Here is a 115,343-nt window from a genome sequence, read left to right on the forward strand (position 1 = left end):
CAACTGTCAGCTCTGAGCCATTTTTAACGTACGTAAAAGGTAAGGTCGTAGAATTAGACTTACCGGCAGTTTCAAGCTTAGCAATACCTGTTGTTTCACCCGTTATAGTAAACTCCACGCCACCGCTGTAATCATAACCACCTACTTTAATTTCATCATATGTTGACACAAGCCTACCGGTGTAAGTTGAGCCAATCGCAAGCTCTGGGTTTACATCGCTTACAGGTACTATAGGGTATGCAATAAGATCAGACTTGATAGCCATAAAATCACTTATTTGCTCTGTTATCACAACATCGCTATTGGTCGGTTTGTAATGATACTTCGTTTTTATTACTAAGTGCCCTTGTACTTCTCCAATCACTTCAACCGAGTCGTAAGTTACAGTAAAGTCTACCGCCTCATCAGGGTAAGAAATTCGATAGTCCCTATCAAACGACTTTTTATGAGCGTTAAAGCGACCTGTATCTGAATCATACGTACCTTGCAATGTAAAGGTCGTATAATGCATGTTACTTCCATCATATGATGTGTAGTTACTAGGCATATGCGCTCGGGCTTCTATGCTTGAATCTCTGGTTTGTGAACTGTTTAAATAACTCAAAGCGGAGTAGGAAGAATAATCAGAAGGCGTTGCAAATAGCTTATCACTTGAATGAGGTTGAACCTTATTTAGCATTATAGGCTTAACATCGCCCGAACTATCTTTATATGCAACGTACAGTTTATTACTCGACTTGGCGATAACCTGTACGCTTGTCACTGATTGCGAATAACAGTTATAGATACAACCATACGTGAACAAATCAATCCTCTTGAGAGACTGGGCATCATATTCAAATCTGCTCAACTCGTTGCTATCAATTAATACACCTTGGTCATTATCATTAAATACAATACCAAACTCTTGATTTGCACCTTCCCATGCACCCAAAAATTCTGATGGTGATACCTCTAGGTCTTCCCATTTTTGGGGGTTATCTAGAATATTAACCGCTAAATCATAGCTCGTTGACTTATCTCCATCAGAAACGCTGATCTCATAGACATGATTAGCGATATCTAAGAAACCTGGTGTAGCAGTCAACTTTACCTGATCATTTTCAATGGTGTAGCTTAACCATTGTGGCTGATTATCAATACTAATAGATAACTCATCACCTTCTTTGTCTTGAGTATTTAGTACAAAGTTAAACTCTGTTTTAGCACTCACATCCACAGTAAAAATACCACTTAACGTAGGTGCAGTATTTGACACTACAGGAGGACTCGTTGAGTTATCAGGTGTTGTTGAAGGTGAATTACTACCAGATGAACCACCACATCCGGTCAAAACAAGGCTACAGGCAAGTAGCAAAGGACTGTATTTCATTATTTCATTCCATTGTTTAAGAGGTTATTTTAAAAAATCGCAATTGTACCTATAAAAAACAAATTTTTATACCGAAAATCAGCACAACCTTTACGCTAGTTTTTTTTAAACCTTCATTCCTATAAAATGCACGTAATAATGACTCGGTTGGGAACAAAACTTGGAATTCAGGAAGGATATAAATGGCTTGAGAGCCATTGCAGTGTTGGCTGTTTTACTATTTCATTTTAATGATAATTGGATGCCCGGAGGATTTGCTGGGGTTGACGTCTTTTTTGTCATTTCAGGCTTTTTAATGACTGGCATAATCATGAAAGGACTTGAGACTAACACCTTCTCATTACTGAGGTTTTATCTTGCTCGCGCAAATAGAATCATCCCTCCTTTACTAGTCTTATGTACAGTATTGTTACTGTTGGGGTGGTTTTACCTCTCTCCAATAGAGTACCGCTCCTTGGGTAAACATGCCGCCGCAAGTTTGAGCTTTCTCTCTAATGTAATTTACCTCACAGAGTCAGGGTACTTTGACGCAACCTCACATGAAAAGTGGCTACTGCATACATGGTCTCTGTCGGTTGAATGGCAGTTTTATATCGTTTACCCAATTATTCTGGTGCTATTGCGACGATTTATCTCGCTCAATGCAATAAAGGGCATCCTTCTAGCCACAACCGCTATTGGCTTTTTATACAGTGTAAACATGACTTTAAATTCACCAAGCTCAGCGTATTATTTATTTTTCACAAGGGCTTGGGAAATGACGCTCGGCGGCCTTGCATATCTATATCCTTTCACACTAAGTACAAGCAAAAAAAGGTGGTTGGAATACACAGGTATCACCTTAGTAATTGGCTCCTACGTATTGTTCTCTAGTGAAACAGCTTGGCCCGGATACGCCGCACTCTTTCCTGTATTAGGCACGTTTTTTATAATACAAGCTCAGCGAAGCAATAGTGTATTCACGGGTAACCCGGTATTTCAAAAAATAGGCACATGGTCTTACTCAATTTATCTGTGGCATTGGCCACTAGTCGTTGTAGCCTATAAGCTTGAAATTCAATCTTGGCCAATACTTTTATTAGGTGTTTTGTCTTCTGTTGCGTTAGGTTTTCTTAGTTGGAAATGGGTTGAAACAATACGCTTTCAAAAAGCCAACAGTTGGACTGCCATTTTCAAACTCAAATACATATATGCAACAGCTTTAGTGGCAGTACTTTCAGCATTAGTATATGTTCAAAATGGCTTAAATAGCCGGTTTGAAGGATTTTCTGGTGGTTTAAAGAGCCCAATGAGGCACTGTGCAGTTGAATTAGGTAACTACGAAGAGCCAGCGAAGGCATGCGAGTATTATGATGGTGAGGTTACTTGGGCGGTACTGGGCGATAGCCACTCTATAGAACTGTCATATTCCCTGGCAAATGCGCTCAAAGAACAAGATATTGCATTAAAACAGTTTAGTTACCAAGGGTGCTTTCCAGACTTTGACACTGAATCAAAGCAACTTTGCACTCAATGGTATCAAAATGCAGTAAAACATATTATTGAAGATACACGCATTAAACATGTTGTCATCAGCCACCGATTAAGTAGCATTCTTGGCCTTCATATTGGCAGTGCTAATAAAACTCTAAGTAAAAAGGGATTATTGTCGTTAGCAACATTAGATAATACAGTCAAAGAGTTGGCAAAACACAAACAACAAGTTTTTATTGTATCTCCTATACCTGAGATCAGCACAACCGTCGGTGCATTAATGACAAGGCGACTACTACAACATAAGCTGTCTTCCTCTATTGAGGGTCAATCGACAGAGCAATATCTAACGCAAAACAAATTGATTTTTGATCACATAAACAGCACTCAATACCCCAATAACGTTACTTGGGTGGATGTAAAAGATACCTATTGCGATGAGTCGCATTGTTATGCGATTAGGGAGGGACGTATTTTGTACTTTGATGCTGATCATCCATCTACGTTAGCAACCGATCTAGTTTCTAAAAAGATAATAAACTCTAAAAACACAGCAGCGGCTAACTAGCAAAACATAATGTAAACATCATCGCATACCACAAAGGGGCTGTGTTTTTAAACCACAGCCCCTTTTAAGATACTTTTGGAACTCAACATCTTGAACACTGATTCGCTCTTTTTAAGAGCAAACGCGATGAGTTATTTAATGACTAATTATTGGCAAACAGGTAAAAAAGCGATAAAACGTGTTCCTTTTCCTAGCTTGCTTTCTACTTCTATTGAACCGCCATGAGCTTCAACAATGCTTTTGCACAAGCAAAGGCCGAGCCCTATCCCTTTTGCGTCTCGATAGGCCACTTTGCTCACCCTATAAAAGGGTTCGAATAAATGAGACAGTGCTGCTTTGGAAATGCCTCGGCCTTGATCAGCAACCACCAAGGTTAAATTGTTATCATCGGCTGTTACTTCAAGCCAACATTCAACATCGTTATTGTTATGCTTTAACGCATTATTCAATAAATTCCGTATTAAAAACTTAAAGCGTCCCACATCAACACGCAACACGACATCAGGCACCTCGCCAACCCGCCGTATACGTTGAAATGAAATAGACTCAGCTAAAATTTCATCTATCAGTGCTGGCAAGTAATTATTGGTTAAGTGCAGTGCTTGATGGCCCGAACGCAGCCTCTCTCCTTCTACCAGTTGTTCGATCAGCTGCTCCATGTGTTGAATATCTTGAGTAACTTTTTCTATATGCTTGTCTTTGTGACTCATTGCTAAAGACACCTGCATATGCGCCAACGGCGTTCTTAACTCATGGCTTACTGCCAGTAATAACTCGTTTTTAGCCTCAAACATGGTATTTAAGTCTGCAATCATTTTATTCACGCCTTGTATTAGCTCTGCAAACTCATTATTTGGAATGCGCTCAATGCTTTGCGTGAAGTCACCTTTAGACACCTGTTTTACAACCGAAAACATATCCATCAGAGGGGTTAACCAATAGCGCAATATCCCATAGCTTGCACAGAGAATGGTAATTGCCAGTAACCAAGGCCAATACACCACCCATTTTGAATAAACTAAAAGGTTAAAAGGCGTTGATGTAATAGCGACCCAACCATCAGGCAGCTGATAAAGTAAGTAGTATTTAGAGTGATATTTGGCGTAAAAAACCGCTTTGAAAGGGCTAGCATGTTCAAGCAAGGTGGCAATACTGGGAAAGTCAGTAATATTACTAAAACGCTGGCCTTGCCTTTCAATGGCAATATCGCCCTTAATTTGCTCTGCATACTGATGAATTTGGTAGTGCTGTGGTGATGTGGACTCAATGCTTTTAAAAAATGCCTGCATTGCTTTATATCTAAGGTCAAGCTGCCTTAGCGCCTGCTCTTCACTCATAACAAAATACGCGGCAACAAAACAAAGCCCTAATAAAATTGTTGAAGCGCCAAATAACGCAAAAAAGCGACTAAACAAACCAAATTTTGGAAAGTTCACAGCCGCTTACCTACAAAACAGTAGCCCATATTACGTATCGTTTTAATATATTTAGGGCTTTGAGCCGAGTCTTTAAGCTTGCTTCGTAATCGACTCAGTAATATATCCACGGAACGGCTATATACGTCAGAGTTCATGCCTTTTAACTCATGGAGTAACTCATCTCGGTTAAACACTCGACAAGGATTGCCAGCCAACAAAGTGAGCAACCTAAATTCCATTCCTGTAAAGTCAACTTGCTGCCCTTCTAGTGTCACTTTATGGTGGTCAGGATAAATATCTAACCCTAAAAACGACCATTTAGTCTCTTTTTTGGCCATTGTGTTATTTCGTCGTAACAACACCTTGATCCTTGCAACCAACTCTCTTGGCTCAAAAGGCTTCGCTAAATAATCATCCGCACCTATCTCAAGGCCTAATACTTTATCTGTTAACTCGCCCCTAGCTGTAAGCATTATAATCGGTGTGTCGTATTGCTCGCGGATCTCTTTGCACACGGTAAACCCATCTTTTTCAGGTAGCATAACATCTAAAAGTATTATATCTGGCGTTTTCTCAGCCAATACACTCAGACCTGCTGATGGCGTACCACATGTAAGTAACGCTATATCATACTGAGCAACGTACTCTTGCAGACGCGCACATAATGTAGGGTCGTCATCAATCATTAATACTGTTTTCACCGAATTTCCTTAGCTCATACACGCTTGCTATTGTTCATAATAACAGCCTATTTGCTTGCGCTCACTAAATGTTACGTTTCGTTACATAGCGTTGCCCCGCAGAAAAGTAACTTTTATTCATTGGCGTATCCTTGGTAACACAAACAGCAAACCAAACGCTTTAAATAGGATACAAAAATGAAAAACCCTCTTTTTACAATTGCAGCCATATCTTTACTGAGCTTAAACACCTTTAGCACGCCACCGGCATATGCCAACGAAGATATAATGAAACTACTGCTTAAAACGCAAAACCTGTCTGAACAACAAGCCTCTCTTGCATTGAACGCAGCTAGGTCGGTAAAGCTTTTTGGAGAAACAATACAAGCCGACAAAGCCCAAGCGAAAACCTACATGCTTGGTCTTATTCAAAGCGACAACATGGACGTTGACTACATGATGAAGTCTTATAGGCATTGGCAGACTCAAGTCGATACTAAAGTAGAAAATATGCTTAATGACCTTGCCGCCTTGCACAGCCAATTAGACCAAGAGCAACGTCAGCAACTACTCAAAACACTGCAAAAATTAGCACAACGATAAGCTCCCTTCCATCCGCTAATGCCGCCATTAAGAGGTAATCTTATGACTTTATTTAACTTCAAAAAAAACCATTCACAAAACGGTATGTACTGCACAATATCGGTTATTGTAGCTATTATGCTAGCTAGCTTTAGTAGCATTGCCAACGAGCACGTAAACGTAAAACATGGCGCTGCGATTAACTTTGACAGCAACGCTGCACAATTTATTAGTCCACAACAAAAAAAGATGCTAACCAACACTGTGTATAGCGTCACCAAACATAGCAAAACGTTACTGCCTCAGTTTCCCCAACATGTGACTGTTAATATTTCTCTCGTTGATAGGGATTTAGACAAAGTAGGTGGCGTGTCGGGTATTGCCCAAACGCCAACGTCTATCAACCTTGATATCGCTAAAACGTACACAAAAGGAATGAATGAAGCGATTGCCAAAGGCTTAAAAAACACGCTGTATCATGAGTATCATCACCTTGCCCGAGGCTGGACAATTGAAGGAAATAAATTTGGCCCTGGGATTGCGATAGCCGCTGTAAACGAAGGACTAGCAACCGTGTTTGCTGACAAGTACAGTGGTGTACAAGACAGTTGGTTGAATTACCCAAGCACCACCTCTGAGTGGGTTAAAGAAATCATAAACTTACCTGACAATGCCCCCTATGACATTTGGATGATGGGTAAGCACCCTGATGGTAGAGAAAACATAGGGTATAAAGCTGGCACATATATCGTTCAGCAAGCCATAAAAAACGCACGCTTATCTGTACTTGAGTTGAGCGAGCTATCGCCATTTGAGATCTTAGATTTGTCTGATGAGATCAAAAACCACAGCACTAGTTTAGAAAAACTGGCCGACTTTTACGCCAAAAACCAGCTAAACCAAGATGCCATCAACACCTACAAAAGAGCGATTAATGCGCTCGACAGTAACAACCCAACCGATAAAGCGCGCTACCAAAAAAAGATTAATTTGCTAGTAAACCCAATTGTAATTAGCAAACAACAACAGCAAAGCTATACCGGTGAATATTCATCTGAGAGATTAAACTTATTCATACTGCTGAGTGAAGATGATCACAGGTTACAAGTTAAATTACCGGGCAAACCCGCGTTTACGCTTCATCCTGATTCAAAAAACACCTTTTTTATCTATGAAGCTGACGTAAAGTTCGAATTTGTAAAACAACCTAATTTGCCAACATACAAACTAATCGCCAACATATTTGGCCAAAGGTTTGAATTAAATAAAAGCTAACGTGTTACTTTTATTAGCGCCTTAAAACCTCTTTTTATAAGGCGCTATGAATTGTTCTGTATAAGCCACTGCCGTGGTGACATGCCACTTTGCGCTTTAAAGGCACGCGACAAAGCCGACTCACTTTTATAGCCTGCTTCTTCGGCAATTAACTTAAGTGGCATACCAGTTTTTAGCCATTTTTGTACTAAACCTATGCGCCAACTTTGTAGGTACTTTGCAGGCGTTTCGCCGATTGTTTCACGAAATAAATTGGAAAACACACTACGAGACATATGCGCCTCAGACGCTAAGCTCTCTACGGTCCAATCTATTTCTGGCTTTTCATGCATAGCGACAATGGCCCTGCGCAGGTTTTGATGCGCCAGCCCCGCCAGCATACCCACTTTAATCACTTGGTTTTCCATCAACTCTCTAAGTAGTTGAACTAAAAACACCTCCAAAAGCCTGTCGAGCAACACTTGACGCCCACAGTAACAGGCTTCGGCCTCTTCAAATAATAACGACAAGACCTTTTCGCAATTGGGTAGTGATGTCAGCGGCAAGCACAAGCTATCGGGCAGCGCATTGGCAATGGGGTTTGCATCATTCCCTTCAAATGAGACATTGGCACATAAAAACTGTGCTTGCGTATCTTGCGCGACCACAAAATGCCTTTTAAGCGGACGCGGATAAAACAATAAACTCGGCTCAGTAATGCTATTTACCTTAGTGCGACCATGCCACACCTCCACACTCCCCTCTCGAATTAAATGCAATTGCCCAAAAGAGCCATCGGTAGCAACAGGGTTGGTGCCACATAACGGGCCCGATTGAAAGGTATGTGCACTTAACGAAAAGTGCTCAAACAAAGAAGCGAGGCGATCTACCATAAAATACGATCTGCAATGTTTTAAGGACTATCTGTAATAAATAGTATCGCAATACGGTGCACAATAACACCCATCAACAGAGCGAAGAAACAACCCGCTCAGTTGTTAAAAGCAAATTAAAACCATTGGAGATTGATTATGAAAAACCTAACCAACTTATTTAAAGCTACCATCTTAACAAGCGTGTTAGCTTTATCTGCAACAGCAGCACAAGCTGACACACATTACCAACGTACCGCGAGCACTATAACCACCAGCGACAACGTGCAACTTTACTACAAAGATTGGGGCCCTAAAGATGGCGAAGTAGTAACTTTCAGCCACGGCTGGCCGCTCAGTTCAGACAGCTGGGAATCGCAAATGCAATTTCTGGCAGATAAAGGCTACCGTGTGATTGCCCACGACCGACGTGGTCATGGTCGCTCAAGCCAGCCTTGGGAAGGTAACGACATGGACCATTATGCAGACGACTTAGCAGCCGTTCTTGATGCATTAAAGTTAGACAAAGTCACATTAGTTGGCTTTTCAACTGGCGGCGGTGAAGTAGCCCGCTACATTGGCCGCCATGGCACAAAGCGCGTAAATAAAGTTGCCTTGGTCAGCGCTGTTACCCCTTTGATGGTAAAAACCGATACCAACCCAAATGGCATAGAAAAAGCGTTGTTTGATGGCATACGCAAAGCCTCCAACGACAACCGCTCACAGTTATACTTGGATATTGCATCAGGCCCGTTTTACAGCTTTAACCGTGAGGGCGCAAAAGTATCGCAAGGCTTAATTCAATCCTTCTGGAGACAAGGCATGATGGGCGGCGCTAAAAACACTTATGATTCAATTGCCGCATTCTCAGCCACCGATTTTCGCCCTGATTTAGCAAAAATTGATGTACCTACGCTTGTAATACACGGTGATGATGACCAAGTGGTGCCAATTGAAGTATCGGGTGAAGTATCAGCAAAACTAATTAAAGGCGCAAAGTTTATCATCTACAAAGGCGCACCACACGGCCTTGCAGATACGCATAAAGATAGACTAAATCAAGACCTACTTAGCTTCTTGCAAGAGAAATAATACCAATTGCATTAAATTGGTGATCAGATATTGCGACAGATAAATGGCTTAGTAACAAGGCAAATATTTCGCTATGTAGTTATTCTACATGAGAAATATTTAACGCAGTTAATGAGTTATTTAGCTCGCTAGAATGATCAATGTATTAATAAAATTGGTATAAGCCCCTTAAAACAGCAAAACCGGAGCCTGCTCCGGTTTTTTGTGATTTGTTTGAACTTGAAGTCTTTATAAACCCTTTACACTTTTGTTGAAATACGTCTATGGCTTTTTCTATCTACAGACACCAATTTCACTGTAGATCGGTATAAGGTGCGAAGCGCCGCTATCCGACAATTGAGAGTCCCTTAACAATCGTTAAACGGGCTCGTTTCTCCTTACGTAAAAAGAGCATGATCTTTTCGCTCAAGTCATTAACCCCTTGCACCTTAACTGGAGAGCCCTTCGGTTTTTCCAGCCTCCCTCTTTCCACACCTTTAAGCGCTCGGTTATAATTCCACTTTGTCGCCCTATTTAGCCTTTAATTTGGAATGCCCCATGAAAAAGCTCTCGAAAGTTCAACAAAAACAACAAGCTTTGGTACTCAATGTTGCCGATATGCTCGAAGAGCAAGCGCGCAATGAGATCCCCGGCATGGTGCAATGTTGGTTTGATGTAGAATACCACCTATTCCCCGGCTCCCTACTTTTGTGTTTTCAATTTGAAAATGAACAAACTTTAGTGGCCGCCAAACCAGACTTACTCAAATGGCAAAAGCGCTTAAGCGCCGCCATGCTCAAAAAAGGCGTGATTTTAAAAGATATGCGCAAGCACCTAACGTTTACATTGCAAGGGCCTGAGGATTAAGGTGTTGTAGGTCGGTATAAGGCGCGTAACACCACCATCCGACGATGGAGAGTCTCTTAGCAATGGTTAAACAGGCTCATTCCTTGCGTTAAAAGAGCCCCTTTTGACCTTTGTTGGAAGGCGCCTACGGCTTTTTCAACCTACAGTTTAAGATTCAATCCCTCACCACACCAACTTGGCTGATAAATCCCCCGTTCCACCGCTTTGTGAAAACTTGAATACGGCCAATCAATAACTCGATTAACCAAGCCATGTTTCATGGGGTTAAAATGAACGTAATTAATGTGGTGCCAATAATCACGCTCGTCACGAATGGTATGTTCCCAAAAACGCCGTTGCCAAATGCCGCGCTCGCCTTTTGCTTATGCGAGTCTGTTAGCAATTCTGTTTTTGGTAATGATTTAGAAAAGCGCTTTTTGATCTCGCACCAGCCGTTCGAGTAATCATGACCATCGTCAGGCAAGGTCAACACCGCATGCAGATGATCGGGCAATACCACCCAAGCATCAATATAAAAAGGCCGCCGTTGCTTTACCCAGCGCACCGATTCTCGTAAAACGCCAATATGCTCCACCAGCAATGCGCTGTTACGGTTTAACAAATTCACCGTGAAAAAATACGTGCCACCCGCCACATAATTGCGCCGATACCGCATATCACCTCCTTGTGATTGCTTTTTTGTAGGTCGGTATAAGGCGCGAAGCGCCGCCATCCGACGATGGTGAGTCCCTTAGCAATGGTTAAATGAGCTCATTGCACCTAGGTAAAAGAAATTAACGACTCCGCTCCCATTGTTCGCCTGTCGGAAGGCGCCTTCGGCTTTTCCAACCTACACATCAAACTCGTAGGTCGGTATAAGGCGCGCAGCGCCGCCATCCGACGATAGGTATTTTTTAAAAGACATCGACTTCCCCAACAACTTTTCAGGCAAACACCGCCGCCCACTCCCCCTCTATCACGCCTGAAAATAAACAATTGATGAGTAATGGCTCGCAGGGATGCGAGACAAGCCATGATTTCGCCAAGGATGGCGAATACATGGCGTTTACGTTCACATCAATTGGGTATTTGAAGATTAAGCGTGATATTGGGGCGCCGAGGGGTTCCAAGGGGAGGCCGGCGGCAGCCGCCCCTTGGTTGTCGTCGCCAAGGCGACAAAAGGTAAAATTGAAGGCCGATTTCAAACCATCGCGCGAAAATACAACCTACAAACCAAATTCAACAAAAAAACCGCCTTATTTTCACAAGGCGGTTTTTCAAACTCTAATCAAAGCCAAGCCTAAACTTGGCTTTTACCCAACACTTACTCCGCGTAAGTCTCTACCGCTGGGCATGAACAAATTAGGTTGCGGTCGCCGTATACGTCGTCGATACGAGTTACCGTTGGCCAGAATTTGTCTTTTGCTACGCTTGGTACTGGGAATGCAGCGTAGAAGCGGTCGTATGCACGATCCCACTCGTTGCCAAGTACGTCAGCTTGCGTGTGTGGTGCAAATACTAATGGGTTGTTTTCGATTGACCACTCGCCTGAGATGATCTTGTCGATTTCGCCCTTGATTGACACCATCGCCTCGATGAAACGGTCGATCTCTACTTTAGACTCAGATTCCGTTGGCTCAATCATCAAGGTGCCCGCTACTGGGAACGACATAGTTGGTGAGTGGAAGCCGTAGTCTTGAAGACGCTTCGCTACATCCATTTCAGTGATGCCAGAGGCTTCTTTGATTGGACGTAAGTCAACAATACACTCGTGCGCAACGCGGTTGTTTTGACCACGATACAAAATTGGGAAGTGCTCGCTTAACTTTTCAGTTAGATAGTTAGCGTTCACAATCGCCATTTCTGTTGCTTGCTTTAAGCCTTCGCTGCCCATCATGGCAATGTATGCCCAAGAGATAGGTAGAATTGCCGCTGAGCCGTAAGGCGCGGCAGAAACCGCCCCGTTACCTTCAGTTGTACCCGCTACGTTGATCACGCTGTGGTTAGGCATAAATGGCGCAAGGTGTGATTTAACACCGATAGGACCAACACCTGGGCCACCGCCACCGTGTGGAATACAGAATGTTTTGTGTAAGTTAAGGTGCGATACGTCAGAGCCGATTGAACCTGGGCTGGTTACACCTACTTGCGCGTTCATGTTTGCGCCGTCCATGTAAACCTGACCACCGTGCTGGTGTACGATGTCGCATACTTCTTTAATCGTTTGCTCGTAAACACCGTGCGTAGACGGGTAAGTAACCATGATACAAGATAGGTTTTCTGATACGTCAGCGGCTTTCGCGCGTAGGTCTTCCATATCGATGTTACCGTTCTTATCACAGCCAACCACCACAACTTTCATGCTTGCCATTTGCGCTGATGCCGGGTTAGTACCGTGCGCTGAGCTTGGGATCAAGCAGATGTTACGGTGACCTTCGCCGCGAGATTCGTGGTATTTACGAATTGCGATAAGACCCGCGTATTCACCTTGAGCACCTGAGTTAGGTTGTAGTGAAACGGCATCGTAACCTGTGATGTCTACTAACCAATCATGTAATTCGTTGATCATGACTTGGTAGCCTTGCGCTTGATCAAGTGGGCAGAACGGGTGTAGCTCTGCAAACTCAGGCCAAGTCACTGGGATCATCTCAGCGGTCGCGTTTAGCTTCATGGTACATGAACCTAATGAGATCATTGAGTGATTAAGCGCTAAGTCTTTATTTTCAAGGCGCTTGATGTAACGCAGCATTTCAGTCTCGCTGTGGTACGAGTTGAAGTTAGGGTGCGTTAAAATCTCATCATCGCGTACTAGGCTTGCAGGAATACCAGTAATGTCGTCTTTGCTTACTTGTGCATCTAGCGCGTCAACGTCTAGGCCGTGGCCTTCGCCAAGGATGATATCGAACAACTGTGCAACGTCTGCACGTGTCGTTGTTTCGTTTACAGACAGTGAGTACTCACCTGCGTGGTTTGTTGCAAAGTTAACCTCTGCCGCTAATGCGCGTGCAACTACGTCGTCTTTGTTATCAGCTACAACCGTTAGCGTGTCGAACCAAGTGTCATGCTTAAGCGCAACACCTTTTGACTTAAGACCAGTCGCTACAATGCTCGCCAAACGATTAATACGCTGAGCGATTGTTTTAAGGCCCTGTGGACCGTGGTACACCGCGTAAAACGCTGCCATATTGGCTAGCAATACTTGCGCGGTACAAATGTTTGAGTTGGCTTTTTCGCGGCGGATATGCTGCTCACGCGTTTGCATTGCCATACGTAGTGCATCGTTACCCAAACGGTCTTTTGATACACCAATGATACGACCTGGTAATGAACGCTTATACGCATCACGTGTTGCAAAGAAAGCCGCGTGAGGACCACCGTAGCCCATAGGCACACCAAAACGCTGTGCAGAGCCAAGCACTACGTCAGCACCTAGTTTGCCTGGCGCTTTAAGTAGCAATAAGCTCATGATATCGGCAGCAACACAGGCAATCGCCTTTTTGCTTTGTACTTGTGCAATTAAATCTTGTACGTCAACCACTTCACCCGTTGTGCTTGGGTATTGGAATAAGGCACCAAAAATCTCATGGTTTGCAGCATCAACCGCAGGACCTACCACTACTTCAAAACCAAACTGCTCTGCGCGTGTTGTCACAACATCGATAGTTTGTGTGTGTACGTCATCAGCAATAAAGAAGATGTTGGCTTTTTTTGCTTTAGCAACACGCTTAGCCAGCGCCATTGCTTCTGCTGCGGCTGTTGATTCATCAAGTAGTGAAGCCGACGCTAGGTCTAAACCGGTTAAATCAATCGTAAGAGTCTGGAAGTTTAGTAATGATTCTAAACGGCCTTGTGCGATCTCTGGCTGATATGGAGTGTATGCCGTGTACCAACCTGGGTTTTCAAGTACGTTACGTAAAATTACGTTTGGTACATGCGTTGGGTGGTAGCCCTGGCCGATGTACGACTTGAATACTTTGTTTTTGCTTGCAACTGATTTTAGGTAGCTAAGTGTTTCAACTTCAGTACGGCTTTCGCCGATGTTTAACCCTTGCTCTAAACGGATAGCCGCAGGTACAGTTTGACCGATCAGCTCTTCAACACTCGATACCCCAAGAGCGTTTAGCATGTCAGTTACTTGCGCCGGGCTTGGGCCGATATGGCGACGAATAAAATCTTGCTTTTGCTCTAATTGTTCAAGAGATTTGGCGTTTGACATTAGTCCAGATTCCTATGATCCAAATTAAAAAGTGTGTTTGTCACAGCAGCCTTGGTAACAGCAGAGTAACAAAACTAAATCAGCCCATGTTATATGGCACACGGGCCAAAAATGCGGTGCATTTTTGTTAACCCCAAGTTTGAAAATGTATTTCTCAACAGGAGTTAATTATAAAAGCCCCATAAATGGGGCCTTTATAAAAGACGTAAAACGATTAGTCTTCGTCGATAGTATTTGCGTAATCTTCAGCGCTTAGAAGATTTTCAAGCTCTGACTCATCAGATGCTTTAATACGGAATAACCAACCGTCGCCGTACGCGTCGCTGTTTACCGTTTCTGGTGCATCTTCTAGCTCTTCGTTGATAGCAACGATAGTGCCTGAGATTGGTGCGTAAATGTCAGAAGCTGCTTTAACAGACTCAGCAACTGCACAATCTTCACCAGCATCAACTTCATCATTAACTTCTGGTAATTCTACAAATACCATGTCGCCTAGAAGTTCTTGAGCATGCTCAGTGATACCTACAGTGTAAGTGCCATCGCCTTCAGCGCGAACCCACTCGTGTGAAGACGCGTACTTTAACTCGCTAGGAATGTTGCTCATCTTTTTGTTCCTTTGGTTCGGTGTTTTAGACGGTTAACCCGTCCTTTTTAATATTAAATAACTGCTTTGCCGTTACGTACGAAGCAAGGCTTCACTACTTTAACGTCAACAAGCTTTTTGCGCATTTCAACTTGGGCTGTATCACCTGTAGAACGAGGTACGCGTGCCAGTGCAACGCTATAGCCCAAAGTTGGCGAGAATGTACCAGAAGTGATAACCCCTTCGCCACCCTCTACGATAACTTTAGAACCACCTCTAAGTACACCCTTAGTTTCTAAAACTAAGCCAACTAGCTTATCGGTGCTCTTATCTGCACGTTGTTGCTCAAGCACTGAACGACCAATAAAGTCACGGTCTTCAGGCTCCCAAGCAATGGTCCACGCCATGTTTGCAGCTAAAGGTGATACCGACTCATCCATATCTAAACCATATAGATTCATGCCCGCTTCTAAACGTAGCGTATCACGCGCGCCTAAGCCAGCAGGAGCCACGCCTGCATCTAATAATTTTTGCCAAAGATCAGCGGCATCATCGTTATGCACAACAATTTCGTAACCGTCTTCACCCGTGTAGCCAGTGGTTGCAATGAAAAGCTCACCCGCTTGCACACCAAAGAACGGCTTCATGCCTTCTACTGCTGCTTTTTGCTCATCATTTAATACTGCAGCTGTTTTTGCTTTTGCATTAGGGCCTTGTACTGCAATCATTGCATATTCAGGTCGCTCGGTTACTTCTACCGCATAACCTTGAGATACCTTAGCAATGTGCGCTAAATCTTTTTCGCGAGTTGCAGAGTTAACCACTAAGCGATAATTCGTTTCAGTGAAGAAGTAAATGATCAAATCATCAATCACACCACCTTGCTCATTAAGCATACCGGTATAAAGTGCTTTACCTGGCTTAGTTAGCTTGGCTACATCGTTGGCTACAAGCTTGCGCAAAAACGCTTTTGCGTCGTCGCCTGCAACATCAACAATGGTCATGTGAGAAACATCAAACATACCAGCATCGGTGCGCACTGCATTATGCTCTTCAATTTGTGAACCATAGTTGATTGGCATTTCCCAACCGTGGAAGTCCACCATTTTAGCGCCCGCTTCAAGGTGCTTAGCATGTAATACTGTTTTAGAAGTCATATCAGTCCTTCACTTTATCATTCTCAGCAAGTTATCTTGCTGAACTTGGCCTCAAATTGAGGTGGGGTTAATTCAATAGCAACAAGGGCGCTCTAATACAGAGTGCCCTTGTTGTTTTGTTCTAGTTTAGGTTAAAGCCTTGTGCTTGCAATGTTGCTTGCCATTTATTCAGAATTGGCGTTTGTGCAATAAGTTGATAGCGCTGCTCACCTTCCTCTAATAAAGAGGTTACAAATACTTCACCGCTTTGTCTGCCATAGCAAACAAGTTCATCTGATAACCTTAAGCCCGGTGTAAGCTCAAAGCTGGAAATTAGCGTATCGAAGGCTTGTTGCCCAGATAAAGTCGTGATGGCTAAATCGTCTCTTACCACCAGCTCAATATCGTAGTCTTCAACGTGCTTGGCCACAAACTGCTCTAAAATAGCCACCGCATCACTTTCTACCACAAAGCGATAAGCCGTTTCACTGAAGTAGTAAACGCTATATAGCTGCCCACCATCAAGCTTGCCTTGAATACCAAGGCCAGGTGCCATTAATTTGTTAAGGTTTAAGCCCATTTGCTGGTTTAAAAAAGGCGTTGCTTCAAAACCACTAAAATCTAATACGGCTAGGTTTTGAGTTGCCATCATAGAGTTTACCGCGGGTGCTGTACCTTGACGGTGCTTAGCAAACATTGTGGGTGCAAAAGTCATGATGACACCTTAATTAAATTTCGATAAACACAGAGTATATTGAGGGTAAAAGCCAACAACAAATTGTAATTATTTATCCATTGATAAATAATACTAATGTAATTAGCTTTGTTAAATAGTATTTATTAATATGAAGAACTTATCGATTGATGGCTTGCGTACTTTAGTAACAGTGGTAGATGTTGGTGGCTTTGCCAAAGCCGGCGAATTGCTGGGTTTATCGCAGCCTGCTGTATCATTGCAAATAAAACGCTTAGAAGACATGCTCAACTGCAAACTATTTAAAAAGCAGGGTCAGCGTCAAGTGCTTAACCAATATGGTGAGCTGCTATTGCCCCTGGCTAAACAAATGTTGCAGCAAAACGATGCGATTATTCAGCAGTTCACCTCAGAAAGTGTAACTGGTAAGGTGCGTTTGGGCATTCCCAGTGAGTTTGCCGCACGCATATTACCCTCTATTATCGGTGATTTCGTATCGTTATATCCCGATGTCTCTTTGGAAGTAAAATCGCGACTCAGCAAACACCTGCTCTCTGACTCTCGACAAGATCAATTTGATTTAGTCTTGGCCTTAAATGAGCAACTTGACTCAGCTAAATACCCAATCTTTATGCAAGATCAATTGGTATGGGTTGGCGATTTATCCAAAGCGAATGATGAAGTCGTTACGCTTGTAACCGCGCCTGAGGGCTGTATTTATCGTCGCCGGGCCATTGATGCACTGCAACAAGCTGGGATCAAATACCGTATTATTTACAGCAATGCCGATTTAACGGGGCTGATTGCCGCTTTAAAGGAAGGTTTGGGGATCACCGTACTGGCAAAAAGTACGGTGCCGAGCGAATTAAATTATCAAAGCCATACACAGCAATTACCAGAGCTTGGACAGATAGGGATCTGCTTAATCAAAAACTCAGCAGAGTCGGTCAATGCGGTAGATAAGCTGGCTGAGTTTATTGCACTTAGGCTCGGATAATAAAACACGCGCTGTGACATTGGTTATACACACCGTCACAGCTTTTTGTGAACAGATCAAAAGCTATTTACCAACTGCCTCTTTAGCAAATAGGTTTTTGATTGGTCCTAAGTTATCGACCAAACTTAAGCCTACGCCACGGATCACTTTTTTCAAAGGATGCGCACCTTCAAACAGCTCTTTTAAACCTTGCATCATCGCGATGTGCTTTTGCGCGTCTAGCTTACGAGTGCGTTCGTACTCTCTTAAAACTCTATGGCTTGCAAACTCTTGCGCGTTTTGATCCGATAACAAATCAATCAACAACGCCGCGTCTTTCAAGCCTAAGTTCATGCCCAAGCCGGCAAGTGGGTGGATGGTGTGAGCAGCATCGCCCATAAGTACGACTCTGTTATCTAACCATTGTTTTGCATAACGCATACGCAATGGAAATACCGCTCTGTCGTCTGCGATTTCACACAAACCGCACTGACCATCAATGGCAGCATAAAGCGCTTTATTGAAATCCTCCCGCGACAAAGCCATTAAACGCTGCGCTTGCTCTGGTGATGTTGACCATACTATAGAGTGATGATGCTCATCAGCCAGAGGTAAAAAAGCCAATGGCCCGGTCGGTAAGAAAACCTGTCTTGCCGTTGCCTGATGAGGCAATTGAGTTTTAACCGTGGCAACGATAGCTTGGTGATCGTAGTCCCAAAAGGTGAGAGGTAATTTAAATTGCTCACGTATAGCTGAATTTGCACCATCGGCCGCCACCAGCAGTTTAGCCATGATTGGTGTTCCGTTATCTAACGTGATCAATACATCGCTGTCGGTTTGGTGAACACTTTGATACCGCGTATTAAAAGCTAAATGCGCATTCGAAAGTGTTTTAAGTTGCGAATACAAGCCATAGCGAATAGCGTCATTTTCAATAATGTGACCAAGCTCTGGTAGGTCCAAATCATCACTATTGAAAGCGATTTTACCAAAACTGTCTTTATCTCGAACATCCATAAAGTGATAGGGTGCAACGCGCGAGGCACTAATGGCTGACCACGCATTTAAACGTTGAAATAGCCTTTGACTGGCTAAACTAATAGCGCTCACTCGATTTGCAAACTGCTCAGCTAATAGCTGAGGCTCATCGCCGCTGTCTATCACTTGTACACTAATATTTGCTTGAGCTAAGCCCAAGGCTAATGTTAACCCTACCGCTCCGCCGCCTACAATGCATACCTGTACTTGTTGCATTTAGTTGTTTCCTTTACTCACATGACCCATCAGTTGTTTAGCCAAGGGCGCTTTTAAATTGTCGACAAGCGCCGTTGCGAATAACCCACAACTGCGCCCAAAAGCCATTAACCTTGACGAGTTCGAAAACAACCGCACTAAGGAGTCAGTTAAAGTCATCACTGTATTTATGTCTTTTTCTCGCGCCTGTTCATAAGCTCGTGTAAATACATAATCACCTAATAGTCCAGACTCTGTACACTTGAGCTGTTTCACCAAAGCCTGGATATCGCGTAAACCCAAATTAAAACCTTGCCCTGCAATTGGGTGAATAGCATGGGCAGCGTTACCAATAACCACGGTGCGATGTTTGACTATTTTATCGACTCGTCCCAAAACTAAAGGATAAGTTGCACGCGCGCCAACTTGAGTAAATACCCCCGCCCTATAACCAAAATCCGCTTGCAACTGGGTGATAAACTGCGCTGCATCTAGTTTTTGATAGTGTGCAAGTTTTTCATTGTTCATGCACCAAACCAAAGAATACCTATCATCACTCATGGGCAGCAATGCCATGGGCCCTTGCTCCGTAAAGCGCTCAAATGCTTGACCTTGATGCCCACCTTGCACTTTTATATTTGCGATAAGCGCACCTTGTTCATAGGCGGTATGATTAAATTCAATATTTAGTATTTGTCGAGTCGGCGATTTCGCACCGTCAGCAATCACCAATAGTTTCGCACTCAGCCTCTGTGCGTTATCAAGTGTAATAACAACTTGCTCGGCTTGTTGTTCAACATCACTGACTGTGGCAGGACACAGAAGCGTAATACCCGCTTCATTAAGTTGATGATGTAAAAAAGCCCCATATGGATTGACCTCAACCACATAACCTAAGGCGTCACACTGGTGATCTGTGTGATGAATGTTAGTTTTGCCAAAGTGCCCTCTATCTGAGACATGCACCTGCTTAATAGGCTGCGAAAATGCCCAGTCAGCTCTAAACAAACCTAATTCGCTCAAATAAGTAACCGATTGATGCGCAAGAGCAATACTCCTATCGTCAAAACTGGGATGAACATTGCTAGAGGGCGTAAACGCCTCAACTACGGCGATTTTATATTTTTCACACTGCTTGCTAATGGCTAGAGCTGCGGTGGCTCCTGCCATGCCACCACCGACAATAAGAATATCGAATTGTTGCAACTTACTCTCCTAACGTTGCATTAGCGCTTCTATATCTGCAACAGCTTTTGGTGCACCTTTTGTAAGGTTTTCAAAGCCATCTTCAGTAATTAATAAATCATCTTCAATGCGAATGCCAATACCCTTAAATTGCTCAGGTACTTGTGCATCTTCATCAAAATACAAGCCAGGTTCAATGGTTAACACCATACCCGGTGCAAACGGCCTGTCGGCTTCGTCAAGTTTATATTCGCCAACATCATGCACATCTAAACCCAGCCAGTGCCCCAAACCATGCATATAAAAAGCTTTGCAAGCTTGGTTTTCTACTAGAGTATCTAAATCACCAGCCAAAATACCGAGCTGGATCAAGCCTTCAGTCATTACTATCATAGCCGCTTGATTCGCTTTAACCAAAGTGCCGCCTGGCTTCACCTGTTCAAAAGCAGCTTGCTGTGCTTTTAGCACTAGCTCATATAGTTGCTTTTGTGGCTCACTAAACTGGCCGGACACAGGAAATGTACGCGTGATATCAGCCGCATAACCTTCAAGCTCACAGCCCGAGTCTATAAGTATCAAGTCTCCGTCTTTAAGCTCGTCGCTATTTTCTGTGTAGTGCAAAATATTAGCATTATTGCCAGAGCCCACTATTGTACCGTAAGCAGGGTGACGTGCTCCACTCATCGCATAATGGTGGTGAATTTCGGCCTCAAGCTGATATTCAGTTGCACCAGCTTTGGCAAAACACATCGCTCTTTTATGCGCTTCACAGCTTATTTGCGCCGCTTTTCTCATTACCGCAACTTCCGCTGTTGATTTGAACAAACGCATTTCATGCACAAGTGGACGAATATCTTTGATGATCTCTGGTGCTCGACAACCTTTTTTTGGCCCACTGCGCAACGTATTAAGCAAATCCCAAACCTTACTATCAAAGTCACGATACGTACCCTGAGCGTAATACAGCACACGTTTGTTATTTACCAACTCCTTTAACTGCTCTTCAAGTTCGCTAAGTGGGTAGCTTTCGTCAAATAAATATTGCTGTTTCGCTTGTTCATAACCCACACGACGACCATGCCAGATTTCTGCCACCTTATCTTTATTACGGCAAAAGAGATGACTTGCCACCTGCTCGTCTGTGTCTTTACAAAGTACCAAAACAGCATCGGGCTCGTTGAAGTTAGTTAAGTAGAAAAAATCGCTATCTTGGCGAAAAGGATATTCCGTATCCCGACTACGAGTGAGTTCGGTCGCAGCAGGGATTATCGCCACCGAGTTTTTATCCAGCTGTGATAATAAACGCGCTCTGCGCTGTGCAAATTCTGTTATCTCAATCATTAGTGTATCGTCTTGGAAGTCGTTGTGGAGTCTTTGCCCATTTCAGCAAAACATAACATAGCCGATACGCGGATATACTCTATGATTTCATGCAACGCTTGCTGATCTTCTTCTGTTTCATCAAAGTGGCTGTCAAGTTTAGTTATTTCAGTAAAGTCTTCGATCACCTCTTTTACATCACCAGACAATTTACCGTAGTCTTTTTGCTTTAGTCCAAATCCAAGTAAAAAACCAGATACCCAGGCAACCAAGGCATTGGCTTGATCGAGCAACGATTCATCTTCACTAGGTAGAAACAGTTCAAAATGAAACTCTGAATCATTAAAATGCTCTACGACATGTTTATACATACTGGCAAAAAATTGTTTTAGTGCTTCACTAAAGTGCTGCCCTTCATTAAACACATCACTTAATAACCCCAGATACTCTTTTTCTTCAATATTTAAACCACATGCCAATAACCCACTGATGGCACCATGTACTTCAGCTGGGGCAACAAAAATATCGTGTTTTTCAAGCAAGAGTTGTGCTTGTGTGTAGTCGTTTAATTCGCTCATCAGGTCAACTTTCTTCGCATATAGTTACTTAATGCTACCACTGCAAGTATAGCAACTCCAAGCAATTGTATCCTATGGAGTAAAATTCCAGCACTGTGATTAGTTTATTAGCAACGACGCATAAAAACTCAGCAAACGCACAACTATTTACGTTTTATGGTTTCGACTTGGCGCTATGTTTTATATACTGAAGGAGTTCCCTAGCTCGTAGGACAGTAGATTAAGTCCCTGAGCCGATAAACTTTATTAAGGAATGTAGTTTGCTTGCTATTGAGCAAGCTCGGCATGTACCGAGAAGCCTACGGTGAGCTGTTGCATTCCGCCTTGAACCTCAGGGTTCAAGGGCTGACATCCGCATCCGCGACGCCGGGGAACACCATTCAACATAGCTTTCTTACTTTCTACCTTATAATAGACACAAAAAAACCCCACCAAGGTGAGGCTTTTAGCCAGTTTGATTATTTGCACCTAACCAAACCAAATTAAGACTTGCTAATTAAAGACCTGCACGCTCTTTAATTACTGCAATAAGAGGAGAACCACCATGTCCATTACCTTCAGCCCATGCGATTTCCGCACCATCTTCTAAAGAACTTTTTGGCAAGTTCTTTACAATGTACTCACCCGTATCAGCAGCATTGCTAATAATCGCATGACGAAGCATATTGTTACCGTTACACTTCACTGCATCAAAAATATTACGGATTTTCACACGTGAGCTTTTAAGTTTTTTACGCAAACTACTTTTGTCATCTGCTGCAATGTATTCACAAATTGATATTGCAAGTTGCTCATTTGCACTGGCTTGATGGCTAAATGACATCGACGCTGCAACAAAAGAAGCTGACACAAGCACGGTAGTTAATTTCATCTAAAACACCCTCTAATACTTTATTCGTACCCCAAAACGAGTGTAATTGTATCAAGCTGCACAAAATTTAGCAATAAACTCATACTTTTTTGTTCAGAGTTACGAATTTATAATTACATAAGTTTTTATCATCAGCTTCACAGTGCTGCTCTTCGACTACCTGCCAGTTCGCAGCTTTGGTGTAATCAGGAAAGCAGGTATCACCTGCAACGTCTAAATCAATAAATGTTAAATATAGCTTCTCACACATAGGTAGGAACTGCTCATAAATATGCCCCCCACCGATAATCATCACTTCCTCTGCTTCTGAAAGCAGTGCCAGAGCTGCATCTGGAGACGTTACAACTTCAATTCCAGCTGCTTTATAGTCACTGTTTCGAGTAATAACAATATTACGCCTACCCGGCAAAGGTCGGCCAATAGATTCAAAAGTTTTTCTACCCATAACGACAGGTTTTTGCATTGTCACTCTTTTGAAATGCTGTAAATCTGCAGGTAAATGCCATGGCATTTGGTTGTCTTGACCAATGACTCGGTTATTTGCCATCGCCGCTATCATGGAAATTATCACGCTTAACCTCATTAATGATTTAGTATTAAAAAAAGGGCCACAAAGCCCTTAATTATTTATATGATTTTACTTATCTTTCGTAAATAACTTCAACATCATAGTCATCGTCATCCCAATCATCATCCCAATCGTCATCATTGGCATCTTGGGTAGCCTTACGGTGATAAGTGTCCCACTTAAACTCAACCTCTTCTTGCTCGGTTTCTGTTTCAAACTTATCTTTTGGCATACTCTCAAGCAAGGTCATGATGTCATAACATAATGCTTGCGTATTAAGCTTGTTAATTGCCGAGATACGATAAACCTGCTGTGCGTCTAGCTCTGCTGCTATGCGCTCACAAATTTCTTCGGCCTCATCCTCTGGTAATAAGTCAATCTTATTTAAAATTAACCAACGAGGCTTTTCAGCAAGCTTCGGACTATATTGGTGCAATTCATTGATGATTGAAAAAGCATTATCAACAGGATCAGTACCGTCAACAGGCATTACATCAATAATATGTAATAGCACTCGACAGCGCTCTAAGTGTTTTAAAAAGCGAATACCAAGACCTGCACCTTCAGATGCACCTTCTATCAGCCCTGGGATATCAGCAATAACAAACGACTTACTGGCTTCTGGTCGAACTACACCTAAATTAGGAATAAGCGTAGTAAATGGGTAATCAGCCACTTTAGGTTTTGCAGCCGATACACTGCGTATAAAAGTCGACTTACCCGCGTTAGGCAAACCTAACAAGCCCACGTCAGCTAATAATAAAAGCTCCAACTTTAAGTTGCGAACTTCTCCAGGCGTACCCAGAGTTTTCTGACGAGGTGCTCTGTTAACACTAGATTTAAAACGTGTATTCCCCAAACCATGAAAACCACCTTTGGCAACCAACAGTTTTTGTCCGTGTTGTGTCAAGTCCCCCAAAGACTCTTCAGTATCGACATCAGTGACACGAGTACCTACTGGCACCTTCAAAAACAAATCATTACCTTTTTTGCCGGTACAGTTTCGCGATTGACCATTCGTGCCACGCTCAGCTCGGTGAAAGCGCTCAAATTGATAGTCAATCAGGGTATTCCAGTTCTCGTCTGCAATTAAGTATACACTGCCGCCATCACCGCCATCGCCGCCATCAGGGCCACCATCTGGGACATACTTTTCGCGACGAAATGACACTATGCCACTACCGCCATCGCCCGCTTCTGCGCGAATTTCAACTTCATCGACAAACTTCATGGTTACTCTCTTTTGACTTATGACTGGGGGAATCTAATACCGAAGTATAATACCTTTACCACTAAAGCTTTAATCATTATTGCACAGAGCAACAAAAACTATCTTTGGTTGATAAAGTTTTGCTTTAGACAAACAAAAAACCCCGCCGTAGCGGGGTTTTTTAAATCTTTTACCGATTACTCAGCAACGATGCTAACGTATTTACGGTTTAAAGGACCTTTTTGTTCAAAAACAACTTTACCGTCTGCTTTTGCAAAAATTGTGTGGTCTTTACCGATACCTGCGTTAGTGCCAGCGTGGAACTTAGTACCACGTTGACGAACAATGATGTTACCCGCTAATACTGATTCACCACCGAAACGCTTAACACCTAAGCGTTTACTTTCTGAATCGCGACCGTTACGAGTACTACCAGCTGCCTTCTTATGTGCCATCTTTCTGTACCTCTAAATTAAGCGCTAATGCCAGTGATTTTAACTTCAGTGAACCATTGACGATGGCCCATCTGCTTACGAGAATGCTTACGACGTCTAAACTTAACGATCTTAATCTTCTCACCGCGACCATGTGAAACAACCTCAGCTGTTACCTTGCCACCGTTTACGAACGGTGCACCGATCTCGATTTTCTCACCATCAGCAACTAGAAGTACTGAATCAAATTCAACTGCTGCACCAGTTTCAACGTCTAATTTCTCTAGACGAATTGTTTGACCTTCAGTCACACGGTGCTGTTTACCACCACTTTGGAAAACCGCGTACATAATTAACTCCGTCTGTGCGCCCTCAAATCGACGCAACTTAATATTCTTCAATAGGGCGCGAAGTTTACGCTAATGCTTTACTACAAGCAAGCCTATTTTTGTAGAAAATGAATAAAAAATAACAGCTATGAGGGCGAATCATTATTTTTTGCTAGTCTATCCAAAAAATGACTTAAACCAAAGCGCTTTTTTACACTTTTAAGACGTTTCTTTAAGCTTATAAATCAGCTTGTAACTAGTCTAAATAATCAACAACATATATAGAGTAAGTTATTTTTTCAGCCAGATCTGGACAAAATATCGAGCTAGTTAAAATTTTGTAGTACACTCGCCCTGTATCTCGTAATTTTTTTGGCTTGGAGCACAATGGATATCAAAACTATCCAGACGTTAATCGAACCGGATATGCTTAACGTCAATCAACTTATTCATGCGCAAATGCAATCTGATGTCGCCTTAGTTAATCAGCTAGGTCTTTACATTGTAAATAGCGGCGGCAAGCGTATCCGACCTATGCTAACTCTACTCACAGCCAAAGCGCTTGAGTGCTCTGACGACCAGCATATCACCTTAGCTACTATCATAGAGTTTATTCATACAGCAACTCTGCTACATGACGATGTAGTTGATGAATCTGCGCTTCGTCGAGGAGAGCCAACAGCGAACGCCGAGTTTGGTAATGCCGCAAGCGTTTTAGTCGGCGATTTTATCTATACTCGCTCATTCCAGCTAATGGTTGGCTTGAATAATATGCAGGTAATGCAAATTCTTGCCGATGCCACTAACATCATAGCTGAAGGTGAAGTATTGCAATTGATGAATTGCAACGACCCAGACACGACTGAACAAAGCTATATGCAGGTTATTTATAGTAAGACGGCAAAACTGTTCGAAGCTGCAACTATGCTACCTGCCGTTGTGTTAAAGCAACCAACAGAAGTACAAGAAGCATTGAAATTATATGGAATGCATTTAGGCACGGCTTTTCAATTAGTTGATGATGTACTTGATTACAGCGCAAACGCTGAGCAGATGGGTAAAAACTTAGGAGATGATTTAACTGAGGGTAAACCAACACTGCCATTGATATATGCTATGCAACACGGTACTGAACAACAGGTTAAGCAGATCAGAGAAGCGATCAGTACAGGTAATGGCATGGCTTACCTGAGCGATATCCTAGCAACCTTAGAGCAAACTAACGCGTTAGAGTTTGCAATGGATAAAGCGAAACATGAAGCTCAAAAAGCAATTGATCACTTAGCTGTTTTAGCTGAATCACCATATAAGCAAGCACTGGTAGCGCTTGCCGAGCTTTCAGTGGCACGCGATCACTAAAGCGATTGGCTATTTAGCCAAGAAAAGCCGCTTAAGCGGCTTTTTTAAACTTTTAAGGTTTATTTTTGCTCCGGAGGACGATACCCTTCGATTTCAACCTCTTTGTTTTCAAATAAAAACCCTACCATTTGCTGCTCTAGCAGCGCGCGGTGATCTGGATCCATCATGTTTAAATGTTTTTCATTGATCAACATTGTTTGTTTATGTTGCCACTGCTGCCACGCTTCTTTTGAAATATTGTTAAAAATCCTTTCTCCTACCTCGCCTGGATACAGTTGAAAATCCAAACCAGGTGCTTCTTTTTGTAACTTTTGACAAAATACTGTACGAGCCATAACGTTTTCCAAATTAAATCGAAGAATATTACTGCTAGTTTAACTCATTGCGCTTAGGACTTTAACCAACTTTTTAGTCGGTGCAGCAAGGCCAACTTGTGGGTGTTTATTCATGTCATACCAAATAATTGGTTGTTCATGTACAAAGTCAGGTACTGCATTTAACTTAAGAAGTTGCGGGTGAATGGTCAATTCAAAATGAGTAAATATATGAACAAACGACTCTAATGACTCAATAATGCCATTAAGTCCTTGCTGAGCAATAAATTGCTCAATCTCAATCAACGATTGGAACTCAAAAAAGCCAAACAACCCACCCCAAATACCTGAGCTTGGCCTTTTCTCCATAAGTACTTTATCTTCAGCGCAAATAATTAGGTGATATGCTTGCTTTTTAGGCTTTTCCTTCTTTGGTTTTGAATTAGGAAAAGCCTTTACTTGATCATGCTTAAACGCTTGACATCCACTGACCAAGGGGCACGCTAAACAATCAAAGTTACTTCGAGAGCAGAGGCTCGCCCCCAAATCCATCATAGCTTGATTAAACTCCGTGACGTTATTTTTAGGAGTTATCGCGTCACTTAGTGACCAAAGTTGATTTTCAACTTTTTTAACACCATACCACCCTTCAACCATAAAAAAGCGAGCCAGCACACGCTTAACATTGCCATCTAAAATAGGATGGTGTTGACCAAGCGCTAAAGACAAAATGGCACCAGCGGTAGAGCGACCAATACCTGGTAGTGCCATTACTTGCTCGAGTGTTTGAGGAAACTCTCCGCCATATTCATTTGTAACGATTTTGGCTGTTTTGTGTAAATTTCTCGCTCTTGCGTAATAGCCTAATCCAGTCCAGTGGTGCAGCACTTCATCTTCAGGCGCTAGTGCGAGCGCTTCAACACTCGGAAATCGCGTCATAAATCGCTCAAAATATGGGATCACTGTCACTACCTGAGTCTGCTGCAACATCACCTCAGAAACCCATACTTTATAGGGTGTTTTCTCTAGCTGCCAGGGTAACGTTTTACGACCATGTTGGTGATACCAATTAACGACCTGCTCGGCAAACCATTCTGCTTGTTGACTAGATACCTGCATTTACCACACTATTTTTATAACCATTTCAATTGCACGCCAGTGTATGGCGCTTTTAAAAACAGTCAAGCTATTGTACTTATGTTCATGAACAGGGATAATATGCGCCCGTTTTTTATACCAATGAATTGACTATGAATGAATCGAGTAAAACCGCGCTAGAGCAAGCTCAGCAAGAAGGTAAATACATCCGTAAAGTGCGTAGCTTTGTTAAACGCGAAGGCCGTTTAACAAAAGGTCAACAAGCTGCCATTGATAAGTGCTGGCCCACGATGGGGTTAGAACATAACCAGGGGATGCTCGATTTTTCGAAAATTTTTGGTAACGACAATGGTGTAGTCCTTGAGATTGGCTTCGGTATGGGTAAATCTTTGGTTGAAATGGCAAAAAATGCGCCTGAACTTAATTTTATCGGTATTGAGGTTCATCGCCCTGGTGTTGGAGCCTGCTTAATGGATGCTGATGAACAACACGTAACAAACCTACGTGTGTTTGAACACGACGCGGTTGAAGTGCTTGCTGACTGTATCCCTGATGAGAGTTTGACTACTATGCAGTTATTCTTCCCAGATCCTTGGCATAAGAAGCGCCATCATAAGCGTCGAATAGTGCAACCTGAATTTGTAGAAAGCTTGCGCAAAAAATTAAAAATAGGTGGCGTTTTTCACATGGCCACTGACTGGGAGAACTATGCAGAACACATGCTAGAAGTGATGCAAAGCGCTCCTGGCTACGAAAACACGTCAACTACTAACGACTATGTGCCACGCCCTGCTAATCGCCCGCTTACTAAATTTGAGCAACGCGGCCATCGCCTCGGACATGGTGTTTGGGACTTAATGTTTAAACGCGTTAAGTAACCTTTAGCATATAGCCAACACTTTTAGGGCCTTTATTGGCCCTTTATAATGAGTAATTATGAGCAAACTATCGAACCCAAGCCTTTTACTACTTCGCAATGAAGATGAGCTGTGCGGCAATAATATCCTAGTCATTAACACTAACCGAGATGGCTTTTTATCTGAACTCAGCAGACTAAACCCAAATGCCACAATTAACGCCTTTAGCTACAATGTTGCTGATCATAATGATTCAAGTAAGTATGCAAATGTGCAAAGCTTCGTCAGTCATAGTCTACCTGCGCTAAAAGACCTAGATTTAATTATCTACTACTATCCCAAATCTAAGCCTGAAGCACTGATGATGCTGGACAATATCCGTTCAATCGCGAGCAAAGATACTCGACTATTAGTGGTAGGCGACAATAAAGGTGGGGTGAAATCGGTAGAGAAACAACTCAAACCATTTGCTGAGCAGTTTTATAAGCTCGAAAGTGCAAAACATTGCGTTCTGTATGAATTTTCAGGGTTAGAGCCGATAGTACAGTTTGATATTAAAAACTATCAAAGCACTTTCAATGTTACCGTTGCTGGGCACTCATTCTCTGTTGCAAGTGTCCCTGGCGTGTTCAATCACGGAAAACTAGATGTCGGTACGCAGCTACTACTTAGTAATATTAGTGTGCCATACAAAGGTAAGGTGCTCGACTTTGGCTGCGGTGCCGGTATTATTGCAACATTTTTAGGAACCCAGCAAAGTGAGCTAAAACTACATTGTTTAGACGTGAATGCATTAGCTATCTATGCAACAGAGCAGACTTTGGCGCTTAACAACTTAACTGCAGAGTGCATTTTAAGTGATGGAATGAGCGATGTTTCTGGACAATACCACCTGATAATTAGCAACCCGCCATTTCATACCGGCATTGCAACAGACTACGGTATTGCTGAGCGATTTTTAGAACAAGCGAAAAGCTTTTTGAAGCCAAATGGTCAGATACAAATTGTTGCAAATAACTTTTTAAAATATCCGCCAATCTTAGAGCAGCAATTTGGCACCTATGCCATTTTAGCTAAAAACACCAAGTTTACCGTTTACCAAGCTAGCCGATAGGCTGATTAAGGCCACAAAACCGCATTCCACACCCATTTTTAGATAAAATAACATGCAAAATCAGGGATTTTTTTGTTATTTTATCTAATCTGTTTGCTACACTAAAATGTAGTTTTTGTATTCTACTCTTTTTCACGCTAAACAAGGCCACTTGAGTAGCTTGTGCAGTTTTGCAAATTTAGCAAGGCATAGATAAAAATAGCGGATAAGTTTTTAGTAACTAGCTGAATTAAGGCTAATAATGACAAGACAGGCTTCTAAAACCAGTATAAGGAAAGTGTTAATTAGCGCCGTAATGCTAGTTACAGCCCTGTGTCTTTCGTTATCGATTTCTATATCAACTTACCTTGATATCAAAGAGCAACGACAGCTTATTATTAACAAACTTGATATGATCGCTGAAATCGTCTCATTCAACGCACAAATAACACTAATTTTTGAAGATAGAAAAACCGAAGAAAAACGCTTAAAATCATTCAAAGCCGTTGATTTAGTTAAAAATATACATATTTACGACATTGACGATGTTACCAATAAGCCCGTCTTTTTCACCAGTTACAATGCCTCAAAGACCCCGCCCGTACCACTGAAAGTCAATAGTATTCAGGAACTAACAGAGCCGAGGATCACAGGCGACTACGTTGAGCTTATCAAGCCCGTCATATATGAAGATAAGATAGAAGGATACGTTTATATCCGGGGAGGCCTTGAGCGTTTAAATGAGTATATCAACACCAAAATTTTGGTGGATATCACATTGACGCTTTTCGTACTACTGTTAGTGCTACTTGTTGCAAGAGGAATACAACGCAGAATTGCAAGGCCAATTGAAGAGCTATCTATACTATTGCAAGATGTATCTAAAAATCATAACTATAGTACTAGAGCCTCTGGCAGCCACATTGAAGAAATAAACATTTTAGCCAGCAGCTTAAACGTTATGTTAACGCGCACTCAAAACCAGATTGAACGTCACCAAGCTGATAAGCTGGAAATAAAAAAGCTAAATCAAAGCCTAGAAGAGAAGGTAAATCAACGTACTATTGCACTTAGAGAAGCAAACCAAGAGCTACTAAATACCTTAGAGCGAATGCATCAGTATCAAAACCAAATTGTTGAAAATGAAAAAATGGCTTCATTGGGGCAAATGGTTGCGGGGGTTGCCCATGAAGTTAATACACCAATTGGCTTAGGCGTAACTGGCTCAACGCTCTTACGAGACAAGCTAGCTGATATTAAAACATCTTTCGAACAAAAGAACTTAACATCGAAGCAGCTAGAGCGATTTATTAGCGACGGTATAGAAAACCTAGATTTAATATACCGAAACTTAAATCGAGCTGCAGATTTAATTTCTAGCTTTAAGCGGGTTGCTGTTAGTCAAGACCTGGAGATCAGCTCTGATGTTAATGTTGCCGTGCTTTTAGATAACATAATAAAAGCCATGAAGCCCGATCTTGCGAGTAAAAAACCAACAATAAACGTCGACTGTGAAGATGACTTGGTAATAAGCAGTAAAGCTGGGCCACTGCAACAAATATTTGAACAGCTCATATCTAATTCTTTGCTACACGGTTTCACTGATACAAAAGACAATGAAATAAACATAAAGATCGACACAAACAACGACCAACTTAATATCATTTACAGCGATAACGGCGGTGGCGTATCGAGCGCGATAAAAAAACGTATTTTTGACCCATTTGTTACTACAAGACGTGGGGAGGGTGGAAGCGGCCTCGGGATGCACTTAGTTTACAATTTAATCACCCAAGCATTACATGGCAACATATCACTCGATGAGAACTTCAATGAAGGGGCGCGATTTATTTTAACTTTACCACTTGGTGAGGTTAACTGATGAAACGTTTATTATTCCTTATTATGTTAATTCCCACGATTTGTAATGCAAAATCGCCTGAGCAAGTGCGCTCAGCTTTTTTATATCAGATGGCTAAGTTTATAGAGTTCCCTAATCAACAAACAAAAACATCAACTAAATTCTGTTTTTTAAATATAGATAATGGCCCAGGTTTAATATTGATGGGAAATAGAAATTTAAAAATTAGAAGTTTACCAATAGAAATAATTCAAATAAAAAAACCAAATGATTTAAGGGAACTTTCAGGGCAATGTGATATCACATACATTGATGAAAGTAATGAAGATGATATACTTAAAGTTTGGATTAAAACAAACCCTTTAGATACGGTGTTTGTAGGGGAAAGTATTGAGTTTCTCGAAGGTGGAGGGGTAGCCTCTTTGGTCCAAGAAGGGAGTAAAATTCGGCTGTATATAAATAAGCAACAAGTTTCACAGCACAACTTTAAAGTGTTATCAAGATTGCTTGCCGTATCTAAGTTTCATCCAAATTAATTTTACTTGTTAACAATTAGATATACTCCTATAATCGTAAATATTCGGTTTTATTAGATAGTACCGAATTTCATGTAAATAATATATTCCGAAAAGGTTAATTAATAATGCAAACGCCAGTCATTCTGATTGTAGAGGATGAAGACGTAACTCGCCTGAACCTCGTTAGTTTATTTGAAGCGGAAGGTTACAAAGTTATCGAAGCCATTGATGGCGATGACATGCACGACAAACTGACAACGCATGACGATGTCAATCTTGTGGTTATGGATATCAATCTTCCGGGTAAAAACGGCTTGATTTTAGCTCGTGAATTACGCCAAAAGAGAAACATCGGTCTTATTTTCTTAACTGGACGTGACAACGATGTCGATCGTATTCTTGGTTTAGAGATAGGTGCTGATGACTACATCACAAAACCTTTTAACCCTCGCGAGCTGACTATCCGCGCACGCAATCTAATTTCTCGTACAGGCTCATCAGCAGAAGAGTCTTCAATCGATTCTAATGGCGTTATTACATTTAACGGTTGGGAATTAGATGAAAACAGTCGTTGTTTAACCTCTCCTGCAGGTGAAGCCAAACGCTTACCAAAAGGTGAGTACCGAGCTTTACGCCTGATGCTTGATTCTCCAGGGCGCATTTTTAGCCGTGAGCAGCTTATTAAGCATATGACCGGTCGAGAGCTTCGTGCTAATGACCGTACTGTAGATGTTACAATCCGTCGCATTCGTAAGCACTTTGAAAGTGACAGCAATACTTCCGAGCTAATTAGCACTATTCATGGAGAAGGCTATCGTTTTATAGGAAAAATTGATAGCTGAAAAGTAAAAGGTTTCAGGGAGCTTTGCAATTATTGAACTAGGGGCTATTTAGCCCCTTTTTTATTTAACCTGTAACTGAGCGAGTAAGCCCAAAGCTTGCTCTAACAAAACGATACCGTCCGCTATTTTTAGCTCTAGTTCACTTATCCATGTTTCCAGCATGTTATGGTCCGTTTGATGGGCTTCTAACTCCATCTTTTTAGTATGTAGCTGTACTTGATGTAAACCAACCGACCCTGCTGCGCCTTTTAATTTATGCGCTACAGACGCGTACTCATTAATGTCGTCATTACTCAGTGCTTGCCGTAACTCAGAGCAGTACTTAGGGTTAAGGGTTTTAAATAACGAAACACTGCGCTCAAACGCATCACTTCCCATAGAGTCAATAAAGTCAGTAATGGTATCAATGTCTAGTTCTTGTTGTTGCTGCACACTAAACGTAATGCCCTCTAGGCACTCTTTTGCATTAGCCTGTTGTGCATCAATTCCAAATAGCTCAGCTAACATTTTATCTAAACGCGTTGTGTTTATTGGTTTCGCAAGTGCTCCTTGTATACTGATCCCTTCTAATTCTTGCTCAGCACTGCGTACGTTAGCGGTTAAGGCAACAATAGGTAGGTCGTCAAAGTGGCTGTCTGCACGTATTTCTCTTGCTACTTGATCACCATTAATATCTGGCAACTGCATGTCTAGCAAAATAAGGTCTAACTCATCTTCCGTTGCAACAAGTGACAAAGCATCTTCACCAGTTTCAGCCCAAATAACCTCATGCCCACGCTGTTCAAGTAAGTTAGTCGCAATCTCAGCATTTAACGGAACATCTTCTACCAATAGAATATATAGGCTTCGCCCTGCATAACTTTGCTGTTTTGGCGCATTGCACAAGGTCAACGGTATATCAACATCAAAACGACTTCCCTGCCCCTGTATACTGCTCACTCGAATGCTGCCTTTCATAGCAAGCACAAGTGCTTTGGTTACAGCAAGGCCAATACCAGAACCAATGGCATTACTTCCGGTTAAGTCTGGTGCTTTGTAATACATATCAAAAATTCGTTCTTGTTGATCACTTGGGATCCCAACGCCGGTATCTGTAATACTAATATTGAGCCATGGTCCTGACTCTCTATTTTCACGTTTACACTCCAATGTCACACTACCTCGGTGAGTAAATTTAACAGCGTTGTTAATTAAATTCCAAAGCACTTGTCTCAAACGGGTGGGATCTAACAAAGCGTAAACATCTAAGACACCTGAGCGGTTAATGGTAAACTCAAGTCCTTTTTGATCGGCTATCAAACCGGCAAAATTCACGACATCATTAATAAAATCAGACACATTAATGCTGTCGGTTGCTATGTCTAGCTGCTCACGGTCAATCTTATCTAAGTCGATAATGTCATTAAAAATATTGCCAAGTGTCTCAGCACTAGAAAAAATCGTGTTACACCAGCTTTTTTGCTGTTGCGAGAGCTCAGTATCCAAAAGCATACGCGTTAATCCAACGATACCATTTAAAGGTGTCCGTAATTCATGACTCAAAGTTGCAATAAACTTACCTTTGTCTTTATACGCTGTCTCAAGTGCTTGTTCGGCTTCTTTTCGGCTGGTGATATCTCGACCAAAAGCTAATAACCCTATGTACTTACCATCATCATTGATAAAAGGTAGCTTACGCATCTCAAACCAACGGTTTTCATCATTCACTGGATATTCAACATCTAAGGTAATGGGCTTGTGGGTTGTTGATACTTCGGTATCAGTGCGCAGCACTTCGGGTAAATAGCTTTGCGGATAAATCTGATCCACTGTACGCCCGATCAGCTCATCGCTGGGTTTACCAATCACTAACTCAAACATTTTGTTGCAGCCAGCAAACACACCATTTTCATCGCGGTAATAAAACAAGTCAGGAGATGAATCAACGATAGAACGCAGCAACATCCCTTGCTGAGCTAATTCTTGCTGTGTTTTTTTCCGCTCAGCTATTTCTTTACGTAACTCTTCAATGGCCCGATGCTTTGCATGCAACGCCATTTTACGCTCATCGATTTCATTGTTCAGTCGATTAATATTGTCTTTGAGTGTTTGGTTAAGAAGCTTTTCTTGTTGCGTTGCCGACTCTAAGTAACTCTTTGAGTCTTCCAATTGATGTATTGAGCGGATCATAATCGATATAAGGACTGGAGAAGTGACCGCAGAAAAAAACATCACGGCTAATACATCCACCATTTTTATCTCGCCCAGCGCAACATAATAAAACATGCAAGATAAAATCAACGCCACCAACAAGAGAAAGAAGTAGCACATAAAGCTGGCGGGCTTTGCGCCATATTTACTGACTAGATTAGCTAATACACGGGCCCAAGGACCAAAAGAAGATTCTGTCATAGTAACCACATACCCTATTTATCCGCATATTATACGCAAGCAGCACCAAGATGCGAATTATCCTTTTTATTAATGTTGATGCAATTAAAACCGTAATAACTTATGCACAAATCCCGATTTTCTGTATCGTAAAAGCAGTTCTTGTGAGGACAACTCGCTCGATTATAGTGTAATATGCCCGCTTTTAATTGTCGTGACTATGAGGGTTTAGATGCAAACCATAATGCCAGATATTGCTGACACAGCTGAAGCCTTGCAAACCGGAACTTTAGATTGGGTCGGAATGGGCAACATTGAATTACCCCTATTATTTTCAAGTAAAGGACTAGCCGACACCACAGTCACTGCCAAAGCTGACGCCTTTGTAAACTTGCATAATGAACAAGCCAAAGGCATTCATATGTCTCGCTTATTTTTGGCATTAGACACTTTGTCATGTGAACAAACTCTAACACCAACCACATTAAAGCATGTTTTAGAGCGCTTTGTTGCCAGTCATGAAGGACTCAGTAATGCAGCCAAAGTGGCCATTCATTTTGAATTACCACTACGTCGTCCTTCTTTATTGAGTGGTAAACAAGGGTGGAAAAACTACCCTGTGACAATTACCGCCAGTGTAACAGACAACCAGTATCTGCTAGAGGTTGCCGTTGATGTAACTTACTCGTCAACGTGTCCTTGTTCAGCCGCCTTAGCCAGGCAGCTAATTCAAAAGGCCTTTTCTGAGCAGTTTGCGCAACAGCAGCTGAGCTTTGAAGACGTTCACAACTGGCTAGGGAGCACTCAAGGCATTGTCGCAACTCCCCACTCCCAGCGCAGCGTCGCTAATATAAAAGTGAAACTACCTTGTGATAGTCAAGAGTTTGACATCGTCGCAATTATAAATAGTGTTGAGAATGAACTTAAGACACCTGTGCAAGCGGCAGTAAAGCGCGAAGATGAGCAAGAATTTGCCAGATTAAATGGCCAAAACCTGATGTTCTGTGAAGATGCAGCAAGAAAACTTAAAGCGCTATTTGAAATGTCGTACTACCAAGATTATTACATTAAAATTAATCACTACGAGTCATTACATGCGCATGACGCTGTCGCCTATGCCGTAAAAGGAGTACCTAACGGTTATAAAATATAAATCTTGTCCATAAATCTCTTTTTCGGCACAACAATTGCTTACATAACTGTAAATTGTCAAATTGTCGTTGGAGTGTTTTATGGAATTTGCTTTATTGTCAATATTAGCTCTGGTGGTTATCGCTTCTGTCGTTGTCGCTAAATATACCGACGCTGGTGGTAACCCCTATCCATTTAACAAAAAAGAATCTGTTTTTAGCAATGTAGAAGCTTCGTTTCTCACTTTATTAGAACGAGCTGTAGGCGATAGATTCAAGATAGTGAGTCGCGTAAAGCTTATTGACTTGATTGAATGTAAACCAGGCCTGTCTGATAAAGCCCGCAGAGCGGCTTTAATCAAAGCGAAAAACAAACAGCTTGATTATGTATTAGTTGATAAAGATACCTTGAAAATTATGGCAGCCGTAGACTTGGTCAATAACTCCAATAAAAGTGGTCACAAAGCTCAGCGTGACTGGTTCGTAAGTGGAGCGCTTGAGTCTGCTGGGATCCCGCACATTAGAATGAAAGTCAAAGCAGGCTATAAATCTTCAGAAGTACGCAGTGCAATTTTGTTTAAACTAGGTAAAACTGCTAAAACACCTACAAGAACACGAAATCGCACCGAGAAACCTGCAGTGCTTTCCCCTTCTCAAGCCAAGGCTCATTCAACTCAGCTAGCAGAGATATAATTAAGTATATTCATTTCTATAAGCAGGCTTTAAGCCTGCTTATACCAATTGCATTAAATTGGTGATCAGATATTGCGACAGATAAATGGCTTAGTAACAAGGCAAATATTTCGCTATGTAGTTATTCTACATGAGAAATATTTAACGCAGTTAATGAGTTATTTAACCTCAGCTGCGGATAAGAGTTTTGATAGCTCAGAAGAGAGACATTGCAACCCCTTCAATATCCAATGACGATATTTCGCTCACTATCAAGGCATTTTCGTGAAGTAATAGCGAGCTATTACAAATGAAAATAACGAAGAGAGTGAGTGAAATAGCTTTATTGGGCAAATTCTCTTATGTGCAGCTGAGGTTATTTAGCTCGCTAGAATGATCAATGTATTAATAAAATTGGTATTATTTCGTTCACAACTTAAGCTAATGAAATTCGCATTTGTGGCTTGCTCAGGTATACTACGAAGCAAGTTTTTTTAGGAATTTATATCATGAAAATCGGTATTATAGGCGCAATGGAACCTGAAGTTGCCATCTTGCGCGAGGCAATCCAAAACAAACAACAGTTAACCAAAGGTGGCTTCACTTTTTACACAGGTGAGTTGGCAGGTCACACCGTTACTCTTGTGCAGTCAGGTATTGGTAAAGTAGCAGCAACCGTTGCGACAACCTTGCTAATAGATAACTTCGCACCAGATTGTGTGATTAATACCGGTTCTGCTGGTGGCTTTGAACCAAGTTTAAATGTTGGTGATGTGGTGATCTCTGACGAAGTTAAACACCATGACGTTGACGTAACAGCATTTGGTTATGAAATCGGACAAGTACCTCAAATGCCAGCTGGCTTTAAAGCGCATCCAGCATTAATTGAAGCTGCTAAGCAAAGTGTTGCTAGCTTGGCAGATAAACAAACTATGGTAGGTTTAATTTGTACTGGCGACTCATTTATGTGCGATCCGGTGCGTATAGAAAAAGCACGTGCAGATTTCCCAACAATGTTAGCTGTTGAAATGGAAGGTGCTGCAATCGCCCAAGCGTGTTACGTACTTGAGACGCCATTTGTTGTTATTCGTTCTTTATCTGATATCGCGGGTAAAGAGTCTCCACAATCTTTTGAAGAGTATCTAGAAGTTGCGTCTATAAACTCTTCTAAGTTAGTCATCGCGCTACTTGAAAAGTTAGTGGATACAAAGCTGTAATATGCTTTTAGAGTTAATGCAAGCCCAACAGGGCTTGCTCATATTCACTTTATCTCTAGCTGCAGCACATTTTGTTCCACTACTAAACAGCTACCATCCAAACACCATCTTAGCGTTGGTTTTTAAAGCCATTGCAAAGCGAGTGTATCAAAGCACATCACCTGCGGGATACCAGTACTTAAGTGGGACCCTAGCGTTTTTATTGCCATCATTAACTGTCATCATTTTATGTTTTTCAATTGCACAATTTGCTTACTACCCTACCTGGTTAGGAGGGCTTGTGCTTTATTTGTGCTTAGATACAAGAATAACGACTAGAGCAAAACGCATAGCCACGTTACTTAAACAAGGGCAAAAATCAACCGCTCGACAACTACTTAGTAATATTGTTGCCCGAGATGTCAGCAAGTTATCTAGCGTGGGGATCAGTAAAGCCTGTATAGACAGCACATGCTTACGTACAGTAAGGCATTATTATTTAATCATCTTATTCTACTTGCTGTTGGGCCCTCTTTTTGCGCTAGCATATAAACTTTTGCTGATATGCGATCAAGCATGGCGCAAAGATATAAAACCCAATAGCCGGTTTATGAGCGTTTTAAAAAATACAATTTATGTTGTTGAGTGGCTACCACTGCGAGCTTTTGTATTCCTAATGGCAATGCCATTACACCTTAAAAAAGTGATTCACTACCTGAGACATTATGCCCGATACTTTTATCAAAAGAATAGTGGCTGGGTTTTGTCATTCTTTGCAGCCAACCTCAAAGTCCAGCTAGGGGGTCCGTGCTTTTATTTAGACCAACGTTTTGAGAAAATGCGGGTCGGTGTTGAAAGACACCCAGAACCCGCTGATATTGATGCCATGCTCACCCTACTAGATCGTATCAGAGCATTTTTCTTTTTATTATTATTACTTTGCTGGCTAGCCTTCACCTTAGGTGGCACCCTTTTTAAGATGTAATGCAAAAAACAAAAAGCCAGCAAATATGCTGGCTTTAGTTTACTTGCCGTATTATGGCACCTACTAGTTCACGGTTACTTTGGCGAACTTACGTTTTCCAACTTGGTAAATAGCGGTACTCCCTTTTTCAACCGCAAGTTTACTGTCGGTAACTTTCTCTTCACCATTAAGCTTCACTGCACCCTGCTTTATCATACGCATCGCTTCAGAGGTGCTCGCAACAAGACCAGCCTCTTTTAGAAGATTTGTGATAAATGTTGTCGGCTCGTCAATCGTAATGCTAACTTCAGGAATATCATCTGGTAAAGCGTTTTTCTGGAAACGTTTAATAAAGTCTTGATGTGCCGCCTCTGCGTCATCTGCACTATGAAAGCGGGCAATCATTTCTTTGGCAAACTCAATCTTAACATCACGAGGGTTACGGCCATCTGCAACTTGTTCTTTCAATGCTGCAATTTCGTCTAAAGAAAGCGCACTTAAAAGCTCGTAATAACGCCACATCAAATCATCAGAAATAGACATAACTTTACCAAACATATCATTTGGCGCATCAGTAATACCAATATAATTGCCAAGTGATTTTGACATTTTCTGCACGCCATCGGTGCCTTCAAGTAGAGGCATCATTAATACTGTTTGTGGTTTCTGTCCTTCTTCTTTTTGTAGCTCACGGCCCATCAGAAGATTAAAACGCTGATCGGTGCCACCAAGCTCTACGTCCGCTTCAAGTGCCACAGAGTCCCACCCTTGCACGAGCGGATATAGAAACTCATGGATCGCAATTGATTGACCGCCAGCATAACGCTTTTTAAAATCATCGCGTTCCAACATACGAGCAACGGTTTGGCGCGCTGCGAGTTTGATCATACCTGCACTGCCCAACTTTTCCATCCAAGTAGAGTTAAACGCGACCGTTGTTTTTGCTGGATCTAAGATCTTAAACACTTGTTCTTTATAGGTTTCAGCGTTAGCAAGTACATCTTCTTTAGTCAGTGGCTTACGGGTGACATTTTTCCCAGTTGGATCACCTATCATACCGGTAAAGTCACCAATCAAGAAAATCACCTCATGACCTAAATCTTGGAATGTCTTTAGTTTATTGATTAGAACAGTGTGACCCAAATGTAAATCAGGTGCTGTTGGATCAAAACCCGCTTTGATTTTTAGCTTTTTACCTGATTTGAGTTTTTCTTTTAAGTCATCTTCTACAAGAATTTCTTCTGCACCGCGTTTTATCTCTGCAAATGCAGTTTCAAAGTCCACCATTCATCGCTCCAAATATTCAGTTTATCGCCCGATTCTAGCCTATATTTGAGCGAGTTTAAATGCACAAAATACTGGTATTGCTGCTTTATTGCGTATATCCTGCAATATTATTGGTAAAAATATTGACAGCAGAAAAGGCGCGTTATGGTTCACGTGGTGTATAAGCTCCCTAAAAAACACAAACTGCTTATTGTTAGTCTCATCTCGTTAATGTTGGTTGTTGCGCTATGGCCTTCAGAAAAAGCAACTGCATCTAAAGATCATGATAAAAATGCATTAGAAGTTGGTAAGCGATATGAATTACCTGTTAAGGTCAGCGAAACTGTTGAGCACTTAACCGAGCTTAATGCCGTAAACACCGAAAGCCCCCCACCTAAAGTAGAATATAATTTTATTGATCATGAGGTTAAGTCAGGTGACAACCTTGCAATTATCTTTAAAAGAGCTGGGTTTTCTGCGCAAACGTTACACCAGTTGGTTAACACCAATGAAGAAACACGTAAACTCACTAAAATTCATCCAGGTGAAGTTTTAAGCTTTGCGAAAGATCAAAGTGGCGAGCTTGTTCAGCTAAAATATGTGCTTTCAAAAACAGACACATTACTAGTGACACTCAATCAAAACGGCGACTACGACACAGCGATTCAAAGCAAAGAAATAGAAACGGTTGCCAAATCAGCAGGCGGTGAAATCTCTTCAAGTTTTTGGACCGCAGGGATCACTTCAGGGCTGTCTGAGCGTCAGATCATGAATTTTGCAGATATTTTTGGCTGGGACGTCGATTTTGCTAATGACATTCGTAAAGGCGACAGCTTCTCACTGATTTATGAGTCGCACTTTGTAGATGGCGAAGAAATTGGCACAGGCAAAATCATCGCTGCAGAATTTATCAACCAAGGTGAACGCTATAGCGCCATTCGTCACACTGATGGTAATTTTTACACACCTGAAGGGCGCAGCATGAAAAAAGCGTTCTTGCGTGCACCCGTTAACTTTAAATATATCAGTTCTAGCTTTAACCCTCGCCGTAAACACCCTGTAACTGGCAGAGTGACGGCACATAGAGGAATTGACTACTCAGCTCGCACTGGCACGCCAGTCGTCGCCTCTGGTAACGGAAAGGTAATTAAGTCTAGCTACAACCGACTAAACGGTAACTATGTGTTTATTCAACATGGTAGTAAATACGTTACAAAGTATCTGCACTTAAATAAACGTATGGTTAAAACGGGTCAAAAAGTAAAGCAAGGCCAAAAAATTGGTACTGTTGGTGCAACCGGTCGTGTAACTGGCGCTCATTTACACTATGAGTTTTTAGTAAATGGTGTACACCGCAACCCTAAAACAGTTCAGCTACCTAAATCTCAGCCATTGCCAAAGGATCAGTTAGCGCTATTCAAGCCAGTCGCCAAAGATTTGCTTACGCAGTTAGAGCGTAATAGAGAATTAAGATTAGCAATGAATAACTAATTTTAAACCCAATATTTAAGGCCTCAACCGAGGTCTTTTTTGTGACCAAAAAAAAAAGCCTGCATACTATGCAGGCTTTTCAAAAAACCAAACGGCTTATTTAGCCATAAAGTCAACACCCTCTTGGATGTCTTTGTGTAATGTTTCAAGCATATCTTCTTTAGCTTTTTGCTCAAACGCACTTAGCTCGCCGTAAGATAGGATTTCTTCAACACCATTTTGGCCTAAACGTACCGGGTGTGCAAAGTATGGAGCATCACCGTTTTCTACAGCAACATATGCGTAATCTACTACATTGCTCTCGCCTTGTAGGCCTTTAACTAAAGAGAAGCAGAAACGTGCAGCCGCAGCGCCCATTGAAAGTGTCGCTGAACCACCACCGGCTTTAGCATTTACTACTTCAGTACCTGCATTTTGGATACGTGGAGTAAGCGCAGCAACTTCTTCGTCAGTGAAAGTAACACCAGGAACTTGAGAAAGTAGCGGTAGAATTGTAGTGCCTGAGTGACCACCGATAACTGGTACTTTTACTTCAGATACATCAACGCCTTTAAGCTCAGCAACAAAAGCTTCTGAACGAATAACGTCAAGTGTTGTTACACCGAATACACGTGAAGCTTCATAAGTACCCGCTTTTTTGAATACTTCAGCAACGATTGGTACAGTGCCGTTTACAGGGTTAGTGATAACACCTACCAATGCTTTAGGACAGTTTTTAACAATACCTTCAGCCAATGTTTTGATGATGCCCGCATTTACGTTAAATAGGTCAGCACGGTCCATACCTGGTTTACGAGGCATACCTGCTGGGATAAGCACGATATCAGCGCCAACTAACGCAGCATCTAAATCATCAGCGCCAAAACCTGCAACTTTAACTGCAGTTGGAATGTGAGAAAGGTCAACAGCTACACCTGGTACAACTGGTGCAACATCGTATAGTGCTAGCTCAGAGCCTGCAGGCAAGCCATTTTTAAGTAAAAGCGATAGAGCCTGACCGATACCGCCAGCGGCACCTAATACAGCAACTTTCATGTGAATTCTCCATAATTTGAAGGTGGAATTAAATGAGCTGTAAAGATAATGAAAAGCGCCGCTAAAAACAAATTAATCCGAGTTATTTTCATGATTTTTTCGACTATAGTTGTAAAGCTTTACACACTGTAGTCTTTACGATTACTAAAACTCACCTTGTATTAAAGATAAGCAGTCGGCACAGTTGCCGAAAATTTGGGTAACTAGCCAGTTTTGTGTAAAATCCAATAAACCGCTTTAAATAGAAATAAAACCTTATGCAACCACAAGAAAAACAAGAAGCTCTGATCAAAGCCTTTAAAGCCCTGTTGAAAGAAGAAAACTTTGGTTCTCAAGGCGAAATTGTCGAAGCCTTAAAAGAGCAAGGGTTTGATAATGTCAGCCAAAGCAAAGTATCACGTATGCTTAGTAAATTTGGCGCAGTTAGAACCCGAAATGCTAAACAAGAAATGGTCTATTGCTTACCTGCAGAGATGGGCGTGCCGACAGCTAAAAGCCCGCTTCGTCAGCTTGTTATAGATATTATGCATAACGAAATGATGATTATTATTCGCACCAGCCCTGGTGCCGCTCAACTTATTGCTCGTTTACTTGACTCTTTAGGCACAGCCGATGGCGTGTTGGGCACAATCGCTGGCGATGATACGATATTTATCGCACCGGCTAAAATATCAGAAATTGATGCCACGCTTGAGCGTGTAAAAACATTGTTTGATAACGTTTAAATTAATATTTGTGAGCAAACTATTTTGCTCACTCTTGCTGCTCGCACAGTTTCGCCATATCACTTAAAAACTGTACAGATGGGGCAAAAAATGCAGCCCCCATATCAGCTTGACTGTAATCAAGTAATGGATCATAACAATTTGCATTACCTAGCCTAGAAGTTAGTACTTGCTCAAACGCAGCCCCATGAGCTGAGCAGCTTAGCCACAAGCTGCCCTGTTCAAAAACATCTCCAAAGGGCATACTTTGATCTAGCAACAGAGCCTGTCCTCGCTCATCTTTTAATTCAGTTAATGTGGCATGACTATCAGGCTGAGCAGGCTCAAGCAAAGTATTATCTAAACGCGTACGACCCATTATTTGCTCTTGCTCTGCCAAGGGTAAACGCTGCCAAGCATCAATATCAAATTTCACACGCATTACATGCAAGTAACTGCCTTGGTCGTCTAGTTTTTGTGGATTGTTAATCAGTGCCACTTGACGCTTAAAACGCCCATGGGGAGCATTTGCACCATAGATAAACCCGTTAAAGTCTCGCCCATCTAAAAATCTAAAGCCACGGACATGCGCCACCAGCTCCACACTAGGTGCCAACATATGCAAAACACTTTGAGCAAATAAGTAATTAACATCTTCTCTGTCAGAACGTATCACATACAAAAGATCGAACGGTTGAGAATGAATAACATGCTCTGAACTCGTTACATTAGGAAAGCTCTTGAGCTGCTCAGGAATGAATTCAGGGTAAATATGCGGCCAATATTGCGCACCAACCGCCACAAAACTAGATACCATAGATTCCGAAAAACGGTCACTCAACTCATTTTGCAAGCGTTCACAATTGGCTAGCGCAGCACGGACGGCTTCATCCTGACCTTCTAATACATTAAAAAACAAATGCAGCCCGTGTAGGTTTGCTTCAGCACAGACCCCTGATTGTGCTTGCGCCATGCTTTATCCTTTTATTCATCAAGTGTTAAGAAAAGAAATTTACCGCATGTGCCTTAATTTTTAAAGAGACAGGTTTATTTGTATCTAATAATTGCTCGGCAGGTGCTGGAACTTCAAGTTGTTGATCGCCCACTTTAATATGATAGACGTAATCTGTGCCAATAAACCTTTGTTGTAGGATCTCAACTTGACCCGTAGGGTCATTTACCAATTCTAAGTGCTGCGGGCGCACATATATTTGGCCTTGTTCGTGCGTATCAGGTAAAGCAGTTACAGACGTCACATCACCAAAATGAGTCGATACGCTTTGACCATTAAATCGATTGGCGTCTAGGTAGATCCCTCGCCCCAAAAACTCTGCAACCGTTTTACTTTTGGGTTTTTGAAACAATGTCTGAGCATTATCTAATTGGGCAATCTTCCCTTCATGCATAATCGCTAATTTATCTGCAAATGCAAACGCTTCATCTTTAGAATGACTAACAAAAATCGCTGACACCTGTTGATCTTTAATAATACTACGAATGTCGTTTATGAGCTGAAAGCGCACCTGAGTATCAATATTAGAAAATGGCTCATCCAACAACAACAAATTTGGTTTGTAAGCTAATGCTCTTGCAATCGCAACACGTTGCTGTTGACCACCCGATAGCTCATGCGGAAAGCGTTTTTCTAAGCCTTCAAGCCTGACCAACTCAACCATTTGCGCAACACGAGCTAGACGTTCGCGTTTATGTAATTTAGATAACCCAAAGGCAATGTTTTGAGCCACATTTAAATGGGGAAATAAGGCATAATCTTGAAACATCATACCGATATTGCGATGCTGTGGGGCAACAAACAGTTGCTCGTTACTCATGCATTGTCCGTGGATCACAACTCGGCCATGTTGCGGCTTAATTAAACCTGCAATAGCTTTTAATGTGGTGGTCTTTCCGCACCCACTGGCCCCAAGCAGACAAACAATTTCGTTGTGAGCAACACTTAAATCGAGTTCACTGATCACATTTTGCTGTTGATATTGATACGATATTTTTTCTAGGATGAGGCTACTCATTGGTTATGTTGTTCCATTGAACGATTGACGATATATAAAGGCACTAACCCGACCAACACAATGAACAACGCAGAGATAGATGCTAACTCTAACTGTTCGTCACTTACATATTGAAATACATGTGTTGCTAACGTTTCATAATTAAAAGGTCGCAATAGCAAAGCGGCAGGCAATTCTTTCATGCATTCTATAAATACCAAAAGTGCAGCGGTTAATATACCCCGTCTTAACATTGGAAAATGCACAAGGCTAAGTGTTTGCATAAGGTTTTTACCCATGCTTTGGCTTGCCATATCCAATGATGGGCTTATTCGTACGTAACTCGCTTCAACAGCGCCATGAGCTATCGCATAAAACCTTACTATATAGGCAAAGATCATCGCAAAAATACTGCCACTTAATAGTAAGCCAGGTTCATAGCTACTTTGTGCAAACCACTCATTGAGTTTGTCATCAAACAAAGTCAATGGTAATAACACCGCTATGGCAAGCACTGTACCAGGTAATGCGTATCCTGTACTGGCAAATTTACCTGGTACATACTTACTGCGGCTAGCGCCAATACGTTGATAAAAAACAACTAATAAGCTCATCAATACTGCTACCGCACTAACCCACAGCGCTACCTTCAAGCTTTGCCAAGCATAAACAAAGAATTCACTACTCCATGCTTGCTCAAAATAATCAATTGCATACCCCAACAGTACCGCAACGGGCAATGCAAATGCCAGTAGCAGTACCAATACACAATAACCAGTCGCCAACCAGGCAGGTTTACCTGTAAGTGTATAAAGCGCCTCCTCATTAATACTGGTTTGGCGCTCATGAACCACACTACTATTTCGGCTTGCCCGCTCTAACGCGAGTGCCACAAACAAAAACAATAACATAATGCCTGATATTTTTGCTGCCGCCGTTAATGAGTAGTAGCCCAACCACGTATCATAAACAGCCGTAGTTAAGGTACTCACTGCAAAGTAATGAACGGTCGCAAAATCAGCCATTGTTTCCATACTTATCAGGGCTAAAGCAGCTACCACAGCACCGCGAGCCATAGGTAAACTCACCTTAAAAAAGCTTTGAATTGGGCTTTGCCCCATAAGCTGGCTGGCTTGAACCAACTTAAATGACTGTTCACGCAAGGCTGTTTTAAATATCAAATACAGATAGGGATAAAGTACTAATGCAATCATGACTGCCGCCCCAGGCAACGTACGGATATCAAAAAACCAGTAATCATTGGGAGATTGCCAATCAAACCACGTTCTTAATTTCACTTGAACGGGCCCTGCATAATCGAGTAAGTCAGTGTATATGTAAGCAATGATATAAGTTGGCATGGCCAGTGGTAACATTAAGGCCCACTCAAAAAAGCGTTTTCCCGGAAACTGACAGTACGCAGCAAGCCACCCAAGAGGCAAAGCAATTAAGCAACTTAGTAGCAGAACTCCAGCAATTAACAACAGCGTGTTGCTAACATAGTCCCACAACACAGTATCCCAAAGGTGAGAAAACACTTCTGAATCGCCTTGCAGCGATTCAAAAATTAAAAAAGCCAGCGGTGTCGATAGGCACAGTCCTATCGACCAAGCTGTCACCTGCCATCTAGACAAAGATCAACCCCTTGAATTAAAGATCGAATTTAACTTCATCAATCAATCTAAGAGCCACTGGGCGATACTTTGCTATCTCAGCAAGCGGTAAGTTATCCTCTTTAAAGCTACCCCATGATGCTACTAATGGAGATAGCTTCACCTTAGGCTTTACTGGATATTCCATATTTACAGAGGCATACATGTTTTGTGCTTCATCGCTACTCATAAACTCTATGAGTTTAAGCGCGTTATCTGCATTTTTAGCGTATTTGGTCATAACAACACCAGATACATTGAGGTGAGAACCACGATTTTGTTGATTTGGGAAGTTTATATGAACGGCTTCAGCCCACTCTTTTTGTTTTTCATCGGTAAGCATTTTTCCAAAATAATAGCTATTACCTAATGCTAAATCACACAGCCCCTCTTTGACTGCCTTAACTTGCGCTCGGTCATTCCCTTGAGGCTTACGTGCTAGGTTATCCTTTACACCCATTAGCCATTTTTTGGTGTACGCTTCGCCGTGGTGTGCAACCATAGATGCAACCAAGCCTAAGTTATATGGATGCTTGCCTGAACGTGTACAAATTTTCCCTTGATATTTAGGGTCTGCGAGCTCTTCGTAAGTTAAAGCCTTAAGTTCACCAAGACGCTCTTTTGACGAGTAGACATTACGCACTCTTTTTGTCAAAGCGACCCAGTCTCCTTGAGGATCTCTAAATGCTGCAGGGATATTATTATGCACTTGCTCACTATGAATAGGCTGGGTAAGCCCTAACTCTTCTAACTGCATAAGAGAACTAAAATTGGACGTTAATACTAAGTCGGCACGGCTATGTTTACCTTCTCTTTTAACACGCTCAATCAACCCTTTTTTAGCAAAAACCACATTCGTTTTAATGCCTGTTTGGGCAGTAAACTTATCTAAAATTGGTTGAATTAGAAAAGGTTGACGAAATGAGTAAATATTTACTTCTTCGTTAGCCACAGCGGGAGTACATAGTAACGAGGCAAACATAGCAGCGAGTAATCGCTTCATAATTGAGCTCCAATTTTGCGTTTATTTTTATTTAGGCAATTCTAACCTTTATCATTGCATTATACACCCCAAAGCGAACACTAATCATCTGCATCTTTAGTCACAAACACGAAAGAATAGAATTTTTGTGTGCGATATATCTCACTAAATACGGGGATATAAAGGATACGACTGCCGTTTATAACACCAAAATTAAAGTAAAACACTGTTTTTAAACAACTTTATTTTCATTGCAATAAATCACACGATTTAATAAACATTTAGACAGCTTCAATGATAGCCCGATTACTCTATACTTTTACACAAGTTCAGGAGACATCGGTTTTAGCAAGCTGATTAAATGGAATGGGAACCTAGCTTACTAGAGTGTGAGCGCAATGGAAGGCTAAAGGAAGCGCTAAGGAGCGGCGAGTTAAAGTGAATGGATCACTGAGGAACACGATGTTCTAGGATTGAACATAATAGGATTGGAGCCTTTGAGCTCAAAATGGATTTAAAAGGACTTTGTAAAGGAGTTACAGCAGGAAGCTGTTTTCAACGGAGGGAGCGCACGGAGCACAAGGAGGAATAGGACATTAGCAGGATGCTAGATTTCGCACCAATAGAACGCCAAGCGAAACCAAGGAACAGGAATGTATTAGGAGTTGATATTTCAACATAGCAGGACGCTATAAAAGATTCCGTCAGCGCGACTCATTGAGTCGCGCTTCTTTCTTTGTGTTAAACAACCTACCCCTTTTGTCTTTTCCCTTTCAGATAAGCATCTCTAAAATCTATAAAGTGCTGAGTTAATCTTTGCGCAGCTTGTTGCTCACCGTTTTGTTCTAAAACAACGCAAGCAACCTCTGCCGTACCCAGCTGATGTGCATGTGGGGCTACTCGGAGTTTATAATCAGATAACGACTCTGGAGACACCGAAAGCACAGGTAAATTATCCAAATAGGGGCTTTTCCTGAACATTTTTTTGGCTTCTCGCCACGTGCCATCTAAGAAGATATACAACGGAATCTTATTAGGCTTTCTCGCTACTTCAGTGATAACGCGCTCAGGTTCGACATTTTGCGCAGGAAACACAACGACTGGCTGATAAAGTGGATTATTTAACAATTTAATAAGTCCAACATCAGGTTCGGTTCTATCCCACCTAAACGCATGATTATCTGGAATAATATCCGCAATTAATCGCCCTGTATTTGATGGTTTAAAGCTTTCATTGTGATACATTAATAAGCACACTGCACTTTGGCAGTTTGTTGCCACATTAACACCATCGCAGATACATAAGCTTTGTGCTAACAAACATGTGTCACAACGGCTGAGCTTAGATCCTCTGGCTTTGTACTCGCGCTTTGCCGCGGCTATTTGTTGTTGGCGTAATACCAATACGGAATTGTTCACTGAACACCCTCAATTAGACTGGGCGCGTATTGTAATAAAATTCAAGCTTAAAAGCAGTAATGGAGAGAAAATGACTATCACTGATTCACAACGCCTAACCTATCGTTTAATGGATGAAAACGATGCCCACTTATTGTTTGAACTCGACCAAGACCCTGCTGTAATGAAATATATTAATGGTGGACGGCCAAACTCTATGGATGATATTAACGATACCTTCATTCCGCGCCTTAAAGCTTTCACAAATTTAGCGCAAGGCTGGGGGTTATGGCAGGTTAACATTACCGAAACTAACCAATTCATTGGCTGGATACTCGTTCGCCCAATGGGCTTTTTTAACAATGAACGTAATGATAGTGATTTGGAACTAGGGTGGCGCTTTAAGCAATGCACTTGGGGCAAAGGCTATGCAAGTGAAGCAGCTGAGCATATCGCACAAGCATTAGCAGTTAACCCTACAACTCACCATTTCAGTGCTATCGCCTTGCCAGATAACGTCGGGTCAATTGCAATAATGAAAAAACTAGGTATGAGCTTTGTCAAAGAGTATATCCATAAAGATCCATTAGGTGATAGCAAGGTAGTGTTATATAGAACTGACATACGCTAATATAGGCTTATCAGCGCTTAGCATAAATAATCACGGCGAGTTTATGGATACTTCAATTAATCCCGATCGAATTAAAGCTTTATTACAAAACGATAATGAACAACGTTACAAATATCTCCTCAAAGAAGTAACTAAAAATGAAAAGATCTGGATTTTGACCGATGAGCACGGCTGTGTAATGCTCAATACTGACAGCGAAGATTGCGTGCCTGTATGGCCAAATAAAGAGTTTGCTGAGCTTTGGGCAACTGATGATTGGCAAACATGTGAACCTCAAGCTATCAACCTTAAAAAGTGGCATGCTAAATGGACTGATGGCTTAGCTGATGATGAACTGGCGATTGCTGTATTCCCAGTGCCTGAACAAGATGGTTTAGTCGTATACCCTGACGAACTTGATTATCAGCTTGAACAATATAGAACTAAAAAGGCATGAAGTTCGCTCATTTAGAAAACGTACCAACTATAGCAAGTTAGTACAGTTCGATTTTTATGAATAATACAACACAAAAAACTCACACATTGCATGTTAAATTAATGAAAACAACATAGATAAAAACAGTACATTTTTTTCTCAACCCCAAAATAACAGTGCATTAACCACACCAATTAACTGCATTTCCATACCCAAATCAGAACCAGCCCTTTTAAACCAAAAACAGCAAAAAAACCAAAAAATGGCGAAAATTTCGCTACATTTCGCATAAAACGCCCCTCATCACAAAGATAAAAATATTTAGATTATCTCAACAATACTTTGAAAATAAAGAGATATAAAAAATTCACAAGACATCAAAGTACCTATTATGTACACTAAGAACCTATTTAAGGTACCTTTTGGAAATTAGCAATTATGTCTACCAATAAAGGTACTAGGTATGTATACTATGTGGCGCTTTAAGGGACTTAAACGGATAGGTTGCTGCGTCACGGAGGAATTTCATGGGCACATCACAGTTCAGATCAGATATGTATGCAGGATCGGTTTTGTACCGATTTATTGACTATTTTATTATTTCAGCCTCGTTATTGTTTGTCTCATATTTATACGGGGTCAGCTTCGATAAAGATTATACGTTGTTACTTACTCTATTTATGATTTTATATAGCTACATAGGTGAATCTTTGCAGTTATATCGTTCATGGCGCGTAGGTAAGTTCACACAAATGCTCTACTTACTTTTGCTCGTGCAATTTCTCGCTTTTATGTTGCTTATTTCGGCCTTATTTATCTTCAAGCTCAGTGAGACCTATTCTCGTGTTGTTGTCATCTCCTGGGTAACGTTATCGACATGCTCGCTATTAAGCTGGCGTATTACAGCAAGACAAATAAAAGCATACAAACGCAAACACGGTATTGGGGTTCAACCTGTAGCAATATTAGGTATGAACACGAGTGCTATGCGGCTGTACAAAGAGCTTAATGCCCATACTGAGCTTGGTCATCAATGCATAGGTATTTTTGATGATAGAAACCCTGAACGCCTTAAAGATTTTGATACCAATTTGCATATTGGTTCAGAGGCCGATGCAATTGAAATGGCGCAGTCTCGAAAAATTAAAAAACTCTATATATGCTATCCAATGATGGCTGAAGGGCGTATTCAAAGCCTACTTACCAAACTTGGTGATACAACCATTGATGTACTCCTGCTACCTGACTTTATGTTAAAAAATCTCATGCATGCGCGCATTGGAGCCGTAGGTAGTTTAGATACAATTAGCGTATTCGAATCCCCTATGTTTGGTGTACGCGACTTTTACAAGCGCACGTTTGATATTTTATTCAGCTTGTGCGTATTACTGTTAATTTCACCTCTTATGCTACTAATAGCGTGCGCTATTAAGCTTACCTCTAAAGGTCCAGTCTTGTTTAAACAAGCCCGTTACGGTCTCGATGGTGAGAGAATTAGTGTATATAAATTTCGCTCTATGACGGTAATGGAAAACTCTAACAAGGTTACACAAGCAACCAAGGGTGACAAACGTATAACCAAAGTAGGCGGCTTTTTAAGGCGCACCTCTTTGGATGAGTTACCGCAGTTTTTTAACGTGTTGCTCGGTAGCATGTCTGTTGTCGGCCCTCGCCCTCATGCCGTGGCGCATAATGAAGAATACCGTAAGCAGATCAGCTATTACATGCTGCGTCATAAAGTAAAACCCGGCATTACAGGGTGGGCACAGGTCAATGGTTGGCGCGGTGAAACAGATACATTGTACAAGATGGAAAAACGCATTGAATACGACCTGGATTACATCAATAAATGGTCATTATTTTTTGATATAAAAATTATATTTTTAACTTTATTTAAAGGCTTTACAGGCAAGAACGCTTACTAATTATTGAGGACTATAAGCAAATGAAATTCAAATTGGCGCTGCCACTTTTGGCGATCAGTGTATGCTCAGCAGTACAAGCAAATGAAACAACCGATTCAGGCGTGATAAAAACCCCTTACGGAATCGACTTAACGCCTAGTTTGTATACTGCATTTAAGCACGATAGCAACATTGCGCGAACTAGCAATGATGAAAAATCAAGCTCAATTTTAGAAGTCGCACCAACGCTAAATGCATTACTAGAACAAGGCGCTAATAAATATACAGGCCAAGTTGGCCTTGCTTCTGGTACTTATTTTTCAAGCAGTGATGACAACTACCTAGACTTTAATGTCTCAGGTGAAGCTGCTATCGAACTGAACCAAAACCACAGCTATAACCTCAGTGCAGGCTACCAAAATGCCCATGAAGACCGTGGTACAGGTATTTCAGAAGGCTTAGGTGGTGCACAAGACGATGTAACTAAGTACCGTATCGCTAATTTTGGTGCGAGCTACCAATATGGAGCACAATCGACTCCTGCACGCATTCAGTTGTCTGCAGATGTTTCATACAAAGACTACACAAACTTTGAAGCGATTTCTAAGTTCCGTGATGTTGAGACAACCACGCTAGGCTCTGCGTTTTTCTATGATACTGGCGCATTTACCAGTCTAGTAGTTGAAATCAAATCTGAAGATGCACAGTATGACGTGTTAGACATCAACGATGCTCGTGGTTCTAAAGATTCATCATCGATGTTTTATCAAGTAGGTGCTCAGTGGCAAGCGACTGCAATGACCAGTGGTAACGTGCGTATTGGTTATCAAGACAAAAACTTTGACGCTGTAGCACGTGAAGACTTCGGTGGATTATCTTGGAGCGCAGGCGTTACTTGGCAGCCGCTCACTTACTCGTCAGTTGCGTTCAATACCTCTCGCATCGCACGCGATACTAACTATGGTGCTACTTGGACACACACTTGGAGTGAATTTGTTAGTACTGACATCGGTTACAGCCATAAATCTGAAAACTATGCTGGTATTACAAACCGTAAAGACACAACAAAGCCTTATACAATCGCAGCTAACTACGACCTTAAACGTTGGATTGACGTAACAGCAGGCATCGACTTCCAAGACAAATCATCAACGCAGCAAAACATTGACTTTGACAAGTTAGTGGTATTTGTAGGTGCGACTTTTACACTATAAGAGCTTATGAAATATAAAGTATTTTTAATACTAAGCTTGTTGTTAACTTTCGGAAGCGCTTATGCTTCCGAAAGTGTTTACAGGCTTGGACCAGGCGATAAAGTCATTATCAAAGTGTTTGGCCATCAAGACCTAGAACTTGAAACTCAACTCACCGATAGTGGTAGTATCAATTATCCATTTTTAGGCGTTGTTAGCCTCAATAATTTAACTATCAAAGAAGCCGAAAAACTAATTTACGACGGCTTAAAAGGCGATTATCTCGTCCAACCCAACGTATTTGTCGGCATACAAGAATACCGTCCTTTTTACATACATGGAGAAGTAAAAAAGCCAGGAGGTTACCCCTACCAACCAGGCATGACGGTTAACCAAGCAGTAGCCTTAGCTGGCGGCTTAACAGAACGTGCTTCTCGAGAAAAAATATTTATCAGTCGAGAAGGCAGTAAAAGTGAGAAAGAGCTTGGCTCTCTTGCGGCTCGTATCAAAGCCGGTGACACCATTACCATTGAACAGAGATTTTTCTAATGACAGCAGTACACAACGCACTTCCCTCGACTGAAACACAGCAAGAAGAAGTGATCGATTTACGTCATTATTTTACTGTGATCATGCGCGCTAAGTGGCGTATTTTAATGCTTGCTATTTTAACTTCAGCAATCGCTGTATTTGTAGTGCTAAGCATAAAACCTGTTTTTAAATCAACAGCTACGCTACTAATTGAAGCTGAGCAAGCCCGCGCTATTAAAATTGAAGAAGTGTATGGCATAAACTCCGCACAGCAAGAATATTATTTGACTCAATTTGAAATTTTGAAGTCGCGTTCGATTGCCGAGCGTGTGTTTGACCAGTTAAACCTTGCTGAACACCCAGACTTTCAGTCAAAACCATCAATGATGCAAAATCTGCGCAGCAAAATTACGTTTTTGCCCTCCTCTGATGCAAACTTAGATAGCGATGCAATTGCCGCAGCAAAAAAACGCGGGCAAATCAATTTATTTATGTCTCGATTATCAATTGAACCTGTGCGTAAAACGCAACTGGTGAAGATAAGCTACGAGACTCACGACACAAAGCTTGCCGCGCAAGTAGCTAATGCTGTAGGAGACGCCTATATCAACTCTCAGCTTGAAGCTAAATTGGGGATTACCCAAAAAGCTAATGCTTGGCTAGGCAGCCGATTAGGTGAACTACGTACACAACTTGATGAGTCTGAACGTCGCTTAGAAGCGTACAGAAAAGAGCATAACCTTGTTGATGTAGCAGGCATTACCTCATTAGATGCACAAGAGCTCGAAAACCTCAATAAAGAGCTTGTGACCACTCGCTCACGCGCAGCAGAGGCTGAAGCATTTTTAAAGCTGGTACAAAAGTACGGTAAGAATGATATTGCACGACTTGAAAGCTTACCAGAGATCACCGCCCACAGCTCAATTCAAAACGTGAAACGTGACGTTATTTCAGTAGAAAGAAAAGTCTCTGAACTATCAAAAGTGTACGGCCCTAAACATCCTAAAATGATTGCAGCTCAGTCAGAGCTTAGCGCGGTAAAAGAAAGCCTACGCGCGCAAATTCAACGCTTAGTTCAAGGTATTGAAGACGAAGCTCGCACTGCATCACAAAACTACGAAGCGTTGAAACAACAATTTGACCAAGCACGCAGTAATTTCAGCCAGCTCAGCTCCGTTGAGACTGAGTATCGCCGTTTACTGCGTGAGGTACAGACCAACCGCCAGCTGTTTGATAACTTTTTATCTCGCCAAAAAGAAACAGCGGTAACTGGCGACTTTGATTCACCTGTGGCCCGCTTTACTGACCGAGCCATTGTAACCTCTACACCAGTCAAACCTAAAAAGTCTTTGATTGTGATGTTAGTGTTTGTTGCCACTATCGGTTTTGGTATTGTCATCGCATTTGTGCACGACAGCTTAAACGACACGATTAAATCGAGCCATGATGTAGAAACAAGCCTAGCGCAACGCGCCTTAGGTTACATCCCTCTGCTTGATAAAAAAGCGGCAGAACAACGTGATGAAGCATTTTTTGACAAAGATCAGAAGATGTTTTCTGAATCTGTTCGCTCTATTCGAACTTCGATGAGTTTATTGGCAATCGATAGACCTATGAATGTTATTGAGGTGACGTCTTCGTTCCCATCCGAAGGGAAAACCTCAACAACCATGAATCTGGCTTATGCATTTTCAGCTTTGGAGCGAGTATTGATTATTGACGCCGATATGCGCAAACCAACCCTGGGTAAACGTTTAGGGTTACCAAACTATCAAGCGGGCCTTGCTAACTACCTTGCTTTAACCGATTCACTTGACGACTGTATTGTGAACGAAGTAAAGCCACACGTGGATGTTATGCCTGCGGGGTCTATCCCCCTTAATCCACTGGAGCTATTAGCGCAACCACGCTTTAAAGAGATGCTGAGTGAGCTTGGACGTCGCTACGATAAAATCATCATTGATACACCACCTGTACAAGCGGTTAGTGATGCTTTGGTGATTTCGCCTGCTGCTGACGCAGTAGTGATGGTGGTAAAAGCTAATGCCACTCGAACTGCCTTGATCAAAAACAGCTTAGCGAAATTAAATCAAGCGCATGCAAAGGTATTTGGAGTTGTATTAAACCAATTTGATACCAAAGACGCACGAAGCTACTACGGCCAGTATGGCTATTATCAAGCGTATGAGCAAAGTGACAGCGACAAGCACGCTTAAGTCAATCAGTGGCGCGAAGACATGTTTGCGCCACTCCTTCTATTTACCACCCACTTTCACCCCTTATAGTTTTAAGTAGCAAATGACGGTACAATAACGTGTTATTAAACTTAGCTGTAAACCAACTCTAGGCCTAGTATGATAGATTTACATTGCCATGTGCTTCCTGGTATTGATGATGGTGCAAGAACGCTCGCAGATTCGATGTTATTAATTGATGCAGCCGTACAACAAGGGATAACCCATATAGTGGCAACCCCACATATTCACTTTGGTACGTTTGATAATAATAAGTTGACTATTGCAAATGCACTGGGTGAAATCAAACATGCACTAAGCAACTCTTTGTCTAAAGTTCAAATAAGTGCAGCAGCCGAGGTGCGTATTGGCACCGAGATGCTCACACTTTTACCACAAAACAAGCTACCATTTCTTGGTGAGTACCAAGGCAAAAAAGTTTTATTACTAGAAATGCCCCACAGCCATATACCTGCTGGGGCTGACAAATTAGTTAAGTGGCTACTTAACAACGATGTAGTACCTATGATAGCCCACCCAGAGCGCAATAGAGAGTTACAGCAGCATCCAGAAAAAATCAACCAATTTGTTAAGATGGGCTGCTTATTCCAATTGACCGCCGCCTCTTTACTGGACGATATGGGCGATAAACCCAAACAACTGGCTGAGCATTGGTTGCAAGATAAATTGTTTACCATTGTTGCCAGTGATAGTCATTCCATGCACCGCCGTCCACCAAAAATGGCAGAAGCACGAGAACGCATAGCAGTACTGTGTGGTGATGAGTATGCACAGAAGCTCACCTACAATACGCCAAAAGCAATCGCCCATACGCATTTCAGTTTCTAGCAAGGACCTATTTTGACCACTCCCCTGTACTCCAGATTAAACTATGTGGGTTTAATCTTCGTCATTTTGACCTGCATTTGGTTGCTCATAAAAAGCTACAATATGGGCTTAGGCAGCGCCTACCACTTTAAAGCCAAGTATTACTTAGACCAATGGCTAAAAGGTAAACCGCCGACCGAATTGAGTTATAAAGATGCAAAGCAAGCTGGCGAAACATCACTACAATATGAGCCAACGCAAAGCTACTACCAAAGCACACAAGGGCACGTGCTTGAGTGGGGTCGAAAATCACAGCTTGATAATGTTTATAATGATGAAGTTATAAATCTATATGAGCGCTCTATTTCAAGTCGCCCCGCTTGGTCACAAACCTATGCATCTCAAGCTCATCAGTATGCATTTTTCAAACAAAACTTAGAGCAAGCGTGGAGTCACATAAGGTTAGGCTTGGAGTTTGGCCCCTACACTTGGCAAGTACTCAACCAGGCTGTGATGATAGGTTTAGCCTACTGGCCCAATCTAAACCTAGAGCAAAAACAGCTGGTATTTAACAGTGCAGAAAAATTAGTGATGTTTAATCACACTAGAATAAGTCAATTATTAAAAGCTATTCATTTTTACAAAAAAGAAGCCCTCTTCTGTACATATTTTAAGTTTTCAAAACAGCCAGAAGATAACAAGCGTAGGGAATATCTATTGAAAAGGTTATGTAAGTAACCTCAGCTGAGGTTAAGTAAGCTTCAATCAGGTTATTTTTAAAGGTCAGGATGACGAAATAGCCAATATTAGGCCGCGTTTGGTCATCCTAAATCACACGGCTCTGAATTAATTTAAGAGTATTTCAGGTGCCTTTCAAAGCTCAATGACCTTGGCTAAAACACACAAAACAAGCCGATGAGCCTGATACTCTGACTGACTCTCAGCATAACAACGTAGCTCAGGCGCATTGCCTGATGGACGAAGATGAATAATATCACCGTTTTCTAGCGTCATCCTTAAACCGTCGGTCATGTCTACTTCAGCACATTTTCTATCATCAAGTTCAAGCTGAGATAGCAGTGCTTGAGGTTCTTTACATCCTTTGTTGATAATAACCAAGCTACGTTCCCTAGCATAATCTTTTACTCTATCACTATATGAATAACGCTCAGGAAGCGCATTAACAGCAGCTTGAATACCTTGCTTAGCCCATGCTAGAACACACAACGCTGGCAACACAGCATCTCTTGTCGGCAATTTAGCAAGCTTTTCATTACCAACTTGCACACTTGTACCAAGCAAAAAACCGCCATTAGCTTCAAAGCCAGCTACTTTTTCAAAAAACTGCTCAAGACCAGAAAAAGCCTCTATCACGTATGGTGAGCCAATTTTTGTGCGTACCACTTGCTTAAAGCTTTGTGTTAATTCAATCGCTGTATTGCAACTCACTGGCACTGCAAGTGCTTCAATTTCCAAATGTTGCGCTGCCAATAAACACAAAATATCGCCTCTGAGATATTCGCCATGCTCATCAGCAAGCAATGGCCTGTCACCGTCACCATCGGTAGAGAAAATAGCATCCAACTTATGCTCTTTAGACCAAGCTCTTGCCTGTTGTTTATCTTCATCAGCTACTGCTTCTGTGTCGATTGGCACAAATGAATCGCTGTAGCCAAGCGTAGTCACTTTAGCCCCAAGAGCTTCGAACAATTCGGGATATAAGTCTCGCCCAGCACTTGAATGTTGATAAACCCCAATATGTAAGCCTTGAAGCAAATCAGATGCAAAAACATCTAAGTAACGTTTTAAGTATTGCTCACGCGCAAAGGAGTTAACTGGTGGCAACTCGTTCAAGCTAAGCTTTTCCACTTCAATATCTGAACTTAAAATACTTTGCTCATCGGCTTTGCTGATCTCACCATCAGTGCGATAAAACTTTAAGCCATTGCGGTCAAAAGGAATATGACTGCCAGTGACCATAATTGCAGGAATTTGTTCAAGCTGGGCGGCATAAGCCAATGCGGGCGTGGGCACGACACCGTAGTAGTCCACTGATATGCCCTGAATATTTAAAGCGCTAATACACGCTTTGGCAATTTCAGGGCTACTTGGTCGATTGTCGATAGCAATAGCAATGCGCTTTGTTTTTGGCTGGCTGGATAAAAACGCCAAGGTAAATGCGCCGCAGACTTCTGGCGTAAATTGAGTGACTAACCCTCTGGCACCACTGGTGCCAAAACCAATACCACTTTGTGCGATGATCTCATTTGCACGCATATTAAGCTCGTCCATATTTATCTTCAAAACGTACGATATCGTCTTCACCTAGGTAAGAACCAGATTGCACTTCAATGAGTTCTAAGTTGACTTTACCTGGGTTTTCTAGCGCATGTACTTGAGTAATTGGAATATATACTGACTCATTTTCAGTGACATACTGCTCAGTATCACCAATGAGTACTTTTGCAGTGCCTGAAACCACAATCCAATGCTCAGCTCTGTGGTGATGCATTTGCACTGAGAGCTTAGCGCCCGGTTTTACCGTAATGCGCTTAACCTGAAAACGCTCGCCATTGTCTATCGAATCATACTTGCCCCAAGGGCGATATACTTCGCGATGGAAAGTCACTTCAGGTCGTTGCTCTGCCTTTAGCTCATTTACAATTGCTTTTACTTGCTGTGACTTATCTTTATGCGCAACCAACACCGCATCTTTGGTATTGATGATCACTAAGTCTTCCACACCGACAGTAGCCACAAGCTTATCTTCGCTAGAAACTAGGGTATTTTTAGTATCAACAGCCTTTACATCACCACGAAACGCATTACCGTTGTCATCTTGCTCAGATACATCCCAAAGTGCTGCAAAACCGCCAACATCACTCCAACCTGCATCCAACGGCACAACAACCGCATGTTCGGTTTTTTCCATCACCGCATAATCAATGGAATCATCAGGGCAGGCTTCAAACTCTTGTTTATCAATACGAATAAAGTCTAAGTCAGGCGTTTGCTCACCAAGAGCAAGCTCACAGGCTTGATATATTTGAGGCTGAAAACGTTTCAATTCTTCTAAATAGCGACTTGCTTTAAACATAAACATGCCGCTATTCCAGTAAAAGTCGCCGCTATCTAGATATTGTTGTGCAGTCGTTGCATCGGGCTTTTCCACAAAGCGCGCTACTTTGTATCCTTGCTCTGTTGTTGCATCACCGCGTTGAATATAACCATAACCCGTTTCAGCATGCGTTGGCACTATGCCAAATGTCACCAAATGATCATCATTAGCTAAAACAGCCGCTTTTTCAACCGCTTGTTGAAATGCTGTTGTGTCTCTAATCACATGGTCTGCCGCAAGCACCAACAAAATTGGGTCTTCGCCATTTTCGATTGCTTTAAAAGCTGCAAGCGCAATGGCAGGAGCCGTGTTTCTACCCACTGGCTCTAAAATAATCTTGCCATCATTGATCTGGATCTGGCGTAATTGCTCAGCGGCAATAAAACGATGTTCTTCATTACAAATAAGCAAAGGGGCTTGTTGCTCAAGCCCCTGCAAACGTTGTAACGTTTGTTGCAACATGGTGTATGGACTTTTTCCAAAACTATGAAATTGTTTGGGATACTTTTCGCGAGAAATTGGCCACAAACGACTGCCTACCCCACCCGCTAAAATTATAGGAATAAACACATTACAGACTCCAAAAACAATAAAGCCTCAATGGTTATTATGAGGCTTTATTTGAGTAACGATAGAACTCAAAAGATATTAGCGTTTTAGCTTTTCTCTGACCAGCAACCATGCAAATTGACTATTTGTCACTAAGTAGCGTTTCCACATCCTGCCAGGTTCTTGTAGTACCCTGTACAGCCATTCAAGCCCGGCTTTTTGCATCCACACGGGCGCTCTTTTGACTTTACCTGCAACAACATCAAAAGTGCCCCCCACTCCCATCACAAACTTAACCCCTAGCTTGTCTTGCCATTTGTTAATGAAATTTTCTTTTTTAGGAGAAGTAATAGCAACAAAAAGCAATTGAGCACCAGATTTCTTTATTAGATTTACTACAGCCTCTTCATCATCCCAGAAATAACCATGATGAACACCCGCTATTTTCAAATCAGGATGGGTTTTGCGCATTTTCCACGCAGTCTCATCAACAACCTCTTGCTTTGCACCAAGGTAAAAAACAGATAAACCTTCTTTTTCAGCCATCGCATTTAAATTATGAAATAAATCTACACCAGCAACACGCTCAGGTACATCATGCCCCAACAAGCGGGCTCCCCATACTACTCCCATGCCATCGATATTAATAATATCGCAATGTCTAACACTATCAGCGAGTGTTTTGTCTTTGCGCATATTTACTAATTTAGCCACATTGACCACGACATGCTGTGTAAATTGATTCGCTAAAATGCGCTGCTTGATAGCGCCAACTGATTGCTCCATAGTAGCAGAGTCCATAGGACTACCAAGAAAGTTAATTCGTTTCATTGTTCATCGCTGAATTATTAAGATAATAAGAGAGTGCGTAATACATCCAGGCTTGGGTCCAACGCATATAATTAATTTTGTTTGTTCCAGTCTTTGTAATCTGATAAACAAACTGCTTTTTATCCGCCATATATAGCTTGTCAATTGACCAAAGTGCAACTTTTTCGGCTAACTCATAATCAGCTTTGCTATCGCTAAGTTTTAGCAAGGTAATAATGGCTTGTGATACCGAATGTGGATCTAGGGGGTAGCGATTATCGTTATAGTACTTTGCGGTTCCATCGCTTTCAAAAAAGTTATCTTTATAGTATTTAAAACCAACTTCAATCGCTTTATCGAATTCGCTTGTATTCAATGACTGTTTAATAAGTGTAAGGGCTTCTAAATTATAACCCGTGTGAAAACCATCAATAAATTGATGATGATGCCGAGCCCCATACACCCATGAACCATCACTATTTTGCTCCGAGACCGACTGCCTCGCTACTTTTAATGCAATTTCCTTATATTCTCTATTGTCTGTTTGCTCAGCAACGACAGCCACCCATGCTGCAGCCCATAAGCTGGCATTGTGTACAAAGGCTTTTTCTCCGGGAATATAAGCGAAGAATGTACGACCTTCGTCCTCTGTATAAAGCGTCTTCACGATAAAGTGTGCTGCATCAAATGCTGTTCCTCGATAAAATTTCGCTTTATCTTTTTCTAATTCGCCTAACGCTTTAGATAAGGCAAACAATGCCTGCGCCACATAAATGGTGGTTATAACATTTGGCTTACCCTTTGGCACAAAAAACGCTCTAGCTTTCCAGTCAAAGTGATAACCCCAGCAAGTATGTTGCCATGTTTGTGTGTTACATTGTTGTGATACGAGCCAATCAGCAAGCGTTATACATTCATCAAGTAATTGTTTGTTTTTAGTTTGCTTATACTCTTCGAGCATCCCCAAAATAAATAGCCCGATCCCTTTAGGGTTTCGCTTTTTGGGTACTCCTAGAAAACCTCTCAAGTTGAGGGGGGAACGTTTAAATAACTGGATCCACGCAAGGCCAAATATGCTTTTTTTAAGGAAGGGGAACAGGCTAAATAGCTTGCTATTCAAACCATCAAAAGGATCATAGCCTGCATAGCCATCGGCTTTGGATGCCGACAGCAGCGATTGCCTAATATCAGTGATAGAAGAATTCCTATTCACTTTGATTCTCCAGAATTCCCATATCAACACTCAATGAACAACCAGAAGCTAAAGACTCAACAGCCAGGATTGTCGCCATGCTTGTTTTCATTAAACACTCATAGTCAATACACGGCGTTCCTGAAAGCGCTCCATTTAACCAAGCTGAAAGCATTGATTTTTGACCTTTATCTTGGGCCATTAACTTTTTCACTTCTTTTTTATCATCGCCTGAATACAAGACAGCTTCTTTAAAGTCATTGATTTGAGCGCTTTTTCCGCCACCAAACACTTCAACAAACTCTTTTTGCATCGCTTTCGAGCCATCTGCCGTATAAATAATATTAGCAATAGACCCATTATCAAAAGTAAGTTGGATAGCTACGTTATCATTAAGTAGTGCTGATTTATCCGCTTTCCCTGTTCCAACACAATTAACTGATTTTGGATTACTGTTAACAAGTGCTGCGGCAAGATCTACAAAGTGGCAGCCTTCACCAATAACTCGGCCCCCACCTACTTCAATATCTTGTATCCAATGATCTGATGGGATCATGCCAGAATTAATGCGAATATTTACGACTAAAGGCGACGTGATATTTTCAAAATGCTTAATAACTTCAAGTGTTGATGGCGCAAAACGACGATTAAAGCCAACCATAACTTGTGTGCTAGAACTCACTTTAGCTTTATGGATCGCTTGCATTTGTTCGATATTAAGCGCTATCGGTTTTTCAACATACACATGCTTGCCCGATTCGAGGGCGTCAACGACTGCTTTTGCATGGGAATCATGACGTGTAGTAACAACAACTGCATCAGTGTCTTCACCTAGAATTTCACTAAAATCACCTGCGCAAAACTGAAAACCGAACTGTTTAGCTACACCTTGTGCTGTTCTACCACTGGCAGTTACAAGTCCTCTTAAATCGACCTGCTTACTCTCTACTAACGGCGGTAACAAACTTGCTGTTGCGTAATTCCCTGCGCCAAAAAATGATAACCCTAATCGTTCTTTATTAATGGGCGTACTTGTTGTAGAGATGCGACCTTGAAGTGATTCTACAGCTCCCGAGTTATCATACTGCATAACAATACCGAGATAAGGCTCTGTTTTTTGCCCTTCAATAAGCTGATAAGCCTCAGCTGCCTGGTCTATTTCAAATCGGTGTGTAATTAGTGACTTTACATCTACACGCCCCTGTGAAATCAGCTCAAGAAACGTTTGCATATTACGCTGCTCAGTAAAGCGCACATAGCCTAATGGGTAATCGTTACCATTTTCTTCATAAAAAGGGTCATAGCGACCTGGCCCATAAGAACGAGAAATCACAACATTAATTTCTTTTTTGAAGTAATCTTCTCTTGGTATATCCATGCGTACCGCACCAACGACCACTACACGTCCTTTTTCGCGAGTCACCTCACCACACAGCTCAATTGGCTGATTGCTTGATGTACCAGCACAAACCAGCACGCCATCTACACCATGTCCGGCAGTTGCGCTATGGCATACTCCAGCAACATTTTGTATCGCCCCAACTGCACCAAAGCTTTCGGCCTGCTTTACCAACGCGGGATCTAAGTCTGTAGCAATAACATTACAGCCGTTGGCTTTAAGTAGTTGGACGGCTATTTGTCCTAATAGGCCTAAACCTAGCACTAAAAAGGTTTCCCCTATTTTAGGATCTGCTAAGCGTACGCCCTGCATCGCGATTGAACCCACGGTAGTGAATGCTGCTTCTTCGTCACTCACATTGTCAGGTACTTTAACAACAAGGTTTTTAGGAATAGCAACATATTCAGCATGATTAGCATAATCAGCACCACCACAAGCAACACGATCACCGGGTTGAATTCCCTCTACTAAACCACCTACAGAGATAACATTACCTGCACAACTATAACCAAGAGGTGAAGGGGACTCTAAACGAGATTTGACTGTTTGAAGTGTTTTTTTCAACCCCTCAGTTTGTACTTTTTTTAAAACCTGCTTAACAAGGTCTGGACGGGCTTTTGCTTTTTGAAGCAAACTTTTCTTACCCATATCTATTTTGGTTTTTTCAGTACCAGCACTTATTACCGATGCAGTATTTCTTACTAAAACAAACTTGTCTGACAAAGTAGGTACTGGCACTTCGTTTACTTCTACTAGACCAGTTTTGAGAGTTTGTGTTACTTGTTTCATTAAATTTAGCCCTTAACTAATAGTGGTACTTTGCCAGATTTTGTTTTAAAAGGTTTACGTAGCAATTCAAAATCAATGCGCATGTTTATGCCTGAGGAGTCGAATAAAGTCTCAAAATCTAAATTTTCATTTTGTGTTGTAACATATACAGTCAAATAACCTTCGGCTTTTTGTTTAACCTGTACAAAGTCAGCGTGCTCAAAAAGTGGATGATGACGACCGAAAATAAGTGCAGTCAATGAAATGTTTCTTCCGTTCAAATCAGTTACAAATTCTCCGGTTCGCCCTTCGGCAATACGAAATGACTCGAGTAATCCATCTTTGTAACTAACAGGTTCAATCAAATCTCCTGTGTCATAACGAATAAGCGGCCCTATACGGTTATGAATTGTCGTTCCTACCAAGTGATGCTTTCCATTAACTTCAACAGCTTCAGTATATCCATAAGACTGAAATGGAAAGTATACGAACGGTTCTTCACGTTCAGGAGCTAACACAGCCATCTCAGTATGCCCATACCATGAAATGGTAGGTACACAAAGCTCAGCTTCAACAAAATTTCTATAAATAGGAGCAGGATACTCCGAACCGAAAAAAACACCTTTTAAGTTTTGCTTTATGAGCTTTAGAAGTTCAGGTGATTCTTTCTTCATTTGCTTTATAAACTCATATATACCGCTAGGGTAACCATGCAAATACTCTATTCTATATTTTTTAATTACTTTAGGTAATTCTTTGACAATTAGAGAGAAATCACAATATGCATTGACCTGAAATTCATTATGAATGAAATTGTAATTCAAAGGCTTACTTCCTAAATTCATTCCTCGGATAGTTAACTTTATAGAATTCGTCTGGTAACCGATTCGCTCCCAAATAGAATGCATATGGGCCCACTCTCTGGCATAAGCCTTATGATCTAGCATAAGCTTCAAAGGCTGGCCTGAAGTCCCCCCTGTATTTGTCACAATTCCATTGCCAGAGTTCCTATCATTAAAGTCGATGTTCTGTAAATCAGCTTTTGTTACCACCGGTATATTTTGCAAATCCTCAAAACAAGACAACTGCTCGAAATCAAACCCTTTTTCCTGATAAAATTTGCGATAAAACGGTATATTCTTTTGGCAATACTCTACTAATGACTTTACCTGAATAAATATTTCATCTCTATTATCAATACCAGAAGCAGCTTCTCGATACGCGATATAACTCTTACCTAGCCTATATTTGAAACTAATAAATGATGCTCTGATGCCTAAATATGCTGGGAGTTTGCCAGCTAGAGATTTTAAAAAGCTTTTAATGCTCATATAGAACGTTCTTTATTCCACTTCGTTGGTTCACCATGAAAAAACAATTCCTTCATCCCACCGACTCCCGATTGAGAATGATCGATACCAAACTTAGTGTTAGCTTCAATAACAATAGGGCCATCTTTAGTCAAAGCGACATCCCATCCCACGAGATTGTACAAAGTCATTTTCTTTGCGAAGTCAACAATGTCAGCTTTAATTGAACACCAGTTTTCAATAAATAAGTCGCAAAAGTTAAAACCACTATCAGGGTGTGAATAAAGCTTTTCACATCCATATTCATAGCCCGCGTAGTCTCGTATTGGCTTCCCAGTGTCCAAATTAATCCCAATTAATAATCCACCTTGCGCACTATTATCTACCTCTTTTCCATGAGTTCCCATCCGCAAAGTCACAGCAATTAATCGCACAACGCCTGAAGGATCCCGACAAGTGACAGCTCGCAATGTATTTACGCTATTAGGATACACACTATCAAGATATGCAGTTTGTATGATTTTTGGTTCAATTACATAATCAGCTTCTAATCTATCCAGATCTTCATAAGTAAATTCCTTTCCATCTAACGACAACTTATTAACTTCTTTTTTTAGTATCAAGATTCCTTTACCACCACACCCTGATACAGGCTTTACAAAAACTTTATCAGTGTTTGATTGTCTGATTACCTCTAAAAACTCTTTTGATGAGTGAAACTGACCGTCAGGTGTTACGAATCCTCGACCTTTTTTCATTCCTATAATCGGCGAAGTTGGTAGGTCCATCCCTTTAAAGAGGTAATAGCAAACTATCTTATTTTCTAAAATATAACCCGCACCTTTCAAGTTATCGAACTTAGGATATAAGATGAAATAGAAGTAATAACTCGGAATATATGTTTTCATTTCCTCAATTGAAAGTTCACAGTCTTGCCTATAAAAGTCATGCGTATAATACTGCATTGGAATAAACCCCCAATACTGCTTTAACGCAGCCAATTCTTTTTTAATTAATTTTTTATCTTTTTTGAACTTTGTAGATTTATAACGCGCCATATTAAACCTAAAACGCTCATTAAAAAAAAGATAGTAGACATATCTAACTTTATCAATAAAGCAATGCTTAACCCCAACTATCATGATAAAAATCTCCTAAAAATATTAGCGAGATTCCTTTCAAAAACGTTAATAGTATAACTATTCTTATATTTATTTCTTGCAGACTCCGTGGCTGATAAATAAAACTCTTGATCATTTAGCATATTTTTCATGGCTGTGGCCAAAGAATCAGCTGATAGGTTGTCTAAAACGAATCCAATACTATCATCTACAATATCTGGAATAGCTCCCTCTTTTGTAGAAATTATTGGCAAGCCGCAAGACATAGCTTCCAGAATAGCTAAAGGAAAACATTCATTCCTATATTTAGTTGGCAAAACAAAGACATGCCCTCGGCTTAAGCAATCATATTTATCCTGACCATAAACTGGACCACACAATTGAACATTGTTTTCACGTATAGATTTTACATTTTCTTCTATTGTATTGTAGTAAGATGAGTTATTCGAATTACCATAAATTTCAACTTTAAAGTCACTAACTCCTTGCTCTAGTAATATTTTTGAAGCTTCCACCAACAAGTTAGCACCTTTACTAGGACCGATATTAGACAAATACACAAAAGTGAATTTTTCATTTCTTATCCCCCCTGGTTTATATAAATCTTCTATTCCATTATTCAATACATATACTTCCTTACTTTTGTCTATTACTGGTTCAATATCTACAATGAGACTTTCTGAAAGGTGAATAATATCAGCCGACTTAAATACAGTTCTATAAACTAACTTCTTAAAATAATGGTTTTCTACCTCTTGCGCTATTCCCTTTCCATGCATATGATAAATCACTTTAGCACCTGAAGCTTTCATCAGCATAGCCAATATCGCATCCTTGACAAAAGCTATTCCGTAAGGACTAAGCGTTAGATAAACTAAATCGGGTCTGAACTTAATTCGCCAAAAGATCGCTAACAAAGCTATTTTAATAAAAGAGAGTACTTTTATAAGGCTAAATTTACCTATTTCTTTTATATCGTCAGAAGGCGCAATGTTGATATAAAAAGTGTCGAAATACCTGTTGAGTAAAGCACTATTTTTGATCATAGAGTTCACCATAGAAGCTCCATGAACAGGAGGTGGTAACTGCATCAAAAACATTATTTTTTTCATGATTTTTTCCTGACGAACTCTGATGCATTAACAATTCCCTGAGCCGCATTAAAATAGCTATACTTTTTAACCGCGTTTTTTGCATTCTTTGAAAATTCCGCCCACTTATCAGCATCTGTTAAGAGGTGCAGAGCTGCATCTGCCCATTCATTAACATCGGGTTTTAATACAAACCCGTTGTGATCATTCACAATGAGTTCGTTTGCTGCGCCTGCTTCTGGTGTCGATATTACAGGTGTTCCAGAAGCACAGGCTTCATTCGCAACAACCCCCCAGGCTTCTTTCCTAGTCGGGAAAAAAAACACTTTAGACGAAGAGTAATGAGTGGGCAGTTCTTCTTGACTAACAAATCCAGGGTAATCATACTTAATTGCCATCGAATCCAAACGATTTAATATGTGTTCTTTTAAGGGTCCTGAACCTAATACCTTCACGCTCACATCAGATCTTATTTCTTTAATTCGTCGTACAACATCTAGTGAAAAGTCGAACATTTTACTTTCGATCATTTGGCCACATAAAATGATGTCATATTCTCTGTTATCAAAGCTTTTATCATATTGAAATAGTAAAGAGTTATTCGCACATAAATGGCTTTGAAAAAGCTGTTCTTCTTTCGCACCGTAAGTACGAAACAAATCTTGAGTTTTCTTACTTGCCCCTACAAATGCTTGGCTTACTCCATAAAATATTTTTCGAATACCTTTATGGAAAAAACTCAATTTACTTTCCGAGTGTAAATTGGCATCAGAAAATGACACAACTTTCTTATCATTAAATAACGCCCATAAATACGCAGCAATCATGGGCATTGAAAACCCACCGATAACGATCACCTCTGGTTTTATTTCATTTAGAATATTTCTGATATTTGAATCTAAATATATATTCCTCCCTCTAAATTTAATTATACGACTTTTTAAAAACCGTTTATTATAATTTCCGAGAGAAAAATTCCACTTCCTATTTGATTCGATTTTTGCACAATAAAGCACACAATAATCACCGCTAAGCTTCTCGCTAGCAATCTCATGTACTTTCTCACGATAAGGTGCGGGAATATTAGTAATGAATACCGTCGTCACTTACTTTTCCTCGATAGTTCTCTGTAAACATTTAAAACAGATTGGGGGTACGCATTTCTGTTAGTTTCTGAAAAAAAACTGCGAAGCCCAGATTCAAAATCAACATAATCAAATGTAGTTTTTAGTTTTATAATGCACTCTCTAATAGAGGCTGCATCCTTTACCTTAGTCACCATACCAAGATTAAAGTTCTGAACGTCATCTGCATTACCACAATTTGCTGTGACAATGACTGGCATTCCCTTACTTAAAGCTTCAACGACTGCCAAAGAATAATTATCCGCCAATGAAGGCAAACAAAATGCATCATATTCTGAAAGCTTATTTAACACCTCGGTATGTCGCATCGCGCCATGCCATTTAACGTTATCAGTCCGTGCAAGCAATTTATTAAATACTGTTTCTTGCCCTTCACGGATAGGCCCGATTAAATGGAGGTCAACGTTCAGACCTTTAACCGCATCTAAAAGATAATGAACGCCTTTTTCTAAACATACCTGTCCTACATATACTATATTGTTGACACTTGCACTTCTACGTTTTGATATTTCTCTAAATGCATTATCATCTAATAAATAGCCGGCAGGTCCATACTTACAAACATAGTATTTTTTTTCAGGATATTTAATTGCATAGCTCCGTCTGGTAAATTCAGAAGCAACAATAAAGTTATCCTCAAAAGAAAATGCCATATTTTGATCAATCATCATATTTATTGGACGATTGAAACTCAGCCCATAGCGTTCATATTCTGTGGCGTATAGTTCATTTACATAACTTGGTTCAGCCTCATAAAACTCAGCAACAGTAGCTAAATCCTTTTCTTTTTTTATTCTTTTGATCATATCAGCACAGTAAAATGGCCAATAATGCAGTACTTCACAACTTTGTATCGTTCGCTTTGGAGCTAAGAGCTCAAACATAAAGCTCTCATTTTCTCGTACATTGGCCCCAACTTTTCTTAACACTTTATTTGCTAATCTTGTTACAATTGTATAGAAGTCTAAGGTAAAAGAAGTTTCAGGTGCTACTTTAAGTTTCGGAAACAATCGGTTCAGCAATGAGCCTTGCCTTAGCGCATAAAAGGTAAAAAGGTTTAACTCTTCATTTTTATCTAGTAACTCCATTATATCACTATACATTTTGAGAGAGTGGTCAGGACGCGCAACAATATTTACCTTCAAAGAATCACCCTATTTATATATTTAGAAAAATCCAAAACGAGTTCAGAACATGATTCATAATAACCCAACTCATCAAGAAATAAAGATAGCAACAATGGAAGAATAATCAAAATAACCACTTTCCCCCTATCAGCGAATCGCTTATATTTAGAAAAAATTACAATAAGTGAAGCTTTTGCCACACTAAAGAACAAAAAAACAGCGGAAGAAATAACCCCAAAATAATTAGCAATGTAAAAAGAAGTAAAACAAAAAATTATAACAAACAAAAATCTTAAGTTAATCGACATACTTGCATCGTCTTTTATAGCTAAATAGAAGTAATAGTTTACAAAGGACTGAAAGACCAAAACAAAGAAGTAGCAAGAGTATTCACCAACCTTTCCCTGATAACCTTCACCAAACAGAGAAAAAATAATAACTGGTGCAGTTATAACGAGGACAGATGAAAATATAGATGACAAAACAATAATACCAATTAGGTTACCTTCTACAACTTCCTTTGCGTTTGAGTTAAGAAAAAAGATGAGAAACGGGAGAAGAATAAGGCAGACCCGATGACCAACTGCTAAGTTTTCGTGATAATTATAGTCGAAAAAAATCGAAATTGGCACTTCCACTGTAACTATGAACAGGACGGTAATTTTAAGAATAAATATCGGAATTTGGTTAATAAGCTCATGTTTAAAGGCGAAAACTTTTATATCTATTTTTTTCAACCTCTTAAATAAAGAAAAAACAACACCTTTACCTTGAAAAAAAACCGAAAATAAAACCAATACAAATAGAATAGACGATGAAATTAAGTTTAAATAAAAAACACTATAAACTTCAAAAGATCCAAAATACTGATATATAAGCAGTATAAAAAGCAGAGAAAACTGCGAAACAAACCTGAAAAGTACTATATTATTAGACTTGCCATTTGCATACAACCAAAAATCAAACGTAAATGCTGAAAAAAGTAGTATTATACATAATGGAACTATTGAAAAGTCAGACACATCAAGCGAGGAAAAAAATAAGAAAAAAGATGCTATGACAGATGTAAATAAAACAATTATTGTTCTAACGGCAAAAACTTCACTTGAGAAATATGAATTATTCTTTTGACACTCTATGAGGTTTTTCGATTGATAGGAGAATGAAGCAAATTCAATGCAATAGCCAAAAATAATTAAGATGGATAAGTAAGTAGAAAAGTTTTCTTCACCTAAAAGACGTGCAATTATTGCCAGTACAAAAAATCCAGATACTTTGTTAAATGCCTCGACGGCAGTAAAAAGATACATTACTAAAATAACTCACTTAAGAATTTTAAAAATACACTTAAGGACAAGTACAAAAAAAATTAAAACTCGTAAGAAATAATACCTATCAAACTTAACTCTTGGTAACAATACTAAACATGAAAGAATATACTTCCAGCTATAATTTCTACTACATATATTTGATATTTCATAAGATATGTCTCGCCCACTTCTATAAAGTGCACTTTGAATAAGTCGCGCAGACATGTTTATCTTCTCTTCATTCATAATATGAGAAAGACTAGTAGAGGTGCTTCTATATTTAATAAGCTTGTCTGGTAGGTTTGCAAATCTATGTCCCTTTAAATATAGCTCTAGCCAAAGCTGTAGGTCCTCTGCGGAATCATAGTTTTTTTCATAAACTAAGTCTTGTTTTACCATTTCAAAATTAAACATAGCTGAAGGATTAACAATTTGACTCCCGGTAATCATTGACGCCTTAATATACTCGCCCTTTGTTTTAACTTTATTTACACCCAATATATTATCATCTTTATCGATAACATAAACTGAAGAGCCAACAACTGAAATAGATGGGTTATTCTTCAGAAACTCGACCTGTTTTTCTATTCTCTGCGGCATACAAATATCATCCGCATCTAAAAGAGCCAAGTATTTACCTTTACAGTTTTTAACTCCCTGATTTCTTGTATAGCATATACCTTTATTCTCTCTACTGATAAACCTAATCCTGCTATCCACTTCACTATATTTAGAAATTATTTCAGAAGATGAATCAGTAGAACCATCATTTATTATTAATATATCTAGATTTTCATATGTTTGATTCAACACAGATTCAATAGCTTTTTCGAGATAGCGCTCTGCATTAAAAACAGGTATAAAAACTGTTACCAAATCCTTAAAACCCACACTCTACCCCCTTTTTCTAACCTAATAAAATTTTAAAAAACAATAACTTATAGAGTAAAACTGTAAAACCCCAGCAAAAAACATCAATTATTACATTTTCACTTAATTAAAGGAACTTTTACTTAAAGTCTTTCAAAAAACCAGCTAGAAAAAATAAGAACACAAAACTAAAAAAGTAACTAAATGCATTATCAAAAATTAATGGTACAAACATGGCAAATATATATGGTTTCCCTTGCGATTTCATCATTAAAGTTATCTTTTTAAGACATAAAAAAAGCATGATAATACCGATGAGGCCAAAGTCATAAAAAATACGCAAGATTTCATTATGAGGTGCTGCCATAGTTTCTCCAACGCTATGGTTGAGAAGGATACCTGTTGCTGCATAATCCCCCATACCAAAAAGCAATCTGGCCCAGTCAAACTCATTCCATATCATCACCCATTGCAGCCACCGTCCACTCATATGAAGATCAAAAATTCTAGAATCGGGTACTATTAAATATACGATTATCAGCACACAACTTATACCAACTCCGATTTTAACGGCATCCACCAATCTTACTCCACGAGAAACAGCAACAAAAACTATAGCCGAAAGAATTGGTCCTCGTATAGACAATACAAAAAGAAAAAGAGCAAACAAAGTTGCGCCTATTTTTTTAAGCCTAGATTTTGATGTGTAACAAATAATAAAACCAGCCAACACTACAAATGCGGATAAAATACCTCCTGCACCTGTTGTATATGTATATTTACCTGCTCCAACACTTTTCAAAGTCAAAATTGAAAAAACGCCTATCATTATCGCTATTATTAAACGATGAAGTTCAGACTCCCTCAAACGCAAGGATTTCATGAAATCGAGTGACAATATTAATGAAAGTATAGACAACAGGCCAACATTTAGTTTGATTCCATACATGAAAAACTGAATCAAAAACAAACTAATAAAAAGTATATAAAATATTTTATTTTCAAATGCGAGATAAGTTGCACGTATACCAAATCCGTCTCTAACAAACTTAATTAGGATAAATCCAATTAGTACAATAGATAAGTATTTATTAAAGCTAAACCCAGAAAAAAAAGTTAATACACATATTGTCGAATAAAGTGTAAAAAGAAGTATATCATCAAACCCGAAACTAATTCTCCTATTTAATCTCACTTTAGATTATCCCACGGCTATCAATAACAACTTTCTTTGCAAACTCTATTTTATCGGCATTTTTAAACTGTATATGATCAACCAAGACAACTACTATATTAGCCTTATCAAGCGCATCACCAAATGATGTTAGCTTAATATCTAGCCTTTCTGGTAAAGATTCAATATTTGGCTCGACTGCAAGTATTTCGCCTATATTCTGTTTAACCAGCTCTTCAACAATTTGTAAAGCAGGGCTTTCTCGCAAATCATCAATATCAGCTTTAAATGCTAACCCTAAACAAGCAATTACTGGGCGCTTAAATTCATCAGCAGCTTTAATGATTTGCTCAATTACATAATATGGCTTAGCATCGTTAGTTAAACGAGCTTGTTTAATTATCTTTGCTTCATCAGGGCAACTATCTACGATAAACCAAGGATCGACGGCTATACAATGACCTCCTACACCTGGACCAGGATTTAGAATGTTTACGCGAGGGTGGCGGTTTGCAAGCTTAATCAGCTCCCAAACGTTAATTTTCAATTTGTCACAAATCACACTGAGTTCATTGGCAAATGCAATATTCACATCACGGAATGAATTTTCCGTGAGTTTAGCCATTTCAGCTGTACGAGAATTAGTTACAATACACTCGCCACGAACAAAAGTTTCGTAAAGCTTTACCGCCTTTTCACTACAGGCAGAGCTCATACCGCCAATCACGCGGTCATTGCTCACAAGTTCCTGAAGTACATAACCAGGTAATACACGCTCAGGGCAATGCGCAATTTTAATATCAGCATTATCACCAGCGTCTTGTGGAAAAGTCAGATCCGTTCTAGCTTCTTTTAGCCACACAGCCATTTGCTCCGTCGCGCCTACCGGCGACGTAGATTCAAGAATGACCAAATTACCTTTTTCAAGTACAGGCGCTATTGCTTTTGCTGCAGCTTCAATATAAGAAAGATCCGCTTTATGTTCCCCACTTTCACTGTGCTTAAATGGCGTCGGCACGGCGACCATAAACGCATCAGCTTTCTCTGGAGTGGTTGTCGCACGTAGGTTACCTGTTGCAACCACACCACGAACTACAATATCTAGATCTGGCTCAACAATATGAATATCGCCTGCATTGATTGTATCAACCGCCTTCTGATTGACATCCACACCAATAACTTGCATACCACGAGAAGCAATTACTGCTGCGGTTGGCAAACCAATGTACCCAAGACCTATAACTGATACTGTATTAAACACTTTTAGTCCTTATTTTTTAATTAGTTGCGAGTATATGTGCAATGCGCTGACAGGCTTTGCCATCCCCATAGGGGTTATGTCCTTCACTCATATTCAAATACTTTTCAGTATTTGTGAGTAACTCATTGAGACTTTCAACAATAAGATGTGTGTCTGTGCCAACCAATTTGACCGTTCCCGCTGAAACAGCTTCAGGCCTCTCTGTAGTGTCTCGCATCACAAGTACTGGTTTACCCAGAGAAGGAGCTTCTTCTTGTATTCCACCAGAGTCAGTTAAAATGATATGTGCTTTATCCATCAAATATACAAATGGTAGATACTGCTGAGGTTCAATCAAAAAGATATTATCAATACCTTTCAAAAGCCTATTTACAGGTTCTTGAACATTTGGATTAAGGTGGACCGGGTATACAACTTGGCAGTTTGGGTGCTTGAGCGCAACTTGTCTGAGCGCTTCACATATACGCTCAAATCCGCCACCAAAGCTTTCTCGACGATGTCCCGTCACAAGAATAAGTTTCTTGTCATCACTGAGCATTGGAAATGACTCAGATAATGAAGCTTGCAGCTGCGTATCTTCGTTAATTTTATTGCGGATCAGTAACAAGGCATCAATAACCGTATTGCCCGTTACATAAATATCTTCATCCGGGTAGCTTTCTAGCAATAAATTTTGCTTAGAAGAATGCGTAGGAGCGAAATGAAATTTGGTCAGGACGCCTGTTAGCTGCCGATTACCTTCTTCCGGCCATGGGCTGTAAAGATCACCTGTGCGCAAACCCGCTTCAACGTGCCCAATAGCAATCTGCTGGTAATACGCCGCCAAAGATGCTGCAAAAGTAGTTGCGGTATCTCCATGTACCAACACTACATCGGGCTTTAGCTCTTTTAAAATGGGCTCAAGGCCTAAAATAATTTTAGAAGTGACTGTAGATAAAGTCTGTCCAGGTTCCATAATGTTCAGATCATAATCAGGAGAGATATCAAATAGCTCTAATACTTGATCTAACATTTCCCTGTGCTGACCAGTAACACACACTTTTGTTTCAAACCTTGCATCAGCTAGAAGCTCTTTCACCAGAGGTGCCATTTTTATAGCCTCAGGTCGAGTTCCGAATGTGATAAGTATCTTTTTCAACTGAAATAATCCTTGAATTAAGTTGCGCGTTTACGCACAGTACATAACTAAGCCCTAGGCACTGTGCCTATTTTCGTTCGAGCTAAGATCAAAATTTACATTTTCTGTCAAATGCGCTTTAAAATCGTCACCCAAATTAGGACAACGCAAGCCATACTCTAAATTAGCAACCATATACCCTAACTTACTGCCGCAATCATGAGATTTACCTACTATTTCATAGGCTTCTATTGGCTCCATAAGCAGCAATTGGTGTAGTGCATCGGTAAGCTGTACTTCATCGCCTGCACCAGGTGGGGTGTAATCTAAAATATCCCAAGTGTTATGAGACAGTACATAACGACCTGTGATTGATAAGTTGCTTGGTGCGGTGTCAACGTCTGGCTTTTCAACCATATCTTTTATCGGAGCTGTGTTACCTGCTGCTGGTTGTTGGCCGTTTAAGTCCACAATACCGTATTGGTTTACGCGTTCTTGCGGCACGGGCTCGACCATGATTTGGCTTACGCTGGTGTCATTAAAGCGTTTGATCATAGCTGCTAGGTTGTCTTGCTTTAAATCACTGTGGTATTGGTCGACTATCACATCCGGTAGCATCACCACAAATGGGGCTTCACCTACAACAGAGCGAGCACATAAAATAGCATCGCCGAGCCCTTTGGCGACTGGCTGGCGTACAGAGATCACGGTCACGTTTTTTGGCACTATGGCGCGTACTTCTTCAAGCAATTGGCGTTTTACACGCTTTTCAAGCGTGGCTTCTAGCTCAAAGCTGGTGTCAAAGTGGTTTTCAATGCTGTTTTTTGACGAATGAGTAACGAGTACAATTTCGGTAATACCTGCGGCGACTGCTTCAGCCACTACATACTGAATGAGCGGCTTATCAACCAAAGGCAACATTTCTTTTGGAATGGCCTTAGTTGCGGGTAACATACGTGTGCCAAGCCCTGCGACAGGGATCACGGCTTTAGTTACTTTAGGCATGTTTGAAGATTGCTGCGTGCTCGCAACATTATTTTGGGCAACACTACTCACGTTACGTCCCTTTAAAAAACTACTCCCCTGTTATGTAAGTGAATGACTTACATAAACAACCACTGCTTGACGAACAAATTAATTAATTTCGTTAAACTGTTTGTTCACCAAAGCGACACAATTGTACCTATAAACATTCCGACAAGGCAACCCTTACCAGCAAAAATTCTGAGTGAATTTTTTGCGATAAATAAAACCTTGTCCCCTTATTAGATGCATGTTTAAATTATGTCTATACTTTAAAAAGCACGTATTAACCTAATAAGTAACAAGTTAGAAATAAATGGTAAGTACATTCCAAAATTGTGGATAAAAAGAGAATAAAGTGACATTTTTTGCTTGCCTACACAACATTTGCTAGGCTTTGTGTACTCTACTCTCTTTAATGTTACAAAAATGCGTCTATTTAAAGTGTGCTATATTGTCGCTGCACTCATGCTGCCGCTTACGTTACTCAGTGATGATAGCAATTACATAGACAAGCTTTTTGAGCAACAAGTACTAACTCAAGTAAAACAGCAATATGATAAACAGGCACTGCCGCGCTTTTTAAACTGGCATACGTTAATTAAAACACATGCTAATGATTCGGATTGGCAAAAGCTCAATGTAGTAAATAAGTTTGCCAACAAATATATTCATTACCAAAGTGATGAAATGCATTGGCAAGCAAAAGATTACTGGGCAACACCAATAGAAAGTTTAGGTACAGGGTTTGGGGACTGCGAAGACTACGTCATTTTTAAATATATGACATTGCGAGCTTTGGGTATTGCACAACATAAAATGCGCTTAATGTATGTAAGAATTGCTCACAGCAATGAGCCACATATGGTGCTAGTGTATTACGATAAACCCAATGAAATACCAATGGTGCTAGATAATACAATAAATAAAATTTTATCTGCCAACAGGCGAGTCGATTTAATCCCTGTTTATGCGTTTAATGCAAAGGGGCTTTGGCAGGCCAGAGCACACGGTGTGGGTAAAAAACTTTCAGAGACCGCTCGTATGACGCATTGGAGCGCCATGTTAGCAAGAATTGAACAAAGTCAGTAAAGCTTATTAATCAATATAAAGGGACTTATATAGTGCGTACATCAATATCAATTAAATATTGTATACTGCTTGTTGTGAGCATGCTGTTTTTAGTGCTATTTCTAATTACTTTCTTTAAAGACTTAACGCTCACCAAGCAATACTTAAAAACCGAGTTAACACATCAAGCACAAAATACGGCTACAAACTTAGGCCTGTCGATCGCACCTTATATCAATAAAGATGATTTTGCTCTGGCTAAAACCATGGCAAAGGCACAATTTGATTCAGGCTACTATACCAACCTTACATTTATTGGCAGCGACCCTGAGCTGACATTTAATTATCAGTTTGAGCCCAAATCACAGCATGTACCCGATTGGTTTGTGTCACTTGTGCAACTTACTCCCCCAACAATATCAAGTGAAGTTTCCAGCGGCTGGCACATTGCCGGTACACTGTCTATTCAAGTCCACCCTGGTTCAGCCTATTTAGCGCTGTATACTGAGTTTAAACAAACACTTACCGCCACATTAGCAGTTACTACTTTACTTGCACTGATTTTGTTTTTCTTCCTCAAAGCTTTCAATAAACTTAGTCGCGTACTACAACGGCATACATCAAGCCAAGATCACCTTAGTGCGGTATCTTATTCATCATGGTTTAATGAATTTAATGTCATTACCGCGGCGTTTAACCGTTATGTTCAGCAAGCACAACAACTGCTCAGCAATAAAGATAAAAAAATCGCTTTATTACGACAAGAGGTGTATAGCGACGAATTAACAGGCTTAAGTAACCGAAGAGCACTAAACAGAGACTTTGACGCACAATTTGAGAATATTCAAAAAAACCACGACCAATACTACTTTGGATTAATCACATTGAGTGAGTTACGCACAATCAACCAAAGTGAAGGCTATTCTAAAGGCGATGATTATATACATCGCTGCGCAAAGCTAATACTTGATGCAATCGAACTACATAGTGACATTAAAGCATACAAGCTATCAGGTTCTGAATTTGCCATATTTGGCAAGTTATCAGCAAAACAGGCTGGTTTTTTAATTGATCAGTTACGGCAGTCATTCAGCGCGTTTTCGATCGCTCAGCATGGCGACTTACTATGCAAACCAATGTTGATAAAAGTACGCAAAAATGAGCGTATACAAGCACTATTAATGCGTATTGACGCCCACATTAGCAAAGAAAAACATTTTGGCCAGGTTATGCCGTTACTCGATGAAACCATATCGGGCAAAACCAAAGATGAGTGGCATGACATTTTATCCGAATACACCTCGCTTATTGATATTATTGAAGTAGCTACTCACTTCTCAGATAGCTTGCTTGATGAATCTCTTAATGCCTATGAGCAAATTTTTGACATTTCTATACAGCCAGTTATTAATGCAGCTCAACACATTGAATATCAAGAGCTATTTATTCGTTTTAAACATAATGGTGAGTTTTTAAGTACATCTGATGTGTTTTCTATGGCTGAACGCTATGGTTTTGTGCTCAGTTTAGAACGTGCTGTGGTATCATATATTTTGCAAAAAATAAAGGCCATAAAACTCACCCCTGTTGCCATAAATATCAGTAACTGCTCACTGTACGACCATGCATTTAATGATTGGCTATTTGATATATTGCCAGAAGTACAACACCAGTTACCGCCGCTTATTTTTGAAGTAAATGAATCTGCGCTTGTTTACTCTGCCAATGTAACTCGAGATTTTATTAATCGTGCCAAAGATCACAATATTAAAATTACCCTCGATAGGTTTGGAACAAGCTTTAGTAGTTTTCAATATATTCAAAATTTACGCGTTGATTATGTAAAAATTGATGGTAGCTTAATTAAAAACTGCGACCATACTGATTATCGCTTTTTTATTAATACTGTCACTTCTCTCTGTCATGGTTTAGGCATAAAGGTCATTGCTGCGCATGTTGAGACAAACGATGTATCGCATTTATGTCATGCAATGAAAATAGATGGACAACAAGGGCTAGGAGTTGTACCTGTTTCAAGTTATACTGATTATATTGAAAGGAAAGATGGCACGGTTTGCCACGAAGCAAGCAGTGCAAGAATTTAAATTATCATACCAATGAGGAATAGTATGAAAAACTTAAAGGCAGCTTTATTGCTTACTTCTTTGTTAAGTGCAGGTAGTGCCATAGCAGCGGATACTGCAACACTACCAGAAACCATCACACAACAAATTGAGCAAGCTCAAGCACAAGGACAAGATGTTTCAGCACTTATTCAACAGCTATTAGCTGCAAACCCTGAACTTGCACAAGGCATTGTTACAGCAGCAATTCAAGCCGTAGGCGCAGACAACGAAGCTGTGGTTAGCCAAGTTATCGCGGCTGCAATTCAGGCTGTTGGCGCTGATAACACAGCCGCAGTTAGTCAAGTACTTACAGCCGCTAAAAACGCAAACGTTAGCACAACAACCGTTGAAACCATTGCGCTTGCAAACAACGTTTCGCAAGATACCGTTCAATCTACGCTTGATTCAGCACCCGCGGCGCAAAACACTGTTGCAGCTGTACCAGCGCAAAACAATGCCAACACAGCAAATAACCCTCAAGCAGGAAGTGGTAGCGCTGGTGATACAGGTGGCGGTAGTGGCACAGCTTCTGGTAACTAATTAAACGCGCCTAAAGCATTTAAATATAAAAGCTTCCACCCTTGGGAGCTTTTTTGCTTTTGCATAACAGTAATGCCTATCAGCCAAAGCGGTCATTACCCTATCATTCAACATCAGCAAATAGCTAGATTATTAACATTACATCTATTGAGAATACAATGAAGTCACTGCGCTTTTCATCCATTATGCTTCTTATGCTTGCCGCCATAGTGGTGCTGGTACCCATTCCACTAGCCAGCAACCGAATTTGGGCCTGGTCTATATTTGTGTTTTGGGTCAGTCTTTTGGTGCTTGCTCACTGCATATTTTGTGCATGGAGAAAAAAAACACTGGTGCGTTATAGGTGGCAATGGGGATTGCTAGGCCCACTGCTCGCGTTTGCGGCTTTTCAATTATTGCAGTTTCTTAACCCTTACACAGCAAACGAACTTATTACCTTTAAAAACGCCACTGACCTTAGTGCAGCATTTAGAATAGGCTCTATTGACCCCTATATGACGCAAACTATGCTAATTAAAACCCTTATGTACACTGGATTTGTTTGGCTTGTAACTCAATATTGCACGGGCCAAAGGGCACTCAAAATATTACTATTTGCAATTGTGCTATCAGCATGCTTGCAAGCTTTTTATGGTACAGTGCTTAACCTACTCAATTTCAGTCATTCACCTGTTTTTGGTTACCCTGAGGGAAACCGAGCTAGAGGCTCATTTGTATATCAAAATCATTTTGCTAACTTTTTAGCATTGAGTTTGTCTCTTGCAATTGGTTGGCTAATATCTGAGCTTAAAACCTCAAAAAGTCGTTTCAAGTTCAAAACCTTCATTAGCGATGCGATGCAAACCTTGCTTAGCTCCAAAATGCTGCTGCGTTTGGCCATTATTATCATGATCATAGGCCTTATTTTAAGTCGCTCTCGCATGGGTAATGCCGGATTTTTTAGCGCACTTATGGTCACGGGTGTATTGGCCTTATTTATATATAAGCGCCCGCCTACCATGCTAAAACCCTTACTTATCAGTATATTTGTACTCGATATGATTATCGTGGGATCTATCTTTGGTTTAGAGAAACTACAGCAACGTATTGAAGACACCAGTTTTGCCTCTGAAACCCGCGATGAAGTGGTAATTGATAGCATGCCTCTTATTCAAAAAAATTGGCTCACAGGCACAGGTGCAGGCACATTCTATACTGCCTTTCCACAGATACAGCCAGCACCTTACACATCTTATTACGACCATGCACACAATGAATATATCCAGTTTATGGTTGAGTTAGGCGTGCCTGTTACCCTATTTTTAGGTGTTTGGGTGCTATATTGCTTGTGGTTGAGTATCAGAACTATGCAAAAACGGAATAGCAAATTACTCAAAGGTGTCGCATTTGGCTGCTGTATGGCGATATTGCATATGCTTATACATAATACAGTTGATTTTAACCTCCAAGCCCCCGCCAATACTATGTTGTTTTTGTTGATACTGAGCTTATGTTTTATCGTCAAGAATATGCCTGAGCAAAATAGATATAAAAAATTCGCAAGCTAGTTACACTTATTTACTAAACAGCCTCCTAGTGTGAGGCTGCTATGTTGCCTTTCTCTTCGTTCCCATTAAAATACGCCCTCCCTAATTATTTGGAAGAAGTAACTAAAAAAACTCGCCTTTGCAGTAGCGACACTAGCAAGCACAAAAAACCCAGCTCGCGCTGGGTTTTTGAGTATTAAATAACAGTAAGCAAATTACTTTTTCTTAACTGCTTTTTTGTTTGGTAAATCAGTGATTGAGCCTTCAAAGATTTCAGCCGCTAGACCAATTGACTCATTCAATGTTGGGTGAGCGTGAATCGTCAACGCTAAGTCTTCACCATCAGCGCCCATTTCAACTGCAAGGCCGATTTCGCCCAGCATTTCGCCAGCGTTGATACCGACCATCGCACCACCAATTACACGGCCTGAATCTTTATCGAAGATAAGCTTAGTTGAACCTTCAGTGCGCGCTGAAGCGATTGCACGGCCAGATGCTGCCCACGGGAATACCGCAGTTTCAATGCTAAGGCCTTGCTCTTTGGCTTCTTTCTCAGTTACACCAACCCATGCAATTTCTGGGTCTGTGTAAGCGATTGAAGGAATGCACTTAGGATCGAAGTAATGCTTCTTACCAGAGATAACTTCAGCAGCAACGTGAGCTTCGTGAACGGCTTTGTGTGCAAGCATAGGTTGACCAACGATATCACCAATTGCGAAGATGTGATCAACGTTTGTCTTCATTTGCTTGTCAGTATTGATAAAGCCACGCTCATCAACCGCTACGCCCGCTTTTTCAGCGTCAAGTAGTTTACCGTTAGGAGTACGACCAACAGCAACAAGTACTTTATCGTAACGAACAGCTTCAGCTGGTGCATTTTTACCTTCGAATGAAACGTATAGACCGTCTTCTTTCGCTTCAACTGCAACAACTTTAGTAGAAAGCATTACGTTAAACTTGTTCTTAACGTACTTCTGGTAAATCTTGATAACGTCTTTATCAGCCGCTGGTACTAGTTGATCAGCAAACTCAACAACGTCGATTTGTGAACCTAGAGCACGGTACACAGTACCCATCTCAAGGCCGATAATACCACCACCTAATACAAGTAGTTTTTCTGGTACATCTTTAAGTTCAAGTGCACCGGTTGAGTCAATTACACGGTCATCTTCAGGGATGAAAGGTAAGTTAACTGGCTGAGAGCCCGCTGCAATAATAGCGTTATCAAAAGTAACTGTAGTCGTACCAGACTCACCTTCAACTGCAATGGTGTTAGCGCCTGTAAATTTACCGTAGCCGTTAACTACTTTTACTTTACGCATTTTAGCCATGCCGTCTAGGCCGCCAGTAAGTTGACCAATTACAGACTCTTTCCAAGAACGAATTTTGTCTAAGTCAATTTGTGGTGCGCCAAATGTTACACCGTGAGATGACATTTCAGCTGCATCATCAATTACTTTAGCAACGTGAAGAAGTGCTTTTGAAGGGATACAACCTACGTTCAAGCACACACCACCTAGGGTATTGCGAGACTCGATAAGTGTAACTTCTAAACCTAAATCCGCAGCACGGAATGCTGCTGAGTAACCACCAGGACCACCGCCTAGTACAACAACTTGAGTTTTGATTTCGTTGCTCATGTTATTACCTTAACTATTATTCGAACGGGACTGTACTCTTTTGAGTATCCGCACCCAAAAATGCCTGCCGCATACAAAAACACCGGTACATGGCAGAGAGAGTTTTTTAAGTGTGCGAAAGTGTATCATCCGCACAAAAAGATGTCCCGCCTAAATAGTAGGCGGGACAACAAATTACATCACTAACTGACGGATATCGCTCAGGTAGCTTGCAAGCGTTACAGTAAACTTGGCTGCCAACGCACCATCGATCACTCTATGGTCGTAAGAGCAGCTTAGCGGCACCATTAAGCGCGGCTCAAACTCTTTACCGTTCCACTTTGGCTTCATCTCAGACTTAGACACCCCTAAGATTGCCACTTCTGGCGCATTCACGATAGGCGTAAATGCGGTGCCACCAATGCCACCTAAGCTTGAGATAGTAAAGCAACCGCCTTGCATATCTGAAGAAGTCAGCTTGCCTTCACGTGCTTTAGCTGAAATTTCCATTAACTCACGAGACAGTTCAATAATGCCTTTCTTGTTCACGTCACGCACTACTGGTACCACTAAGCCATTTGGCGTGTCTACCGCAATACCAATGTGTACATACTTCTTCAAAATCAAGCTCTCACCGTCTTCTGACAATGAAGAGTTAAACGTTGGGAAGTCTTCAAGTGCTTTTGCAGCCGCCTTCATCACAAATACTAATGGTGTGATCTTCACGCCCATTTTCTTCTTCTCAGCCAGCACATTCTGCTCTTTACGGAATGCTTCAAGGCCCGTGATATCTGCTTCGTCAAACTGGGTAACATGGGGGATCTGAACCCAGTTACGGTGTAAGTTAGCACCAGAAAGCTTCTGGATACGAGACAGCTTCTTCTCTTCGATTTCACCAAACTTACTAAAATCAACTTTTGGCCAAGGGATCAAACCTAACTCACCGCCGCCTGCGCTAGCGCCTGACGCTTTGCCAGACTCAACTTGTTTGACCAGCTCTTTAACGTAATTTTGTACGTCTTCTTTGATCACTCGACCTTTACGACCCGTGCCTTTAACTCGAGCAAGATTTACACCAAACTCGCGAGCTAAGCGACGAACCACAGGGGAAGCATGCGCATAAGATGAGTTTGCTTCAAAGTCTTCTTTCACACTCGATGCAGCTGGCGTTGAAGATTTAGGTGCTGCACTTGGCGCAGCTGCAGGTTTTGATTCTGCAGGCTTGTCTGCTGACTTTTTCGGCGCACTGCCCGTCACTTCAAATACAAATACCAACGAGCCAGTAGATACTTTAGCGCCAACTTCAACCTTAACTTCTTTAACGGTACCGGCAAATGGCGCAGGTACTTCCATTGCAGCCTTGTCGCCTTCAACGTTTAAGATTGATTGATCAGCTGCAACGCTATCACCTACTGATACCATCACTTCAGTCACTTCAACTTCGTCACCACCGATATCTGGCACATGCACTTCTTTTAGTTCAGTCGATGCTTCTGCATTAGCAGAGTCAGACTGAGAAGCTGATTGTGGCGCTGAGTTACCTGAAGCATCTGCTGGTGCACCTGCTTCAAAGACAAACACCAAAGAGCCCGTTGATACGTTATCACCAACTGCCACTTTGATTTCTTTGACGGTACCGGCAAACGGTGCTGGTACTTCCATTGCCGCCTTATCACCTTCAACGTTTAAAATTGATTGGTCAGCTTCAACGCTGTCGCCAACTGCAACCATGATCTCGGTCACTTCAACTTCATCGCCGCCAATATCAGGTACATGTACTTCTTTAAGTTCAGTCGCACCAGAGTCAGCAACAGCTGATCCGCTGTTGTCTTCTTTTGGCTCTTCTGATGCTGGTTCATCGCTTTCGCCAGCACTTGCTTCAAAAATCATGATAAGTGACCCAGTTGATACGGTGTCACCTTCACTAATTTTAATTTCTTTAACAGTACCTGCTTGTGCAGCAGGTACTTCCATTGATGCTTTGTCGCCTTCAACGGTGATAAGCGATTGCTCTTCACTCACTGAGTCGCCTACTTGTACGAGGATCTCAGTTACTTCAACCTCATCAGCACCAATATCTGGAACGTGAATTTCGATAGTCATTCGTTCGGCCCTTTATGCGTAAAGTGGGTTAGTTTTTGTAGTATCAATATCAAACTTCTTGATGGCTTCAACTACCACTGACTTGTCTACTTTGCCTTGCTTAACTAGTTCAGTTAACGCTGCTACAACAACATAGCCTGCGTTTACCTCAAAGTGACGACGCAGATTTTCACGACTGTCTGAACGGCCGTAACCGTCAGTACCAAGCACTTTGTACGATGCACTTGGCATAAACGCACGTACTTGCTCAGCGTAGTTTTTCATATAATCTGTTGCGGCAATCGCAGGTGTCTCACCAAGTACAGATGTGATATATGGCACTTGTGCTTCACTTTCAGGGTTAAGCATGTTGAAACGCTCTGCGTCTTGACCATCTCTTGTTAATTCGTTGAATGAAGTCACAGAGAATACATCAGAGCCAATACCATACTCTTCGCTTAGGATTACACCCGCTTTGCGTACTTCATTTAAGATAGTACCTGAGCCCAATAGCTGAACATGTGCTTTGTCGCCTGCATTACTTTCAAGCTTGTAGATACCCTTACGAATACCTTCTTCAGCACCCTCAGGCATCGCTGGTTGATGATAGTTTTCGTTCATCAGAGTTAGGTAGTAGAACACGTTCTCTTGCTCAGGACCGTACATACGACGGATACCGTCTTGCATGATAACCGCAACTTCATAACCGAATGTTGGGTCGTAAGAAATACAGTTTGGAACCGTGCCAGCCTGAATATGTGAATGACCATCTTCGTGCTGAAGACCTTCACCATTTAGCGTTGTACGACCCGCCGTAGCACCTAATAAGAAACCACGCGCTTGTTGGTCACCTGCCATCCATGCCATGTCGCCAACACGTTGGAAACCAAACATAGAGTAGTAAATGTAGAATGGGATCATCGGTAAGTCATTGGTGCTGTATGACGTTGCCGCAGCAACCCATGACGACATTGCACCTAGCTCGTTGATACCTTCTTGCAATACCTGACCTGAAGTCGCTTCTTTGTAGTAAGAAACAATGTCACGGTCTTGTGGTGTGTAGTTTTGGCCGTGCGGATTGTAAATACCGATTTGACGGAATAAACCTTCCATACCAAAAGTACGTGCTTCGTCAGCGATGATTGGCACAATATTTTGACCAATGTTCTTGTCTTTTAGTAATACGTTTAGTGCACGTACAAACGCCATTGTGGTTGAAATATCACGCTTTTGCTCTTGAAGCAATGGTGCAAATGCATCCACTTCTGGCAACGTCAGCTCTTTGGTGAAATTAGGTAAACGCTGTGGCGTGTAACCATGAAGCGCTTTACGACGAGCATGTAAGTATTCGTACTCTTTTGAACCTTCTTCAAGCGTCAAGTACGGAAGATTCACTAACTCGTCGTCAGCAACCAAGTCTTGAAGACCAAGACGCGAACGTAGCTGCTCTACGTGTGTCATGTCCATTTTCTTAACTTGGTGCGCTATGTTCTTACCTTCAGCGGCTTCGCCCATGCCGTAACCTTTTACGGTTTTAGCTAGGATCACAGTAGGACGGTCTTTAGTCTCTTGCGCTGCTTTAAATGCTGCAAACAGCTTAGAAGGCTCATGACCACCGCGCTTAAGTGCGAAGATCTCTTCATCTGTCATATCAGCAACCAGTGCTGCAGTTTCAGGGTAGCGACCGAAGAAGTGCTCGCGCACGTATGCACCATCTTTTGCTTTATATGTCTGGTAGTCACCGTCGATGGTTTCGTTCATCAACTCTAGTAACTTACCCGTTGTGTCTTTAGCTAATAGCTTGTCCCAACCAGAACCCCAAACAACCTTAATAACGTTCCAACCTGCGCCTCTAAATAGGCCTTCAAGCTCTTGAATGATCTTACCGTTACCCATTACTGGGCCATCCAAGCGCTGTAAGTTACAGTTGATCAAGTAGCATAAGTTGTCTAGCTTCTCACGTGCAGCAAATGAAATTGCGCCGCGTGATTCTGGCTCATCCATTTCACCGTCACCTAAGAACGCGTATACGCGCTGGTTCTTAGTGTCTTTTAAGCCACGTCCGTCTAAATACTTTAAGAAACGCGCTTGGTAAATAGAGGCGATTGGACCTAAGCCCATCGATACAGTCGGGAACTGCCAGAACTCAGGCATTAATTTAGGGTGTGGGTATGAAGAAATACCCTTGCCGTCTACTTCTTGACGGAAGTTGTCTAGCTGCTCTTCAGTTAAACGACCTTCTAAAAATGCACGTGCATAAATGCCCGGAGAAATGTGACCTTGGTAATAAACCAAATCACCGCCATCAACCTCATTTGGCGCGCGGAAAAAGTGATTAAAACACATTTCATAGAACGCTGCTGACGATTGATAGGACGCCATATGTCCGCCAAGTTCTAAATCTTTCTTTGACGCACGTAATACGATCATGATGGCATTCCAACGGATAATTGAACGAATACGACGTTCAATGTTTACATCACCAGGATAAGCTGGCTCTTGATCCGCTGGAATAGTATTCACATAGTTGGTAGTCGTGCCCGTTGGCATATCAACGCCGTCTAAACGTGCTTGCTCAAGCACTTGCTCTAGCAAGAACTGCGCGCGCTCAACACCTTCTTCTCTTACTACCGACTCAAGCGCTTGTAACCACTCTTGGGTTTCTAACGCGTCTACGTCAAATTTATTGACTTCAGACATATGGAATTTTCCTTATGTTTAAAATACGAATTTATTATTCAGTTTTAATGTAACCAGCAGGGTTACTGCTGCTTTGTTCGTCGTAAGCTACGCTCTATTCGCGAACGCTCTTTACCCGCTTCAAGCAACGCTTCTTCGATAAATGCTAAGTGCGCGTTACTTGCCAACCGAGCTTGCTCTGGATTGCCATTAATGACTGCTTCCAAAAGCACCTTACGGTGTTGAGCTAACTGCTCACTCACCTCTGATTTTTGTACCAAAACCGTTAAGTTTTGTAATACGTTTTGCTCCAGTAATGACTGCATACCTTTAACCAAATGCAGCAGCACCACATTATGCGACGCCTCTGCCACTGCAAAGTGGAAGGCATTGATTGCTGCTGCAATTTGAGCCAAATCATCCTGTACTTGAGCTATTTTATTAAAGCTATCTTGTACCTTTTCAAAATCAGTATCAGTACCACGCAAAGCAGCATAGTATGCAGCGATCCCCTCAAGTGCATGACGAAACTCAAGTAAATCAAATTGTGATTCAGGGTGCTTACTGATCAAATCAAATAATGGATCAGTGAGTCCTTCTTCCAACTGATTTTTTACATAAGTTCCACCACCTTGACGACGCGTTACCAACCCTTTCGCTTCAAGCTTTTGTATCGCTTCACGCAATGAAGGCCTTGAGACTTCAAATTGTTTTGCAAGCTCTCGTTCTGGAGGTAACTTTTCACCCGGCATTAAAGACCCCTCGAGGATCATATTCTCGAGCTGTTCTAAAATCACATCGGATAACTTCGCTGCTTTTATCTTTAAAGACATTGATCTAACGCCGAATTTCAGTACATCACTGATCGCTACATATGGCGATTAATGATGTCATTAAAACCAAAGGGTAAATTGGTCATACCAAATTTTGGCAATACGTTATCAAAATCAATGAAGGCTGTCAAAAATCTGCGTATAAATACAGTTCAAAGTGAAAGCTTAAAGACTAAACTTTATACAAAAAACTCGAATTGCAAAGGGATATAAAAAAGGTCTGACCAGTTGGTAGGAAAAATTCAGACAACAGAGTACTGAAAGACTTCCAAGAAGCTAACACAAATAGAGTTAACAGAAGCAATCATGCAGTAGCGTAAGCTGTGTTATCGCGTGCAACCATTATCCAGGATAAACCACGTAGATAAAAAAGCTGATGAACATCGCCTTGTTGGGATAGCAAATATTCATCAGCATGTTCAGCTCGACTTTAGTGCATTGGCAGGCGCTCTTTAAAGCCACCATATGCAACCTCAATTACATTTTACGATAGCTTTCAAAAGATGCCGCAAGCTAAGCAACAGTTAAATTGCTAGTTATTTTTTACCACATGGAATGCCAAGTAAATACAACACTTGCAATAAAGAGCCTTCACAAATGGCCGCATCTGCCTGCTCAACAACCTTAGGTTTACCGTGCACAGCGATACCCAGCCCAGCTTGCGCCATCATAATGAGATCATTCGCTCCGTCACCCATGGCAACGGTCTGTTGTTTGTCTAGTTCTAGCTCTTCAGTGAGTGTTGCCACAATCTGCGCTTTTTTTTGGGCATCCACCACTTCACCCAACACTTTACCGGTTAAGCGCTCATCGGCAATTTCCAACTCATTTGCGTAGTAGCCATCAAGTTGCAAAGGTTCTAGTAATGATTCAGCAAACCAAGTAAACCCTCCCGAGGCTATCGCTAAATGCCAATTGTGCTGCTTAAGATGGGCACACAGCGTTTGCACACCCTCCATTAACGGTAGGTTTTCTTTGAGCTGTTGGATCAAACTCAGCTCTACCCCCTCTAGCTTACTGACGCGTTGATATAAGCTTTCACTAAAAGCAAGCTGACCCGCCATGGCTTGCGCCGTGACTTGTGCCACTTCATCATACACATTGGCAAGGCGTGCAATTTCATCAATGCATTCAATCTTTATTGCAGTTGAGTCCATATCCATCACAAGTAAGCCTGGTTTTGCAGTTGTAGGTGGATCAACTAAGATTGCCGCTTGTAGATGCAGCGAATGAGCCGCTTCTCGTAGCTCTTTTTTCAGCTGTTCAGTAACGGTTGGTATATATTGATTATTCACATACACCACTATCGCTTCTGGTAAAGCTGGATGCGGATGATACTGGCATATTGCACTAACCAAAAACTCTGAATCATGTAAAAAAGCCAAAAAGTTCTGCAACTTAGCCGTTGTTAATTGCTCACCAAATAAAGTAATAAATACACCATTTTGGGGATCTGGTGCACATTCACTTAGCTGATATTGTCCATTTTCAATTTGGTACCATTTTGCTAAAGTGAAGATATGAGACAAATCATGATCAGGTAATTGCACAAGGCTAGAGGTTGGCATACATATACTCCTAAGTGACAGACTCGTCCTTTTTAACATCTATCATGGATACTGTCAGCATCCAACGCAGGTAATATGAAAAATACACATGCTATTGATTTACTAAAATCTTCTCGAGGACGTCGCTTAGTTCGGCTGTTAGTTGCTGCGGCATGCTTTATCGTGCTTGCTTGGCTGGGCGTCAACACCAGCTTTGAGTCTCACCAACTGCTGCATAAGCAAGCGGATTTAAATGCTAGAAGCTTAATAAAACAATTTACGTTGAATGCGGCCAAACCAATGGCAGAGGATGATTTGACTCAGTTGGAGACACTACGTGAACACTTAGAGCTTGATGATAACGTGCTTAGCATCACCATATATGATCAGCACGGTACATTGGTTCTGCAAGGGCGTAACGTTGTAGATAGCGATAATATCCATGGCTTACCAACCGATGTGGCGGGGATCAGCAAACTTAAAACCCCCATCGTTGAACCCATCATCTTTGAAGGGCAACCACTTGGTTTTGCCAGTATGATTTATTTAACTAAGTCTGCCATGAGTCAAAGTCATTATCATTTTCATGAGTTAGGGCGAATGGTCTTGGTCATGTTACTCATAACCTGTGTTTTTACTTGGCAAATTGGCCGTGCGCTAAAAGGCTGGGAAGTAAAACGTCAGATACGAAAAAGCGTACAAGAGGACGAATAAATCTGGCTGGCTATTTGCTCTGCACTTTCACTGCGCAAATCGCATAGATGCTCAAAAACGTCAACTAATCTTTGTGGCAAGTTAACCTGACCTTGATAACCTGAAAGTGGCATTGAGGGGGCATCGGTTTCTAATAACAGGCTATCTAAAGGTACTTGGCTAACGACTTGACGTGTTTTTTTCGCTCGTTCATAGCTTATCGTCCCCCCTACGCCGAGTTTGAAGCCCTGATCTATATAATACTGTGCTTGTTGCAGTGAGCCTGAAAACGCGTGGATCACACCGCCATGCTTTGCAGGGCAAGCTTTAAGCGCTTGAGCAATTAAGTGGTGGCTTTGCCTATGGTGCACTATCAGAGGCAGGGACAATGCATTGCTAAGTTTGATATGCTCAACAAATAATGTGAATTGAAACTCTATGTTAGGACGCGTGCCGTCAATACCACACTCTCCAATAGCAACAATATTATCACGGTGAGTCTGTGCTAGTGACTTTAATGCCGATAGCGTCTCTTCGCTATGCTGTTCAATAAAATACGGGTGTAATCCTAAGGCAATTCGGCACTCAGGATAGCGCTTCGCAAATGCCAGCAAAGCGACACTTTGAGGGTAAGTAATACCAGGTACCACAAAACGCAGAACACCTAGCTCACGCGCTATTGCAATGTGAGTATCTAGGTTTTGTTTAAGCTCACTGAAATCTAAGTGGCAATGGCTGTCGATAAAGTGCATGGCAAAAAGTAAAACACAAGTTTATAAACAAGTATATACGCGCTATCTGTGCAAGGTCGAGCGATTGCTCGACCTTGCACATGAAGTAAAGTGACTTAGGGGTTCAACCTATCGACCTGCCACGAACCATCATCTTGTTTTAAGTACATGAAGCGATCGTGAAGACGGTGCTCGCCACCTTGCCAAAATTCAATTTTAGTAGGCTCAACACAGTAGCCCCCCCAGAAATCCGGCAAGGGAATTTTACCTTCAGCAAATTTGGCTTTCATTGAGTGAAAGGTTTCCATCAACGCTTTGCGCGAAGAAACAGGACGAGACTGCTGTGATGCCCAAGCGGCTAGCTGACTTTCTTGCGGGCGAGACAAAAAATACTTAGCCACTGCAGAGCTTGATAATGGCTTTGCTTCACCATACACAATCACTTGGCGCTCTAATTCATGCCAAGGGAAATGTAAACATACTTTATTGTTAGTCTTTATTTCATGCGCTTTGCGCGAGCCCGTATTGGTAAAAAATACAAAACCATGTTCGTCTAAATGCTTTAATAAAACGATACGTTGTGATGGTTGTCCGTGTTCATCAACGGTTGCGACAACCATCGCAGTCGGATCAGCAAATTTTGCTGCAACAGCTTGTTGTAACCAATTTTCAAATTGCGTAATGGGGCTGTCTGCCAACATCTCGCGACGTAAACCACCTTTCGTGTATTCTCGGCGGATATCTTCAAGCTTCATGATTGTTCCTTACAAAAAAGCCGCATAACTGAAGTTTATGCGGCTCTTAGGTTAACATATTTGATATTACAAATAATCAAGCAAATGTTAAGGTTACATTTGCTCCATCACTTCTATACCAAGCAGTTCAAGACCTGTACGCAAGGTGTTAGCCACTAGGTTACACAGCACCAAACGACTATCGCGTACATCTGTTGCCACATCGTCTTTAAGAATTGGACATGCTTCGTAGAATGTCATGTATAAGCTTGCCAATTCATATAAGTATCCACACAATACGTGCGGCGTTGCTTCGTTGATCATTAGATCAAGCACTTCTTCGAGCTGAAGTAGTTTTAGCGCCAAGGTTTTTTCTTGTGGTTCAATAATACTAACCGTCGCATTTAACGTTGTGCTATCAATATCCGCTTTGCGGAAGATACTACGCACACGCGTATAAGCATATTGTAGATAAGGTGCTGTCGCGCCTTCAAAACTCAACATGCTGTCCCAGTTAAAGATATAATCGCTGGTTCGGTGTTTTGATAGATCCGCATATTTAACCGCACCAATGCCGACTTTGCGGGCAATTTCGCTGCGCTCTTCATCTGATAAACCCGTATCTCGGTTAGCGAGTTTTTCGGTTGCGCGACTCACCGCTTCTTCAAGCAAATCAGCGAGCTTAACCGTACCACCAGTACGGGTTTTAAATGGCTTACCATCATCCCCCATCATGGTGCCAAATAGGCTTGGCTCATAAGAAGTTTTATCTTTAAGCAACCCAGCTTTACGCGCTGTTATCTCAACTTGATTGAAGTGTAAGCCCTGGCGTGCATCTACAAAAATTAAGATACGATCTACATCTAACTCGTTTGAGCGATAGTCACAAGCCGCTAAATCGGTGGTTGAATATAAGAACCCCCCACCCGACTTTTGTACGATAAATACTGAGGGCTCACCGTCTTTGTTTGCCAGTTCATCCAAAAATACAACTTGTGCACCTTGGTCTTCAACGGCAATACCTTTTGACTTAAGTAGCTCAATTACACCTGCAAGGCGTTCATTGTATGCACTCTCAGCCATGATATCGTCACGTGTAAGCGTCACGTTTAGTTTTTCGTATACTTCTTCTGAGTGCTTAACTGAGGTATCGATAAACATTTGCCATAGCTTTTTACAATGTGCATCACCACCTTGTAACTTCACAACATAGTTACGTGCTTTATCTGCAAAGCCTTCTTCATCATCAAAACGCTTTTTCGCATCGCGATAAAAACTTTCAAGGTCAGCAAGTGCAACGTTTTCTAAGTCAACACCTTGATTTAACAAATCTTCAAGGTGCGCGATAAGCATGCCAAATTGCGTACCCCAATCACCCATGTGGTTTTGACGGATCACGGTATCGCCACGGAACTCCAATGCACGCACGACAGAGTCACCAATAATAGTCGAACGTAAATGACCTACGTGCATTTCTTTAGCAAGGTTGGGTGATGAATAATCAACCACAACTTTTTTAGCTGGTTGATGCTCAGACACGCCTAGCTTAACGTCTTTATTGGCAGCCTCTAAACTTGCAGATAAAAATTCCGGCTTAAGATGAATATTGATAAAACCTGGGCCTGCAATTTCTGTTTGAGTAGCAATATCGCTTACATCTAAATTATCAATGATTTTTTGTGCAAGCTCGCGTGGGTTTGTTTTAAGTGCTTTTGCAGCGCCCATCGCACCATTAATTTGGTAATCACCGAATTGTGGACGAGTGCTTTGCGTCACCGCTGGGTTGGTGCCCTGTGGAATACCCGCAGCTAACATGGCCGCATTGGCTTTTTCAATTAGAATCGTTTTAATGTTCATACTTTATCCTTTATCTGCGGCCTAGTGTTCACGAGTATGGTGGAACTCAACGTCTGGATAGCGTTCCATTGATAAGTTTAAGTTAACACGACTTGGCGCGATGTATGTTAGGTTGTCACCACCATCTAGCGCTAAGTTAGACTCACACTTACGTCTAAACTCCGCCATTTTCTTCTCATCAGACGAGCTTACCCAGCGTGCTGTTTGTACGTTAACACTTTCGTAAATCGCATCTACGTTGTACTCAGCTTTTAAGCGTGCAACCACCACATCAAACTGAAGTACCCCTACGGCACCTACGATTAAATCGTTGTTGATAAGCGGTCTAAATACTTGTACAGCCCCTTCTTCTGATAACTGTACCAAGCCCTTAAGCAACTGCTTTTGCTTAAGCGGATCTTTTAAACGAATGCGGCGGAACAGTTCAGGGGCAAAGTTAGGAATACCACTAAACTTAAGCTTTTCACCTTGGGTAAAGGTATCCCCGATTTGAATTGTTCCGTGGTTGTGTAAGCCAATGATATCACCCGCAAAGGCATCTTGTGCACGCTCTCGGTCACCGGCCATAAAGGTAACCGCATCAGAAATACTCACTTGCTTACCAATGCGCACATGGTTCATTTTCATGCCTTGGCTGTATTTACCCGATACAATACGCATAAACGCAATGCGGTCACGGTGCTTTGGATCCATGTTTGCTTGAATTTTAAATACAAAGCCCGAGAAGTTGTCTTCGTCAGCTTTTACTTCACGCTCTTCTGTTTGGCGTGGCATAGGCGCAGGCGCCCACTCAGTCAAGCCGTCGAGCATGTGGTCAACGCCAAAGTTACCTAGGGCAGTACCAAAAAATACGGGCGTTAGCTCACCCTTTAAAAAGAGTTCTTGATCGAATTCATGCGATGCACCAATCACCAGCTCTAGCTCTTCACGCAGCTGCTCAGCAAGCTCTGCGCCCACCGCATCGTCAAGCTCTGGGTTCTCAAGGCCTTTTATCACACGCTTTTCTTGGATAGTGTGACCTTGACCCGTTTGATATAACACCGTTTCGTCACGATGGATGTGATACACACCTTTAAACTCTTTACCACACCCAATTGGCCATGATACTGGTGCACAAGCAATATTCAGCTCAGTTTCTACTTCGTCTAGCAACTCCATAGGATCTCGAATATCGCGGTCTAGTTTGTTCATAAACGTCACGATTGGCGTATCACGTAAACGGGTTACTTCCATCAGCTTACGGGTACGGTCTTCTACACCCTTCGCAGCATCAATCACCATCAAACATGAGTCAACAGCTGTCAACGTTCGGTATGTATCTTCCGAGAAGTCTTCGTGTCCGGGAGTATCTAACAAGTTAACCAGTGCATCATTGTAAGGAAACTGCATTACAGAGGTGGTGACCGAGATCCCACGTTCTTTTTCCATTTCCATCCAATCAGATTTTGCGTGCTGGTTTGAACCACGACCTTTTACGGTACCCGCTTTTTGTAGTGCCTTTCCGAATAACAATACTTTTTCAGTAATGGTTGTTTTACCCGCATCAGGGTGCGAGATGATAGCGAACGTACGTCGCTTTTGAATTTCATTGACAATATTAGACATGTAAGCAGCTGTTGCCCTGTGTAGTCGCGGTTGCAATTGCGCGAAACAAATTAAAATTTTGCCGATTATACCTGTTTTACACTGGGCAAAAAAGGCACATGATTGAGTAATTTGTATTGTTCGCAATAACGGTTATTTAGGCATTTAACAACATCTTACTTCGCTATAAGACTTCATAAAGACTTAGCTAACGCATTGTATCTAAAAATAAAAGCCTTACCCTTGCGTATACTGCCACAACAACTTATTGAATAACCAAGCTATGAAATCGCCATTTCCTCAGCGCAAACTTGAGTAATACGGTATATCGACATAAGATTATGTAGGTAGTGTGAGCTGAGTGTTTAACCTTAATCGCATAATAGGGAAGTCACAATAACAATATGAAAGTAGGTAAGTTAAGCATAAAGCTACTGTGCTACATTACGCCACTTGTTGTGCTACCTTCTCTTTTTTTGGGGGGCTTCACCCTCACGACAGTAACAGACTCAACGCAAAAGCAAGCCAATTTAACGGTCAGTAAATTTGTTGAGCAACAACAACAAAAAATACTAAGTTATATCAACGTTTATCAATCAACGACAAAGCTACTCTCATCTTCGCCCGTATTAAGTGATTACTTAATGCATTTCAACACACAAACCGATAAGCAAAACCAGCGTAGCATAGCCTTGCAAAATGTATTTACCAGTTATAGCGAAGCATACCCTGATATATTGAGCATAAACTTGCTTGACCATCAGAGCGTTAGCTTAGCCTATCAGGCAAGTAATTTAAGTATACCACCTAAAAGCTACCCTTTTTTTGAGCGCGTGCGCTCCAGTAATTTAACTCAGCAATACTTTATGCTCCCAACAGATGAAGGAACGACGCACCTCTTTTTTGTACAGCGAGTCCTTGTTAATCACAATCAGGCAGCACAAAAGCAAACATTCTATGTGATTGTTAGAATCGACCCTTCAGTTATCAACTATTCTATTTTTGAGTCTCCGTATACCCATGCACTTAATACAATACTTGATGAAGATGGGAACATTTTATTTAGCTCTTCAGCATCATTAAACCTTATTACACTTAATGAAAGTGAAGTTGATAAAGTAAAGTCTCTTGCCGAAGATGAGGAGTTGACATCCATAAATTTGACCAGTGTGAGTAATGAAAACATCATTGGCTATGCCGTGCAGCTCAGCGATGACTATTATTATTTATCGACAATTCCCAGCCATTTGCTTTATGGCTCTGGTCAGGCTATTAAAAACCTAACCGCCTTAATAGTTATTTTATCCATTGTCGCTTTACCTATACTGATATTTATTGTCGTAAAACGGATTCTCATCAATCCTATTAAGTTACTTGGAGAGGCCAGCCACCGGGTGGGAGATGGCGATCTAAGCGTTTGTTTGCCCAATAAAAATAATGATGAAGTTGGCCAGTTATTTGAAGACTTTAATCATATGGTAAAACAGATCAGAGACTTTCAAGGAGAACTGGAAGATTACAAACAACATTTAGAAGAAAAAGTAGACAACCGCACGTTAGCATTAGAGACAATGAATCAAGAGCTAGAAGTTGCTTATACTCAAGCAGAACAAGCAAATGAGCTTAAAAGCCACTTTTTGGCGAATATGAGTCACGAGATACGCACTCCCCTCACCGCCATCATTGGTTTCACTGAGCAACTCATTCACAATCCCAATACACAATATACTCAGCGCCACCTAGAGACCATGCTACGAAACTCTAAACACCTACTAGAGTTAATCAACAACATATTAGACTTATCCAAAATAGAAGCTGAGAAGTTGGCAGTGGATCAATCAGAAGTTGACTTACAAAGAACCATTAACGATGTTGTTGATATCATCGAGCCGCTATGCGAAAAAAAGGAGCTTTCACTATATGTTAACTACCAATTTCCTCTTCCTCGCACATTGAATAGTGATGCAACCCGATTAAAACAAATATTAATTGATATATGTAGCAATGCCGTAAAATTTACAGCACAAGGTAGTGTTGCAATAGATATCGCATATCAATCATCATCAGAGCATTTTGAGTTTATTGTCACTGATACAGGTATCGGCATGTCAAAAGGAGAAGTCGAGCGAGTATTTAAACCTTTTGAGCAAGCTGATAGTACCATTACGCGGCGCTTTGGTGGAACGGGTTTGGGGCTATGCATTGCCAAAAGCTTAGCTCAGTTATTAGGTGGTGACGTAAGAGTTAACAGTAAACAAGGCGTTGGCAGCCAGTTTATTATTACAATCAGTGCGAATTACCATGGTGTAAAACCAGACATGCTAGAGTTCCTTGAAAAAACAACTGTTAAAGAAAATATTTCGCAAGAGTTTGCAGACATACAGTTCGATGCTCGCGTTTTGCTCGCTGAAGACAACACTGACAATCAAGAGCTTATATGTTTAATGCTCAATATGTGGGGGATAACCCCTGATGTTGTAGATAATGGTGCTCAGGCCGTTGAAAAAGCGCTCGCTAACGACTACCAAATAATTTTAATGGATATGCAAATGCCAGTCATGGGTGGCTTAGAAGCGATCCAAATGCTTCGTCATGCGGCCTATGATGGACCTATCATCGCGCTGACAGCAAATGTGATGAAGCATGACATTGACGCATATTTAAAAGCTGGCTGCGATGCGACCCTCGCAAAGCCTATTGATAGGTTGCAGCTAGGAAAAGTGCTTTTAAAGCACTTACAAATACAAGCTGCGAGCGATTCAAAATGGGATTCACTACTGAAAAGCGAAAAGTTCGCTCAAATAGCACACAACTACAATCAAAAACTACCTAACTACTTAAAACAATTGGAGCAACACTATACTAATCACGATTGGGAGGCGCTGCGTGCTTTAGCACATAGCTTAAAAGGCAGTGCGGGGTGTTTTGGATTTATGAATATTCACAGTGCTGCGCAAACACTTGAAGATAGTTTACGCACCAATGATGAAAGTCGCTGGCACTATGCTATGTTGTCGCTAACAGAGGCCATTAAATACACCATTAAAAAGCAAACAACTAATACTGAAAGCTCCCCTCAGAGCCAAAGTTAAGCGTCTTTGCCATCAAGACTGCATCTTCTTTGCCATTAACGCTCGGATAATAGTCTTTACGTATACCCACCTCGCTAAAGCCAGCCCACTGATATAAGCCTATCGCAGCTTTATTAGACTCTCTCACCTCTAAAAACAAATTCTCCGCACCAGCTTGCTCACTCACAGTCATAAAGTCAGTAAGCAACGCTTTGGCTAGCCCTTGCCTTTGAAAGGTTGGTGCTACACATATATCCATCAGAGTATGATCAGGACCTGCAACTTCACCAATATAAAAGCCAGCTAATTTTTGCTGATTATAAATAGCACCATTAAAATAACGCCCAGACAAACAAGACCGCATGGTATTTTCTGTCCAAGGAAAGTCATGACATGCCTTTTCTATTGTCATTAAATCTACTAACGGTAGTTTAGATAAAATATTGTGTTGTATTAAATTACTCACTGATCAGAGCCCATAGTTGGCGCTTTTGCGCACTGTTTAGTGTTTCTGAAGGGATATACAAACGCCCTTCTTGGCAATACATTTTATCTGCGACAATGACTTCTGAAAAAGCCTGCTCTACAGCCCTATTGATATCCAAAAATAGCATCGCATCAGTATTAAGCGGTTTCTCAAAAGATTCTTTATCAATCGATTGAACGTGCTTTTGAGCCTGCTCATGATCACTATTCAGTGCCATTCGATAACGTGCATTTAATGACAATGGCGTAATATCTAAAATCTCAGCGTACAAAGAATGCATAATAACCTGTGGCATTACGTTTAAAGACATTGGGAATATACTGATTCAAAGGAAAGAAAGCAAAGTAGGAAATGGCAGGGGCGGCAGGACTCGAACCCGCAACCATCGGTTTTGGAGACCGCTGTTCTACCAATTGGAACTACGCCCCTGCAATGTCGACGCATTATAAAGAGGTTTTTGCAAAGGTAAAGAAAAATTATAAAAAACCGGTTCAACTGCCTTTAAAATAAGCAAAAGGGCGAATTTTTAACTATTCGCCCTGTAAACTTGATGGATTTTCAGCTAATCGCTGTTATTCCCATTCGATAGTCGCCGGTGGCTTACCCGAGATGTCATAAACCACGCGCGAGATACCATCGATTTCGTTAATAATACGGTTTGATACCTGACCTAAGAACTCATACGGTAAATGTGACCAACGTGCCGTCATGAAGTCAATTGTTTCTACACAACGTAAAGAAACAACCCAATCATATTTACGTGCATCACCCATAACTCCAACAGAGCGCACCGGTAAAAATACCGTAAATGCTTGCGATACTTTATGGTATAGATCAGCTTTGTGTAGCTCTTCAATGAAAATAGCATCAGCGCGGCGTAATAAGTCACAGTATTCTTTTTTGATCTCACCCAATACGCGAACACCTAAACCTGGCCCTGGGAACGGGTGACGGTAAAGCATGTCATAAGGTAAGCCTAACTCTAGACCGATTTTGCGCACTTCGTCTTTAAACAACTCACGTAATGGCTCTACTAAGCCCATTTCCATATCGTCAGGCAATCCGCCTACATTGTGGTGAGACTTAATAACATGCGCTTTACCTGTTGCAGATGCTGCAGATTCAATCACATCTGGATATATAGTACCTTGCGCTAACCATTTAGCATTTTTAAGCTTACCTGCTTGCTCATCAAATACTTCAATGAAAGTATGGCCGATTGATTTACGCTTTGCTTCTGGCTCGTCAATACCTTCAAGCGCCTTTAAGAATCGCTCTTCTGCATCTACTTTGATGATGTTCAATCCAAACTTATCACCAAACATGTCCATAACTTGCTCGCCTTCGTTTAATCGAAGCAACCCGTTATCAACAAATACACACGTTAGTTTGTCACCAATAGCGCGGTGAATAAGCATGGCCACAACTGATGAATCAACTCCACCTGATAGACCAAGGATAACTTCGTCATCCCCTACTTTTTCTTTAATACGCTCTACCGCATCTTCAATGATCTGCGCAGGCGTCCATAATTTTTCACACTTACAAATATCACTAACAAAACGCTCAAGTAAGCGTTGGCCTTGTTGTGTGTGTGTTACTTCAGGGTGGAACTGTACCCCATAAAAGCGTTTCTCTTCCCATGACATAGCAGCATGAGGGCATGTAGACGTTTTAGCTGTGGTTACAAAAGTATCGGGGATCTGCGCAACTTTATCACCGTGACTCATCCATACATCTAAGAAGTCTGCACCATCTTCAATATGATCTTGGATTTGATCAAATAACTTACAGTTACCCACTTTTTCAACTCTTGCATATCCAAACTCTTTTTTATCAGAGCTATGTACTGAGCCGCCTAATTGTGCTGCCATGGTTTGCATACCATAACAAATACCCAGTACCGGCACGCCTGCATTAAATACATACTCTGGCGCGCGAGGGCTGTTTTCTAACGTCGTTGACTCAGGGCCACCAGATAGAATAATACCTTGTGGGTTAAACTCACGGATCTGTTCTTCGGTAACATCCCAAGCCCAAAGCTCACAATACACACCGATTTCACGGATACGACGTGCGATCAGCTGCGTATATTGCGAACCAAAATCTAAAATCAAAATGCGGGAGTCATGGATATCTTTGCTCATTGATAATCTCGTTAGTTAGGAAACGACAAACTTAGTAAAGCATAAAAACACAGCTTTACTTAAAATTAAGAAGGGCTAGCAAACGCTAGCCCAATTTTGACTGTTAGCCCATACGGTAGTTAGGGGCTTCTTTGGTGATTTGCACATCATGAACGTGTGACTCACCCATACCAGCAGATGTGACACGTACAAACTGCGGTTTAGTGTTTAAATCTTCAATCGTGGCACAGCCAGTTAAACCCATTGCACTGCGGATACCACCCACTTGCTGATGGATAATAGTCGCAATTGGTCCTTTGTATGCAACACGACCTTCAATGCCTTCTGGCACAAGCTTGTCTGCTTGATTTGATTTTTGGAAGTAACGGTCTGATGAACCTTCTTTTTGGTTCATGGCACCTAACGAGCCCATACCACGGTATGACTTATAGTAACGACCTTGATACAGTTCAACTTCACCTGGAGACTCTTCAGTACCAGCTAACATAGAGCCAACCATAACGCATGATGCACCAGCAACCAGTGCTTTAACGATATCACCCGAGAAGCGAATACCACCGTCAGCAATGACTGGAATATCACGACCTTTCAGGCCTTCAACCGCATCAGAAATCGCCGTGATCTGTGGTACACCACAACCTGTTACGATACGAGTTGTACAAATTGAACCAGGACCAATACCCACTTTAACCGCATCAACACCGGCATCAGCCAATGCAATTGCGCCTTCAGCAGTTGCTACGTTACCCGCTACGATTTGTAAATCAGGATATGCTTCGCGTGTTGCTTTAACACGGTCGATAACCCCCTGAGAGTGTCCGTGTGAAGTATCAATTAACAACACATCAACCCCAGCTTCAACCAATGCAGCAATACGTTCATCAGTACCAGCACCTACACCTACAGCGGCTCCAACACGCAGGCGGCCCTGCTCATCTTTACACGCGTTCGGTTTCTCTTGTGCTTTTTGATAATCTTTTACCGTGATCATGCCCTTGAGTTTAAACGCATCATCAACTACTAAGATTTTCTCTATGCGGTGCTCATGCATTAACCCTAGGATTTCGTCACGTGAAGCACCTTCTTTAACCGTAACCAAGTTTTCTTTGGTTGTCATCACCGTTGAAACCGGCTGCTCAAGCTTAGTTTCAAAGCGCATATCACGGCTGGTTACAATTCCTTCTAACTGGTTATTTTCATCAGTAACTGGAAAACCTGAAAAACCTTTTTCTTCTGCTAATGCGTTTGCTTGCGCAATCGTTAAGTCAGCAGAAACGGTCACCGGAAAAGAGACAATTCCCGCTTCATACGCTTTTACTCTGCGTACATTGCGTGCTTGTTCTTCAATGGTCATGTTTTTGTGAATAAACCCAATTCCACCTTCTTGCGCAAGTGCAATTGCAAGGCGTGCTTCGGTTACTGTATCCATTGATGCAGAAACTAAAGGCAGGTTTAATTCAATACCACGCGTTAATCGCGTTGATAGATTTGCTGTATGAGGTAAAACAGTAGAATGTGCTGGAACTAATAACACATCATCAAAGGTTAGGGCTTCTTTTGCAATTCTTAGCATGGTTGCGGTTTCTCTCAATTAGAACTGAGTATAAGGAATTGCGTGCAAATTTTATCAGCGTTCCCCATGCGAGTAAATAAAATTTATCAAAATTTATGATAAAGTATGCGTGAATTTTTTATGGAGCGACTTATGTCATTGACAAGCTTTACATCTACCTCAAGTAAAACTTATACCGTTTCGAAACTAAACCGCGAAATACGTGCAATTTTGGAGCAAGGTTTTGCTTCTATTAGATTGAGCGGTGAGATTTCAAACTTTGTTGCTCCAGCTTCTGGTCACTGGTACTTTTCGTTAAAAGATGACAAAGCGCAAGTTAAAGCTGCCATGTGGCGTGGCAATAACCGCTATTGTCAGTATAAGCCTACTAACGGCGCTCAAGTCGAGGTGCAAGCAAGGGTTTCTGTTTATGAACCACGCGGCGATTATCAACTCATCGTTGAGAAAATGGAGCCCGCTGGCGAGGGCATGTTAAAACAGCAATTTGACGCGTTAAAAATGCGCTTAGCCGCAGAAGGCTTATTTAGCAATGCACACAAAAAACCACTGCCAAATAAAATAAACACCGTCGGTGTTATTACCTCAGCAACAGGGGCTGCAATTAAGGACATATTAACGGTGCTAAAACGTCGAGCACCGCAGCTTGAAGTCATCATATATCCTGCGCAAGTCCAAGGGCAAGATGCCCACAAGCAATTAATAGATAAGTTGATACTAGCTAATCAACGTAACGAAGTAGATGTATTAATTATTGGCCGTGGCGGCGGCTCGTTGGAAGATTTATGGTGTTTTAATGAAGAGCCATTGGCACGCGCCATATTCGCCAGTCAACTGCCTATTATCAGTGCCGTTGGGCATGAGATAGACACCACAATTAGCGACTATGTTGCAGACTTGCGCGCAGCCACACCGTCTGCCGCAGCGGAGCTTGTGAGCCCCGATCAGCAAGCCTTACAACATCAAATTCAGCAATACCGTCGCACACTACACACGCTCGTGTTACAAGCCATTAAGCACGCTTTACATGACTGTAAAAGGCTTGAACAACGGCTCAAGTTACAACATCCAGAAAATCAATTGCTTCAGCAGCAGCAACGAGTCGATGAACTCATCGCTCGCTTAACGCGTGCATTTACTCAAACGCAAACTAAACGACTCAATACACTGGCTCTTGCGCAGCAAAGACTAAGCCACCAGCACCCTAGCAAGCAACTCAATGATGCTAAAAAGCAACTTGAACACTCAAAACAGGCCTTATATCAAGTAATGCAAAAAAACTTAAATACTCATCAAAATCGTTTGAGTCTGTACGCTGCCCGACTTGATAGCGTGAGCCCACTAAACGTACTAGCTAGAGGGTACAGTATTACCAAGCATCAAGGTAAGGTGATCAAATCTATATCGGAAGTCACCCAAAAGCAGTCGCTTGTGACCCAACTTCATGATGGCGAAGTGCACACACAAGTGGTAAAAATTAACGCCTATTGATCATACACTTGTTGTTTACTTAGGTGGATCACCATTTTATCTTGAGTACTGGTTGAAGTACTCATGGTAAAGCGCTTAAACCATGGTTGCGAAAAAAGCTTTTCGCTCACTATCCGCCACTGGGTATCATCAAAGTCTTTAGCGCTTCCCTGCGGTGCCAATTTCATTTGGCATACGGTCGACTTACAACCATATTCTTGCAATTTGACGATATGACTTAAATCATTTTGATATAGAAAATCATTAATTTGCAATTCTAGCTCATCAGCCCAAATCGCATCTCGACTTTCTTGTTGATATTGCTGTGCCAACATCGAATTCAAATCACCATTGGGCACACGTATCGGGGGCGTCTCAGTCGCTTGCTTGCTTTCATTTAGGCGTTGTTGTAACTGGGCATTTTCTTGCTCTAAGCGCGAAATATCTGACCGAGCTTGCGCTAGTTGCTCGGTAATAAAGCTTTGCTCAGCCTGTTGGGGAGGTGAATCAGACTGTGCCTGAGGCAATGCGTTTTGTGGCACTGCTTGCTTGCTCTTGGCATCAGGCACAATGGCCTCTGCGTAGCTGTAATGTACAGGTTTATCTGATAACCACAGCCGCTCTACCATCACACCAAGCGCAAAGGCCAGCAGCATTAAAATAAGTACAGCTAACCCTCGCATATGTTTACCCTATATCATCGCACTGGTATGCGACTCATTTGTGGGGTCATCATCAAGAAAGTTCTGGTTCATACTTTCCGCAGGACATGGGCTACAAGGCCGCCCCACCACTTTAGCTGGAACACCCACCACCGTGGTATGAGGCTCTACAGCTCGAAGCACGACAGAACCGGCTCCTATTCGAGCACCTTCGCCTACTTCAATGTTACCCAAGACTTTGGCACCTGCGCCGATAAGCACGCCGGCCCTTATTTTCGGGTGACGATCCCCTTGCTCATTGCCCGTACCACCTAAGGTAACCGATTGTAAAATAGAAACATTATCTTCAATAACCGCCGTTTCACCAATCACGATACCCGTTGCATGGTCAAACATAATACCATGGCCAACTTTACAGGCAGGATGAATGTCAACGCCAAATACTTCTGAGGTTCGGCTTTGAATAAACCTTGCTAACTCTTTGCGATTTTGTCTCCATAAGCAATGCGCCAACCTATGGGCTTGTATCGCATGAAACCCTTTCAAATTGAGCATAACGGTTAAGTAGCTATCCGCGGCGGGATCTCTATCTTTTACTGCTTTTATATCGTGCGCCACGTGGGTGAGCATATGATCACAATCAACAAACGCTTGGTCAAACAGTTCACGAATAGTAAAAGCTGATACCACTGCATCCGCCAATTTGTTAGCCACGATAAAACTTAAAGCCGATCCTAAACACTCATGATTCAAAACACTTGAGTAAACATGACTGGCCAGTAATGGCTCCCGACTAACAAGCTCTGTTGCTTCTGTACGAAGTTGTTGCCATATTTCATGACGCATAGCGATACCTTAATTCATTCAACTGTTGTGATTCTATCGATAAAACTTCACTAAGTGTTACCGTAATAGAAAACAATATAGTAATTAGTTATAACAAAGTGCTATTTACAGTGCAATGCAGTAGCAACAAAGCCTGCAAACGAAAAAGCCGCACTGAACGTACGGCTTAGCGGTAAGTAGTCGCTATTTACTCAAATACTGACTTTACATCAAGTACTTCGATATTTTCTGTCGGTATCTCGAGTTTATAATCAGCGATAACTTTATCTTCAGTTAATAGTTGCTCTGGCTTTTCAGAGTTATAACTCAGTGGCGAAGACGTTTCATTTGCTAAACGCTGGCGCATATCACTCCCATCTCCAGTGACAAAAACATACTGCATGTTTTGCGTTTGTAAATTCTCGCGGATCACGCGGTTAACATCCTCTACACTCAACGCTGCCAGCTGCTCTCGCACATAGTCTACAAAGTTATCTATATTGTAAAACTGACTATCCAATGCATAACCCAGTTGACGGTCTTGGCTTGCAACCAACTGCGCAACATAGTTAGTTAAAAAGTTACGTGTTGCGGTAAAATCTTGCTCACTCATTCCTTCATTGATGAGCTTATCAAGCTCGTACATAGCAACACGCGTTGCAAAATGTGCATCGTTGTTTGAACGAAGTGGACGCAACCATACTTGGAATATCTGCTCAGAGCGTCCTAAGTTGGCATCTGGTTTAGTTTGGAACATACCTCGTGGAAAATATTCTATGTAAGCATAATCACCGTAATTCATGCCTCGAACTTCACGAATACGCTGATATAAGAAGCTATTAGAATTTCTGTGCTCACCAAAGTACGAACGCACCAACCACAGTGCCGTCCAGTCTTTACTACTGCGAATAGTATCTATTGGGAAACCGAAAGAAACGGCAGTTGATTTAGCACTTTTCTCTACAATTGATGCATGACGACCTTCAAGCTTTGGTGCATCTGGAATGTTTAAGCGCTGCTCATCTCCCTTTGGCAACTGAGCAAGATCAACAAGCAGCTTAGCTTTGACTTCTTCTGGCATGGCGCCAGTGATCCCGACATTGAGTCTCGCCTGAGTAAACTGTGCACTATAAAATGCTTTAACATCTTGCAAAGTTAACGATTCTAGATCAGATAGATCACCAAAATTATAGCTTTCATAAGGGTGGCCTTGATAAAGCTTGTGATAAAGCACCTCTTTACCCAACTCTTCATCATTGGAAGACTTTAAACTGGCTTTGATGTTGTCTAACATCTCTTTTTTCAAACGATTAAAGTCATCTTCCCTAAACCCTGGGTTCAATAATTGATCACTAACGAGTGCATACCATTGAGCAGCGTTGTCTTTGTGAACCCGACCACGCAATGACAGCATCTCTTTATCAATTTGATAACTAAACGACCCAGCAATCGGATAAAGTGCTTTTTGAATGTCTTTATAGCTTTTGCTCTGCGAGCCGCCATTGGCAATCATTGCAGCAGTCATTGCGGCCAGACCTTTTTTACCTACAGGATCGGCTGCAGCGCCCGTATAAAACAATAAATTAAGATCGAGCAACGGTGAGCTGTTGGTTTTATCTAATACCGTAAAATGACGTTCTTTGGACTGACTTACTTTATCTACTAAAGCTTTCAAAGACACTTCTTTGTCAAATCCAGAAATTGACGCCAACGCTGACATAGTCACAGTGGTACGAGCTGAATCGACAAAATATTTATTTGCAATATCTCGGATATCTTGAGCGGTGATAGCATCAGCAGTAGCATAAAGTTGATTGATCACCTCAGGATCTCTTTCAAAATGCATGTACTGTGCAAGCGTAGAGGCTATTGCTTGTGAAGAGTCTAACTCGTTAATAAAGCTATATTTGCGATTTGATTTTAATGCTGCAAGCTTATCCTCATCAACAAGTTGAGTGCGTGCCTTTGCATATGTTTCATTAATAGCATCACGCACCATTGCCAAATCACTTTCATTTTCAACTTTTACAAATACGTGTAATAAACCCGGATCTTTTGTCTCAGGGTTGTATGTAAACATTTGGCTTGCCACCTGCTTCTCAACAACTAATTGCTGATAAAGCTCAGACGTTTTAGAAAAGTATAGGTCCGAGATTAAATCGAGTGCCGCTCGGTCTTTACGCTCTGGCTGCCATGCGGTGCCTTTATAGGACACTAGCAACCAATGACCCGGTAAACCTTCACTTTGTTTATGTACGTATTTAGGTGCTTGTTGTGTCGGTTCAGTGGGAATTTCCGCCACGTAATTGCCTTTTTCCCAATTACCCCAGTGCTTTTTCACCATATTCATGGTTTTTTGTGGATCAACATCACCAACAATGACTAACGAAACATATTCTGGGTTATAAAAGCGCTCAAAAAATGTCTGCCCATAACTCATTTGCTCAGGCATGGCTTCTATGTCTTCAAAAAAACCCATTGTGGTATGTTTATAGGTATGCTTGTCAAAAGCTTCTTTACGCACAGCAGAGAGTAATTGGCGAATTGGATTCGCGTTATTTTTTAAATACTCGCCTTTAACCGTCAGTGCCTCTGTACGAAATTGCGCTTCGGTATAGGTTAAATTTTGGAAAATATCGGCTTCTATTTCTAATACTTTGTCTAAGTGCTGTTTAGAGAAGCTCAAATAGTAATTTGTATAATCATTGGTTGTATAGGCCCTATTATCGACCCCTGAATTTTTCAAGATATCTGCATACACATCTTGTGGGTATTTTTCTGAACCTTTAAACATCATGTGTTCGAAGAAGTGCGCAAAACCGGTACGGCCGGCCTCAACCTCATTTCGCGAACCAACAGATACGGGGATCTGTACAGATACCACGTCGGGGTAATCAGTTTTAACTACCATCACCCTCAGGCCATTATCTAATTCTTCTAACAGGTAATCTTGTGAAAATACTTTGTCATTCGTCTGGGCTTGTATTTGGTTAGTTTTACCCTGTTGATCGTTGCTAACACACCCCGTTAGCGCAAGTGTTACCGCTAGGCTTGTTGCCAAAAGTTGAAATTTCATAGTGTTCCCTGAGTTTATTATTAATCACGCTATTGTAATCAAAAGACGATTAAAGCTGAGCCATTATGCATTACTTTTCAAGGCCAAGGGCGCTTCTTAAGACAAAATTATGTAAATAAATTTGTGTGAACACCGCTTAAAAAGCGCTTCAACTTGAAATTAATTCATACTAATTGAATATCTTTCACTAAAAAAATCTATCTAGACGTCTAAATGGCTGCTATATTATCCCCTATCGACATACATTGAGCTGGGATGAGGATCATGGCGTTATCACTGCAAGAGAAAATACTAGACCCCAACCAAGGGGTATACCTAATTGGAACAACGCCACCAAAAGTTGGCACTGACAAAGAAAAGCTTGAAAACATCGCGACAAAACTACTCGCTCGTTTACACGAAATCGAATACGATGGCGTGGTTATCTACGATATTCAAGATGAAAGTAGCCGTACTCAAGTGCCTCGTCCGTTTCCGTTTAAACACACCGTTGACCCATGTGAGTACAGCCAACTAATTCATAAATTATCTAATTTAGATGTGATCACTTACAAAAGCGTTGCACAACGTGAAGCGAGTGAATTCAGTGAATGGTTAACCAACACTAAACATCAGTTCGGTTTAAAAAACTTAGTACTTGTGGGGAGCCCTTCATCTGAAGGCGACATTAAGCTCAGCCTATCAGATGCTTATCAGGCACTGAGCGAGCATAAAGATGAGTTCTTTCTCGGTGGTGTCACGATTGCAGAGCGTCATGCTAGTAAGCGCAATGAGCACGAGCGTTTGCTAGACAAAACCACACAAGGGTGTGAGTTTTTTATCTCTCAGGCGGTTTATAATGCACAAGCCACCGTTGATTTGATCACCAGCTATGCACGCTCTTGTCGCCAACAAGGACAAACACCCAAGCGCATTATCTTAACTTTTACACCGTGCGGTGGGCAAAAGACACTTGAGTTTATGCAGTGGCTTGGCATATCAGTCCCAGAAGCAACCCAATGGCGTATTTTAGATGCCGACAATTCTTTGAGTGAGTCGATTCGGATCTGTAAAGAAAGCCTCGACCAGATTTTAAAAAGCTGTGCACATTTGAACGTGCCTCTTGGGCTAAATATCGAAAGCTTAACCAACCGCAAAGAAGAAATTGATGCTTCAATCAATTTATATCGTTTGCTCAAAGCCACGATGGAACTGACACTTGCCGAAAAGCAGATTGCTTAAAACGCAAAAAAGCACCTTAGGTGCTTTTTTTAGTGGCAACACTTTATTACCTACGCCTTGATGAGCGTTTGTTTAATATTTTTTTCTTATCTCTTTGTTTTCGTGATTTATTCGTATTTTTACGATTGTCTTTGGGCTCTTTAGTCAGATCAGGCTCGTAGCCTGGCAACCATTGTGGCGTGAGGCGCTCATCTAATAACACCTCTATCTCTTCTAGTAACCACTGCTCATCAATGCTCACTAACGAAATCGCATGCCCTGTTTTACCTGCACGCCCTGTGCGCCCTATGCGATGCACATAATCTTGCGCAACATATGGCAGCTCTGCATTGATCACATAATCTAAATCTATAATATCTATGCCTCTGGCTGCAACATCCGTTGCGACCAGCACTCTCGTTTTACCTGCTTTAAACTGACTCAGCGCTTTATCTCTGGCGCCTTGCGATTTATCACCGTGAATAGCCAACGTTGCCAAGCCATCTTTATTAAGCTCTTTGGCCAACTCATCGGCTTTACTCTTGGTACGAGTGAACATTAATACTTGCTGCCAGTTATTTTTTCCAATCAGATAAGACATCAGCTCTCGCTTTCTGTCTTCATCAACTGCATAAAATACTTGCTCTACTTTTTGCGCCGCACTGTTTTCTTTATCTATGCTGATGCGTTTTGGCTCATTTAGCCACTGCTTAACGAGTGTTTGTACTTGTTCATCTATCGTGGCAGAAAACAGCAATGTTTGTCGCTTTGCTGGCAAATGACGCATAATACGCTTTATTTCGCCAATAAAGCCCATATCCAAAATTCGGTCAGCCTCATCAAAAACTAAGTGTTTCACGTCACCAAGTGATAAAGTGCCTTTTATTAAGTGATCTAACAATCGCCCTGGCGTTGCTACCACCACATCAACACCAGCTCTAACGGCCTTTTCTTGTGGCCCAATTTTAGCGCCGCCATACAAGCAAGCGACTTTCAGCCCGGTATATTGCCCGTAACTTTGTGTGTTATGCGCCACTTGTTGGGCAAGCTCCCTAGTGGGCGCTACAACCAATGCTCTCACAACTCCCTTTTGTTCAGGCTCTGACAACAAGTGCTGTAAAATTGGCAACATAAACGCTGCCGTTTTACCCGTACCCGTTTGTGCCGTTGCAACTAAGTCAACCCCTGATAACAATGGTGGAATACACTGCTCTTGAACTGGAGTAGGGTTTACAAAACTTAATTGTTCGAGCGCCTGATTAAGCTCATCAGCCAGTTGAAATGTTTGAAATGACATGAATAATGTTGCTGCTAAACGAAGATTGTGGCGAGTATAGCAAAAGCGCGCTTTGGATGCGCGCTTGATATATCAGAGGCTATAAGGTCGCCTTTCGGTCATTGTAATATGCGATTAAACCATCGACCATGTCTTGGCAATAAGCACGGATCCCTGATACCACCATATGCTTTTCTCCGCGCCCTACTTTAACCCCTTCACTAAACAAGTTAAACCGTAAAATAATTTTTCCACGCTTACCTTCATAGTTGAACTCTGGGGTATCGGCTTCTAATTTCAGCTCTTTTACATCCAATCTATCTAGATGAATGGCCATTGACTCATAAATGACCATGGGGCGAGCAGGATTAATCATCACCTGCTGTTTTGCCATAAGAGGAATAATCACATGAGGAAATGTCGTACCAGAAAACTCAACATAGTTTTTTGTTAAGCTCTCTACCAAACTTTGACACGCGTTGTTTTCTCCATCACATTTAACACTCAACATCACCTTAGCGTCAGAAGTAATATCAAATGCTTCACTACCGACTGGAAAGTCGAGTTTAGAAGTTTCATCAACCATGCCAGCAAAGGTAAAGTGCATATTTTCACTCACGCCGTAACGTGCTAATACCAAAGAAAATAATAAATCTCCTGGTACGCAAAACTTTTTCGCATCAACATCATGCAAAGGGTTAAAATCATCAGCCACACGCTTTGCAAATTCGCTGCCTTGCTGGCGAGAGATCACAACCTGATCACCTTCTTGTTGGTAAAATTGACTTAACATAAACCTTTTCTTTCATGATTATAAAACCGCGCTATGTTAGCAGAATATTACTAACTAGAGGTCATATCTGTTTAATTTTATGCATAATAAAAAAGCCGCATACTAAGTTATGCGGCTTTTTCTTTTAGTAATCATAAACGTAGATTATGACTCTGGAAATTCTCTATAAGCTTTTTCGAGTTTCTTTGCCTGCTTTTTAGATACCCCAATGTGCGCTAACGCGACACGTAGGCGAGCACGCGACAGATCTGAACCTAAGATCTCCATCGCATCAATGACCGATGTTGAAGATTGCTTTCCAGTAATCGCAACAAAAATAGGCTCAAGGAAGTCTTTAATTTTTAATTCATGGAAAGTCGCAACGCTTTTGGCAATCGTAAAGATCTCCGATTTGTTCCAACTACGTAAACCTTCTAATTGCCATATAAAAAATTGCAGCGCTTGGCGAACCGTTTCTTCCTCTGCTTTACCTGCCGTTAATAACGCTGGATCATATTCAGGAATACCACCTACAAAGTGACCCGCAAGGTCAACCAGATCAGATAACGTATTTATACGCGCTTTCGCTTCAGGCAAGATACGACCAAGCGTTTGAGCATTAAACTTCCAATCAACAAAGCGCTGAATAAGTTCTTCGTCTGTTAAGTTTTCACGGATCCAAAGACCGTTTAACCAACTTAGCTTATCAACATCAAATACAGGGCCACCCAATGACACACGCTTCATGTCAAAATGTTCAATCA

Annotated in this window: 97 protein-coding genes, 1 tRNA gene, 1 other RNA gene and 1 pseudogene (2 of these 100 running past the window's edge); 36 read left to right on the forward strand and 64 right to left on the reverse strand. The window is 41.4% G+C overall.

What is annotated here, in order from left to right; genetic code table 11:
- Positions 1-1,372: the 5' portion of a hypothetical protein gene (locus GDK41_RS13130; protein WP_152086832.1), read on the reverse strand. The gene continues 524 nt to the left of window position 1, outside the view; only the first 1,372 of its 1,896 coding nucleotides appear in the window; the start codon lies at positions 1,370-1,372; its stop codon lies beyond the left edge, outside the window.
- A gap of 160 nt (positions 1,373-1,532) precedes the next feature.
- On the opposite strand from GDK41_RS13130, the gene GDK41_RS13135 reads away from it, so the two are divergent.
- Entirely contained in the window at positions 1,533-3,413 is a 1,881-nt protein-coding gene (locus GDK41_RS13135; protein WP_152086833.1) for an acyltransferase family protein, read from the forward strand.
- 146 nt (positions 3,414-3,559) lie between these two features.
- On the opposite strand, the gene GDK41_RS13140 is transcribed toward GDK41_RS13135, so the two are convergent.
- Together GDK41_RS13140 and GDK41_RS13145 are read right to left on the reverse strand one after the other, a co-directional pair.
- Entirely contained in the window at positions 3,560-4,849 is a 1,290-nt protein-coding gene (locus GDK41_RS13140) for a HAMP domain-containing sensor histidine kinase (protein ID WP_152086834.1), read from the reverse strand.
- On the reverse strand, positions 4,846-5,532 hold the full coding sequence (locus GDK41_RS13145; protein WP_152086835.1) for a response regulator transcription factor: 687 nt from the start codon (positions 5,530-5,532) through the stop codon (positions 4,846-4,848). The genes GDK41_RS13140 and GDK41_RS13145 overlap by 4 nt, the downstream gene beginning before the upstream one ends.
- 177 nt (positions 5,533-5,709) lie before the next feature.
- Here GDK41_RS13145 and GDK41_RS13150 point away from each other — a divergent pair, with 177 nt between their 5' ends.
- Positions 5,710-6,114, forward strand: a complete 405-nt coding sequence (locus tag GDK41_RS13150) for a hypothetical protein (protein WP_152086836.1) — start codon at positions 5,710-5,712, stop codon at positions 6,112-6,114.
- Positions 6,115-6,156: 42 nt separating this feature from the next.
- Entirely contained in the window at positions 6,157-7,368 is a 1,212-nt protein-coding gene (locus tag GDK41_RS13155) for a DUF2268 domain-containing putative Zn-dependent protease (RefSeq protein WP_172971620.1), read from the forward strand.
- 44 nt (positions 7,369-7,412) lie between these two features.
- Here the strand turns inward: GDK41_RS13155 and GDK41_RS13160 are convergent, their stop codons facing one another.
- On the reverse strand, positions 7,413-8,240 hold the full coding sequence (locus GDK41_RS13160; RefSeq protein WP_152086838.1) for an AraC family transcriptional regulator: 828 nt from the start codon (positions 8,238-8,240) through the stop codon (positions 7,413-7,415).
- A gap of 138 nt (positions 8,241-8,378) precedes the next feature.
- Here GDK41_RS13160 and GDK41_RS13165 point away from each other — a divergent pair, with 138 nt between their 5' ends.
- Positions 8,379-9,311 (forward strand): alpha/beta fold hydrolase, encoded by a 933-nt coding sequence (locus tag GDK41_RS13165; protein WP_152086839.1) that lies wholly within the window; start codon positions 8,379-8,381, stop codon positions 9,309-9,311.
- Positions 9,312-9,848: 537 nt separating this feature from the next.
- Positions 9,849-10,157 (forward strand): hypothetical protein, encoded by a 309-nt coding sequence (locus GDK41_RS13170; RefSeq protein ID WP_152086840.1) that lies wholly within the window; start codon positions 9,849-9,851, stop codon positions 10,155-10,157.
- Between the two features lie 140 nt (positions 10,158-10,297).
- Here GDK41_RS13170 and GDK41_RS13175 read toward each other — a convergent pair.
- From GDK41_RS13175 to GDK41_RS13195, 5 genes and pseudogenes are all read right to left on the reverse strand, one after another.
- Positions 10,298-10,812 (reverse strand): annotated as a pseudogene (locus GDK41_RS13175) (REP-associated tyrosine transposase).
- A 648-nt stretch (positions 10,813-11,460) separates the two neighbouring features.
- Complete coding sequence (gcvP, locus tag GDK41_RS13180; RefSeq protein ID WP_152086841.1) at positions 11,461-14,352, reverse strand: aminomethyl-transferring glycine dehydrogenase; 2,892 nt, start codon at positions 14,350-14,352, stop codon at positions 11,461-11,463.
- Positions 14,353-14,566: 214 nt separating this feature from the next.
- Entirely contained in the window at positions 14,567-14,956 is a 390-nt protein-coding gene (gene gcvH, locus GDK41_RS13185; protein WP_152086842.1) for a glycine cleavage system protein GcvH, read from the reverse strand.
- 53 nt (positions 14,957-15,009) lie between these two features.
- Complete coding sequence (gene gcvT, locus GDK41_RS13190; RefSeq protein WP_152086843.1) at positions 15,010-16,092, reverse strand: glycine cleavage system aminomethyltransferase GcvT; 1,083 nt, start codon at positions 16,090-16,092, stop codon at positions 15,010-15,012.
- A gap of 121 nt (positions 16,093-16,213) precedes the next feature.
- Entirely contained in the window at positions 16,214-16,786 is a 573-nt protein-coding gene (locus tag GDK41_RS13195; protein ID WP_152086844.1) for a hypothetical protein, read from the reverse strand.
- 130 nt (positions 16,787-16,916) lie between these two features.
- On the opposite strand from GDK41_RS13195, the gene GDK41_RS13200 reads away from it, so the two are divergent.
- Complete coding sequence (locus tag GDK41_RS13200; RefSeq protein ID WP_152086845.1) at positions 16,917-17,762, forward strand: LysR family transcriptional regulator; 846 nt, start codon at positions 16,917-16,919, stop codon at positions 17,760-17,762.
- A gap of 63 nt (positions 17,763-17,825) precedes the next feature.
- On the opposite strand, the gene GDK41_RS13205 is transcribed toward GDK41_RS13200, so the two are convergent.
- The 4 genes from GDK41_RS13205 to GDK41_RS13220 are packed head-to-tail and all read right to left on the reverse strand — an operon-like array spanning position 17,826 to position 22,057.
- On the reverse strand, positions 17,826-18,995 hold the full coding sequence (locus tag GDK41_RS13205) for an FAD-dependent monooxygenase (RefSeq protein ID WP_152086846.1): 1,170 nt from the start codon (positions 18,993-18,995) through the stop codon (positions 17,826-17,828).
- The gene (gene ubiH, locus GDK41_RS13210; RefSeq protein WP_232056567.1) at positions 18,996-20,144 is read right to left on the reverse strand and encodes a 2-octaprenyl-6-methoxyphenyl hydroxylase; all 1,149 of its coding nucleotides are present in this window, start codon (positions 20,142-20,144) and stop codon (positions 18,996-18,998) included.
- 45 nt (positions 20,145-20,189) lie between these two features.
- Positions 20,190-21,500 (reverse strand): Xaa-Pro aminopeptidase, encoded by a 1,311-nt coding sequence (pepP, locus tag GDK41_RS13215; RefSeq protein ID WP_152086848.1) that lies wholly within the window; start codon positions 21,498-21,500, stop codon positions 20,190-20,192.
- Complete coding sequence (locus GDK41_RS13220) at positions 21,500-22,057, reverse strand: UPF0149 family protein (RefSeq protein WP_152086849.1); 558 nt, start codon at positions 22,055-22,057, stop codon at positions 21,500-21,502. Before GDK41_RS13220 ends, pepP begins: the two co-directional genes overlap by 1 nt.
- A gap of 194 nt (positions 22,058-22,251) precedes the next feature.
- Between GDK41_RS13220 and ssrS the strand changes: the two genes are divergently transcribed.
- Positions 22,252-22,434: non-coding RNA, 6S RNA (gene ssrS, locus GDK41_RS13225), on the forward strand.
- 119 nt (positions 22,435-22,553) lie between these two features.
- On the opposite strand, the gene GDK41_RS13230 is transcribed toward ssrS, so the two are convergent.
- From GDK41_RS13230 to rplU, 5 genes are all read right to left on the reverse strand, one after another.
- Positions 22,554-22,880 carry a DUF3718 domain-containing protein gene (locus GDK41_RS13230; RefSeq protein WP_442960214.1) on the reverse strand — a complete coding sequence of 109 codons (327 nt, stop codon included), beginning with the start codon at positions 22,878-22,880 and terminating at the stop codon, positions 22,554-22,556.
- Between the two features lie 127 nt (positions 22,881-23,007).
- Positions 23,008-23,499 (reverse strand): type 3 dihydrofolate reductase, encoded by a 492-nt coding sequence (gene folA / locus GDK41_RS13235; RefSeq protein ID WP_152086851.1) that lies wholly within the window; start codon positions 23,497-23,499, stop codon positions 23,008-23,010.
- A gap of 70 nt (positions 23,500-23,569) precedes the next feature.
- Positions 23,570-24,727: an Obg family GTPase CgtA gene (cgtA, locus tag GDK41_RS13240; RefSeq protein WP_152086852.1), complete on the reverse strand. Its 1,158-nt coding sequence runs from the start codon at positions 24,725-24,727 to the stop codon at positions 23,570-23,572.
- 176 nt (positions 24,728-24,903) lie between these two features.
- Positions 24,904-25,161 carry a 50S ribosomal protein L27 gene (gene rpmA, locus GDK41_RS13245; protein ID WP_105169123.1) on the reverse strand — a complete coding sequence of 86 codons (258 nt, stop codon included), beginning with the start codon at positions 25,159-25,161 and terminating at the stop codon, positions 24,904-24,906.
- Positions 25,162-25,178: 17 nt separating this feature from the next.
- A complete protein-coding gene (rplU, locus tag GDK41_RS13250) occupies positions 25,179-25,490 on the reverse strand; it encodes a 50S ribosomal protein L21 (protein ID WP_070985693.1) in 312 nt (103 codons plus the stop codon).
- A gap of 366 nt (positions 25,491-25,856) precedes the next feature.
- Here rplU and ispB point away from each other — a divergent pair, with 366 nt between their 5' ends.
- A complete protein-coding gene (ispB, locus tag GDK41_RS13255; RefSeq protein ID WP_152086853.1) occupies positions 25,857-26,828 on the forward strand; it encodes an octaprenyl diphosphate synthase in 972 nt (323 codons plus the stop codon).
- A 59-nt stretch (positions 26,829-26,887) separates the two neighbouring features.
- Here ispB and GDK41_RS13260 read toward each other — a convergent pair whose 3' ends face one another.
- Positions 26,888-27,163 carry an oxidative damage protection protein gene (locus tag GDK41_RS13260; protein WP_152086854.1) on the reverse strand — a complete coding sequence of 92 codons (276 nt, stop codon included), beginning with the start codon at positions 27,161-27,163 and terminating at the stop codon, positions 26,888-26,890.
- A 39-nt stretch (positions 27,164-27,202) separates the two neighbouring features.
- Positions 27,203-28,261: an A/G-specific adenine glycosylase gene (mutY, locus tag GDK41_RS13265; protein WP_152086855.1), complete on the reverse strand. Its 1,059-nt coding sequence runs from the start codon at positions 28,259-28,261 to the stop codon at positions 27,203-27,205.
- A 131-nt stretch (positions 28,262-28,392) separates the two neighbouring features.
- Between mutY and trmB the strand changes: the two genes are divergently transcribed.
- The 5 genes from trmB (at position 28,393) to arcA (ending at position 33,411) form a co-directional block, all read left to right on the forward strand.
- Positions 28,393-29,118: a tRNA (guanosine(46)-N7)-methyltransferase TrmB gene (gene trmB, locus GDK41_RS13270; protein ID WP_152086856.1), complete on the forward strand. Its 726-nt coding sequence runs from the start codon at positions 28,393-28,395 to the stop codon at positions 29,116-29,118.
- A gap of 58 nt (positions 29,119-29,176) precedes the next feature.
- The gene (gene rsmC / locus GDK41_RS13275) at positions 29,177-30,211 is read left to right on the forward strand and encodes a 16S rRNA (guanine(1207)-N(2))-methyltransferase RsmC (RefSeq protein WP_152086857.1); all 1,035 of its coding nucleotides are present in this window, start codon (positions 29,177-29,179) and stop codon (positions 30,209-30,211) included.
- 241 nt (positions 30,212-30,452) lie between these two features.
- Positions 30,453-32,072 (forward strand): sensor histidine kinase, encoded by a 1,620-nt coding sequence (locus tag GDK41_RS13280; protein WP_152086858.1) that lies wholly within the window; start codon positions 30,453-30,455, stop codon positions 32,070-32,072.
- Complete coding sequence (locus GDK41_RS13285) at positions 32,072-32,587, forward strand: YfiR family protein (protein WP_152086859.1); 516 nt, start codon at positions 32,072-32,074, stop codon at positions 32,585-32,587. Before GDK41_RS13280 ends, GDK41_RS13285 begins: the two co-directional genes overlap by 1 nt.
- 107 nt (positions 32,588-32,694) lie before the next feature.
- Positions 32,695-33,411 carry a two-component system response regulator ArcA gene (arcA, locus tag GDK41_RS13290; protein ID WP_152086860.1) on the forward strand — a complete coding sequence of 239 codons (717 nt, stop codon included), beginning with the start codon at positions 32,695-32,697 and terminating at the stop codon, positions 33,409-33,411.
- Positions 33,412-33,471: 60 nt separating this feature from the next.
- Here the strand turns inward: arcA and arcB are convergent, their stop codons facing one another.
- Positions 33,472-35,802, reverse strand: a complete 2,331-nt coding sequence (arcB, locus tag GDK41_RS13295) for an aerobic respiration two-component sensor histidine kinase ArcB (protein ID WP_152086861.1) — start codon at positions 35,800-35,802, stop codon at positions 33,472-33,474.
- A 211-nt stretch (positions 35,803-36,013) separates the two neighbouring features.
- On the opposite strand from arcB, the gene folE2 reads away from it, so the two are divergent.
- From folE2 to GDK41_RS13315, 4 genes are all read left to right on the forward strand, one after another.
- On the forward strand, positions 36,014-36,934 hold the full coding sequence (gene folE2 / locus GDK41_RS13300) for a GTP cyclohydrolase FolE2 (RefSeq protein WP_152086862.1): 921 nt from the start codon (positions 36,014-36,016) through the stop codon (positions 36,932-36,934).
- Between the two features lie 79 nt (positions 36,935-37,013).
- Complete coding sequence (locus GDK41_RS13305; protein WP_152086863.1) at positions 37,014-37,604, forward strand: DUF2726 domain-containing protein; 591 nt, start codon at positions 37,014-37,016, stop codon at positions 37,602-37,604.
- Positions 37,605-38,092: 488 nt separating this feature from the next.
- Complete coding sequence (gene mtnN / locus GDK41_RS13310; protein WP_152086864.1) at positions 38,093-38,800, forward strand: 5'-methylthioadenosine/S-adenosylhomocysteine nucleosidase; 708 nt, start codon at positions 38,093-38,095, stop codon at positions 38,798-38,800.
- A gap of 1 nt (position 38,801) precedes the next feature.
- Positions 38,802-39,764: a cobalamin biosynthesis protein CobD/CbiB gene (locus GDK41_RS13315; RefSeq protein WP_232056466.1), complete on the forward strand. Its 963-nt coding sequence runs from the start codon at positions 38,802-38,804 to the stop codon at positions 39,762-39,764.
- A gap of 63 nt (positions 39,765-39,827) precedes the next feature.
- Here the strand turns inward: GDK41_RS13315 and tyrS are convergent, their stop codons facing one another.
- Positions 39,828-41,027 (reverse strand): tyrosine--tRNA ligase, encoded by a 1,200-nt coding sequence (tyrS, locus tag GDK41_RS13320; protein ID WP_152087587.1) that lies wholly within the window; start codon positions 41,025-41,027, stop codon positions 39,828-39,830.
- A gap of 147 nt (positions 41,028-41,174) precedes the next feature.
- Here tyrS and GDK41_RS13325 point away from each other — a divergent pair, with 147 nt between their 5' ends.
- Positions 41,175-42,500 (forward strand): peptidoglycan DD-metalloendopeptidase family protein, encoded by a 1,326-nt coding sequence (locus tag GDK41_RS13325; RefSeq protein ID WP_152086865.1) that lies wholly within the window; start codon positions 41,175-41,177, stop codon positions 42,498-42,500.
- Between the two features lie 96 nt (positions 42,501-42,596).
- Here GDK41_RS13325 and mdh read toward each other — a convergent pair whose 3' ends face one another.
- Positions 42,597-43,535 (reverse strand): malate dehydrogenase, encoded by a 939-nt coding sequence (gene mdh / locus GDK41_RS13330; protein WP_152086866.1) that lies wholly within the window; start codon positions 43,533-43,535, stop codon positions 42,597-42,599.
- A 257-nt stretch (positions 43,536-43,792) separates the two neighbouring features.
- On the opposite strand from mdh, the gene argR reads away from it, so the two are divergent.
- Positions 43,793-44,260 carry a transcriptional regulator ArgR gene (gene argR / locus GDK41_RS13335; RefSeq protein WP_152086867.1) on the forward strand — a complete coding sequence of 156 codons (468 nt, stop codon included), beginning with the start codon at positions 43,793-43,795 and terminating at the stop codon, positions 44,258-44,260.
- 28 nt (positions 44,261-44,288) lie between these two features.
- On the opposite strand, the gene GDK41_RS13340 is transcribed toward argR, so the two are convergent.
- From GDK41_RS13340 to GDK41_RS13360, 5 genes are all read right to left on the reverse strand, one after another.
- Positions 44,289-45,212, reverse strand: coding sequence for a Dyp-type peroxidase (locus GDK41_RS13340; protein ID WP_152086868.1), 924 nt, complete (start codon positions 45,210-45,212; stop codon positions 44,289-44,291).
- Positions 45,213-45,237: 25 nt separating this feature from the next.
- A complete protein-coding gene (locus GDK41_RS13345; RefSeq protein WP_152086869.1) occupies positions 45,238-46,269 on the reverse strand; it encodes an ABC transporter ATP-binding protein in 1,032 nt (343 codons plus the stop codon).
- Positions 46,266-47,882 carry an ABC transporter permease gene (locus tag GDK41_RS13350; RefSeq protein WP_152086870.1) on the reverse strand — a complete coding sequence of 539 codons (1,617 nt, stop codon included), beginning with the start codon at positions 47,880-47,882 and terminating at the stop codon, positions 46,266-46,268. Before GDK41_RS13350 ends, GDK41_RS13345 begins: the two co-directional genes overlap by 4 nt.
- 16 nt (positions 47,883-47,898) lie before the next feature.
- Positions 47,899-48,903 carry a Fe(3+) ABC transporter substrate-binding protein gene (locus GDK41_RS13355; protein WP_152086871.1) on the reverse strand — a complete coding sequence of 335 codons (1,005 nt, stop codon included), beginning with the start codon at positions 48,901-48,903 and terminating at the stop codon, positions 47,899-47,901.
- 729 nt (positions 48,904-49,632) lie between these two features.
- A complete protein-coding gene (locus GDK41_RS13360; RefSeq protein WP_152086872.1) occupies positions 49,633-50,301 on the reverse strand; it encodes a tRNA-uridine aminocarboxypropyltransferase in 669 nt (222 codons plus the stop codon).
- 70 nt (positions 50,302-50,371) lie between these two features.
- Here GDK41_RS13360 and GDK41_RS13365 point away from each other — a divergent pair, with 70 nt between their 5' ends.
- The 8 genes from GDK41_RS13365 to GDK41_RS13400 all read left to right on the forward strand — a co-directional run bounded on the left by GDK41_RS13365 (position 50,372) and on the right by GDK41_RS13400 (position 58,754).
- The gene (locus tag GDK41_RS13365; RefSeq protein WP_152086873.1) at positions 50,372-50,911 is read left to right on the forward strand and encodes a GNAT family N-acetyltransferase; all 540 of its coding nucleotides are present in this window, start codon (positions 50,372-50,374) and stop codon (positions 50,909-50,911) included.
- A gap of 43 nt (positions 50,912-50,954) precedes the next feature.
- On the forward strand, positions 50,955-51,347 hold the full coding sequence (locus GDK41_RS13370; RefSeq protein WP_152086874.1) for a DUF2750 domain-containing protein: 393 nt from the start codon (positions 50,955-50,957) through the stop codon (positions 51,345-51,347).
- Positions 51,348-51,853: 506 nt separating this feature from the next.
- A complete protein-coding gene (locus GDK41_RS13375) occupies positions 51,854-53,251 on the forward strand; it encodes an undecaprenyl-phosphate glucose phosphotransferase (protein ID WP_152086875.1) in 1,398 nt (465 codons plus the stop codon).
- A 20-nt stretch (positions 53,252-53,271) separates the two neighbouring features.
- Positions 53,272-54,444, forward strand: coding sequence for an outer membrane beta-barrel protein (locus GDK41_RS13380; protein WP_152086876.1), 1,173 nt, complete (start codon positions 53,272-53,274; stop codon positions 54,442-54,444).
- Positions 54,445-54,450: 6 nt separating this feature from the next.
- Positions 54,451-54,972, forward strand: a complete 522-nt coding sequence (locus GDK41_RS13385; protein WP_152086877.1) for a polysaccharide biosynthesis/export family protein — start codon at positions 54,451-54,453, stop codon at positions 54,970-54,972.
- Positions 54,972-57,170 (forward strand): GumC family protein, encoded by a 2,199-nt coding sequence (locus GDK41_RS13390; RefSeq protein WP_152086878.1) that lies wholly within the window; start codon positions 54,972-54,974, stop codon positions 57,168-57,170. The genes GDK41_RS13385 and GDK41_RS13390 overlap by 1 nt, the downstream gene beginning before the upstream one ends.
- Positions 57,171-57,308: 138 nt before the next feature.
- Positions 57,309-58,037 (forward strand): tyrosine-protein phosphatase, encoded by a 729-nt coding sequence (locus tag GDK41_RS13395; protein ID WP_152086879.1) that lies wholly within the window; start codon positions 57,309-57,311, stop codon positions 58,035-58,037.
- 102 nt (positions 58,038-58,139) lie between these two features.
- On the forward strand, positions 58,140-58,754 hold the full coding sequence (locus tag GDK41_RS13400) for a hypothetical protein (RefSeq protein WP_152086880.1): 615 nt from the start codon (positions 58,140-58,142) through the stop codon (positions 58,752-58,754).
- 135 nt (positions 58,755-58,889) lie between these two features.
- On the opposite strand, the gene GDK41_RS13405 is transcribed toward GDK41_RS13400, so the two are convergent.
- From GDK41_RS13405 to galU, 16 genes are all read right to left on the reverse strand, one after another.
- Complete coding sequence (locus tag GDK41_RS13405) at positions 58,890-60,308, reverse strand: phosphomannomutase (RefSeq protein ID WP_152086881.1); 1,419 nt, start codon at positions 60,306-60,308, stop codon at positions 58,890-58,892.
- A complete protein-coding gene (locus GDK41_RS13410) occupies positions 60,295-61,704 on the reverse strand; it encodes a mannose-1-phosphate guanylyltransferase/mannose-6-phosphate isomerase (protein ID WP_152086882.1) in 1,410 nt (469 codons plus the stop codon). The genes GDK41_RS13405 and GDK41_RS13410 overlap by 14 nt, the downstream gene beginning before the upstream one ends.
- Positions 61,705-61,782: 78 nt before the next feature.
- On the reverse strand, positions 61,783-62,484 hold the full coding sequence (locus GDK41_RS13415; protein ID WP_269473130.1) for a WecB/TagA/CpsF family glycosyltransferase: 702 nt from the start codon (positions 62,482-62,484) through the stop codon (positions 61,783-61,785).
- 16 nt (positions 62,485-62,500) lie between these two features.
- Entirely contained in the window at positions 62,501-63,706 is a 1,206-nt protein-coding gene (locus tag GDK41_RS13420; RefSeq protein WP_152086884.1) for an aspartate-semialdehyde dehydrogenase, read from the reverse strand.
- Entirely contained in the window at positions 63,699-65,873 is a 2,175-nt protein-coding gene (locus GDK41_RS13425; RefSeq protein ID WP_152086885.1) for a bi-domain-containing oxidoreductase, read from the reverse strand. Before GDK41_RS13425 ends, GDK41_RS13420 begins: the two co-directional genes overlap by 8 nt.
- Positions 65,874-65,878: 5 nt before the next feature.
- Entirely contained in the window at positions 65,879-67,183 is a 1,305-nt protein-coding gene (locus tag GDK41_RS13430) for a hypothetical protein (RefSeq protein ID WP_152086886.1), read from the reverse strand.
- Positions 67,180-68,304 carry a sugar-transfer associated ATP-grasp domain-containing protein gene (locus GDK41_RS13435; RefSeq protein WP_152086887.1) on the reverse strand — a complete coding sequence of 375 codons (1,125 nt, stop codon included), beginning with the start codon at positions 68,302-68,304 and terminating at the stop codon, positions 67,180-67,182. The genes GDK41_RS13430 and GDK41_RS13435 overlap by 4 nt, the downstream gene beginning before the upstream one ends.
- Positions 68,301-69,395: a glycosyltransferase family 4 protein gene (locus GDK41_RS13440; RefSeq protein WP_152086888.1), complete on the reverse strand. Its 1,095-nt coding sequence runs from the start codon at positions 69,393-69,395 to the stop codon at positions 68,301-68,303. Before GDK41_RS13440 ends, GDK41_RS13435 begins: the two co-directional genes overlap by 4 nt.
- Entirely contained in the window at positions 69,392-70,480 is a 1,089-nt protein-coding gene (locus GDK41_RS13445) for a glycosyltransferase family 4 protein (RefSeq protein ID WP_152086889.1), read from the reverse strand. Before GDK41_RS13445 ends, GDK41_RS13440 begins: the two co-directional genes overlap by 4 nt.
- Positions 70,477-71,664: a glycosyltransferase family 4 protein gene (locus tag GDK41_RS13450; RefSeq protein WP_152086890.1), complete on the reverse strand. Its 1,188-nt coding sequence runs from the start codon at positions 71,662-71,664 to the stop codon at positions 70,477-70,479. Before GDK41_RS13450 ends, GDK41_RS13445 begins: the two co-directional genes overlap by 4 nt.
- Positions 71,661-72,956 carry a hypothetical protein gene (locus GDK41_RS13455; RefSeq protein WP_152086891.1) on the reverse strand — a complete coding sequence of 432 codons (1,296 nt, stop codon included), beginning with the start codon at positions 72,954-72,956 and terminating at the stop codon, positions 71,661-71,663. Before GDK41_RS13455 ends, GDK41_RS13450 begins: the two co-directional genes overlap by 4 nt.
- Positions 72,957-72,968: 12 nt before the next feature.
- Entirely contained in the window at positions 72,969-73,847 is an 879-nt protein-coding gene (locus tag GDK41_RS13460; protein WP_152086892.1) for a glycosyltransferase family 2 protein, read from the reverse strand.
- A gap of 118 nt (positions 73,848-73,965) precedes the next feature.
- Positions 73,966-75,021: a hypothetical protein gene (locus GDK41_RS13465; RefSeq protein WP_152086893.1), complete on the reverse strand. Its 1,056-nt coding sequence runs from the start codon at positions 75,019-75,021 to the stop codon at positions 73,966-73,968.
- A 1-nt stretch (position 75,022) separates the two neighbouring features.
- Positions 75,023-76,261, reverse strand: a complete 1,239-nt coding sequence (wecC, locus tag GDK41_RS13470; protein ID WP_152086894.1) for a UDP-N-acetyl-D-mannosamine dehydrogenase — start codon at positions 76,259-76,261, stop codon at positions 75,023-75,025.
- Positions 76,262-76,277: 16 nt separating this feature from the next.
- Positions 76,278-77,351, reverse strand: coding sequence for a non-hydrolyzing UDP-N-acetylglucosamine 2-epimerase (gene wecB, locus GDK41_RS13475; protein ID WP_269473139.1), 1,074 nt, complete (start codon positions 77,349-77,351; stop codon positions 76,278-76,280).
- Between the two features lie 102 nt (positions 77,352-77,453).
- Positions 77,454-78,383 (reverse strand): UTP--glucose-1-phosphate uridylyltransferase GalU, encoded by a 930-nt coding sequence (gene galU / locus GDK41_RS13480; RefSeq protein WP_152087588.1) that lies wholly within the window; start codon positions 78,381-78,383, stop codon positions 77,454-77,456.
- A gap of 447 nt (positions 78,384-78,830) precedes the next feature.
- Between galU and GDK41_RS13485 the strand changes: the two genes are divergently transcribed.
- The 4 genes from GDK41_RS13485 (at position 78,831) to GDK41_RS13500 (ending at position 83,685) form a co-directional block, all read left to right on the forward strand.
- Positions 78,831-79,493 carry a transglutaminase-like cysteine peptidase gene (locus GDK41_RS13485; protein WP_152086896.1) on the forward strand — a complete coding sequence of 221 codons (663 nt, stop codon included), beginning with the start codon at positions 78,831-78,833 and terminating at the stop codon, positions 79,491-79,493.
- A gap of 32 nt (positions 79,494-79,525) precedes the next feature.
- A complete protein-coding gene (locus GDK41_RS13490) occupies positions 79,526-81,577 on the forward strand; it encodes a bifunctional diguanylate cyclase/phosphodiesterase (protein ID WP_152086897.1) in 2,052 nt (683 codons plus the stop codon).
- A 24-nt stretch (positions 81,578-81,601) separates the two neighbouring features.
- Positions 81,602-82,138 (forward strand): hypothetical protein, encoded by a 537-nt coding sequence (locus tag GDK41_RS13495; protein WP_152086898.1) that lies wholly within the window; start codon positions 81,602-81,604, stop codon positions 82,136-82,138.
- Positions 82,139-82,296: 158 nt separating this feature from the next.
- Positions 82,297-83,685, forward strand: a complete 1,389-nt coding sequence (locus GDK41_RS13500; protein WP_172971621.1) for an O-antigen ligase family protein — start codon at positions 82,297-82,299, stop codon at positions 83,683-83,685.
- A gap of 194 nt (positions 83,686-83,879) precedes the next feature.
- Here GDK41_RS13500 and lpdA read toward each other — a convergent pair whose 3' ends face one another.
- The 4 genes from lpdA to pdhR all read right to left on the reverse strand — a co-directional run bounded on the left by lpdA (position 83,880) and on the right by pdhR (position 90,877).
- Entirely contained in the window at positions 83,880-85,304 is a 1,425-nt protein-coding gene (lpdA, locus tag GDK41_RS13505) for a dihydrolipoyl dehydrogenase (RefSeq protein ID WP_152086900.1), read from the reverse strand.
- Positions 85,305-85,478: 174 nt separating this feature from the next.
- Positions 85,479-87,386: a pyruvate dehydrogenase complex dihydrolipoyllysine-residue acetyltransferase gene (gene aceF, locus GDK41_RS13510; protein WP_152086901.1), complete on the reverse strand. Its 1,908-nt coding sequence runs from the start codon at positions 87,384-87,386 to the stop codon at positions 85,479-85,481.
- A 12-nt stretch (positions 87,387-87,398) separates the two neighbouring features.
- The gene (aceE, locus tag GDK41_RS13515; protein WP_152086902.1) at positions 87,399-90,065 is read right to left on the reverse strand and encodes a pyruvate dehydrogenase (acetyl-transferring), homodimeric type; all 2,667 of its coding nucleotides are present in this window, start codon (positions 90,063-90,065) and stop codon (positions 87,399-87,401) included.
- A gap of 62 nt (positions 90,066-90,127) precedes the next feature.
- On the reverse strand, positions 90,128-90,877 hold the full coding sequence (gene pdhR / locus GDK41_RS13520; protein WP_152086903.1) for a pyruvate dehydrogenase complex transcriptional repressor PdhR: 750 nt from the start codon (positions 90,875-90,877) through the stop codon (positions 90,128-90,130).
- 333 nt (positions 90,878-91,210) lie between these two features.
- Here pdhR and GDK41_RS20450 point away from each other — a divergent pair, with 333 nt between their 5' ends.
- Positions 91,211-91,333 (forward strand): hypothetical protein, encoded by a 123-nt coding sequence (locus GDK41_RS20450; protein WP_269473131.1) that lies wholly within the window; start codon positions 91,211-91,213, stop codon positions 91,331-91,333.
- An 80-nt stretch (positions 91,334-91,413) separates the two neighbouring features.
- On the opposite strand, the gene serB is transcribed toward GDK41_RS20450, so the two are convergent.
- Positions 91,414-92,445 (reverse strand): phosphoserine phosphatase SerB, encoded by a 1,032-nt coding sequence (gene serB / locus GDK41_RS13525; RefSeq protein ID WP_232056467.1) that lies wholly within the window; start codon positions 92,443-92,445, stop codon positions 91,414-91,416.
- A gap of 75 nt (positions 92,446-92,520) precedes the next feature.
- Here serB and GDK41_RS13530 point away from each other — a divergent pair, with 75 nt between their 5' ends.
- Positions 92,521-93,138, forward strand: coding sequence for an AhpA/YtjB family protein (locus GDK41_RS13530; protein WP_152086905.1), 618 nt, complete (start codon positions 92,521-92,523; stop codon positions 93,136-93,138).
- Here the strand turns inward: GDK41_RS13530 and GDK41_RS13535 are convergent.
- From GDK41_RS13535 to prfC, 4 genes are all read right to left on the reverse strand, one after another.
- Positions 93,105-93,869 carry a TatD family hydrolase gene (locus tag GDK41_RS13535; protein ID WP_152086906.1) on the reverse strand — a complete coding sequence of 255 codons (765 nt, stop codon included), beginning with the start codon at positions 93,867-93,869 and terminating at the stop codon, positions 93,105-93,107. The two genes, GDK41_RS13530 and GDK41_RS13535, sit on opposite strands and share 34 nt — an antisense overlap.
- Before the next feature lie 95 nt (positions 93,870-93,964).
- Positions 93,965-94,606 carry a pyridoxamine 5'-phosphate oxidase gene (pdxH, locus tag GDK41_RS13540; RefSeq protein WP_197739502.1) on the reverse strand — a complete coding sequence of 214 codons (642 nt, stop codon included), beginning with the start codon at positions 94,604-94,606 and terminating at the stop codon, positions 93,965-93,967.
- A gap of 90 nt (positions 94,607-94,696) precedes the next feature.
- Entirely contained in the window at positions 94,697-96,439 is a 1,743-nt protein-coding gene (argS, locus tag GDK41_RS13545; protein ID WP_152086908.1) for an arginine--tRNA ligase, read from the reverse strand.
- 21 nt (positions 96,440-96,460) lie between these two features.
- Positions 96,461-98,044, reverse strand: a complete 1,584-nt coding sequence (gene prfC / locus GDK41_RS13550) for a peptide chain release factor 3 (RefSeq protein ID WP_152086909.1) — start codon at positions 98,042-98,044, stop codon at positions 96,461-96,463.
- A gap of 383 nt (positions 98,045-98,427) precedes the next feature.
- Between prfC and GDK41_RS13555 the strand changes: the two genes are divergently transcribed.
- A complete protein-coding gene (locus GDK41_RS13555; protein ID WP_152086910.1) occupies positions 98,428-101,115 on the forward strand; it encodes a hybrid sensor histidine kinase/response regulator in 2,688 nt (895 codons plus the stop codon).
- Here the strand turns inward: GDK41_RS13555 and rimI are convergent.
- The 5 genes from rimI to guaB all read right to left on the reverse strand — a co-directional run bounded on the left by rimI (position 101,081) and on the right by guaB (position 105,301).
- A complete protein-coding gene (gene rimI, locus GDK41_RS13560; RefSeq protein ID WP_152087589.1) occupies positions 101,081-101,506 on the reverse strand; it encodes a ribosomal protein S18-alanine N-acetyltransferase in 426 nt (141 codons plus the stop codon). The two genes, GDK41_RS13555 and rimI, sit on opposite strands and share 35 nt — an antisense overlap.
- Before the next feature lie 46 nt (positions 101,507-101,552).
- Positions 101,553-101,891: a hypothetical protein gene (locus GDK41_RS13565; RefSeq protein WP_152086911.1), complete on the reverse strand. Its 339-nt coding sequence runs from the start codon at positions 101,889-101,891 to the stop codon at positions 101,553-101,555.
- A 42-nt stretch (positions 101,892-101,933) separates the two neighbouring features.
- Positions 101,934-102,010 (reverse strand) — tRNA-Trp (locus GDK41_RS13570).
- 143 nt (positions 102,011-102,153) lie between these two features.
- On the reverse strand, positions 102,154-103,728 hold the full coding sequence (gene guaA, locus GDK41_RS13575; RefSeq protein ID WP_152086912.1) for a glutamine-hydrolyzing GMP synthase: 1,575 nt from the start codon (positions 103,726-103,728) through the stop codon (positions 102,154-102,156).
- 103 nt (positions 103,729-103,831) lie between these two features.
- Positions 103,832-105,301: an IMP dehydrogenase gene (gene guaB, locus GDK41_RS13580; protein WP_152086913.1), complete on the reverse strand. Its 1,470-nt coding sequence runs from the start codon at positions 105,299-105,301 to the stop codon at positions 103,832-103,834.
- Positions 105,302-105,433: 132 nt separating this feature from the next.
- Between guaB and xseA the strand changes: the two genes are divergently transcribed.
- Positions 105,434-106,789: an exodeoxyribonuclease VII large subunit gene (xseA, locus tag GDK41_RS13585; RefSeq protein WP_152086914.1), complete on the forward strand. Its 1,356-nt coding sequence runs from the start codon at positions 105,434-105,436 to the stop codon at positions 106,787-106,789.
- On the opposite strand, the gene GDK41_RS13590 is transcribed toward xseA, so the two are convergent.
- The 3 genes from GDK41_RS13590 to GDK41_RS13600 form a co-directional block, all read right to left on the reverse strand.
- Complete coding sequence (locus GDK41_RS13590) at positions 106,783-107,451, reverse strand: hypothetical protein (protein ID WP_152086915.1); 669 nt, start codon at positions 107,449-107,451, stop codon at positions 106,783-106,785. The two genes, xseA and GDK41_RS13590, sit on opposite strands and share 7 nt — an antisense overlap.
- A 9-nt stretch (positions 107,452-107,460) precedes the next feature.
- Positions 107,461-108,276 (reverse strand): serine O-acetyltransferase, encoded by an 816-nt coding sequence (cysE, locus tag GDK41_RS13595; RefSeq protein WP_152086916.1) that lies wholly within the window; start codon positions 108,274-108,276, stop codon positions 107,461-107,463.
- A 187-nt stretch (positions 108,277-108,463) separates the two neighbouring features.
- A complete protein-coding gene (locus tag GDK41_RS13600; protein WP_152086917.1) occupies positions 108,464-111,331 on the reverse strand; it encodes a M16 family metallopeptidase in 2,868 nt (955 codons plus the stop codon).
- A 264-nt stretch (positions 111,332-111,595) separates the two neighbouring features.
- Here GDK41_RS13600 and GDK41_RS13605 point away from each other — a divergent pair, with 264 nt between their 5' ends.
- Entirely contained in the window at positions 111,596-112,552 is a 957-nt protein-coding gene (locus GDK41_RS13605) for a methylenetetrahydrofolate reductase (RefSeq protein ID WP_152086918.1), read from the forward strand.
- Between the two features lie 46 nt (positions 112,553-112,598).
- Here the strand turns inward: GDK41_RS13605 and GDK41_RS13610 are convergent, their stop codons facing one another.
- The 3 genes from GDK41_RS13610 to gltX all read right to left on the reverse strand — a co-directional run.
- Positions 112,599-113,828, reverse strand: a complete 1,230-nt coding sequence (locus GDK41_RS13610) for a DEAD/DEAH box helicase (protein ID WP_152086919.1) — start codon at positions 113,826-113,828, stop codon at positions 112,599-112,601.
- A 79-nt stretch (positions 113,829-113,907) separates the two neighbouring features.
- On the reverse strand, positions 113,908-114,600 hold the full coding sequence (locus GDK41_RS13615; RefSeq protein ID WP_152086920.1) for a DUF3581 family protein: 693 nt from the start codon (positions 114,598-114,600) through the stop codon (positions 113,908-113,910).
- Between the two features lie 144 nt (positions 114,601-114,744).
- A protein-coding gene (gene gltX / locus GDK41_RS13620; protein WP_152086921.1) for a glutamate--tRNA ligase crosses the window boundary here: on the reverse strand, positions 114,745-115,343 show its 3' portion. It continues 886 nt past the right edge of the window; the window shows 599 of its 1,485 coding nt (coding positions 887-1,485); its start codon lies beyond the right edge, outside the window — the gene reads right to left on this strand; the stop codon is at positions 114,745-114,747.

Origin of the sequence: Pseudoalteromonas sp. A25 (assembly GCF_009176705.1) — a bacterium.
In the GTDB taxonomy this organism is placed as follows: domain Bacteria; phylum Pseudomonadota; class Gammaproteobacteria; order Enterobacterales; family Alteromonadaceae; genus Pseudoalteromonas.

What these genes read in the sequence shown, in the direction of transcription:
- GDK41_RS13495 (WP_152086898.1), top strand. Translation starts at nt 81,602, where the DNA reads ATGAAAAACTTAAAGGCAGCTTTATTGCTTACTTCTTTGTTAAGTGCA.
- GDK41_RS13455 (WP_152086891.1), bottom strand. Translation starts at nt 72,956, where the DNA reads ATGTATCTTTTTACTGCCGTCGAGGCATTTAACAAAGTATCTGGATTT.
- mdh (WP_152086866.1), bottom strand. Translation starts at nt 43,535, where the DNA reads ATGAAAGTTGCTGTATTAGGTGCCGCTGGCGGTATCGGTCAGGCTCTA.
- GDK41_RS13415 (WP_269473130.1), bottom strand. Translation starts at nt 62,484, where the DNA reads ATGGACTCTGCTACTATGGAGCAATCAGTTGGCGCTATCAAGCAGCGC.
- GDK41_RS13170 (WP_152086840.1), top strand. Translation starts at nt 9,849, where the DNA reads ATGAAAAAGCTCTCGAAAGTTCAACAAAAACAACAAGCTTTGGTACTC.
- GDK41_RS13440 (WP_152086888.1), bottom strand. Translation starts at nt 69,395, where the DNA reads ATGAAAAAAATAATGTTTTTGATGCAGTTACCACCTCCTGTTCATGGA.
- GDK41_RS13535 (WP_152086906.1), bottom strand. Translation starts at nt 93,869, where the DNA reads ATGCACTTTATCGACAGCCATTGCCACTTAGATTTCAGTGAGCTTAAA.
- folE2 (WP_152086862.1), top strand. Translation starts at nt 36,014, where the DNA reads ATGCAAACCATAATGCCAGATATTGCTGACACAGCTGAAGCCTTGCAA.
- GDK41_RS13325 (WP_152086865.1), top strand. Translation starts at nt 41,175, where the DNA reads ATGGTTCACGTGGTGTATAAGCTCCCTAAAAAACACAAACTGCTTATT.
- mtnN (WP_152086864.1), top strand. Translation starts at nt 38,093, where the DNA reads ATGAAAATCGGTATTATAGGCGCAATGGAACCTGAAGTTGCCATCTTG.
- argR (WP_152086867.1), top strand. Translation starts at nt 43,793, where the DNA reads ATGCAACCACAAGAAAAACAAGAAGCTCTGATCAAAGCCTTTAAAGCC.
- GDK41_RS13395 (WP_152086879.1), top strand. Translation starts at nt 57,309, where the DNA reads ATGATAGATTTACATTGCCATGTGCTTCCTGGTATTGATGATGGTGCA.
- GDK41_RS13195 (WP_152086844.1), bottom strand. Translation starts at nt 16,786, where the DNA reads ATGACTTTTGCACCCACAATGTTTGCTAAGCACCGTCAAGGTACAGCA.
- GDK41_RS13155 (WP_172971620.1), top strand. Translation starts at nt 6,157, where the DNA reads ATGACTTTATTTAACTTCAAAAAAAACCATTCACAAAACGGTATGTAC.
- GDK41_RS13605 (WP_152086918.1), top strand. Translation starts at nt 111,596, where the DNA reads ATGGCGTTATCACTGCAAGAGAAAATACTAGACCCCAACCAAGGGGTA.
- GDK41_RS13435 (WP_152086887.1), bottom strand. Translation starts at nt 68,304, where the DNA reads ATGATAGTTGGGGTTAAGCATTGCTTTATTGATAAAGTTAGATATGTC.
- mutY (WP_152086855.1), bottom strand. Translation starts at nt 28,261, where the DNA reads ATGCAGGTATCTAGTCAACAAGCAGAATGGTTTGCCGAGCAGGTCGTT.
- GDK41_RS13285 (WP_152086859.1), top strand. Translation starts at nt 32,072, where the DNA reads ATGAAACGTTTATTATTCCTTATTATGTTAATTCCCACGATTTGTAAT.
- GDK41_RS13610 (WP_152086919.1), bottom strand. Translation starts at nt 113,828, where the DNA reads ATGTCATTTCAAACATTTCAACTGGCTGATGAGCTTAATCAGGCGCTC.
- guaA (WP_152086912.1), bottom strand. Translation starts at nt 103,728, where the DNA reads ATGAGCAAAGATATCCATGACTCCCGCATTTTGATTTTAGATTTTGGT.
- GDK41_RS13615 (WP_152086920.1), bottom strand. Translation starts at nt 114,600, where the DNA reads ATGTTAAGTCAATTTTACCAACAAGAAGGTGATCAGGTTGTGATCTCT.
- GDK41_RS13160 (WP_152086838.1), bottom strand. Translation starts at nt 8,240, where the DNA reads ATGGTAGATCGCCTCGCTTCTTTGTTTGAGCACTTTTCGTTAAGTGCA.
- trmB (WP_152086856.1), top strand. Translation starts at nt 28,393, where the DNA reads ATGAATGAATCGAGTAAAACCGCGCTAGAGCAAGCTCAGCAAGAAGGT.
- rsmC (WP_152086857.1), top strand. Translation starts at nt 29,177, where the DNA reads ATGAGCAAACTATCGAACCCAAGCCTTTTACTACTTCGCAATGAAGAT.
- GDK41_RS13500 (WP_172971621.1), top strand. Translation starts at nt 82,297, where the DNA reads ATGAAGTCACTGCGCTTTTCATCCATTATGCTTCTTATGCTTGCCGCC.
- arcB (WP_152086861.1), bottom strand. Translation starts at nt 35,802, where the DNA reads ATGACAGAATCTTCTTTTGGTCCTTGGGCCCGTGTATTAGCTAATCTA.
- GDK41_RS13375 (WP_152086875.1), top strand. Translation starts at nt 51,854, where the DNA reads ATGGGCACATCACAGTTCAGATCAGATATGTATGCAGGATCGGTTTTG.
- GDK41_RS13425 (WP_152086885.1), bottom strand. Translation starts at nt 65,873, where the DNA reads ATGAAACAAGTAACACAAACTCTCAAAACTGGTCTAGTAGAAGTAAAC.
- GDK41_RS13385 (WP_152086877.1), top strand. Translation starts at nt 54,451, where the DNA reads ATGAAATATAAAGTATTTTTAATACTAAGCTTGTTGTTAACTTTCGGA.
- GDK41_RS13340 (WP_152086868.1), bottom strand. Translation starts at nt 45,212, where the DNA reads ATGGCGCAAGCACAATCAGGGGTCTGTGCTGAAGCAAACCTACACGGG.
- GDK41_RS13485 (WP_152086896.1), top strand. Translation starts at nt 78,831, where the DNA reads ATGCGTCTATTTAAAGTGTGCTATATTGTCGCTGCACTCATGCTGCCG.
- GDK41_RS13370 (WP_152086874.1), top strand. Translation starts at nt 50,955, where the DNA reads ATGGATACTTCAATTAATCCCGATCGAATTAAAGCTTTATTACAAAAC.
- aceF (WP_152086901.1), bottom strand. Translation starts at nt 87,386, where the DNA reads ATGACTATCGAAATTCACGTTCCAGATATTGGTGCTGATGAGGTTGAA.
- GDK41_RS13305 (WP_152086863.1), top strand. Translation starts at nt 37,014, where the DNA reads ATGGAATTTGCTTTATTGTCAATATTAGCTCTGGTGGTTATCGCTTCT.
- cysE (WP_152086916.1), bottom strand. Translation starts at nt 108,276, where the DNA reads ATGCGTCATGAAATATGGCAACAACTTCGTACAGAAGCAACAGAGCTT.
- pdhR (WP_152086903.1), bottom strand. Translation starts at nt 90,877, where the DNA reads ATGTCTTTAAAGATAAAAGCAGCGAAGTTATCCGATGTGATTTTAGAA.
- GDK41_RS13200 (WP_152086845.1), top strand. Translation starts at nt 16,917, where the DNA reads ATGAAGAACTTATCGATTGATGGCTTGCGTACTTTAGTAACAGTGGTA.
- cgtA (WP_152086852.1), bottom strand. Translation starts at nt 24,727, where the DNA reads ATGAAGTTTGTCGATGAAGTTGAAATTCGCGCAGAAGCGGGCGATGGC.
- wecB (WP_269473139.1), bottom strand. Translation starts at nt 77,351, where the DNA reads ATGGCACCTCTGGTGAAAGAGCTTCTAGCTGATGCAAGGTTTGAAACA.
- GDK41_RS13315 (WP_232056466.1), top strand. Translation starts at nt 38,802, where the DNA reads ATGCTTTTAGAGTTAATGCAAGCCCAACAGGGCTTGCTCATATTCACT.
- GDK41_RS13355 (WP_152086871.1), bottom strand. Translation starts at nt 48,903, where the DNA reads ATGAAGCGATTACTCGCTGCTATGTTTGCCTCGTTACTATGTACTCCC.
- arcA (WP_152086860.1), top strand. Translation starts at nt 32,695, where the DNA reads ATGCAAACGCCAGTCATTCTGATTGTAGAGGATGAAGACGTAACTCGC.
- GDK41_RS13405 (WP_152086881.1), bottom strand. Translation starts at nt 60,308, where the DNA reads ATGGACGAGCTTAATATGCGTGCAAATGAGATCATCGCACAAAGTGGT.
- GDK41_RS13600 (WP_152086917.1), bottom strand. Translation starts at nt 111,331, where the DNA reads ATGAAATTTCAACTTTTGGCAACAAGCCTAGCGGTAACACTTGCGCTA.
- GDK41_RS13205 (WP_152086846.1), bottom strand. Translation starts at nt 18,995, where the DNA reads ATGCAACAAGTACAGGTATGCATTGTAGGCGGCGGAGCGGTAGGGTTA.
- gcvT (WP_152086843.1), bottom strand. Translation starts at nt 16,092, where the DNA reads ATGACTTCTAAAACAGTATTACATGCTAAGCACCTTGAAGCGGGCGCT.
- rpmA (WP_105169123.1), bottom strand. Translation starts at nt 25,161, where the DNA reads ATGGCACATAAGAAGGCAGCTGGTAGTACTCGTAACGGTCGCGATTCA.
- GDK41_RS13230 (WP_442960214.1), bottom strand. Translation starts at nt 22,880, where the DNA reads ATGTCATTTAGCCATCAAGCCAGTGCAAATGAGCAACTTGCAATATCA.
- prfC (WP_152086909.1), bottom strand. Translation starts at nt 98,044, where the DNA reads ATGTCTAATATTGTCAATGAAATTCAAAAGCGACGTACGTTCGCTATC.
- GDK41_RS13555 (WP_152086910.1), top strand. Translation starts at nt 98,428, where the DNA reads ATGAAAGTAGGTAAGTTAAGCATAAAGCTACTGTGCTACATTACGCCA.
- rimI (WP_152087589.1), bottom strand. Translation starts at nt 101,506, where the DNA reads ATGACAATAGAAAAGGCATGTCATGACTTTCCTTGGACAGAAAATACC.
- GDK41_RS13280 (WP_152086858.1), top strand. Translation starts at nt 30,453, where the DNA reads ATGACAAGACAGGCTTCTAAAACCAGTATAAGGAAAGTGTTAATTAGC.
- galU (WP_152087588.1), bottom strand. Translation starts at nt 78,383, where the DNA reads ATGCCTAAAGTAACTAAAGCCGTGATCCCTGTCGCAGGGCTTGGCACA.
- xseA (WP_152086914.1), top strand. Translation starts at nt 105,434, where the DNA reads ATGTCATTGACAAGCTTTACATCTACCTCAAGTAAAACTTATACCGTT.
- GDK41_RS13380 (WP_152086876.1), top strand. Translation starts at nt 53,272, where the DNA reads ATGAAATTCAAATTGGCGCTGCCACTTTTGGCGATCAGTGTATGCTCA.
- ispB (WP_152086853.1), top strand. Translation starts at nt 25,857, where the DNA reads ATGGATATCAAAACTATCCAGACGTTAATCGAACCGGATATGCTTAAC.
- GDK41_RS13165 (WP_152086839.1), top strand. Translation starts at nt 8,379, where the DNA reads ATGAAAAACCTAACCAACTTATTTAAAGCTACCATCTTAACAAGCGTG.
- GDK41_RS13220 (WP_152086849.1), bottom strand. Translation starts at nt 22,057, where the DNA reads ATGAGCGAATTAAACGACTACACACAAGCACAACTCTTGCTTGAAAAA.
- GDK41_RS13260 (WP_152086854.1), bottom strand. Translation starts at nt 27,163, where the DNA reads ATGGCTCGTACAGTATTTTGTCAAAAGTTACAAAAAGAAGCACCTGGT.
- gcvP (WP_152086841.1), bottom strand. Translation starts at nt 14,352, where the DNA reads ATGTCAAACGCCAAATCTCTTGAACAATTAGAGCAAAAGCAAGATTTT.
- gcvH (WP_152086842.1), bottom strand. Translation starts at nt 14,956, where the DNA reads ATGAGCAACATTCCTAGCGAGTTAAAGTACGCGTCTTCACACGAGTGG.
- GDK41_RS13150 (WP_152086836.1), top strand. Translation starts at nt 5,710, where the DNA reads ATGAAAAACCCTCTTTTTACAATTGCAGCCATATCTTTACTGAGCTTA.
- rplU (WP_070985693.1), bottom strand. Translation starts at nt 25,490, where the DNA reads ATGTACGCGGTTTTCCAAAGTGGTGGTAAACAGCACCGTGTGACTGAA.
- GDK41_RS13565 (WP_152086911.1), bottom strand. Translation starts at nt 101,891, where the DNA reads ATGTCTTTAAACGTAATGCCACAGGTTATTATGCATTCTTTGTACGCT.
- guaB (WP_152086913.1), bottom strand. Translation starts at nt 105,301, where the DNA reads ATGCTAAGAATTGCAAAAGAAGCCCTAACCTTTGATGATGTGTTATTA.
- GDK41_RS13400 (WP_152086880.1), top strand. Translation starts at nt 58,140, where the DNA reads ATGGGCTTAGGCAGCGCCTACCACTTTAAAGCCAAGTATTACTTAGAC.
- aceE (WP_152086902.1), bottom strand. Translation starts at nt 90,065, where the DNA reads ATGTCTGAAGTCAATAAATTTGACGTAGACGCGTTAGAAACCCAAGAG.
- lpdA (WP_152086900.1), bottom strand. Translation starts at nt 85,304, where the DNA reads ATGAGCAACGAAATCAAAACTCAAGTTGTTGTACTAGGCGGTGGTCCT.
- GDK41_RS13390 (WP_152086878.1), top strand. Translation starts at nt 54,972, where the DNA reads ATGACAGCAGTACACAACGCACTTCCCTCGACTGAAACACAGCAAGAA.
- GDK41_RS13365 (WP_152086873.1), top strand. Translation starts at nt 50,372, where the DNA reads ATGACTATCACTGATTCACAACGCCTAACCTATCGTTTAATGGATGAA.
- GDK41_RS13430 (WP_152086886.1), bottom strand. Translation starts at nt 67,183, where the DNA reads ATGAGCATTAAAAGCTTTTTAAAATCTCTAGCTGGCAAACTCCCAGCA.
- serB (WP_232056467.1), bottom strand. Translation starts at nt 92,445, where the DNA reads ATGCCAACCTCTAGCCTTGTGCAATTACCTGATCATGATTTGTCTCAT.
- ubiH (WP_232056567.1), bottom strand. Translation starts at nt 20,144, where the DNA reads ATGGCAGGAGCCACCGCAGCTCTAGCCATTAGCAAGCAGTGTGAAAAA.
- pepP (WP_152086848.1), bottom strand. Translation starts at nt 21,500, where the DNA reads ATGATTGAGATAACAGAATTTGCACAGCGCAGAGCGCGTTTATTATCA.
- GDK41_RS13590 (WP_152086915.1), bottom strand. Translation starts at nt 107,451, where the DNA reads ATGCGAGGGTTAGCTGTACTTATTTTAATGCTGCTGGCCTTTGCGCTT.
- GDK41_RS13530 (WP_152086905.1), top strand. Translation starts at nt 92,521, where the DNA reads ATGAAAAATACACATGCTATTGATTTACTAAAATCTTCTCGAGGACGT.
- argS (WP_152086908.1), bottom strand. Translation starts at nt 96,439, where the DNA reads ATGAACATTAAAACGATTCTAATTGAAAAAGCCAATGCGGCCATGTTA.
- GDK41_RS13345 (WP_152086869.1), bottom strand. Translation starts at nt 46,269, where the DNA reads ATGAGTAGCCTCATCCTAGAAAAAATATCGTATCAATATCAACAGCAA.